The 115,343-nt window shown below is 36.2% G+C and carries 116 protein-coding genes and 1 tRNA gene (2 of these 117 only partly in view); 23 read left to right on the top strand and 94 right to left on the bottom strand.

The genetic code is table 11. From position 1 onward, the window contains the following. From lepB to U8519_RS02090, 3 genes are all read left to right on the top strand, one after another. Positions 1-424 carry the 3' portion of a signal peptidase I gene (gene lepB / locus U8519_RS02100; protein WP_334328673.1) on the top strand. It extends 239 nt beyond the left edge of the window, so the window shows 424 of its 663 coding nt (coding positions 240-663); its start codon lies beyond the left edge, outside the window; it ends in the stop codon at positions 422-424. Positions 425-485: 61 nt separating this feature from the next. Continuing rightward, positions 486-671, top strand: coding sequence for an LBP_cg2779 family protein (locus U8519_RS02095; protein ID WP_334328672.1), 186 nt, complete (start codon positions 486-488; stop codon positions 669-671). Between the two features lie 277 nt (positions 672-948). Next, on the top strand, positions 949-1,833 hold the full coding sequence (locus U8519_RS02090; RefSeq protein WP_334328671.1) for a helix-turn-helix domain-containing protein: 885 nt from the start codon (positions 949-951) through the stop codon (positions 1,831-1,833). Here the strand turns inward: U8519_RS02090 and U8519_RS02085 are convergent. Together U8519_RS02085 and U8519_RS02080 are read right to left on the bottom strand one after the other, a co-directional pair. After that, a complete protein-coding gene (locus U8519_RS02085) occupies positions 1,823-2,443 on the bottom strand; it encodes a TetR/AcrR family transcriptional regulator (RefSeq protein WP_334328670.1) in 621 nt (206 codons plus the stop codon). The genes U8519_RS02090 and U8519_RS02085 overlap by 11 nt on opposite strands. 804 nt (positions 2,444-3,247) lie before the next feature. After that, positions 3,248-4,444: a DUF2075 domain-containing protein gene (locus U8519_RS02080; protein ID WP_334328669.1), complete on the bottom strand. Its 1,197-nt coding sequence runs from the start codon at positions 4,442-4,444 to the stop codon at positions 3,248-3,250. A 115-nt stretch (positions 4,445-4,559) separates the two neighbouring features. Here U8519_RS02080 and U8519_RS02075 point away from each other — a divergent pair, with 115 nt between their 5' ends. Beyond that, a complete protein-coding gene (locus U8519_RS02075; protein ID WP_334328668.1) occupies positions 4,560-6,074 on the top strand; it encodes a Y-family DNA polymerase in 1,515 nt (504 codons plus the stop codon). After that, the gene (locus U8519_RS02070) at positions 6,071-6,499 is read left to right on the top strand and encodes a hypothetical protein (protein ID WP_334328667.1); all 429 of its coding nucleotides are present in this window, start codon (positions 6,071-6,073) and stop codon (positions 6,497-6,499) included. The genes U8519_RS02075 and U8519_RS02070 overlap by 4 nt, the downstream gene beginning before the upstream one ends. A 22-nt stretch (positions 6,500-6,521) precedes the next feature. Here U8519_RS02070 and U8519_RS02065 read toward each other — a convergent pair whose 3' ends face one another. From U8519_RS02065 to rpsU, 24 genes are all read right to left on the bottom strand, one after another. After that, the gene (locus U8519_RS02065; protein WP_025024462.1) at positions 6,522-6,707 is read right to left on the bottom strand and encodes a 2-hydroxymuconate tautomerase; all 186 of its coding nucleotides are present in this window, start codon (positions 6,705-6,707) and stop codon (positions 6,522-6,524) included. A gap of 122 nt (positions 6,708-6,829) precedes the next feature. After that, positions 6,830-7,819: a hypothetical protein gene (locus U8519_RS02060; protein WP_334328666.1), complete on the bottom strand. Its 990-nt coding sequence runs from the start codon at positions 7,817-7,819 to the stop codon at positions 6,830-6,832. Positions 7,820-7,879: 60 nt separating this feature from the next. Next, entirely contained in the window at positions 7,880-9,226 is a 1,347-nt protein-coding gene (locus tag U8519_RS02055; RefSeq protein WP_334328665.1) for a hypothetical protein, read from the bottom strand. Positions 9,227-9,236: 10 nt separating this feature from the next. Next, on the bottom strand, positions 9,237-10,649 hold the full coding sequence (locus tag U8519_RS02050) for a hypothetical protein (RefSeq protein WP_334328664.1): 1,413 nt from the start codon (positions 10,647-10,649) through the stop codon (positions 9,237-9,239). Positions 10,650-10,746: 97 nt separating this feature from the next. Continuing rightward, positions 10,747-13,872, bottom strand: coding sequence for a MucBP domain-containing protein (locus U8519_RS02045; protein ID WP_334328663.1), 3,126 nt, complete (start codon positions 13,870-13,872; stop codon positions 10,747-10,749). 17 nt (positions 13,873-13,889) lie between these two features. Continuing rightward, the gene (locus U8519_RS02040; protein WP_334328662.1) at positions 13,890-14,921 is read right to left on the bottom strand and encodes an SLAP domain-containing protein; all 1,032 of its coding nucleotides are present in this window, start codon (positions 14,919-14,921) and stop codon (positions 13,890-13,892) included. Positions 14,922-15,178: 257 nt separating this feature from the next. Beyond that, positions 15,179-16,672, bottom strand: coding sequence for a peptidoglycan-binding protein (locus U8519_RS02035; protein WP_334328661.1), 1,494 nt, complete (start codon positions 16,670-16,672; stop codon positions 15,179-15,181). A 20-nt stretch (positions 16,673-16,692) separates the two neighbouring features. Continuing rightward, positions 16,693-17,523 (bottom strand): SLAP domain-containing protein, encoded by an 831-nt coding sequence (locus tag U8519_RS02030; RefSeq protein WP_334328660.1) that lies wholly within the window; start codon positions 17,521-17,523, stop codon positions 16,693-16,695. A 14-nt stretch (positions 17,524-17,537) separates the two neighbouring features. Further along, positions 17,538-18,755: a C39 family peptidase gene (locus tag U8519_RS02025; protein ID WP_334328659.1), complete on the bottom strand. Its 1,218-nt coding sequence runs from the start codon at positions 18,753-18,755 to the stop codon at positions 17,538-17,540. 258 nt (positions 18,756-19,013) lie between these two features. Beyond that, positions 19,014-19,655, bottom strand: coding sequence for a recombinase family protein (locus tag U8519_RS02020; protein WP_334328658.1), 642 nt, complete (start codon positions 19,653-19,655; stop codon positions 19,014-19,016). Between the two features lie 131 nt (positions 19,656-19,786). Beyond that, complete coding sequence (gene pepT / locus U8519_RS02015; RefSeq protein WP_334328657.1) at positions 19,787-21,034, bottom strand: peptidase T; 1,248 nt, start codon at positions 21,032-21,034, stop codon at positions 19,787-19,789. Between the two features lie 13 nt (positions 21,035-21,047). Next, the gene (locus tag U8519_RS02010) at positions 21,048-21,839 is read right to left on the bottom strand and encodes a Nif3-like dinuclear metal center hexameric protein (protein ID WP_334328656.1); all 792 of its coding nucleotides are present in this window, start codon (positions 21,837-21,839) and stop codon (positions 21,048-21,050) included. Then, the gene (locus tag U8519_RS02005) at positions 21,839-22,528 is read right to left on the bottom strand and encodes a tRNA (adenine(22)-N(1))-methyltransferase (protein ID WP_334328655.1); all 690 of its coding nucleotides are present in this window, start codon (positions 22,526-22,528) and stop codon (positions 21,839-21,841) included. Before U8519_RS02005 ends, U8519_RS02010 begins: the two co-directional genes overlap by 1 nt. Positions 22,529-22,536: 8 nt before the next feature. After that, complete coding sequence (locus U8519_RS02000; protein ID WP_334328654.1) at positions 22,537-23,733, bottom strand: cyclopropane-fatty-acyl-phospholipid synthase family protein; 1,197 nt, start codon at positions 23,731-23,733, stop codon at positions 22,537-22,539. Positions 23,734-23,882: 149 nt separating this feature from the next. Then, the gene (gene rpoD, locus U8519_RS01995) at positions 23,883-25,004 is read right to left on the bottom strand and encodes an RNA polymerase sigma factor RpoD (protein ID WP_334328653.1); all 1,122 of its coding nucleotides are present in this window, start codon (positions 25,002-25,004) and stop codon (positions 23,883-23,885) included. 20 nt (positions 25,005-25,024) lie between these two features. Continuing rightward, entirely contained in the window at positions 25,025-26,851 is a 1,827-nt protein-coding gene (gene dnaG, locus U8519_RS01990; protein WP_334328652.1) for a DNA primase, read from the bottom strand. 81 nt (positions 26,852-26,932) lie between these two features. Beyond that, positions 26,933-29,002, bottom strand: coding sequence for a glycine--tRNA ligase subunit beta (glyS, locus tag U8519_RS01985; protein WP_334328651.1), 2,070 nt, complete (start codon positions 29,000-29,002; stop codon positions 26,933-26,935). Next, positions 28,995-29,906, bottom strand: coding sequence for a glycine--tRNA ligase subunit alpha (gene glyQ / locus U8519_RS01980; protein ID WP_334328650.1), 912 nt, complete (start codon positions 29,904-29,906; stop codon positions 28,995-28,997). Before glyQ ends, glyS begins: the two co-directional genes overlap by 8 nt. A gap of 235 nt (positions 29,907-30,141) precedes the next feature. After that, the gene (gene recO / locus U8519_RS01975) at positions 30,142-30,903 is read right to left on the bottom strand and encodes a DNA repair protein RecO (RefSeq protein WP_334328649.1); all 762 of its coding nucleotides are present in this window, start codon (positions 30,901-30,903) and stop codon (positions 30,142-30,144) included. After that, positions 30,904-31,815 (bottom strand): GTPase Era, encoded by a 912-nt coding sequence (era, locus tag U8519_RS01970; protein ID WP_334328648.1) that lies wholly within the window; start codon positions 31,813-31,815, stop codon positions 30,904-30,906. Positions 31,816-31,817: 2 nt separating this feature from the next. Next, the gene (locus U8519_RS01965) at positions 31,818-32,219 is read right to left on the bottom strand and encodes a cytidine deaminase (protein ID WP_334328647.1); all 402 of its coding nucleotides are present in this window, start codon (positions 32,217-32,219) and stop codon (positions 31,818-31,820) included. Positions 32,220-32,242: 23 nt separating this feature from the next. After that, positions 32,243-32,713 (bottom strand): rRNA maturation RNase YbeY, encoded by a 471-nt coding sequence (gene ybeY / locus U8519_RS01960; RefSeq protein ID WP_334328646.1) that lies wholly within the window; start codon positions 32,711-32,713, stop codon positions 32,243-32,245. A gap of 11 nt (positions 32,714-32,724) precedes the next feature. Then, positions 32,725-33,702 carry a PhoH family protein gene (locus tag U8519_RS01955; RefSeq protein ID WP_334328645.1) on the bottom strand — a complete coding sequence of 326 codons (978 nt, stop codon included), beginning with the start codon at positions 33,700-33,702 and terminating at the stop codon, positions 32,725-32,727. A 100-nt stretch (positions 33,703-33,802) separates the two neighbouring features. Next, complete coding sequence (gene rpsU / locus U8519_RS01950; protein WP_025024478.1) at positions 33,803-33,985, bottom strand: 30S ribosomal protein S21; 183 nt, start codon at positions 33,983-33,985, stop codon at positions 33,803-33,805. 122 nt (positions 33,986-34,107) lie between these two features. Between rpsU and U8519_RS01945 the strand changes: the two genes are divergently transcribed. Next, positions 34,108-34,929: a pyruvate, water dikinase regulatory protein gene (locus U8519_RS01945; protein WP_334328644.1), complete on the top strand. Its 822-nt coding sequence runs from the start codon at positions 34,108-34,110 to the stop codon at positions 34,927-34,929. A 10-nt stretch (positions 34,930-34,939) separates the two neighbouring features. Here U8519_RS01945 and U8519_RS01940 read toward each other — a convergent pair whose 3' ends face one another. The 7 genes from U8519_RS01940 to U8519_RS01910 all read right to left on the bottom strand — a co-directional run bounded on the left by U8519_RS01940 (position 34,940) and on the right by U8519_RS01910 (position 42,406). Further along, positions 34,940-35,836, bottom strand: a complete 897-nt coding sequence (locus U8519_RS01940; protein ID WP_334328643.1) for a deoxyribonuclease IV — start codon at positions 35,834-35,836, stop codon at positions 34,940-34,942. 17 nt (positions 35,837-35,853) lie between these two features. Then, the gene (locus U8519_RS01935; protein WP_334328642.1) at positions 35,854-36,732 is read right to left on the bottom strand and encodes a YitT family protein; all 879 of its coding nucleotides are present in this window, start codon (positions 36,730-36,732) and stop codon (positions 35,854-35,856) included. Positions 36,733-36,796: 64 nt separating this feature from the next. Beyond that, positions 36,797-37,315 (bottom strand): peptide-methionine (S)-S-oxide reductase MsrA, encoded by a 519-nt coding sequence (gene msrA, locus U8519_RS01930; protein WP_334328641.1) that lies wholly within the window; start codon positions 37,313-37,315, stop codon positions 36,797-36,799. After that, positions 37,315-37,755 (bottom strand): peptide-methionine (R)-S-oxide reductase MsrB, encoded by a 441-nt coding sequence (gene msrB, locus U8519_RS01925; protein WP_334328640.1) that lies wholly within the window; start codon positions 37,753-37,755, stop codon positions 37,315-37,317. Before msrB ends, msrA begins: the two co-directional genes overlap by 1 nt. Positions 37,756-37,899: 144 nt before the next feature. Next, the gene (gene aspS, locus U8519_RS01920) at positions 37,900-39,669 is read right to left on the bottom strand and encodes an aspartate--tRNA ligase (RefSeq protein WP_334328639.1); all 1,770 of its coding nucleotides are present in this window, start codon (positions 39,667-39,669) and stop codon (positions 37,900-37,902) included. Positions 39,670-39,675: 6 nt separating this feature from the next. Continuing rightward, a complete protein-coding gene (hisS, locus tag U8519_RS01915) occupies positions 39,676-40,947 on the bottom strand; it encodes a histidine--tRNA ligase (protein ID WP_334328638.1) in 1,272 nt (423 codons plus the stop codon). A gap of 244 nt (positions 40,948-41,191) precedes the next feature. After that, on the bottom strand, positions 41,192-42,406 hold the full coding sequence (locus U8519_RS01910; protein ID WP_334328637.1) for a chloride channel protein: 1,215 nt from the start codon (positions 42,404-42,406) through the stop codon (positions 41,192-41,194). Positions 42,407-42,580: 174 nt separating this feature from the next. On the opposite strand from U8519_RS01910, the gene U8519_RS01905 reads away from it, so the two are divergent. Beyond that, positions 42,581-43,882, top strand: a complete 1,302-nt coding sequence (locus U8519_RS01905; protein WP_334328636.1) for an N-acetylmuramoyl-L-alanine amidase — start codon at positions 42,581-42,583, stop codon at positions 43,880-43,882. Positions 43,883-43,932: 50 nt separating this feature from the next. Here U8519_RS01905 and U8519_RS01900 read toward each other — a convergent pair whose 3' ends face one another. From U8519_RS01900 to U8519_RS01865, 8 genes are all read right to left on the bottom strand, one after another. Beyond that, positions 43,933-44,547: an HAD-IA family hydrolase gene (locus U8519_RS01900; protein WP_334328635.1), complete on the bottom strand. Its 615-nt coding sequence runs from the start codon at positions 44,545-44,547 to the stop codon at positions 43,933-43,935. Between the two features lie 4 nt (positions 44,548-44,551). After that, entirely contained in the window at positions 44,552-44,989 is a 438-nt protein-coding gene (dtd, locus tag U8519_RS01895) for a D-aminoacyl-tRNA deacylase (protein WP_334328634.1), read from the bottom strand. A 1-nt stretch (position 44,990) separates the two neighbouring features. Further along, the gene (locus tag U8519_RS01890; RefSeq protein ID WP_334328633.1) at positions 44,991-47,222 is read right to left on the bottom strand and encodes a RelA/SpoT family protein; all 2,232 of its coding nucleotides are present in this window, start codon (positions 47,220-47,222) and stop codon (positions 44,991-44,993) included. Positions 47,223-47,667: 445 nt separating this feature from the next. Next, on the bottom strand, positions 47,668-48,417 hold the full coding sequence (locus tag U8519_RS01885; RefSeq protein ID WP_334328632.1) for an RsmE family RNA methyltransferase: 750 nt from the start codon (positions 48,415-48,417) through the stop codon (positions 47,668-47,670). Then, positions 48,398-49,315 carry a 50S ribosomal protein L11 methyltransferase gene (prmA, locus tag U8519_RS01880; RefSeq protein ID WP_334328631.1) on the bottom strand — a complete coding sequence of 306 codons (918 nt, stop codon included), beginning with the start codon at positions 49,313-49,315 and terminating at the stop codon, positions 48,398-48,400. Before prmA ends, U8519_RS01885 begins: the two co-directional genes overlap by 20 nt. A gap of 70 nt (positions 49,316-49,385) precedes the next feature. Further along, positions 49,386-49,790, bottom strand: coding sequence for a hypothetical protein (locus U8519_RS01875; protein WP_334328630.1), 405 nt, complete (start codon positions 49,788-49,790; stop codon positions 49,386-49,388). Positions 49,791-49,922: 132 nt separating this feature from the next. Continuing rightward, positions 49,923-50,072: a hypothetical protein gene (locus tag U8519_RS01870; protein ID WP_334328629.1), complete on the bottom strand. Its 150-nt coding sequence runs from the start codon at positions 50,070-50,072 to the stop codon at positions 49,923-49,925. 410 nt (positions 50,073-50,482) lie between these two features. Beyond that, a complete protein-coding gene (locus U8519_RS01865; RefSeq protein ID WP_334328628.1) occupies positions 50,483-50,662 on the bottom strand; it encodes a hypothetical protein in 180 nt (59 codons plus the stop codon). Positions 50,663-50,829: 167 nt separating this feature from the next. Between U8519_RS01865 and U8519_RS01860 the strand changes: the two genes are divergently transcribed. After that, positions 50,830-51,339, top strand: coding sequence for a YbaK/EbsC family protein (locus tag U8519_RS01860; protein WP_334328627.1), 510 nt, complete (start codon positions 50,830-50,832; stop codon positions 51,337-51,339). A 48-nt stretch (positions 51,340-51,387) separates the two neighbouring features. Here the strand turns inward: U8519_RS01860 and U8519_RS01855 are convergent, their stop codons facing one another. After that, the gene (locus U8519_RS01855) at positions 51,388-51,516 is read right to left on the bottom strand and encodes a hypothetical protein (RefSeq protein ID WP_263853641.1); all 129 of its coding nucleotides are present in this window, start codon (positions 51,514-51,516) and stop codon (positions 51,388-51,390) included. A gap of 159 nt (positions 51,517-51,675) precedes the next feature. Here U8519_RS01855 and U8519_RS01850 point away from each other — a divergent pair, with 159 nt between their 5' ends. Further along, entirely contained in the window at positions 51,676-51,858 is a 183-nt protein-coding gene (locus U8519_RS01850; protein WP_334328626.1) for a hypothetical protein, read from the top strand. 44 nt (positions 51,859-51,902) lie between these two features. On the opposite strand, the gene U8519_RS01845 is transcribed toward U8519_RS01850, so the two are convergent. Beyond that, a complete protein-coding gene (locus U8519_RS01845) occupies positions 51,903-52,613 on the bottom strand; it encodes a hypothetical protein (RefSeq protein ID WP_334328625.1) in 711 nt (236 codons plus the stop codon). Continuing rightward, positions 52,600-52,791 carry a hypothetical protein gene (locus tag U8519_RS01840; RefSeq protein WP_334328624.1) on the bottom strand — a complete coding sequence of 64 codons (192 nt, stop codon included), beginning with the start codon at positions 52,789-52,791 and terminating at the stop codon, positions 52,600-52,602. The genes U8519_RS01845 and U8519_RS01840 overlap by 14 nt, the downstream gene beginning before the upstream one ends. Positions 52,792-52,891: 100 nt before the next feature. On the opposite strand from U8519_RS01840, the gene U8519_RS01835 reads away from it, so the two are divergent. Then, a complete protein-coding gene (locus U8519_RS01835; RefSeq protein WP_334328623.1) occupies positions 52,892-54,121 on the top strand; it encodes a M20/M25/M40 family metallo-hydrolase in 1,230 nt (409 codons plus the stop codon). A gap of 78 nt (positions 54,122-54,199) precedes the next feature. Here U8519_RS01835 and U8519_RS01830 read toward each other — a convergent pair whose 3' ends face one another. The 15 genes from U8519_RS01830 to U8519_RS01760 all read right to left on the bottom strand — a co-directional run bounded on the left by U8519_RS01830 (position 54,200) and on the right by U8519_RS01760 (position 70,012). Further along, positions 54,200-54,583 carry a VOC family protein gene (locus tag U8519_RS01830; RefSeq protein WP_334328622.1) on the bottom strand — a complete coding sequence of 128 codons (384 nt, stop codon included), beginning with the start codon at positions 54,581-54,583 and terminating at the stop codon, positions 54,200-54,202. A gap of 10 nt (positions 54,584-54,593) precedes the next feature. Then, complete coding sequence (locus U8519_RS01825; protein ID WP_334328621.1) at positions 54,594-55,583, bottom strand: aldose epimerase family protein; 990 nt, start codon at positions 55,581-55,583, stop codon at positions 54,594-54,596. Between the two features lie 16 nt (positions 55,584-55,599). After that, positions 55,600-56,286: a beta-phosphoglucomutase gene (gene pgmB / locus U8519_RS01820; protein ID WP_334328963.1), complete on the bottom strand. Its 687-nt coding sequence runs from the start codon at positions 56,284-56,286 to the stop codon at positions 55,600-55,602. Positions 56,287-56,360: 74 nt separating this feature from the next. Then, positions 56,361-58,604 carry a glycoside hydrolase family 65 protein gene (locus U8519_RS01815; RefSeq protein WP_334328620.1) on the bottom strand — a complete coding sequence of 748 codons (2,244 nt, stop codon included), beginning with the start codon at positions 58,602-58,604 and terminating at the stop codon, positions 56,361-56,363. Positions 58,605-58,675: 71 nt separating this feature from the next. Beyond that, positions 58,676-59,779 carry an ABC transporter ATP-binding protein gene (locus U8519_RS01810; protein ID WP_334328619.1) on the bottom strand — a complete coding sequence of 368 codons (1,104 nt, stop codon included), beginning with the start codon at positions 59,777-59,779 and terminating at the stop codon, positions 58,676-58,678. Between the two features lie 87 nt (positions 59,780-59,866). Continuing rightward, entirely contained in the window at positions 59,867-60,523 is a 657-nt protein-coding gene (locus tag U8519_RS01805) for a hypothetical protein (RefSeq protein ID WP_334328618.1), read from the bottom strand. 16 nt (positions 60,524-60,539) lie between these two features. Next, complete coding sequence (locus tag U8519_RS01800) at positions 60,540-61,352, bottom strand: carbohydrate ABC transporter permease (protein ID WP_334328617.1); 813 nt, start codon at positions 61,350-61,352, stop codon at positions 60,540-60,542. Then, positions 61,352-62,212: a carbohydrate ABC transporter permease gene (locus U8519_RS01795; protein WP_334328616.1), complete on the bottom strand. Its 861-nt coding sequence runs from the start codon at positions 62,210-62,212 to the stop codon at positions 61,352-61,354. The genes U8519_RS01800 and U8519_RS01795 overlap by 1 nt, the downstream gene beginning before the upstream one ends. Before the next feature lie 23 nt (positions 62,213-62,235). Continuing rightward, positions 62,236-63,555, bottom strand: a complete 1,320-nt coding sequence (locus tag U8519_RS01790; protein ID WP_334328615.1) for an ABC transporter substrate-binding protein — start codon at positions 63,553-63,555, stop codon at positions 62,236-62,238. Between the two features lie 163 nt (positions 63,556-63,718). Continuing rightward, positions 63,719-64,999: an alpha-amylase family glycosyl hydrolase gene (locus U8519_RS01785; protein WP_334328614.1), complete on the bottom strand. Its 1,281-nt coding sequence runs from the start codon at positions 64,997-64,999 to the stop codon at positions 63,719-63,721. Then, positions 64,999-66,678, bottom strand: coding sequence for an alpha-glucosidase (locus tag U8519_RS01780; protein ID WP_334328613.1), 1,680 nt, complete (start codon positions 66,676-66,678; stop codon positions 64,999-65,001). Before U8519_RS01780 ends, U8519_RS01785 begins: the two co-directional genes overlap by 1 nt. A 101-nt stretch (positions 66,679-66,779) precedes the next feature. Continuing rightward, positions 66,780-67,727, bottom strand: coding sequence for a LacI family DNA-binding transcriptional regulator (locus U8519_RS01775; RefSeq protein ID WP_334328612.1), 948 nt, complete (start codon positions 67,725-67,727; stop codon positions 66,780-66,782). 149 nt (positions 67,728-67,876) lie between these two features. Further along, positions 67,877-68,380, bottom strand: a complete 504-nt coding sequence (locus U8519_RS01770; RefSeq protein WP_334328611.1) for a DoxX family protein — start codon at positions 68,378-68,380, stop codon at positions 67,877-67,879. A gap of 153 nt (positions 68,381-68,533) precedes the next feature. Next, on the bottom strand, positions 68,534-69,385 hold the full coding sequence (locus U8519_RS01765; RefSeq protein ID WP_334328610.1) for an aldo/keto reductase: 852 nt from the start codon (positions 69,383-69,385) through the stop codon (positions 68,534-68,536). Positions 69,386-69,406: 21 nt separating this feature from the next. Beyond that, positions 69,407-70,012: a TetR/AcrR family transcriptional regulator gene (locus tag U8519_RS01760; RefSeq protein WP_334328609.1), complete on the bottom strand. Its 606-nt coding sequence runs from the start codon at positions 70,010-70,012 to the stop codon at positions 69,407-69,409. Positions 70,013-70,177: 165 nt separating this feature from the next. Here U8519_RS01760 and U8519_RS01755 point away from each other — a divergent pair, with 165 nt between their 5' ends. After that, positions 70,178-71,458, top strand: a complete 1,281-nt coding sequence (locus U8519_RS01755) for a glycosyltransferase family 2 protein (RefSeq protein ID WP_334328608.1) — start codon at positions 70,178-70,180, stop codon at positions 71,456-71,458. Positions 71,459-71,660: 202 nt separating this feature from the next. Here the strand turns inward: U8519_RS01755 and U8519_RS01750 are convergent, their stop codons facing one another. The 4 genes from U8519_RS01750 to U8519_RS01735 form a co-directional block, all read right to left on the bottom strand. After that, the gene (locus tag U8519_RS01750) at positions 71,661-72,767 is read right to left on the bottom strand and encodes a lactate oxidase (RefSeq protein WP_334328607.1); all 1,107 of its coding nucleotides are present in this window, start codon (positions 72,765-72,767) and stop codon (positions 71,661-71,663) included. Between the two features lie 290 nt (positions 72,768-73,057). Beyond that, on the bottom strand, positions 73,058-73,588 hold the full coding sequence (locus U8519_RS01745; RefSeq protein ID WP_334328606.1) for a PadR family transcriptional regulator: 531 nt from the start codon (positions 73,586-73,588) through the stop codon (positions 73,058-73,060). Positions 73,589-73,654: 66 nt separating this feature from the next. After that, positions 73,655-74,191: a phenolic acid decarboxylase gene (locus tag U8519_RS01740; RefSeq protein ID WP_334328605.1), complete on the bottom strand. Its 537-nt coding sequence runs from the start codon at positions 74,189-74,191 to the stop codon at positions 73,655-73,657. Positions 74,192-74,257: 66 nt separating this feature from the next. Further along, positions 74,258-75,004 carry a TraX family protein gene (locus U8519_RS01735; RefSeq protein ID WP_334328604.1) on the bottom strand — a complete coding sequence of 249 codons (747 nt, stop codon included), beginning with the start codon at positions 75,002-75,004 and terminating at the stop codon, positions 74,258-74,260. Positions 75,005-75,113: 109 nt separating this feature from the next. Between U8519_RS01735 and U8519_RS01730 the strand changes: the two genes are divergently transcribed. Beyond that, positions 75,114-75,509, top strand: a complete 396-nt coding sequence (locus U8519_RS01730) for a hypothetical protein (protein WP_334328603.1) — start codon at positions 75,114-75,116, stop codon at positions 75,507-75,509. A 14-nt stretch (positions 75,510-75,523) separates the two neighbouring features. After that, positions 75,524-75,907: a hypothetical protein gene (locus U8519_RS01725; protein ID WP_334328602.1), complete on the top strand. Its 384-nt coding sequence runs from the start codon at positions 75,524-75,526 to the stop codon at positions 75,905-75,907. Positions 75,908-75,922: 15 nt separating this feature from the next. Here U8519_RS01725 and U8519_RS01720 read toward each other — a convergent pair whose 3' ends face one another. The 3 genes from U8519_RS01720 to U8519_RS01710 all read right to left on the bottom strand — a co-directional run bounded on the left by U8519_RS01720 (position 75,923) and on the right by U8519_RS01710 (position 78,522). Beyond that, on the bottom strand, positions 75,923-76,843 hold the full coding sequence (locus U8519_RS01720; protein ID WP_334328601.1) for an alpha/beta hydrolase: 921 nt from the start codon (positions 76,841-76,843) through the stop codon (positions 75,923-75,925). Positions 76,844-76,929: 86 nt separating this feature from the next. Beyond that, positions 76,930-77,679: a nicotinamide riboside transporter PnuC gene (pnuC, locus tag U8519_RS01715; RefSeq protein ID WP_334328600.1), complete on the bottom strand. Its 750-nt coding sequence runs from the start codon at positions 77,677-77,679 to the stop codon at positions 76,930-76,932. Positions 77,680-77,958: 279 nt separating this feature from the next. Then, the gene (locus U8519_RS01710; RefSeq protein ID WP_334328599.1) at positions 77,959-78,522 is read right to left on the bottom strand and encodes a peroxiredoxin; all 564 of its coding nucleotides are present in this window, start codon (positions 78,520-78,522) and stop codon (positions 77,959-77,961) included. Between the two features lie 117 nt (positions 78,523-78,639). On the opposite strand from U8519_RS01710, the gene U8519_RS01705 reads away from it, so the two are divergent. The 3 genes from U8519_RS01705 to U8519_RS01695 all read left to right on the top strand — a co-directional run bounded on the left by U8519_RS01705 (position 78,640) and on the right by U8519_RS01695 (position 80,543). Further along, positions 78,640-79,299, top strand: a complete 660-nt coding sequence (locus U8519_RS01705; RefSeq protein WP_334328598.1) for an HD domain-containing protein — start codon at positions 78,640-78,642, stop codon at positions 79,297-79,299. A gap of 15 nt (positions 79,300-79,314) precedes the next feature. After that, complete coding sequence (locus U8519_RS01700; RefSeq protein WP_334328597.1) at positions 79,315-79,839, top strand: phosphatidylglycerophosphatase A family protein; 525 nt, start codon at positions 79,315-79,317, stop codon at positions 79,837-79,839. Between the two features lie 395 nt (positions 79,840-80,234). Further along, positions 80,235-80,543, top strand: a complete 309-nt coding sequence (locus tag U8519_RS01695) for a hypothetical protein (RefSeq protein WP_334328596.1) — start codon at positions 80,235-80,237, stop codon at positions 80,541-80,543. A 15-nt stretch (positions 80,544-80,558) separates the two neighbouring features. Here U8519_RS01695 and U8519_RS01690 read toward each other — a convergent pair whose 3' ends face one another. Further along, the gene (locus U8519_RS01690) at positions 80,559-80,984 is read right to left on the bottom strand and encodes a universal stress protein (RefSeq protein WP_334328595.1); all 426 of its coding nucleotides are present in this window, start codon (positions 80,982-80,984) and stop codon (positions 80,559-80,561) included. 391 nt (positions 80,985-81,375) lie between these two features. Here U8519_RS01690 and U8519_RS01685 point away from each other — a divergent pair, with 391 nt between their 5' ends. Beyond that, positions 81,376-82,698 (top strand): MATE family efflux transporter, encoded by a 1,323-nt coding sequence (locus tag U8519_RS01685; protein ID WP_334328594.1) that lies wholly within the window; start codon positions 81,376-81,378, stop codon positions 82,696-82,698. Here U8519_RS01685 and U8519_RS01680 read toward each other — a convergent pair. The 8 genes from U8519_RS01680 to U8519_RS01645 form a co-directional block, all read right to left on the bottom strand. Then, a complete protein-coding gene (locus tag U8519_RS01680) occupies positions 82,691-82,864 on the bottom strand; it encodes a hypothetical protein (RefSeq protein ID WP_334328593.1) in 174 nt (57 codons plus the stop codon). The genes U8519_RS01685 and U8519_RS01680 overlap by 8 nt on opposite strands. 373 nt (positions 82,865-83,237) lie before the next feature. After that, a complete protein-coding gene (locus U8519_RS01675) occupies positions 83,238-84,011 on the bottom strand; it encodes an alpha/beta fold hydrolase (protein ID WP_334328592.1) in 774 nt (257 codons plus the stop codon). After that, positions 83,995-85,437: a triphosphoribosyl-dephospho-CoA synthase CitG gene (gene citG, locus U8519_RS01670; RefSeq protein ID WP_334328591.1), complete on the bottom strand. Its 1,443-nt coding sequence runs from the start codon at positions 85,435-85,437 to the stop codon at positions 83,995-83,997. The genes U8519_RS01675 and citG overlap by 17 nt, the downstream gene beginning before the upstream one ends. A 74-nt stretch (positions 85,438-85,511) precedes the next feature. Further along, a complete protein-coding gene (gene citF / locus U8519_RS01665) occupies positions 85,512-87,050 on the bottom strand; it encodes a citrate lyase subunit alpha (RefSeq protein ID WP_334328590.1) in 1,539 nt (512 codons plus the stop codon). Further along, positions 87,040-87,945: a citrate (pro-3S)-lyase subunit beta gene (citE, locus tag U8519_RS01660; RefSeq protein ID WP_334328589.1), complete on the bottom strand. Its 906-nt coding sequence runs from the start codon at positions 87,943-87,945 to the stop codon at positions 87,040-87,042. Before citE ends, citF begins: the two co-directional genes overlap by 11 nt. A gap of 2 nt (positions 87,946-87,947) precedes the next feature. Next, complete coding sequence (gene citD, locus U8519_RS01655) at positions 87,948-88,238, bottom strand: citrate lyase acyl carrier protein (protein WP_334328588.1); 291 nt, start codon at positions 88,236-88,238, stop codon at positions 87,948-87,950. 1 nt (position 88,239) lies between these two features. Further along, entirely contained in the window at positions 88,240-89,268 is a 1,029-nt protein-coding gene (gene citC, locus U8519_RS01650) for a [citrate (pro-3S)-lyase] ligase (RefSeq protein ID WP_334328587.1), read from the bottom strand. Positions 89,269-89,292: 24 nt separating this feature from the next. Next, the gene (locus tag U8519_RS01645; RefSeq protein WP_334328586.1) at positions 89,293-90,447 is read right to left on the bottom strand and encodes an NAD(P)-dependent malic enzyme; all 1,155 of its coding nucleotides are present in this window, start codon (positions 90,445-90,447) and stop codon (positions 89,293-89,295) included. 163 nt (positions 90,448-90,610) lie between these two features. On the opposite strand from U8519_RS01645, the gene U8519_RS01640 reads away from it, so the two are divergent. Beyond that, the gene (locus tag U8519_RS01640; protein WP_334328585.1) at positions 90,611-91,552 is read left to right on the top strand and encodes a sugar-binding transcriptional regulator; all 942 of its coding nucleotides are present in this window, start codon (positions 90,611-90,613) and stop codon (positions 91,550-91,552) included. Positions 91,553-91,605: 53 nt separating this feature from the next. Here U8519_RS01640 and U8519_RS01635 read toward each other — a convergent pair whose 3' ends face one another. The 4 genes from U8519_RS01635 to ttdA all read right to left on the bottom strand — a co-directional run bounded on the left by U8519_RS01635 (position 91,606) and on the right by ttdA (position 95,776). Continuing rightward, positions 91,606-93,030, bottom strand: a complete 1,425-nt coding sequence (locus tag U8519_RS01635; protein WP_334328584.1) for a DASS family sodium-coupled anion symporter — start codon at positions 93,028-93,030, stop codon at positions 91,606-91,608. Positions 93,031-93,085: 55 nt separating this feature from the next. After that, positions 93,086-94,024, bottom strand: coding sequence for an L-lactate dehydrogenase (locus tag U8519_RS01630; RefSeq protein WP_334328583.1), 939 nt, complete (start codon positions 94,022-94,024; stop codon positions 93,086-93,088). Between the two features lie 214 nt (positions 94,025-94,238). Continuing rightward, positions 94,239-94,850 (bottom strand): L(+)-tartrate dehydratase subunit beta, encoded by a 612-nt coding sequence (gene ttdB / locus U8519_RS01625; RefSeq protein WP_334328582.1) that lies wholly within the window; start codon positions 94,848-94,850, stop codon positions 94,239-94,241. Beyond that, complete coding sequence (gene ttdA, locus U8519_RS01620; RefSeq protein ID WP_334328581.1) at positions 94,847-95,776, bottom strand: L(+)-tartrate dehydratase subunit alpha; 930 nt, start codon at positions 95,774-95,776, stop codon at positions 94,847-94,849. The genes ttdB and ttdA overlap by 4 nt, the downstream gene beginning before the upstream one ends. A gap of 300 nt (positions 95,777-96,076) precedes the next feature. Between ttdA and U8519_RS01615 the strand changes: the two genes are divergently transcribed. Next, positions 96,077-97,063, top strand: coding sequence for an AraC family transcriptional regulator (locus tag U8519_RS01615; protein WP_334328580.1), 987 nt, complete (start codon positions 96,077-96,079; stop codon positions 97,061-97,063). 341 nt (positions 97,064-97,404) lie between these two features. Here U8519_RS01615 and map read toward each other — a convergent pair whose 3' ends face one another. Both map and U8519_RS01605 read right to left on the bottom strand, forming a co-directional pair. Next, a complete protein-coding gene (gene map / locus U8519_RS01610) occupies positions 97,405-98,193 on the bottom strand; it encodes a type I methionyl aminopeptidase (protein WP_334328579.1) in 789 nt (262 codons plus the stop codon). 17 nt (positions 98,194-98,210) lie between these two features. After that, complete coding sequence (locus U8519_RS01605) at positions 98,211-98,756, bottom strand: GNAT family N-acetyltransferase (RefSeq protein WP_334328578.1); 546 nt, start codon at positions 98,754-98,756, stop codon at positions 98,211-98,213. 216 nt (positions 98,757-98,972) lie between these two features. Here U8519_RS01605 and U8519_RS01600 point away from each other — a divergent pair, with 216 nt between their 5' ends. Further along, positions 98,973-99,341 (top strand): hypothetical protein, encoded by a 369-nt coding sequence (locus U8519_RS01600; protein ID WP_334328577.1) that lies wholly within the window; start codon positions 98,973-98,975, stop codon positions 99,339-99,341. Between the two features lie 27 nt (positions 99,342-99,368). Here U8519_RS01600 and U8519_RS01595 read toward each other — a convergent pair. The 4 genes from U8519_RS01595 to U8519_RS01580 all read right to left on the bottom strand — a co-directional run bounded on the left by U8519_RS01595 (position 99,369) and on the right by U8519_RS01580 (position 103,072). Beyond that, positions 99,369-99,456 (bottom strand) — tRNA-Ser (locus U8519_RS01595). A 34-nt stretch (positions 99,457-99,490) separates the two neighbouring features. After that, positions 99,491-100,009 carry an adenine phosphoribosyltransferase gene (locus U8519_RS01590; protein WP_334328576.1) on the bottom strand — a complete coding sequence of 173 codons (519 nt, stop codon included), beginning with the start codon at positions 100,007-100,009 and terminating at the stop codon, positions 99,491-99,493. Between the two features lie 21 nt (positions 100,010-100,030). Continuing rightward, the gene (recJ, locus tag U8519_RS01585; RefSeq protein WP_334328575.1) at positions 100,031-102,340 is read right to left on the bottom strand and encodes a single-stranded-DNA-specific exonuclease RecJ; all 2,310 of its coding nucleotides are present in this window, start codon (positions 102,338-102,340) and stop codon (positions 100,031-100,033) included. Positions 102,341-102,409: 69 nt separating this feature from the next. Next, positions 102,410-103,072, bottom strand: coding sequence for a class A sortase (locus U8519_RS01580; RefSeq protein WP_334328574.1), 663 nt, complete (start codon positions 103,070-103,072; stop codon positions 102,410-102,412). A gap of 152 nt (positions 103,073-103,224) precedes the next feature. Here U8519_RS01580 and galE point away from each other — a divergent pair, with 152 nt between their 5' ends. Together galE and U8519_RS01570 are read left to right on the top strand one after the other, a co-directional pair. Next, positions 103,225-104,214 (top strand): UDP-glucose 4-epimerase GalE, encoded by a 990-nt coding sequence (gene galE, locus U8519_RS01575; protein WP_334328573.1) that lies wholly within the window; start codon positions 103,225-103,227, stop codon positions 104,212-104,214. Positions 104,215-104,472: 258 nt separating this feature from the next. Further along, positions 104,473-105,618, top strand: a complete 1,146-nt coding sequence (locus tag U8519_RS01570) for an AI-2E family transporter (RefSeq protein WP_334328572.1) — start codon at positions 104,473-104,475, stop codon at positions 105,616-105,618. Between the two features lie 721 nt (positions 105,619-106,339). Here the strand turns inward: U8519_RS01570 and U8519_RS01565 are convergent. Next, positions 106,340-107,200, bottom strand: a complete 861-nt coding sequence (locus tag U8519_RS01565) for an aldo/keto reductase (protein ID WP_334328571.1) — start codon at positions 107,198-107,200, stop codon at positions 106,340-106,342. 349 nt (positions 107,201-107,549) lie between these two features. On the opposite strand from U8519_RS01565, the gene U8519_RS01560 reads away from it, so the two are divergent. Further along, positions 107,550-109,112, top strand: coding sequence for an ABC transporter ATP-binding protein (locus U8519_RS01560; protein WP_334328570.1), 1,563 nt, complete (start codon positions 107,550-107,552; stop codon positions 109,110-109,112). A gap of 62 nt (positions 109,113-109,174) precedes the next feature. Here U8519_RS01560 and gdhA read toward each other — a convergent pair whose 3' ends face one another. The 8 genes from gdhA to U8519_RS01520 all read right to left on the bottom strand — a co-directional run. Next, positions 109,175-110,536, bottom strand: coding sequence for an NADP-specific glutamate dehydrogenase (gene gdhA / locus U8519_RS01555; RefSeq protein ID WP_334328569.1), 1,362 nt, complete (start codon positions 110,534-110,536; stop codon positions 109,175-109,177). Positions 110,537-110,675: 139 nt separating this feature from the next. Beyond that, entirely contained in the window at positions 110,676-111,008 is a 333-nt protein-coding gene (locus U8519_RS01550) for a metal-sulfur cluster assembly factor (RefSeq protein WP_334328568.1), read from the bottom strand. An 18-nt stretch (positions 111,009-111,026) separates the two neighbouring features. After that, positions 111,027-112,202, bottom strand: a complete 1,176-nt coding sequence (locus U8519_RS01545) for a nitrate/nitrite transporter (protein ID WP_334328567.1) — start codon at positions 112,200-112,202, stop codon at positions 111,027-111,029. A 21-nt stretch (positions 112,203-112,223) separates the two neighbouring features. Next, entirely contained in the window at positions 112,224-112,463 is a 240-nt protein-coding gene (locus tag U8519_RS01540) for a MoaD/ThiS family protein (RefSeq protein WP_334328566.1), read from the bottom strand. Further along, positions 112,460-112,861 (bottom strand): molybdenum cofactor biosynthesis protein MoaE, encoded by a 402-nt coding sequence (locus U8519_RS01535; protein WP_442892115.1) that lies wholly within the window; start codon positions 112,859-112,861, stop codon positions 112,460-112,462. Before U8519_RS01535 ends, U8519_RS01540 begins: the two co-directional genes overlap by 4 nt. Positions 112,862-112,863: 2 nt before the next feature. Next, entirely contained in the window at positions 112,864-113,898 is a 1,035-nt protein-coding gene (locus U8519_RS01530; RefSeq protein ID WP_334328564.1) for an ABC transporter substrate-binding protein, read from the bottom strand. A 3-nt stretch (positions 113,899-113,901) separates the two neighbouring features. Beyond that, entirely contained in the window at positions 113,902-114,684 is a 783-nt protein-coding gene (locus tag U8519_RS01525; RefSeq protein ID WP_334328563.1) for an ABC transporter ATP-binding protein, read from the bottom strand. Continuing rightward, positions 114,671-115,343 carry the 3' portion of a FecCD family ABC transporter permease gene (locus U8519_RS01520; protein WP_334328962.1) on the bottom strand. It continues 266 nt past the right edge of the window, so 673 of the gene's 939 nt are visible here — the last part of the coding sequence; its start codon lies off the right edge, out of view; the stop codon is at positions 114,671-114,673. The genes U8519_RS01525 and U8519_RS01520 overlap by 14 nt, the downstream gene beginning before the upstream one ends.

Below are 115,343 nucleotides of genomic sequence, written 5' to 3'. Positions count from 1 at the left end.
ACCTGATGAGCCTGGTTCCTTTTATATTAAGAGAATCATTGGTTTGCCTGGCGATACTGTTACTTCAAAGAATAACAAGATGTACGTTAACGGCAAGAAACTTGATGAGAGTTTCTTAGATGCTGGTTCTAAGAAAAAAGAGCCTGATACTAGTATCTATGCTGGTAAAGCATATAGTTATACGTACAACTTCACTTTAAGTCAGTTAGCCAAAACTGCTCCTGAATGGCAGCAGAGATACAGCACTTCTACTTTGAAGAAGATCGAAAAAACAAACAAAGTACCTGCTGGATCCTACTTCGTTATGGGAGATCACAGAACTGTTTCTAAAGATAGTCGTATTATTGGCTTCATCAACAAAAAAGCAATCGTCGGTGAAGTTAAATGGCGTTACTGGCCAATTACCAGATGGTCAACATTTTAAAAATATACTCAATAAATTAAGTCTTAAATGATATGATGGACTTATCGGAGGTTATTTATTTATGGACAAACCAAGTATAGCTGAATCAATTATTCAATTTGAACGTGCAAAAGATATGAACGATACACAATTTGCTTTTGAAAGTCACCTATCAGTCGAGCGAATTCATAATCTCAAATCTGGTGATTACGAAGCAACTGCAGAAGAAAAGAAAATTATCTTAGAATATATCAAATTACATCAGTAGTATGATGATTGGCAGATCTTTGGATCTGCTATTTTTTTGTGCTAAAAAAAGTTACAGCTTTGAATAATCTTTCAATTCAAAATCAAACGATTAAGTACTCGATCAAGCCCATTTAGTAAACTGATTTATTAGATCACTTAAAGCAACTGAAGAAATATTCTGAATGTTTAACACTTGATTTTTGATTAAAAAATCATAATAATATTACTATAAGTAATATTTAAGTAGATACATCAAATAATTTATTACATATAAGATTATTACAAGGAGGTAAATCATGCTTTTAGGTAACGTTATCCAAGACCAACGGAAGAAATTAAATCTTAGTCAATCTGAATTAGCCAATGGAATTTGTACTCAAGCGATTATCAGTAAGATGGAAAATCAAAACATCTCGCCTTCAATTAATATACTAATTTCGATCTGTCAAAAGTTACACCTAACACTTGATAATGTCTTCTCAGAATTCTCCTCACTGCCATCAAGTAATCTAATATCGGACAAACTGCAATCAATGGATCAAACTGTACAAGATAAAAATACTGAAAATTTAACCAAGATGATCAAGACAATAAAAGAAGATACACTCCCCTCTTCCGAGAAAGCACATCTTCATTTCTTAATAGCACTATATTCTGAATCAATTCAAAATAACGACGATGCTGTATTCCAATTAAATTATTCATTAGAATTATTACAGAACCGCAAAACATTTTGGGGAACGATCATATACGCCGAACTAGGATACATTTATTCCAGTAAAGATCAAGTTGACAAAACTAATTATTATTATGATCTAGCATATTCAAATATAGAAAACTTAATCATCAATTCAAGTAATGAATTTTATTATTATCGTTTAATGATCACACGTATTTCCAGCTGGTATATGGAACATCAAAATCTGGATCGCAGTAATGATTTGATTGAAATTGGTTTACATAAATTCCATCAATACTTTACTGGAGAATTTACAGATGTACTATACTTTAACGCTGCTAAAAATTCGTTGAATTCTACACCTATTGACTACAATCGGTTAAGTCATGCTTTAACCACTGCCATTGCATTTGCGGATTATAACAACAACCAACCTTTACTGGACAAAATAAAGAAACTAATGAGTGACAATAATATCAACGAGCTTAAAATCAAACCTTGATAGCTTTGCCGAACTGTCCATCAACACCTAGAAGGTCATATGGACTCAAATAACGAGTTTTCATGATGATATCTACTATTACTTCCTTACTCTCAGGTTTGTCCTTAAACAGCCAGAATTTCATCGTATCCAAAATTCCTGAAACCACAATTTCATAGGCGTAATCATTCGGAATTTGATCCAGCATTTTATCATTTCCCTTAGCCAAATAGAGACCTTGATCAACAACTTGATACAAGACGTTCTTAATACGACTTTCAAGAGAAGTTCCAGTACTACTCATTAATACCTTTATCAAATCAAACTCAGATTCAATGTAGTCGACAATAGTATTAATGGCAGGATAAGATTTTACACCCTTTTTTGTATCTTGGTATTTCATAGTCGAATCCAGATTACTATTCAACCGATCACTGAGTTCATTTAAGATTGCATCTTCAAAATGTTTCTCTAATGCATATTTATCCTCATAGTGAGCATAGAAAGTACTGCGGTTGATTTTTGCTTCCGAAGTAATATCACTGACAGTTAAATGTTCAAAGCCTTTGGTCTTCATCAATTTGATGAAGGCTTTTTTTATTTTTTCATCTGTTTTAGTTAATCTCTGCATATTATTACTCCTTTTTATTAATCCAACATATAGTCTATATTTGTTAATTGCTTATATAGCTTGAATATTTCGAAATATGTTGATCACAACACGGTGTTTATTTAAGAAGATTATAACACGTCTTATGTAGAACTTAAACACAGTTTCAAATTTTATAATACAAATGGAAATAAGTTTTACACAAATAATAATATTATTCTCCAATCAATAGAGGTGAACTCACATTGATTGGTAGATCCTACAGTATCGGTAAATCAGTTGGATTTGTATTTCAGTTTTACTGCTTAGCCCTAAGCCTTACAGTACTGGAAAACGTTGAATTAGATTCTTAAATATTTTTAAAATCATTTGATCCTAAAAATACTTCAATCTGTTGGATTAGTTAATTGCACTAATAGTTTTTATGTTGAGAAGTCAGCTTTAAGCAACAGTGTGTATTAATAGTAAGAGCTATAGTTAAAAATCCATAATTATTATTTATTCTATGGTGTGCCTACCTGGATTAATCGACTATAAGACTGAAGAATATGTCCTAAAGATTCTGCAAGACCATTGATTCAATAATCAAAGAGATGTCATTATCGTTACAAATAATTGAATGATCAAGCTAATGGTTGAATTGATATTAACCAACGTGATAAAGAAAAATACCAAAGTTGTAATCAAATCCGCATTCAGTTCCAACTCCCCTACTACAGCTTTGATTCACTGTAATAAATTTAGTGTGATAGTTATGAAGAGCGAAAGGAATACAGCTTCTTATAATTTAAGTTATGTAACCTCACCAAAACAAAAAAGAAAGCCTTAGCTTTCTTCCAAATACTTATAAATATTAGCATCGTGGAAATAAATATAGACTCCTTTAATACCACGCTTCATCAACACATTAATAGAATTGAGAATAATCAATTTTTTAGCCGTATCAGTATCATCGATATCATTCTCGTGTCTCTTCTTAAATGCCTCTTGATCTTCATATGCATCGATATTAATTCTTATCTTCCCCTCACCTGCATACTCGATCGATGGACCAACTATCACTGCCACATAATTAAGGTCAAATCCTTGTACGGTATAAATCGAACCTATTTCATTAATAGTTGTATCCTTTTGAGCCCAAGTTGTACGATCATAGTTATATTGGTCCCAAGGAAGATGGAACTTTCCTTCATTAACATAATGCTTCTTACCGTCAAGAGTTGATGGATAGTCTGCTGTTGCTACAATTCGAGACTTCTTATATTTATCATTATCACGACGCAATTGCTGATACATTTTTTCAGCATCATTATATATTCTGAATTCATAATTACTATCAAAACCACTAAGGTAGTCAGAATTTTTAGACGCAATAGAATCTAACTGTAAGTTAGTAGTTAAGTCATTGATCCACTTTATTACTGAACGCGGCGCCTGCATGCGCATCTGAACACGTAATGTTGCCAGCTTATATTGTAATTTGAATTTTTTGACTAGATTATCGATCACACGCTGTGACCAATAACTTTTCAGCTTCAAAACTTGTCGTTCATCATAAACAATCACAACTATCCTTGCCAATTTGATGATTTCTTCTAACTGATTATGCTGCTCAAAATTATTGTACCTGTCAGCTTCACTCAACAATAAATGTGCTTCATCTATCACGACTATGTCAGCAATCTTGTGTTCTTTGTTCATTCGATTAATAAAGGTAGTTGGTCGCAAAAATCGATTCTTACGTAATTCCGCAAAACTACCGGCATTATCTTGATAGACTTTCAATAGTTCAGAATGATTAACTAAAAAATAATTATCAGTTCGATCCTTTTTGGCTGAGGATTCAATATTTAAAAACAGTTGTGTCAAAATAACACTCTTACCTGTTCCCGCATCACCATTCAATTGGAATAGCCCTTTACTTCCGCGATTTAAATTCTCACGCGAAAACTCTAATATTTCATTAAAAACATCTTGTTGTTCTGCAGTAAGATGTTTATTTGGTAAAACAGAATCTAACATAATATCTCCTAACTTATACGAATTTCATTATATTATTTTGAGCATATACAATCAAAAAATGATACAATATTGTATATGAACGTATGTTCGTACTGGACGTAAAGGAGGACCGCCAATGACAAAACAACGTACTTATATGGCTATCGATTTAAAATCATTTTATGCATCTGTTGAATGTGTCACCCACGACTTGAATCCTCTTAACGATAATCTAGTTGTCGCCGATAACTCACGTACCGACAAGACTATTTGTCTTGCTGTTTCTCCTGCACTCAAGAAATTCGGTGTTCCTGGTCGTCCGCGATTATTTCAAGTTGAACAAATCGTCAATAAATTAAATCGAGAACGACTAAGCTCTACACATTATTTAACAAAATACTCTTCGATAAATCGTCATCATTTACTCAACTCACCAACACTAAAGATTGGCTATAAAGTTGTTAAACCGCGAATGAACTTTTATATGCACAAGAGTGCAGAGATTTACGGAATCTATCTACGTTTTATCTCCGCTAAAAATATCCACGTTTATTCCATTGATGAAGTTTTAATGGATGTGACAGAACATCTTGAGCATCACAATACCACTGCCCATGCTTTAGCTAAAAATATTATTCAAGAAATTCAAGCGGAGACCGGCATTACAGCGACTGCAGGTATTGGAACTAATCTGTACTTAGCCAAAGTAGCTATGGATATTGTCGCAAAACACATCCCTGGAGACAGTGACGGTGTCAGAATTGCTCAAATGAATGAGCAACAATATCGAAAGCTGTTATGGGCTCATCAGCCTATGACTGATTTTTGGAGAATTGGGCGTGGGACTGCCAAACGATTGGAAAAATTAGGACTATATACAATGGGCGATATTGCTCGATGTTCTTTAGGTTCTCTTTCGGATACTAAAAATGAAGAAATAATTTATCATGAGTTTGGTAAGAACGCTGAACTAATCGTTGATCACGCCTGGGGACACGAGTCGGCTACGATGGCTGATATAAAAAATTACCGATCTGACAATCACGGTTTATATTCCAGTCAAGTACTGATGAAACCAACCTCATTTAAGGACGGCTTAAAAATTGTTCGTGGTATGAGTGATAACTTAGCGTTAGATTTAGTCCAAAAGAAAGCTGTCACTGATCGAATCGGCTTAATTATCGATTACGATATCACTAGTCTTCAAACGAATAATTTCACTGGTAAACTAACTACTGATTATTATGGTCGAAAGACTCCCAAACCTGATCACACTTTTGTGAAATTAGACGTTGCCACATCATCGTCACTTGAATTACGCAATACTTTTAAAAGAATATACGAGGACCTTGTTAATCCAAAGATGTTGATTCGCAGAGTTACCTTAACTGCAGCTAATTTGATTAACGAAACTGCCGCTCTGAAAGATCAAAAATTTAAGCAAATCAATCTTTTTGGTAATCCAGAACAAGAAATAATTCAAGAAAAACAAAATCAATCAAAGCGTGAGCAAGACCGTATCATTCAAGAAACTATTTTAAAGCTTCAAAAAAGATTTAATAATCGTAATATCATTATAAAGGCATCTGACCTAGAAGAAGGTTCTACTACAATAGAGAGAAACAACCAGATTGGAGGACATCACGCTTGATGAATGAAAAGGATTTAATTGAGCAAAAAATATTTAACGATACTTCCTCGTATCAAGACATTATGAACATCCCCTATCATCAATCCAAACGTCACTTAGCGATGAATCAATTGGATCGTGCAGCACAGTTTGCTCCCTTCGGTGCATTGGAAGGTTTCAATGATTTGATCAAAGAAAAGGCTGAAGATTATAGGCGAAAGAAATACACCAGTACTGACGATGAAAAACATATCATCAGGCAATTAAAATATTTACAAATTCATTCTTCAAAAGTAGAAGTAAATTACTTCAACGATACCTCTGGATACTATGAACATTTTAAGGGATATCTTCAAGACATCGATTGGTTAAAGGGACGGGCTAATTTTGATCAGGATTCAGTAGTAATTTTAAATATACGATCCATAAAAAGCGTAAAAAAATAGACACCAGAAGGTGTCTTATTTTTTATTCATCACTCTTCAAAACGCCACCAACAGCGTAGTGTTCCTTTTCCATTTCGTTCAATACAACGTGAACATGTTCTGCAGGTGCACCTGTGTTTTTTACAATAGCATCTGTAACGTCTTTTACCATACCTTTGAGTTGTTCAGGACTGCGTCCGGCGATTAGATCGATGTGTACTAGTGGCATAATTTTTCTCCTTTATTCATACTTTAACGAATATCATTTAAAAAAACGACACGAAAGACATTTAAATTATCTCATAATATTAATATTTTATAAACTGTTAGTAAGGTCAAATGTTTAATAGCTTATTCATTATGATATATAACTAACGACATGTCATCATATAGTTTCCCTAAATCGCCATATTCTGCATAAGCTTCTTTATAATCATCACTATCCGTATTTTCAGGATCATAATACAAGTCTTCCGTATAGAATCCAGGTATATTTGTTGTCATCGATAAAACAGTATCATGATCAACAGTGAAATTAGCTTCATAGAAGTTTTTCATAAACCTTGCACTTGTATATTCACCCTGGATTATGTCATCATAATGTCCATTATAAACATATGATATTTTTATATTCCATAGTTTTAGTTTATCATTAATTAATTTATAGTCACCTTCTATAATCATAAATTTATAATAGTCATAACTAATCTCTTTTTCGTAATGCCATAAAAATTTATTATTCTTAAAAGATATATAGTTTCTTGCTGAACTCTTGTCCACAAATGATTTGCCAGATAAACCATCATACTTTTTTCTATAATTTTGAGTGTCGTTATGTAATATTGATATTAACTTTTCAGGTTGAGACTTGGATGGGTAAGATCTATCAAAGCTAGAATTATAGCTGATTGCTCTTAAATAATGTTTCTTTATTTCATATTGCTCTTCATATGTTTTAGAATACAATCCATTTTTTCTTGATATTGGCTGTTTACTTTTGCTCTTCCTATCATCTTTAGAAAATGTTTCCTCAATATTTGTCGAATAAGTTAGGCTTATTGTTCTATTTTTATTAACTTTATACTTTCCCTTACTTATAAGGCGTGTTAATCCTCCGTCTTCATCCTGCACTCTAATATAATTACCATTTTTATAAAAATGGATTTTATCTTTCATATGCAAATGTATAACTTTTGATTCAAATGTATGCCCCACAATTTGATTTGTATCATATAAGTTCGAAAATCCATTCAAAAATCTGGTCAAAATGAAATACATAACTAAAATTATAGCTATAAAGATCCCTAGGTACTTTATAACTTTTTTTAAAAACTTTTTCATATATTTAATTCCTTAATTTCAATGCATTACTAATTTTACTGAGTAATGGCCTCGATTTTTTTAGTCTTCTTCCGGATCTACCAGACGAAGAATTCCGACTGGATTACCCATATAAATTTTTCCATTTGTTCCATAAATTATTACATGATAAGTAACGGTATTATCATAATACAGAGAATATATGGCAGAGACTTCGTATGTATCTTGAGGATCAGTATCGTCAGAATCAGTTACCGTATACTTATCACCTTTTTCTATTCCAAAACTCCCATCATACGCCTTCCACGCATCCTCATCTCCATCAAGTTGCCCTGTACTAATAATATAATCTCTAAATTCTTCAGCCGAACTAAATTCTGAATTATTAGAATCACTTTCTGAAGCCTTATGCATCTGTGAACCAAAGGTAGAAACAGAATAACTATTAGCATAATCATCATACTTAGGTTGGCTTTGAGAAGCATCATCTGGATAGTTATCTTCCATCTTCCAACTCTTGAAACTTGCACCAACTAAAGTGAGGTCGTTGTTGCTATATCTTAACTTCAAAGTCTTACCAGCTAATGGACCACCAGATTTTTGATATTCAAATCCACTTAGACTCATTAAATTACCATAATATGCATTTGATTGCCTATTAATATTCAATGTCATAATTTGACTACTTGAATCGTAAGAATATGTCCCTTCAAATACTGCCATTACAGCCGAATCTTTATCAGCATCCTCATCTTGATAACCGTATCTCCAAATAAAATTACTACCTTTGAAAGCAATGGCATTCATTGGTGTGTCCATACCGTTGGATGTGAATCCGTGATTTGAGAACTTACCATAAGAATTATTGTACTTACTCATCTCTGACTGATAATGCTTACGATAATTAACAGTCTGCTTGTCAGTCTGATAAAGCTTAACCTTATTAACTGTACCCAAGAGATAAGTTTGCTTATTCTTGATCTTAATTGCGTGATCTTCAGCCGCATTCAATGTACTGCCTTCTCGTTGAACAATACTGATTGGGGCAGATCCATTAGACAAAGCTGCATCACTATCAAATCTTTCTTCCGTTACACTGACGATATTCATAGTTATGTCGCCTGATTTAGAAATCTCATAAGTTCCTCGCTCAGTGAAACGACCAGCAAAACCATTAGAACTAATAATGTCCTGTACAAAATGATTGTCTTTTCCAAAGTACATTGAATACTTGTAATCAGGATCTTTAGAAGTTCCATCACCGTGATGTACTCCTTTAAAATTGTGTCCTTTAATAACTATTTTTTTAGTTGCGTTTTCTGTCTTATCTGGACTGGCAGTACTACTTGTAGAATTATTACCACATCCCGCCAAAATCAAAACTGATAGAATACTGACTGGCAGTATTAAATATTTACTGTATTTCATTATTTCTCTCCTATTTATTTGCGGCATATTCTGCATACGCCGATGTTAAATCTTCATCATAAACATTAAAATGGCCTGAATATAATTTTCCATCTGGAGTTATATAAATAGTCCTACTAATATCTGAATCATCATTCAGTACTGTATATGCATAAGAAACACTATAAACTATAGGAGTATCAATTTGTTCATCATCAGCACCTTCTCTAGTCATCGCTGTTCCGCCTTGACTTGATCCAGTAACCCAAAATCCTGAATTTTCCTCTGTAGCAAGTGAATCATTTTCAGCATAAAAATTAGTTAACCATTGAACAAAGTCTTCCTTAGTTGGAAAAATATCCGTCACTGATTTAGTTGAATTGTTTGTATTAGCATTATTATTTTCTTCAAAAGATGATCCACTGTTACTAGCTTTTTCCATCGCAACTGTATACACATCTGGCTGATTGTTTTTAACTAATTTATTATAATTTGGTGTTCCATCAACAGTCCCGTAATCTAGCATGTCATCAGATTCAAAATCATTCGAATTTATCATTAAATGTAATCTATTATTTTTAGTAAACTTAAATACTAATTTTTTAGGCACATCACTATCTGTTAATTTATCTTGATATTGATTACTCGATAATTGGCTAATTGTTCCTTGAAATATACTACTGTGATATTGAATATATAATGTTAAACGATCTTTACTTAACTTATATTTACCCATAAATATTGCCAATCGTGCACCTTGTTCATTATCTGATGAAAATTCATTGTCAGGTCCACCAAACTTCCAAATAAATCTACTTCCTTTGAAGGCAATCTCATTACTGAGCATTTCTGTTGCTGGACTCATAAAACCTCGGTCTGACAACTTTGTATCTTTGCCAAAGTACTTTTCCTTTTTACTTTTCATGTAGGAATCATAATCAGAAAGATTTTTATTATCAGTCAATATAAACTTAACTTTATTTTTACCATGTCCAACATACATACTATTGTCAGAAATAGTTAGTTCCATATGATTCTGTCTATCTTTATCAAGTTTAGTTGGATCTATAAAAATAGGTGTTGAACCATCTTTCATTTCCACTTTATTTTTGTATGTCTCAGTTGTTGCTTCTTTAAAGGTCTTTATTTTAACTTTATTATTTTCCAATAATTTATATTTTGCATTAAAAAAAAGTTGTCCCCATTGATGCCCTACTTCAAATTTTCCTGATTCAATTAGAAGGGCTTTATTATCCTTAGCAAAATAAATAGTAATGCTGCCATGACTGGCATTTTCAACTTGTGTACTTGCTTTATACGCTTTTCCAACAATCCCTGAATCATTTTTCGAAGTGCTATTTTTTTTAGTTGACGAGTTACTGCAACCTGATAAAAAGAATGCGAATATCAATGCAATACTCAAGGCCCTAATTAATTTTTTCATACTTTACCTCATAATATATTATAAATACAACATAAAAAAGGCTTCCATAAGTATCCCAAAGATAAGCAAACTTATTGAAGCACTTTTAATTACAATATTAACCTTCTGGTTGAAGTGGAGCATCATTTGCAATATACGTAAACATATAATCATTATTACTTGGATCTACATCCAAAATTATTTCTTTAGTATTACTCTTATTATATGCCTCATCCAGTCTATAACCTGTTATGTCAGGAGCTGAGATTGTTATCTTATCTCCACTTTTACCAGTCAATTGTTTTTCAGGAATGAGATTATAATTAAGATAATTAGTACGATCATTCCTAATTAATGCATATGTTACAGTTCCAGTGGTAGGTTCACCAACGGAAATAATATAGTCAGTAGTCCATGTTGTTTTACCTTGAGCCAATAAATCACTTGCAGTATCACTTAAATAGTATACATAGGGGACAAATCCAATTGGATGACCTTTTGTATCATATGCAAGAAAAGTTCCACTACCCGATCCTTCATCCCAAATTGACCCTTCATTGTGTTTAGTACTAGCCCACTTCTTATAATCCTTTAAACTTTTAAATACTCTATCTCCAAAATATGCTTTAGGGTCTTTGGCAAGTTTAGAAACTGGTGCAGCATGCGAAGATGGATCTATTGGTTCACTCTCCGCGGCCTTCAAGATATCTGAACTTGTATATCCTAAATCAGCAATGGAAGCAGTGTTATCCATATTGGGATCATATAATGATTCTTTCCCACTACCCGCAAATACTTGAATTGCTAGAAACTCACCATTATTCAATTGAACAACACTTAAACCGGTTTTACTAAATTCAGAGTTTAGCATATTATCATTATGGTCTTTTGAGTTTTTCCACTGATTAAATGCATTTTGAGCAACAGTGTCTACATCATCACCATAAGTTACAAGTAAATTCTCAGCTTTGAAGAGCGAATTATCTTGTTTAATATGTGATTCCTGATCAAAATAAGTGTCGTCTGAATTATTATGATCGGCTTTATTAATATCTCCAGAAGTATTTACCTCATTGGCCTCATCAGCCGCACGAACATCTGAACCTAACGTTAAATTATCATCAACAGTCAATGGATCTTGTAAATTAGCTTCACGGTAAGAATTTATTAAATCAAATAATTTACTTTGAATCTGATCTACATTTATAGAATTAGTTTCATTAGTTTTGTAGCTAAAAATGATTACATTCTTTGAACTATCTTTATCAACAGTCACTGACTTAGTAGAATCATCATTCAATGTATAACCTTTAACAGGGATGGCGCTAGTTGTATAGACTGAATCTACTTCTGCTTGTTCAGTCTTATCATGAGCAATCTCTTTACCCTTTTCATCTACATATTTAGTAACGATATTGAACTTTTGAGCTGGTTCTGCATCCTTAGTATATGTGAATGTTTGAGTGGCATCTCCATTTACACCATGAATGATTTGAGTATCGTTACCTTTCAATGTGTAACCTTTGATATCAATAGCTTTTGTTGTGTAGTTTGAACCTTCGTCAGCTTGTTCTACTTTAGCTGTGGCAATTTCATCACCATTTTCATTGACGTACTTAGTTGTGATGTCAAATTGATTGATTGGTTGGGTATCTTTTGTGTATGTGAAGGTTAAAGTCTTGTCACCACTTACAGAATCAATTGTTTGCGTTTGTTCACCTTTTAGGGTGTAACCGTCAATTGTTTGTGCTTCAGCAGTGAATGGTTTGCCATTTTCAACAGATTCAGTCTTACTGTCTAATACAGTACCATCTTCAGCTACATAGTTTACAGTGATGCCTGACTTAGTAGCTTCTGGGTCTGTAGCGTCCTTTGTATATGTAAATGTAATGGTATTACCGTCAGCACCTACAACAACATTTTGTGTATCTTTGTCAGCTGTAAATCCTTCTACCTCTACAGCATTTTCAGTAACTGTTGAACCAACCTTTTGATCAGTTAAAATCTTAGGATTAGCCAATTCATTGCCATCAGCATCTACATACTTAACAGTAACATTAGCAGTTTTATCTGTGTCTGGGTTTGTTGGTGTTGTAGTATCCTTTTTAAATTTGAATGTTACTATATTTCCTTCTTCAGCAACTGTAATTGTCTTAGAAGAATCATCATCTAAGGTATAACCCTGAATTTTAGGTGCTACAGCAATATAACTATCACCAACATTTTTAGTCACAGTTGTAGCTTCACCGATTGCATTGTTATTCTCATCAACTGCTTTGATAGTAACATCACCAGTTTCGGCAGGAACTACATCTTTTGTATATGTAAACGTAATAGTATTACCATCTTTAGAGATAGTTACATTCTGAGTACCTTCACTTATAAGAGTATATCCGTCAACATCAATAGCCCTTTCAGTTAAATCTGAACCAACTTTTTGATTCTTCAATGTCTTAGGAGTGGCTATCTCTTCACCAGATGTATTTACATATTTAACAGTAACATTAGCGGTATCTTTAGCAGGTGTTGTGGTTGAACCACCGTTATAACTGCCTGAACCACCATTATTGTTAGTATCTGTATCTGGTGTAGTAGTAGTTTCTTCGTCAGGCGCATTCTTGATATATGTCTTATCAGAACGACTATTCTCAGAAGTTAGATTAGCATTGTTAGCTTTAACCCATTCATTTGTAGCAACCCGATAATATGTAACTCCATTAACGGTTACCTTTTTGTTTACAATCCAGTCTGAATTACCTAACAATGCTCTATTACGAATAACTTTAGATCCATTCAATGGGTCTGTATAAAGACGAGCATATTCCACATCACCAATATGAACAATTCCTGAAAGTTTTTGATATGAAGTTTCATCAGATAAATCCATTTCATTTACATTAGCATACTCATTACCACCAACAAGTACATAAGTCTTACCATCTACACCTTTAACTGCTTTAGCAGTTTTCCAGGCTGTACCATTTTGAAGGCCTCTATTTGCCTTGCGGATACTGTTCTTAGTAACATTATTCCACAATTGAACATAACCACTTGTTGTTGAATTAGCAGTTGCTACATTATTGACAGCTGATGCATCAACAGATTTAGCGCCAAAAACGGTAGCACTAAATAATGTGACAAATGTTAGTCCAACAGTGATCCATCCCTTTTTACCATGTACCAGTTTAACACGATACACTTTTTCCTCTAAAGCCTTGTTTAAACGCCTCTTTTTGAAATTCATATATTTCCCCTTATATATTATTTGAATTTAGAATCATGCCATGCACTATACAATGAAGGTCCTATTTGCGAAGGATCTGTAACACTTAGACCTGCTTGTGGTTTCAAATCGATTCCTGGCTGATTACCTTTAATATCACTACCATTATTAACAATTCTGAATTTAGCTGATTTAACTATATCAGTACCACTAACTGGATAATCCGATCCTTGTCCACTAAAGTGAACATCACCAGGTGTAGTATGCAACATTGCATCTAGATTACCCCAATCAGCATATAATTTAGTAATCATGTTTCCGAATACAATTGATCCATCGGCATTAACAGTATAAGTACCTTTTTGGTAATTAATTCCTGGTCTAAACACATTGCTAGTTGTGGCTTTCAAATTGTACAAGTACTCACCATTACTCTTAAGTAATAATGCGTATGAATAATTCTCATAATTCAATGAATAAGGGACATCAAGGTATGGTTTTTGATCACTATTACTCAAAAATACCTTATCACCACGGTATTTTTCAGAAATTAATTGACTATCTGCACCTTTTGTCCATTCGTTTGTGGCGACACGATAATAAACTTCACCATTAACGATGACACGTTGATCTGTATACCATTCAGTATGCTTCATCAACCCCCGATTTTTAACAATACGTGCACCTTTTAGTGGGTTAGTGTACAACAGAACATAATTACCGTTACCTGAACCTGATTTAACATCACCAGTTAATTTTTGCTTTGAATTTTCAGTCGTTGTATCCATTTGGTTCACACTGGCGTATTCATTATTACCAACTTTGTAATAACGTTGACCATCTGAAGCAGTGATCATACTACCGATACCCCATGATGATCCGCTAGTTAAGCTGTTGCCATCTTTCATTCTATTACCGTTAATATTGCTCCATAATTCAACTTGACCATAACCAGAATTTGCAGTTGCTGAAGCAGCATCAACTGATGTTTGATTTAATAAAACAGTAGTACTGATCAAAGCAGCTGATGCAATACCTGCTGTTAAAAGTCCTTTTTTTATACGATTCATATTTAACCTCTCAAAATAATTTATTTAAAATTTTCACTTTAATGCTTTTAGTGCCACATACAAAATTAGTCCAATGACTCCGACTACAACAATTACCCAAACGTAATTGAGAATAAAACTTATACCATAGAGTACAGTAATAATAGCAAGAATTGCTACAATACAACTACAACCGTCATCATCCTCGCCCCAATTAATTTCTTGAAAAACCCTACCTGGGTTCTCAACGTCCCATAAAACGTGACCCTCCTGATTAATTAAGCAAATACACGTTTTACGCCGACGATGGTTCCACGTGACGAATAGATTGAATGTACTTGAACGGCAAATGGCCATGATTCAATCATTGTATCTGGGTTCAATAAGATACCAACATGCCATACAACACCAGTTGATGGATCCGCAAAGAAAATCAAGTCTCCACGTTGACGACTATTGAAGTTTACTTGTGGGATACGTGAATCTGCCCAATAGTCACGACTATTCCATTCGTGTCCTGGTTGTGCGTGTTGAATATTTGAGATTGGAGCTGAGTCAATACCTGATGCGTATAGTGCTTGTGTAACTAACCCTGAACAATCAACACCATAAGCTGGCATGGAAGCAGCACCAGAGATCCATGGTTGACCAATATACTTATAAGCTTGATTGATCATAGCTTCAATATGATCTGAACGACTACTTGTCATATTTGTTTGTAGTGGTGCAACATATGAATCAATATCATACCAATCTGATTCTGAGTATCCCATTGCTTTCCATGTTGCAAGATCAACAACACCAGTGACGGGCAAGCCATTACGTGATTGTAGATTTCTAACTGAAGATGCAACTGCACCATCATAAATTGTATGGGCATTTGAATAACCGAAATATCTTCTTACTAACCAAGTCTTGATTCCTTCTACACCGTTGTACAAGTCATAGCCTACGTTACCAACTGGTTTGATTTGTGTATTTTGAATTTGTAGCCAACCTGCTGGATTTTGATATGCAGGAGCAACTGTGGCATCATCACTATTCAACCAAACGTTGTTAGCAATTTGATAATAAGTTAAACCATTTAAACTATCAGTTTTGTTATATTTCCATGTTGAATTAGCACTTTGGTTAGGTTGTCCATTTTTAACAAATCCTGTATCTTCACGTTTGTAATTAACAGCGCCACTTTGTTTTACGCGGACAATACCAGTAGCTGACGTACCATATTGCATAGTGACATCATTGCTGTTGGCATATTCGTTTGTAGCAACACGATAATAACTAGCATCTGAAAGAGATAGTTTTTGATCAGTTGCCCATGGCGTATTTGCCATCAAAGCGCGATTCTTGATTTGAGAACCATCTTTGGTATACAAATATGTGATTTGGTGTGTTTCCACAACACCCTTAATGTGAGTAATATTTGATGATGAAGCATCGGCTTGAGTGGTTGCATCTGATTCTTGTGTATTTTGTGTAGTATCAGCTGTGTCATTAGTTGAAGTTTGAGGTGCTTGTTGTTGATTATTATCCTGTGCGTAATCGACAAGTGAAGTTGTTTCATCCTTTGTTGTACCTTGATCATTTTGTGGATCAGCTGTAGTAGATTGTGAAACAGCTTGTGTATTTGTATTGTTTGTATCTGTTGTAGCAACATTTTCAACCTGTTGTGAATCTGTTGTTGTATCAGCTTTTACTGTTTGTTGAGTTGCCAAAAGTGTTGTTAAAGCAAAACCACAAAGCATTACAAATTTAGTTTTATTATTCATTTTAATTCCCCTATATATTTTTATTGAACTGCATCTTCTGAAACAAATTTGGTATTCGGATTTGAACCTGTGTAATTATATAGTGCATCGAATTGATCATATGTGCTGTAATCCCAGTCAGCAACATATGCGGCTGCAGTATCTGAAATTCCAAATGCTACGGTTGGACCTGAATATATCAATGCCGCACGATGACCAAAGTGCCCTCGTTGACCAATTGGTGTGGGATTAAGCTCATCACCATACCAAGATTTCAATAAATAATATGCCAATTGTTTATCTGAAGTGATATATCCATATAAAATTTGGTTATCACGCATATAATTCAAACCACCAGTAGATAAATTTTCCGAAGTATCACGAGATGCTGTAGTGTGATTTAAGTTTCCGGTCGATTGTTGAGCAGCTCTCTGGTTTGCATAATTAATGAAATCACTTGTTGTATGAACTGGTGCTGTACCGTTAGCTGCATGCAGAGCATTCACATACTTAACAAAGTAATCATTAATTTTAATGGCATCTGGTTTGTAATTGCTTAATGGGACATCATGATTAGTATCATTGATAATTTGACCGTCTCCCGCTTTCACATACTCATTTGTGGCCACTTGATAATACCTAGAACCTTGAATAAATCCTGTTTTTCCAACAGCCCAACTGGTGTATGGTCCCAAAGCACGATTACCTATAATTTTCCCATCACGAGTGTATAGTCTAGTAACGAAACGAACGAAGACTGTTGGTCTAACCGTTTCAGCATTTACCTGGCTCTCAGTTGTGGTAAGGATGCCACCAACTGACATAGTTATTGCTGCAATACCTAATAATGATTTCTTTAATGATAATTTCATCAGAATATTCCCCTCTAATAACTGATTGCACGTCTGTTTTGTGTATTCCAATTATTTATAAATTGATTAATACCCATTTGTGTAGTTTGATTTGTCCAACAATCGTTGTAGTAGACATAATTAGAATCATATCCAGTAACGACTAATGCATGATATGGAAATCCATGTAAGGTATTCCACGTGACAACAGGATGACCAATATTGATTTGATACTTAATTGCATCGAATCCTTGACCTGTAAGATTCTTAGCCGTACCTGCATATTTTTCTACCAAGTTCATCAATGCAGGTGGAAAGATTGTAATACCAGTTCCATCCCATGGTTGACCAATATATCCATAATTGGGATCACCACTTCGTGGCATTTCTCTTGCCATTTGCATCTTGTCAACATTAGCTCCAGCATATTGCAGCATCATCGTTACCGCTGTAATTTCACATCCATTAGGCAATTCTGGACGTTGAGAAATCAGAGGAACACCTGACAACCAGTCTGCTGACTTATATTGACCACCATTTACTACGACATAATCTTGTGGAACCCAAGTATTATTGCCAATTTGATACCATTCTTTGCCCCCAATATTAGCGTGACTACTTATCTTCCAACTACTACCAGTGGGCAAATCATTTCCTGAATAAATTGCCTTATTACCATATCCCTGGAAATCATGAATACTGGAACCTGTCTTATAGACAACAGTTCCATTTCCTGAATAAGGTTGAACATATGGCGTATACGTTCCATCACTACCACTAGCGAATTCATTAGTCGCAACACGATAATAATTTGATCCATCCGTCATCGTTTGACGGGCATTTGTATACCAAGCAGTATTTGCCATTAGAGCTCGATTTTTTATCGGAGTACCATCGGATTGATACAGTAGAGTTACATGATTACTGGTATTGTAAACACCATCTATTTTTTCAACATTCTGAACTTGTTGCGTATTAACTTCTTGTCCACCCTGTTGAACATCTTGGGTTACTTGAGTTGTATCTTCAGTGGATTGTTTCTGTACTTGACCCGAATTAGCTGTCGAATCTGTCTCCGATGCATCTGCACTACTATCAGTTTGATTATTTTCTGTAACTTCTGAACCTACAGATACAGTCTGGCTAACTGATTCGTTAGCATTATCAGTCGTATCGGCTTTTACAACATTAGCAGAAAGTAAACAACTGGATGCAAGTATCGTGGCATAGAGTAGTTTTTTGTTAAAATTCATTTTATCCCCCTATAAGTTCAAAATGTAATTAAAATATTACATAAATATGACTTTTGAAATATCCCTCCCTGATTATTTCATGACAAAACTGCCAATAACGAACGTAACTGACATAACAAAAAAAGTGCTGACATGAACTGATTAAAATCAGTCATATCAACACTTTTAGTGAGATATTTCAAGCGGCACTCCTGCTGTCAAATACGTTCGTATATGGCAGTAAATACCATTATTTTTATGTAATAAGTATAAGTCAAGCTAATCCAAATATGAAGCCCCATTTTTAAAAGATCGTGATAATTTGTTATCTTTTGCGATTCTATAAACCGTTCTTTCAGAAACATTACATTTTTCAGCGACTTCCTTTACCGTCAAATCGGGATTCCTATACATACTTACAACTTTTTGACGGATATTTTCATTATATGAAGGCCTGCCTAAAATTTTTCCATCTAATTTTGCTTGACGCAATGCCTCTTTAGTTCTAGTTCGCAATGTATTCACTTCAAATTCACTAAACATCGCCAATAACTGCATCATTAATATACCTGTTGCTGACGTTGTATCAATATTTTCGTTGATGGACCTAAATGAAATATTATTTTCTTTTAAATCCTCCAAAATATTTAATAATGACGACATCTTACGTGAAACTCTATCCAGTTTTACAACCACAAAAGTCACATCTGCCCCACTTTGAGACAATTTTTTACATTTTTTAATTGCCTTTCTGAATTGCGGTCGGTCATCTTTTCGACCACTAATTTTTTCACTATAAATATAGTCGACATTGTTATCTTTTAGTATTCTTTTCTGGGCTTCAAATCCTAACTTCTGTCGATCTTCAATAGTAGACACTCTAACGTAACCGATCAATACTTCGATGTTATCTTCCGACATAAAAAAATCACTCCTCCTATAGATTCAGCCATTCATTACTAGCTGAATCTATAGAAAGAGTGACATTTTCAAAACTTAGATAATAAAAAAGGCAATCGCCTAATCTAAGCGATTGCCTCTCAAACGATTAATTATTTTTTACTATCATTATTCAATTTAATAATTTCAAGAATTACATCAACGGCCTTTTCCATTGATTCCTCAGCTACATATTCGTAACGTCCGTGCATATTCTCTCCACCAGCGAACAAGTTAGGAGTTGGAAGTCCCATGAATGAAATGGTTGAACCATCTGTACCACCACGAACTGGTTCTTCATCAGGTTCAATTCCTAGATTCTTCAAGGCTTCTTCAGCAATCTTAACTACATCCATATGATCCTTGATAACATCGATCATATTGTAATATTCATCATGCATATCAAGTCTTACTGTACCTTCACCATACTTGTCGTTTAGTGCTTTAGCAATTTCAGTGGCCTTATTCTTACGTGCTTCCAAACCATCACGATCAAAGTCACGGATAATGTAGTCCATGTAGGCATTATCAACTGTTCCTTTTAATTCAAGTAGATGGAAGAATCCTTGGCGACCGTCAGTCTTTTCAGGAACTTCATCATCAGGCAATGCTGTTTGGAATTCTGTTGCAATATTAACAGCATTGATCATAATATCTTTAGCAGAACCTGGGTGAACATCTTTACCAGTAATATAGACTTTTAGACTAGCAGCACTGAATGTCTCGTATTCAAGTTGTCCAACTGGACCACCATCAACGGTATAAGCAAAGTCTGCACCAAAGTCGTCAACATCGAACTTAAGTGAACCTGTACCAATTTCCTCATCAGGTCCAAGTCCAATCTTAACCTTGCCATGTTTAACCTCGGGATGATCGATCAAATATTCCATTGCAGTAATGATTTCAGCAACACCAGACTTATCATCTGATCCCAACAAAGTATCACCACTAGTTGTTATAAGTGTTTGACCAGTATAATTTTTTAATGATGGGAACACTGCTGGATCAAGTGTATACTTGCCGTCTTCATCAAGTTTGATGACACTCTTACCATCATAGTTCTCAACGATTTTTGGTTGAATGTTTTCAGAATTAAAATCAGCAGTATCAACATGAGAAATTAAACCAAGAACTGGGACATCATGATCCAAGTTCGATGGAAGTTCAGCGGTTAAGTATGAGTTAACTGGATTGATCTTTACATCACTCAAACCGATTTCCTTTAATTCATCAGCCAACTTGTTCAAAAAGACTGTTTGTCTTTCAGTTGAAGGAATCGTGTCTGAATTCTCATCAGAACGAGTATTCTCTTTTACATAACCCAAGAAACGTGGTACTAATTTTTCGTATTTAATTGCCATTTCCACACACTCCCTAAATAAAATTATATGGTTCTGTATCTACTTCTGATTGTACTATATCTACGTCCCAATGATTACCCTTTTTCCAATCATTAAGCAAATTGGCCATTTTTTCGATAAAAATTGCTTCAATATGGTGTCCTGGATCAACAACGTTTAATCCAGCTGACATCATATCGTGGGCAGTATGATAATAGACATCACCAGTAATAAATGTATCAGCACCAGCTTTTAATACTTCGGGATAGAACTTACCAGCGTCACCGCCAATTATTGCGACCTTTTTTACAGGTTGTCCTAATTCAGATTTGACATATCTAAGGTTAGGTAAATTATAAGTATCACGAACTTTTTTTGCAAAATCTAACAAGTCCATAGATTCTGATAATTCACCTACTCTACCGATCGAATAATCATCATCTGGATCAAGATAATGGACATTATCAAGTTCAAGTTTTTCCATCAGCCAATCATTCATACCGCCATGTGCCTTGTCCATATTAGTATGCGAAGCATTCACCGCAATGTTGTGTGACAACAGATCAGCATACATCTTGTTTTGAGCTGAATTCAAATCAAGATTCTTTGCTGGTCTGAACATAATAGGATGATGAGCCAAAATCAAATCAATATTCTTATCGATAGCTTCTTGAACAACGCGAGGTCTAACGTCTAGCGTTGTCATGATTCGATGAACTTCTTGATTACGATCACCAATTTGAAATCCGGTGGGATCCCCATCCATTTTGATTGCTAGGGGTGCATATTCTTCTACTTGATTGATAACATCTTGAACTTTAACCATTATAAGATCTCCTCAACATATTTGATATATTGCTTCATCTTACTTATCTTAGCCTCATCAATTTGCTTGGCATTATGCATATTATCAACAGCTTTTTGATAACCATTGAGTTTGCGTTGCCACTTATTGACGAAAGCTGTAGACTTTCTCGACATTAGTATCGGACCCATCAAAAACTGAGCCTCAGTTAATTCACTAACTGAGTTCTTTTTTTGTGCTTTGATAATCTCATAATCATGATGATCTTCAGATAATATATCTTCATCGATAATTTCAAAGCTATGATCCACCAACCAATGACGCACCAAGGGTTCGCCAATATTAGGTTGTAATATCAAAGTCTTAACATTTAATAACTGAGCTTCGGTTGCTCGAGACAAAATATCACATATCAAAATACCGCCCATTCCGGCGATAGTAACTGTATCAATCTTATCTTCTTCATTGATAACAGCTAGTCCATCACCTAAACGGACGTCGATTTTGTCACTTAAACCAAACTTCTCAACGTCAGCCTTCGAGCGAGACATTGGTCCTTCAGCCACTTCTCCAGCGATCGCATATCGTACGACTCCAGTTTCAATTAATTCAACTGGTAAGTAAGCATGATCTGAACCGATATCTGCCACTCTAGTTCCAGCGTCTACCATTTGATAAACGGCTTGTAATCTTTTTGATAGTAAAGTCACATTAACCTCTATTCTGCAGTCTTTCTGTCTAAGTCTGTCATGTATTCACGTGTCATAGGCATAGATGAGCCACTAGGACCGTTTGTAAGTAAGTATTGAATCACATCGATATTACCACTTTCAAATGATGCTGCACAAGCTTGTAGATATAAGTCCCACATACGTACGAATCTTTCACCATACATATCATTAACTTTATCTTCAACCTTAAGGAAATTATGACGCCAAATTTCAACTGTCTTTTGGTAATGACGTCTTAATGGTTCGATATCATCGATTTGTAACTTAGCATCCATAATATGTCCGATATTCTCTTTAATATCAGGAATGTAACCACCTGGGAAGATATATTTAACTAACCAAGGATCAACGCCAAGTCCTTCATGTTGTCCAGTAATACCATGAATAAGTGCTGTACCATTTGGCTTAAGTAAGTTCTTGATTTGTTTGAAGTAATTCTCAAGATGAGTTTCACCAACGTGTTCGAACATACCAACGGAAACAACGTGATCGAACTTCTCGTCGATTTCACGATAATCTTCAAGAATAACTTCCATTTGGTCAGTTAAATTCTCTTCTTGAATCTTGTTATTAACGTAATCGTATTGTTCTTGACTAAGAGTTACACCCTTAGCTTTCATGCCGTATTCCTTAGCAGCAGTGAACATCATTGTACCCCAGCCGCAACCAACATCAATAATTGTTTCGCCTGGTTTAGTATTAAGTTTGTTCAAAATATGATGTACCTTGTTCATCTGTGCTTGTTCAAGCGTATCTTCTGGTGTACGGAAATAAGCACATGAGTAAGTCATAGTCTTATCGAGCCATAACTTATAAAAATCATTACCAATATCGTAATGTTCTTGAATTTCTTTTTTATTACTTTCTTCACTATGACTAAATTTAGGAATAAACTTCTTCAATTTAACATTTGACATGAAGCTTTCTGATTGTGTATAAGCATTCATGATAAGTTTTTGGATCGAACCTTCGATTTCAATATCCTTATCCATGTAGGCTTCACCTAAAGTAAGTGTGGCATGTTTAACAACTTCGGAAATTGGAACTTTAGTATTAAACTTGATAGTTATGTCAGACTTTCCTTTTGGACCATAATTCTTCTCTTTGCCATCCCAATAAACAACCTTGATCGGCATAGTAAATGAATGAGAAAATATCTCATCATAGATTTTTTTATCTAACATAAATTAAAACCCTCCATAAAAGTAGCTATGATACCATGGTAACGCAATTCGTGAAAAAACATAACTATTTAGTATGATATTTTCAGAAAAAATATAATAAAAAAGAACAGCCACAAATTTGACTGTTCTTCTATCTTTGATGATTAATTTTATTCCAAGAAATCCTTCAATTGCTTTGATCTTGATGGGTGACGTAGCTTTCTAAGAGCTTTGGCTTCGATTTGACGAATACGTTCACGAGTAACGCCAAATACCTTACCTACTTCTTCCAAAGTTCTAGTTCTACCATCATCTAGACCAAAACGTAGACGAAGTACGTTTTCTTCACGATCAGTCAAAGTATCCAAAACATTCTCAAGTTGTTCCTTCAACAGTTCATATGAAGCATGGTCTTCAGGACTTGTAGCATCTGAATCCTCAATGAAATCACCAAGGTGTGAGTCGTCCTCTTCACCAATAGGTGTTTCCAATGATACTGGTTCTTGAGCAATCTTCAAGATGTCACGAACTTTGCCTGTAGGCATGTCCATTTCAGCACCAATTTCTTCAGGCAATGGCTCACGGCCAAGGTCTTGAAGTAATTGACGTTGGATACGGATCAACTTGTTGATCGTTTCAACCATATGTACAGGGATACGGATGGTACGAGCTTGGTCAGCAATAGCACGCGTAATAGCCTGTCTGATCCACCATGTTGCATAGGTAGAGAACTTGAATCCTAGACGATAATCGAATTTTTCAACGGCCTTCATTAGTCCCATATTACCTTCTTGAATCAAATCAAGAAATTGCATACCACGGCCAACATATCTCTTAGCAATTGAAACAACCAAACGAAGGTTGGCTTCAGCTAGACGTTGTTTAGCCTCTTCATCCCCTTGTTCGATCTTCAAAGCAAGATCAACTTCTTGTTGAGCGTTCAACAATGGAACACGACCGATTTCCTTCAAGTACATACGGACAGGATCGTTAACTTTGATATCTGTTGGAGCAGAAGTATCGTTCTTCTTCTTAGGGTCTTTTTCTTCTTCTTTCTTTTCCTTCAAAAGAGAAAGCTTACTTGGATTACCCTTTTCATCGACAACACCGATACCTTGATCCTCAAGTTCACTGATAAAGTTTGTTAGGGCTTCACCTTCTAGACCATAAGGCTTGATGATTTTTTCTTGTAGATCATCTTCGGTAATTGAACCTGTCTTCTTAAGATCTTTGACAAGTTTCTTTGTAGCATTCTTTAATTCTTTTGATACTGTTGTTTTTTTAGTTGCCATGTATTTTCCTCCAGTATGCTTTAGTTACTCAACAATCTTCTAACATCGATCAATTGTTTTGTTAGTTCTAATTGTAACTTACTGTCACCTACCATTGCGGCTTCTTTCAGTCGACGATTAATATCAGATACCTTAACTTCAAGACCTGAATTATTAATATTATTGATATAATCATCAATCTCTTGATCACTATACTCTGCCGGCATCGCCATCATCTCCAATTCTGCTAACAAATTCTTCTGGTCATTATCCAGAACATTCATAAAATCAGAAATATTGATCTCCTCTTCATCGGTCTGCTCCTGTTCAGAGTAAGACAATAAAGAGTTAAATAGCTCTTGGTAATTAGCATGGACAAATTCGAACCCGCTTCCCTTCAGATTGATTCTTACCTCCGGGAAGTTGATTGCCCAATAAATCAGACAGCGCTCAGATTTTTCGATTCGATCATAATTCGAACGAACGGTCGCAGTTACTTTTTCAAGTGCTGCTTGCTGTACATTCTTGTTATTATTAGCTGGTCGCTTGATAGCCATCTTTCGACGCAGCGTATCTAGCTCCTTATTAATGGCTTCCTTAGAAACACCCATTTCGTCAGCAATTTTGCCAACGTACATGTCAACCTCAACCGGTGATTGCAACTTCACGATTTCACTCAACGAACGATTGAGGAACTCGATCTGATCATGCTCATTATTGAGGTTATAGTTTCTACGGAAATAATTCAAGATGAATGACATTGGTGTCTGTACACCATTTTCTACCAAACTCTTAAACTTATCAGCGCCTTCGCTACGAATGTACTCATCTGGATCTTTTTGATTTGGAACACTGATGACTCCATATGAGAAGCGGTCGTCATTTAACTGTGTCAGTGCTCGATAGGTCGCCTCTACACCAGGATTATCTCCGTCATAACAGATATTGATCTGATTAGTTAAGCGACTCAAGGTGTATAATTGCTGATCAGTTAAACTAGTTCCCATTGAAGCAACACCATTAGTAACTCCAGCTTTATATGCACTGATTACATCCATAAAGCCTTCAAACAAAATTACGTTCTTATTATCACGAATAGTTTTTTTGGCATTACTTAGATTAAACAGTGCTTTACTTTTGTTAAAAATCGGTGTTTCAGGACTATTCATGTACTTTGCAGTACCCTCAGCCTTGTTCAAGATTCTACCAGAAAAAGCAATAATATTACCTGCCTCATCCGTAATTGGTACCATCACTCGATCTCTGAAACGATCAAATAATTCACCTTCTTGATTTTCAGCGAACAATCCTGATTTTCTTAGGGTTGAATCATAAATTTTACGATCTTTGAAGAATTGAAGCAAGAGATTTGAATTATTAGGCGCATATCCTAAGCCAAAAGTCTCTATTAAACTATTGTCTAAATCACGTCCGTTCAAATATCTTAATGCTGGTGTACCATTTTCAGTCTTTAATAGAATATGACTGTATAACTTGGCAGCCTCTGAATACATCTTTATCAAGACTTGGCTGTCAGAGTTTTGATAATTATCACTACTAGTTTGGTATTGATCGGGTATAGGAATATTTCCCATTTGTGCAACTTCAATTACAGATTCAGGGAAGCTTTTGCTCTCCATCTCCATAATGAACTTGAAGACATTTCCACCACGACCGCAACTAAAACAATGGAAGATCTGCTTATCTTCCGCTACTGAAAAAGACGGTGTTCTCTCCTCATGGAAAGGACACAATCCAAATAAGTTTTTACCTGACTTCTTCAGTTGTACGTACTTACTAATTACATCAACAATGTTGGTTTTTGAGGTAACTTCATCAATAAATTCCTGTGGAATCCGAGTTGCCATGGCCGTCACCCCCTCAAATATATCTATAAAAACAGTGAACTATAATTTACCATATTGTCACTGCTATTACAAACATTTTGACTACTTAACTACAATTTTAGACAAATCTCCCAATTTTGCAATTAAATGGTTTGCGATGACTAGTTGAGTCAAACGGTTATTCTTAATCTTCTCGTCTTTAGCCATAATCATATTCTCATCGAAGTAACTATCAATAGCTGGTTTCAATGAGGCTAATTCACCGTACAATTTTTCGGCATCAGTTTCATTTGCTTGAACGATCTTTTGCACTTGATCATTCAAAGTTGATTCTGATGGGTTTTCAAACAGCGATTCATCGAGTTTGAGATCATCACTATATCCGAACTTAGCTTTCTTAGACAAGTTAACGACACGGCCAAGTGCTTCAATAACCGCCTTGAAATCATCATCTAATACATGGGCTTGTAATACTTTAGCAGTATCGATCATCATGATTGGATCAATCGTTGAACCTGCAGTTACAGCATCCACGATGTCATTTCTGACTTCAGTTGTACCAAGCAATTGACGAACACGGTCGATCATGAATTGATCGATGTCTTTAACATGAGCTGACAAATCAAGTTTTGCAGGAACAGTTAAGTTTGCTTTTAGATAGTCTTGTAAGTCGTTCAAGTTCAATGACCATTGATACTTATCAAGAATTCTTACAATACCGTATGCTTGACGACGTAAAGCATACGGATCGTTAGAACCGCTAGGAATCAAGTCTACAGCATAGAATGTTACTAATGAATCGATCTTATCAGCGATGGCTAGTGTAGCTCCAACTTTTGTTGCTGGTAATTCACCTTCAGCAGAAATTGGCATGTAATGTTCTTTGACGGCTGCAGCAACTGCGTCATCTTCACCCATTAAGCTAGCATACTTCTCTCCCATGACACCTTGAAGTTCTGGGAATTCATCGACCATACTTGTAACCAAATCAAATTTATAAATATCACTGGCACGCAAGACATCTTTGGTTTCAGAATCTGACAAGTTAAATAATTTAGCCAAATGTTCAGAAATTTGATGTACACGTTGCATCTTTTCATACATCGTACCAATTTTAACGTGGAAGTTAACCGTCTTAAGTTTATTTACATAATCGGCAATTGTCTTCTTTTGGTCTTCTTTATAGAAGAAATCAGCATCTTCAAGTCTAGCAACAAGAACTTTTTCGTTACCTTTAATAACATTTTCGATATGTTCTGAATTACCGTTTCTAACACCGATAAAGTATGGTTCTAGTTTGCCTTCATGATTTCTAACGTAGAAATATCTTTGATTATCCTTCATTGAAGTAATCAAAACTTCTTCAGGAATTTCTAGATATTTTCGATCAAATGAACCATGGAATGTTGTTGGATATTCAACTAAGTTATTAACTTCCTCTAACAAGTCAGGATCAACATCGATAACCCAGTTATTGTCATCGGCAATCGTCTTAATTTGATTTGAGATCAAGTCCTTACGTTCTTTAGCATCAACGATAACAAATTGTGATCTTAATTTTTCAACGTAATTTGTGGCATCGTCAATTTCAACGTCCTCGCCTAAGAAACGATGTCCACGTGTCATACGACCTGATTTAATATCCAAAATTTGTAATGGAACTTCTTCATTATTCAATAGTGAAACTAACCAGTGAATTGGACGAATATATTCAAAATCATATGATGCCCAGTGCATTCTGGTTGGGAATGTAAGAGATTTTACAACATCAGTAATATCAGTCAAAACATCTTCAACTTTCTTACCATCTTCATGTTTTTGAATGTAGGCATATTCCGTACCCTTCAAATCTTCGAAGAAAATGTCATCTGGTGTCATCCCTTGTCCACGAGCAAAACCTTGAGCAGCCTTAGTCCAATTACCGTCAGCATCTTGAGCAATTTTTTTAGATGGACCTTTTGCTTTAACATCAATATCCGTTTGCTTTTCAGCGATATCTTTAATAATCAAAGCCAAACGTCTAGGAGTTGAATATTTTTCAATTGTAGAGAAGGAAATACGATTATCCTTTAAAAATTTTGCGGCTTTTTGGGCAAGTTGATTAACACTATTAGTTACAACATGAGCCGGCATTTCTTCCAATCCAATTTCTAATAGGTAATTTTTAGTCATTTTCGTTCTCCTTTACTGCATCGCTATTTGCCAAAAGTGGGAAGCCACGCTTCTTACGTTCTTCAACAAATGCTTTGGCAACTTTATGTGCCATCTTTCTAATACGTGATAGGAATGCGGCTCTTTCAGTAACAGAAACTGCTCCACGAGCATCTAGCAAATTAAATGTGTGACTGCACTTCAAAATATAATCATAAGCTGGATGAACTAATCCTAGATCCATCAAGCGATTAGCCTCTTTTTCATATTCATCAAAGAATTTGAATAACATATCTTGGTTACTCTCTTCAAATGAGTATTTTGAATGTTCGTATTCAGGTTCCTTGAAGATGTCACCGTATAATACGCCGTCTCCCCATTCAAGATCGTAAACTGAATTTACGTTTTGAATGTATGAAGCCAGACGTTCCACACCATAAGTGATTTCACTAGTTACAGGTTTGCAAGCAAGACCACCGACTTGTTGGAAGTATGTAAATTGTGAAACTTCCATACCGTCAAGCCAAACTTCCCAACCAACACCGGCACAACCCATTGATGGATTCTCCCAGTTATCTTCAACGAAACGAATATCATGTTCCAAAGGTTCAATACCTAGAGCACGAAGTGAATCCAAATAGTACTCTTGAATATCTTCTGGAGCTGGTTTCATAACAACTTGAAATTGGTGATGTTGATACAAACGGTTAGGGTTCTCACCGTAACGACCATCAGCTGGACGTCTTGATGGTTCAACATATGCGGCGTTCCAAGGTTCTGGTCCGATTGCACGTAGGAATGTGTAGGGACTCATTGTTCCGGCACCTTTTTCAGTATCATAAGCTTGCATTAACATGCAGCCCTTGTCACCCCAGAATTTCTGAAGTGTCAAAATCATATTTTGTACATTCAATTTTTTTGCCATATTGTCTCCCTTCGGGCAAACACAAAAAATCCCTTGCAAGGTATAGTTATCTACCTAGCAAGGGACGAATGAATTCGCGGTTCCACCCTAATTCAGGACTTTAGTCCTGCTCTTTTATTAAAAAATTAAATTGTTGCTCGCCATTGAATCTGCGTGGCTTTCACTGTCCCACGTCGCTGTTTTCATAAAGTCAATTATAGCAATTTAAAAATTATTGTCAATTGCCTAGACCAAGCTAAATGTGCCAAGTTTTCATATCATCGATAAACTTCTTACTCTTTGGATAATAACCGACTGATCCTTCGTAAATTGCATCAATAGCATGTTGAATCAAATCCTTGTTATTGTCTTTTATTTCGATTTTACCGATTTGATCTAGATTAATTTTTGTAAACAATCGTAAGAAATAAACTATTCGTTCAGAAATATGCAAACGATGTATATCAGAATCAAAGTGTTTGGAACAAATTATTCCTCCCAACAAAACTGAATAATCAAATCGACCCTCAGTCTCTCCTCCGACCACACATGAATCCATATTCGGCGCAACTCCAAATACTTGCAATAGGTGCATCTGCATAATATCTACAACTATCTGTGCATCGAATCCATTCTCAATGTACAACAGAGCTTTAAAGAGACTACGATACCACTCGTCAGGTAGCGGATCATCAATAAAAGCATTGTGGAACAAATCAAATAAAAAGGTCGCATATGCGTTCAATTCAATGTCTTTGATGATCTCATCGAATTGTTTAATATTGCTGGCGGAATTTAAATATGAGAGTCCTTCATCCTTAATAACTCCGGTATAGTCACCGTAAGAAAAGGTAATGACTGAACCGGAAATTTTAGACTTAGAATTCTGAGTTCCTCTGACTAAAAAAGTTTTGAATCCATATTCTTTGGTCAAAATGGTTACTAGTGCATCACGTTCTTTATAACGCTGCCGTCTAACAACTATACCAAAAAAATTTGTTGCTACATTATGTGCCAACTATTTAATATCCTTTACCGAATAACCTGCTTGACTCAAGAATAATGGATCATCACGCCAGTTCTTCTTAACTCTGACCCAGAGCTTCAAGTTGATCTTCTCGCCAAGCAAATGTTCGATCTTAATACGAGCACCGATACCGATGTGCTTCAACATGCTGCCACCCTTACCAATGATAATTGGTTTCTGACTATCACGTTCAACGTAAATACTTGCCTCAACTTGAAGTTTACCAGCTGCTGTACGTTGATTCATCGACTCAACGATAACTGCGACTGAGTGAGGAATTTCATCACGAGTATCTTCAAGGATCTTCTCACGGATCAATTCACCAACGATGAAATACTCAGGGTGATCTGTGATTTGGTCATCATCATAATATTGAGGTCCATTTGGCAGAGCCTTAGTCAAAGAATCGATCATTTCATCAATGTTATTACCATTCGTTGCACTGATCGGAATCACTTCCGCAAAATCCATCAGTTCGGAATATTCACTGATTTGTGGTGCCATTTCATCCGGATTGATCAAGTCGATCTTATTAAGGATCAAGAATACAGGTGCCTTAACATTCTTCAGTTCATCAATAATAAACTTGTCTCCAGGCCCTGCACTTTGACCAGCTTCAGTCATGAACAAGACAGCATCGACTTCTTTTAATGCTGAAATAGCAGCCTTATCCATATATTGATCCAAACCATTGTGTGGCTTATGAATACCAGGTGTATCCAAGAAGATGATTTGACGTTCATCATCAGTATAAATACCTTGGATCTTGTTTCTAGTTGTTTGTGCCTTTGGTGAAGTGATTGCAATTTGTTCTTTGATAATACGGTTCATAAATGTTGATTTACCAACATTGGGACGTCCTACAATTGCGACAAATCCTGAACGAAAGTTTTTGTTATCCATAATTAATCCATATCCTTATCACTGAATGCCAGTGGCAAAATTTCTTTGAACGTAAATTCTTTGTATTGATTAGTATTGTTAGCCAAAAATACCGGTGCGTCGGCCTTCATAAACTCACTCATTACTTGTCGGCAAGCACCACAAGGCTTAGACATCTCCGAAGTGCCATTAACGATCGTAATAGCTTTGATCTCTTTTGCTCCTTCAGAAATAGCTTTAAAGATAGCTGTTCTTTCAGCACAGTTAGTCAATCCGTAAGAAGCATTCTCAATGTTTCCTCCAGAATAAATCTTTCCGTCATCACAAAGGATCGCCGCACCGACTGTGTAATTGGAATAAGGTGTATAGGCGTTGTCCATGGCTTTATATGCTATATCGAATAATTCTTGTTCATTGATTTCCACTAGCTCAGTCTCCTATTTAAATACTATTTTTTTAAACCATAAGCGCTGAGAATTTTTTCTTGTAATCCGATCATTACTTTTTCATCCTCAGGTTTAATGTGATCATAACCGTTAAGATGCAAAATACCATGCACGATCGTATATCCTAATTCACGATCAAATGAGTGTTCATAGTCTTTGGCATGTTCATCGACTATTTCAATACTAATGAATAGATCCCCCAGATCTAGCGGTAGATCAGGAATTTGTTGTTCCAAATAATCAAGTGAATCTTCACCATCATTGATGGCAAAGCTGATAACATCAGTTGCACGATCAGTATCACGATATTTTTTGTTAATTTCGTGAATCTCATCTTTTGTTACAAAGTGAATTGAAAGTTGTGTGTTATCTTTTAATTCTAATTTGTTAAACGTGAAGTTCACAATATCGTTGACCCAGTCTTCACGAGCTTGATCAATTAAATTATCGTCATTATAAATTTCTAAATCCATGTTAATCCCCATTATTTGTCAATTTTGTCAGAATCATCATATGCATCGATAATTTCAGCTACAACTGGATGTCTTACAACATCGGCTGATGTGAAATCAACGAATTGAATGTGTGGCAAATTTTTTAAAATTTTCTGTGCTTGAACTAGACCACTTCTAGCGTGGTGTGGCAAGTCAATTTGAGAAATATCACCATTTACGATCATCTTTGAATCAAAACCTAAACGAGTTAAGAACATTTTCATTTGTTCCCTAGTCGTATTCTGTGCCTCGTCTAGAATGACAAACGATTCATCTAGCGTACGGCCTCTCATATAAGCCAGTGGAGCGATTTCTATCACACCACGTTCAATTAGGCGTCCCGTGTGATCAGCTCCTATAATGGCGTATAAAGCGTCATAGATCGGTCTTAAATATGGATCTACTTTTTCTTTTAAGTCACCAGGCAAGAATCCTAGACTTTCACCTGCTTCAACTGCTGGTCTAGTTAAAACGATACGTTTAACAGTGCCCTTTTTCAGTGCAGCAACTGCCATTACAACGGCTAAGTATGTTTTACCAGTACCAGCGGGTCCAATTCCAAATGTAATATCATTGTGATTAATGGCGTTTATATATTGTCTTTGACCAAAATTTCTAACTCGAACAGGTTTTCCGCTGAAGTCCTTGATCAGTTCAGTTTTATATAGATCTTCAAAGTAATCTAATGTACCACGTTCAACCATCTTCATACCACTGACAATATCAGCCGAACCCAATCCAATGCCACTTTCGATCAATTTGAGAAGTTTTGCGACCAAAGAATAAGCCTTGTTGACATTATCTTCATCGCCAGTAATATCTAGTTCCTCACCAAAGGCATGGATCCTAATATCCATCCCTTCTTCGATCAACTTAAGATTACTATCATTAACACCAAATAGACTGACTGCATCTTGTGGATTCTTAATATGAATGCTCTTTTTAAATTGCTCTTTATTTTCTGCCAATAAATACACATCCTCCTATTATTACTTGAATGATAGCACACGAATGTAAATTTTTCGTAAAAAAAAGGTTAAAACATAAAATGTTTTAACCTTAATCTTATTAACGACGTTTCTTGTTACGCTTACGAGCAGCCTCTGATTTTAACTTTTTCTTAACACTTGGCTTTTCGTAGAACTCGCGCTTTCTATATTCTTGAAGTGTACCACTTTTTGAAACAGAACGTTTAAAACGACGAAGAGCATCATCGAGCGACTCATTTTCATGAACAACAGTTTTTGACATATGATATCCCTCCTTCCGCTTTGAACGTAACTGCTCTATTTCTTTCACAGCTCATATGTTATTATAACAAAAAGAGTTCAATCTTCAAACATTTTTCTATGTTTTTTTTAGGAGGAGTTAATATGACCCAAAAAATAGACGTTTTTGTTTTATCAGACTCTGCTGGAGAGACTGCTGTACGTGTTGCCAACGCTGCATTTGCGCAGTTCCCAGAAATAGAAACTGAATACACAAAATATCCATTTGTAAAAAATGATCAGCACTTGACTGAGATACTGGATCTGGCAAGAGAAAAAAGAGCTATTATCTTGCATACAATTGTATCAAAAGAAATATGTAATATCATTAATGGCTTCTGTCAAAGAAATGGACTTATTTATTATGACATACTAAATCCAATTATCGGTACCTTCTCTCAAATCATGCACCAGGAACCTTTGAGAAAGAAAGGTATCATTCACAACTTAGATGATGAATACTTTGATATGATCTCAGCTATGGAATTCACCGTTTCAAACGATGATGGCCAAAATCCACAAGGATTGCTCGAAGCCGACCTAGTTCTATTAGGTATTTCTCGGACTTCTAAGACCCCTTTGTCACTATATCTAGCAAATCGTAACATCAAGGTGGCAAACCTCCCTATCAGCCCTAAAACACAGATTCCTGATGAATTATGGAAGGTGGACCGCTCCAAGATCGTTGGACTCACTAATGACATGAACGTTCTTTTGAAGATTCGTCGTCAAAGAATGATCGCCTATGGACTGAATCCTGATACAACGTACTCTGATAAGAGTGAAATTGAAAAAGAACTTGAATTCTCAAATGACATTTACGCTAAACTAGGTTGTCCGGTAATCAACACCGCTGATCGTTCAATCGAGGAAACCGCAGCTTTAATAATGGAAAACTTACAAATGAATGGATACAAAAAAGGTTAATCCGCAAGGATTAGCCTTTTATTAATTTATTTTTCATTTCTGGATCAAATTTTTGTTCACGCAACATATCGATCTCCGCCTTGAATGGAGCAATACCTTTCTTGTCATTCTCATCACGCTTGACATAAGGAGTTTCCATAATCTTAGGAATCTCTTCCAACTGAGGATGGTGAGCTACATAATTCAAAGCATCAAAGCCGATCGTTCCAAAACCAATGTCATCATGTCTATCTTTGTGTGAACCACGTTCATTCTTTGAATCATTCAAATGAACAACTGACAATCTATCTAAACCAATAACATGATCAAATTCATTCAAAACACCATCAAAATCATTTTTGACATCATAACCAGCATCACTCATATGGCAAGTATCCATTGTTACGGATAACTTGTCATTATTTTGACAGTGATCAAAGATATAAGCTATTTGTTCAAAATTGATTCCAACTTCAGTACCCTTGCCAGCCATAGTTTCGATAGCAACACTGACCTTTTGATCAGGCAATATTGCTTCATCTAATGCCTGGGCGATTTGTAAGAGTGCCTTCTCTGGTCCTTGGTTCAAGTGTGCTCCTGGATGAAAACTAATAGCTTCAATTCCAAGTGCATCAGCACGTTCGAATTCATCGTGCATGAATGAAATACCAAATGGCAATTTTTCAGGTTTAACAGTATTGCCAAGATTAACAATATAAGGAGCATGTCCAATTACATGATCGATTCCATATAATTTTAATAATCGTTTACCCTCAGGAATATTCATTTCTGAAACATCTTTACGACGAGTGTTTTGCGGTGCTCCCGTAAAGATCATCATAGCGTTAGCTCCATAACTATGTGCTTCTTTAGCTGAGCCAGCCAACATGTTTGGTGCCTTCATAGCAACGTGTGATCCAATTATCATCAATATACCCTCTTTTACTAATAGATATGTTTCTGGTAGAACCTACCTAATATCTTAACAGTATCTGTAACACTTACAAAGGCATGAGGATCAGATAATGACATTGCCGTTTCCAGATCATGCAATTCAGCACGTGAAATAACCGTGAACAAGATGGTCTTCTCTTCATGTTTGAAAGCACCCTCAGCATCATGAACAATAGTGATACCACGACGCATTTCACTTTGAATTTCTTTAATAACAAATTTCGGCTTTGAGGTAACGATCATAACTTGAAGTTTTTGGTCTTTGTTATAGATCATGTCAATAACTTGACCATTTATAAAAATACTTATAGCACTGTATAAAGCGTGCACCCATCCGAACAAGAAGCCCGCACAGGCGATGATGAACAGATTAAACATAATATTAATCGTTCCGACACTTTTACCAGTTTTTTTACGTAAAATAATACCAACAATATCAATACCACCAGTAGATATTCCGTTACGCAATGCCATACCTGTACCAAATCCATTAGCGACCGCACCAAAAATGGCACAAACTAAAGGATCTGCTGTTATTTTCGCTGCTGGGAAAAAGTGCATCATAAGTGAAGCAAAGGCTACGGCAATAACCGTAAAGACCGTAAAGTTATGATCGATCTTTCTCCATGCCAAAACAAACAGTGGCGCATTAAATGCGAAGTACATTACAGCTGTAGAAATATGGAATGGGAACCAGCGCTCAGTAATCGTTGAGATCAACTGGGCAGCACCAGTTACACCTGAACCGTAGATCCCGCCAGGTGTCCAAAACATATTAACCGCGATCGATACTGCAATTGAGTATAAGAATGCGACTGATATTTTGGATAAGTTCTGATGTCTTTCAATCAGCTTATCTATTTCATCCATTTAAAATTACTCCTAATAACGAATTTACCCTAACAATATTAGCACAAATCGATATTATTTCAGCTTATTTCCAATGTTTTTCAATGAAATCTGCTCGTCCACCACTTTCTTCTAGTTCATAACGGGCAGGATTCTTCTTATAAAATTCTTGATGATATTCATCTGCAGGATAAAACGGCTCAACTGGTAAAATTTCAGTAACGATAGGATCATCGAATTTTTCAGCCTCAGCCAAGTCCTGCTTGGACTTTTCAGCAATCTTCTTCTCAGATTCATCTGAATAATAAATCACTGGACGATAATTATCACCACGATCTTGAAATTGCCCACCAGCATCTGTAGGATCAGTAACTTGCCAATATGTATTTACAAGTTGATCATAAGAAATCTTGTCAGCATCATAAGTGATTTCTACAGCTTCGGTATGGCCAGTTGTTCCTGTACAAACTTGTTCGTAAGTTGGATTAGGCACATGACCACCTGTGAAACCTGATACAACTGAAATAATTCCAGGTTGTTCGTCAAATGGCTTTACCATACACCAGAAACACCCTCCAGCAAAGATAGCTTTCTTTTCATTCATTATTTATCACCTTCATCAACGTATTTTTTATAATCTGCATAACCTTTTTCGTCCATTTCCTCATATGGAACAAATTTTAAAGCTGCAGAATTAATACAATATCTTAAACCACCGGTTTCTTTAGGACCATCAGTAAAGACATGACCCAAGTGTGAACCAGCATCCTCGCTAGTAACCTCAGTACGAGCATGACCAGTACGCATGTCCGTGCTCTCTTTTAGTTCAGCAATTGGTTGACTAAATGAAGGCCAGCCGCATCCAGCATCATACTTATGTGCCGATGAAAACAATGGTTCGCCACTAGCAATATCGACATAGATCCCTTTTTTGTAGAAATCATCATACTTACCACTGAATGGCATTTCTGTTCCTCGGTCTTGTGTTACATGCAATTGTTCTTCCGATAATCCTTCGAGATTTTTCTTGTATTCCTTCTTCACTCAAATCACTCCTAGGCATAACTTATGTCTATAAGTATACGCAATCTATATGCCTTTTCTAGAAAATTGCTCATATTAATTAAAAAATAATTAATAAAAAAGACGCCATACGATTGTTGTCATCGTAGCGTCTCTAATTATTTATTAATCTTTATTCTTTTTTGTTACTTCAATACCAAGATCAACAAGTTGATTCTCAGCAACTTCTCTTGGTGCGTGTGTCATTGGTTCTGTGGCGTTTGAATTCTTAGGGAATGCAATCACGTCACGGATATTATCCTTGCCAGCTAATAGCATAGCAAATCTATCCAAACCAATAGCCAAACCACCATGTGGTGGGCAACCGTATTGCAAGGCATCAAGTAGGAAGCCAAATTGTTCGTAAGCTTTTTCTTTAGTAAAATCTAGAGCTTTAAGCATCTTTTCTTGAATCTTGTAATCATGAATACGGATCGAACCGCCACCTAATTCATAACCATTAAGTACGATATCGTAACTTTGAGCATATGCCTTATGTGGATCTTCATCTAAGTAATGAACATCTTCTTCGTTTGGCATTGTGAATGGATGGTGAGCAGCTGTCCAACGTTGAATACCTTCGTCATACTCGAATAATGGCCAGTTAACGACCCATGTGAAGGCAAATTCATTAGGATCATATAGATGTAAGTTCTTAGCAATATCAACACGTAAATATCCTAATGCATCAGCAACAACTTTCTTCTTATCAGCAACGAACAATACCAAGTCGTTGTTTTCAAGACCCAAACGTTCAACCAAAGCATCATGTTGAGCAGTGATAAACTTGGCAACTGGTCCAGTGATCTTGTCGTCATTGTACTTGAGCCAAGCAAGACCCTTAGCGCCAAAGCGCTTGATGTATTCTTGATATTCTTCAATATTCTTTCTTGAATACTTGTCAGCGTTATTCTTAACAACAATAGCCTTAACTTGACCACCATTATCAATGGCACCCTTGAAGACATTGAATTCAGTGTCCTTGAAGACATCGTTCAAGTCTTGTAATTCCATACCAAAACGAATATCAGGTTTATCAGAACCATAGCGAGCCATGGCGTCATCCCAGTTAATTCTTGGGAATGGCAACTTAACATCGATACCCTTCTCGTCTTTCATAACACGAGCAATAAGTCCTTCAGTCACTGATTGAATCTCTTCAGCAGACATAAAACTCATTTCCAAATCGATTTGGGTAAATTCTGGTTGACGATCTCCACGAAGATCTTCATCACGGAAACAGTGAGCTAATTGATAGTAACGATCAAATCCACCGACCATCAACAATTGCTTAAACAATTGTGGTGATTGTGGTAAGGCAAAGAAATGTCCAGGATATACACGTGAAGGAACAAGATAATCACGAGCACCTTCTGGAGTTGAAGGTGTTAGGTTTGGTGTCTCAATATCGATAAATCCATTGTCATATAAATATTCATGAACTGAGTGCTTGATTTGGGCACGTGTACGGATAGCCTTTTGCATCTCTGGTCTACGAAGATCAAGGTAACGATACTTTAACTTTGTTTCTTCAGAAGCATCAACATCATCAACGATTTCAAATGGTGGTGTGATTGACTTATTTAGTAACTCAACTGTTTCAACAACAACTTCAACTTTACCAGTTGGGATGTTTTCGTTGATAGCACTCTCATCACGTAATCTAACTGTACCAATAACATTGATAACATATTCAGAACGTAATGATTCTGCTGTTTCAAGTGCTTTTTTATGATCAGTATTGAATACCAATTGTACGAAGCCTTTGTAGTCTCTAAGGTCAACGAAAATCAAACCACCAAGGTCACGTCTCTTTTGAACCCAACCGTCCAAAGAAACTTTTTTGCCAACATACTCTTCAGTAATGCTGCCACAATAATCTGTTCTTTCTTGCATATTTGCTTATCCCTCTATCTTTTTCAATTCTTCTGCTAGGTTTTCTAGTGATACGCTAACTTGATCACCAGTTGCCATGTTTTTAACATTGGCTGTATCATTCTCAAGCTCAGTATCACCGATAGTTACAGTATATTTAGCGTTCAAATGATCAGCGGTCTTGAATTGAGCTTTTGTTTTTCTTTGTAAATAATCTTTATCGGCTGAGAATCCAGCACGACGAAGACTGGACAAAATCTTAACTGAAGCACGTTCAGCTTTTTCACCGATGGTAACAAGATAAACATCTAAGTCATTCTCAACATGAATATCTTCGTCCTTGAGCAATAACATCAAGCGCTCCATACCTAGGCCAAAACCGATACCAGGTTCAGACTTACCGCCAAGTTCTTCAACCAAACCATTGTAACGTCCACCAGCTAGAACAGTGATTTCTTTATTGTTGAATGCTGGATCAGTTACCATGAATTCAAAAATAGTATGGTTGTAATAATCAAGTCCACGGACCATTGTTGGATCAACTACATAGTTGATATCCAAATCGTTCAACAATGATTTTAGATACTCGAAGCGATCTCTTGAAGCATCATTCAAGTAATCCAAGATTGAAGGTGCATTAGCGACTAGCTTTTTGTCGTTTTCATCTTTACTATCAAGAATTCGCAAAGGATTCTTTTCAAGACGTACTTTGGAATCATCACTCAATTGATCCTTGAAAGGTGTGAAATAATCAACTAATGCCTTGTGGTAATTCTCACGTGATTCTGGATCACCCAAAGTATTAACGGCGACCTTCAAGTTGTGAACTCCCAATTCATTCAAAAAGTTCAATCCAACTGAAATAATTTCTACATCTAATTCTGGTGAATCAGAACCGAAAGCTTCAACCCCAATTTGATGGAATTGACGTTGACGTCCTGATTGTGGGCGTTCATATCTAAACATTGGTCCTTTATACCAAACCTTGTATGGACGTTGATGTTCAGGTCCGTACAACTTGTTTTCAATATAAGCGCGAACAACTCCAGCCGTACCCTCTGGACGAAGAGCAATATGTCTATCACCCTTGTCCTTAAAGTCATACATTTCCTTAGAAACAATATCTGATGTGTCACCTGATGAACGTTCAAAGACTTCGTAAGACTCAAAAATTGGTGTTCTAATTTCTGAGAAACGATAACGACTAAAAACGTTTTGGGCAACTGATTCTACATATTGCCATTTTTCTGATTCTCCGGGTAAAATATCTGCTGTACCCTTTGGTTTTTGATAGCGCATGAAATCCTCCTTTTTGGTGAACCATACATAAAAAAATACACCCCTGCCTAAATAAGACAAAGGGTGCATTAGCACGGTACCACCTAGTAATTTGCTACAGTTAACGCCTGCCAGACGATTGATAATACGTCACTCAAATGAATTACTTACCTGATCTCAGCATCCAGGTTCTCTGTAGAGCAATTTTTAATTTGATTCGAATATAGTTATAAGTTAGTCAAAACTGCCTCAAATGTCAAGTATATTAATGTTTTGAAAGTGATTTCAATAAATAATTTGTTAAATAACAAACCACTATTATTATAGGAAATATTTCAATCGGCAAAAGCAATAATAATAATCCAGCTACTACCCCTGGTTGTCTCATGATATAGGTCAAACTGGCAGCAATGGTTGCTGAAACTAAAATTGCTGGTGTAAATGGCAGTATGGCCGATAAGGCAAATCCAATCGCAGCACTTGAAAAAATAGCTGGAAAGATCATTCCGCCACGCCAACCTAAAGAAAAACAAAAATTAGTTATAAAGGCCTTGCCTAATCCTATAAAAATCAAGAACCATGCTGATTGTGATACTGCTTCTTTGGAAAAAGAAAGTAATTGTATCTCCCCAGAAAACAAAAAATACGGAGAAATCACTCCAGCAATACCAATAATCAAACCACCAATGATTGCCCACAAGACGGTTTTTCGATTATTTTCAGTAATTCTATTGCTCAACTGTCCCAAAAAATTAAATAATTTACCAAACATTGCTCCTACTATAATTGCTAGAGGAATCAAAGCAAATCCCTGCCAAGTCCAGTTGATGTTATCTCTAAAGTGAATACCGAAACTGCTTTCGTGTGGAAATAGTTTATTTACCAAAAAGAATCCAATCACACCAGATATGGTCGTAACAGTATAGACAAATATTTTTCTTCCTTTTACTATGAAATCACGGGTCGGCTTGTCAAAAGCTCTACCAATACCTGCAAATGGTGCATAGAACACTGTCGACAAAATTGCACCAATTCCCATATCAACTAGTTCTTCTCGGCGCTCTAGACTCATCTTCATTCGATCTCCCACCCAGTTGATCATCCCACCAAGTATTCCTGATAGGGAGGCTTCCGGTCCAATACTACCTCCAAAGGCTAATACCGGAATTGCATGAAAAAAATTCTTACGCACTTCATTAGTATATTTAATTTTTCCAGTGGTTTTGTATTCTCCCAAAACTTGTGCCATCGTCTTAGGATAATTACCGTTTTTTCTTTGAAGAAAACCAATAATCAAACCACCAATACTACAAATAATCAGTGGATAGAGAATCGTTGAAATATGAAAAACAACTGGAATCTTTTTCCAGATTAGATCTATCAAAAAATTAACTAAAATCAAATAAGCTCCAGCTGTGACCCCAGTCAAAAATCCTAGTAATATACTATTTAAAAGAAATATTGCCCTAAATTTTTTCAAAATATACTCCATTATTTCTAATTTCTAATGATGATTATCACATTAACGAACATTATTGCTTAAAAATGTCAATTTTCTGTGAATTTTTCATTTTCTATCTTTTAAGTTTTACTTTTTTTCAGTAAGATATACATATATGATAATCATTATAGCGACAACAAAGGAATCCTTTAAATGAAAAAGATAATTACTTTTTTAATTAAAAATAAGTTATTTGTTGCCATTGTTTTTTTAATTGCCTTATCGAGTTGGTCAACAGTAGCTTTGGCAAACGCAAATGCGATTGTTGTCGAGTCTAATTCAGTCAACGTGCGTGTTGGACCGGGATTATCCTATTCCAATATGGGTCAAGTAAAAAAAGGCGACAAACTAGCTATATTAGCCGAAAAAAATAAATGGTATCAAGTACGTCTTTCTGGAGATAAAATTGGCTGGGTCGCCAGCTGGTTAATTGATAATACCGAAGTTAGTTCTGCAACTAATAAAGTTGGTATCGTCAAAGTTCCTAATACGACCGTCTTCAAAAACGACGATGCAAACAGCGATGTTCTCGGTACGATCGAGCAATCTCAAAAGGTAACTGTCATGTACCAAGAACAAGAATGGTCTCAGATACTTTACAAAGGCACTGCCGGTTGGGTCAAAAGTCAATTCATTCAAGGTACCGATGAAACTTCTGGTTCAAGCAATAGTTCCAGTTCAAGAGATAGCGACATCAAGACCGTGACAGTAACTCAATCTAATACTAAGTTACGTATTGAGCCAAACAATTCTAGTCGTGTCATTAAGACAGTGAATGTCGGTAAGAAGTTCGACTATCTTGGCAAGAGTGGCAAATGGTATAAAGTCAGAGACAGCGATGGATCAGTCGGTTACATTGCCAGCTGGGTCGTAACGATTTCTGGTACTAAGAGTGCTATTAAATCAGCTGCCACAAATATCTCCGAAGCAACGATCGTTATCGATCCTGGTCACGGTGGTGATGACGTCGGTGCCGAGTCGAAGAAGAAAACTTACGAGAAGAACTTCACTCTAGCCTACGCCAAAGCTATCAAAGCTGACCTCGAAAAAACTGGTGCTAGAGTTGTTCTAACTCGTTCAGGTGATGATACAAAGACACTCGGTGAAAGAGCTCGTCTATCAAGTAAAATTGAAGCTGATGCATATATCAGTCTTCACTTCGATTCCACTGGACAAGAAAACGCCGGTACAGGTGTAACCACGTACTATTACAACAAAAATAAAGATGGCAAACTATCAACTGATATCAACGATCAGCTGAAGAAACTAGCAATAAATAATCGTGGTACACAACAAAAAGATCTTTACGTATTACATTACAACAGTCAACCATCGATCTTGATCGAGTTAGGATACATCAACTCCACATCAGATTATGGATACATCAATTCATCATCATACAAATCACAAGTAGCACAAGCCGTAACTAATGGCTTAAAAGAATATTTCAAATAGAACCAAAAAAAGTGATCATGAGAACAAATCTCATGATCACTTTTTGCTTGCTACAATACTTGATCGATCTCCTGCAAATTTTTGATCTGATGATCAACATCAAAGTCGATTTTCTGATCGCTCAACAAAACTGTTTTTGCGTTAGCAGCCTTACCGAAGTCAATATCGATCTTACGATCACCGACTACCCAAATATCTCGAGGATCTAACGAATATTTCTCAATCAAATAATCTAGCATTTCTGAATCCGGCTTACGAATATGACCATCTTCGGCACTGACCATTTCTTTGAAGTAATCAGCGATCCCTAATCGTTTAGCAACTTCAAAAATAGACGTATCACGGTGTGTCACAATGAATTGTTGATATCCTTGAATTTTACAATATTCCAAGGCTATTTTGGCATGTGGCATTAATTTGATCTGATCATGATATGTCTGTTCATGCAGCTTGTAGGACTTATAAAAAGTTTTAACTTTTTCATCATCACCATCTAACAGATCACCGGCCAATTTACGGACAGACGTTTTTAATGCTTCTTTATAAATCGAATCTTTTGAAATATCTATATCAAAGTTTTCCTTCAGGGATCTTTGAGTTGCCATAACTATACCAGGATAGCTATTAGCCAAGGTTCCATCAAAATCCCAAACAATACTTTTCATATACTTATCGCTCCATTATTATCGTCACAGGGCCGTCATTGGTCAATGATACTTGCATATCGGCGCCAAATTCACCCGTTGCAACGTTTATATCGTAATTCCTTAATGCGTCATTAAATTGATCATACTTAGCACTAGAAGTCTTAAAATCACCAGCTCCAGTGAAACTAGGACGATTCCCCTTCTTAGTATCAGCATACAGAGTAAATTGAGATATAGACAAAATTTCTCCATCAATATCTTTAATTGATAAATTCATTTTATCATCCGCATCAGAAAATACTCGCATATTAGCAATTTTACGAGCCATGTATTCAATTGTTTCATCGTTATCTTCATCAGCAAAAGCGACTAACAAACAAAATCCTTGATCGATTTGACCAAGGATTTTGTTATCGACACTAACCTTTGCTTCAGAGACACGCTGGATAACTACTTTCATATTATTCAACCGTCCTTTTAATTTCATAAACATCTGGTACGTTCTTTAATTTAGAAATAATTTGATCCAAATGCTCCTTATTATTAACACCAACACTAACATGGACGACCGCCATCTTTTCTTTATCAAGACGTCCGTTCACATTGATCAGAGAATTAGTATTCGAGTTAATAACTTGTAATAATTCATTCAACAAACCATTTCTGTTAAATGCATAAATATCTAGTTCAGCTGTGTAACGTTTATCACGTGTAACATTATTCCAACTAACTTCAATAAAGCGTTTCTTGGCTTCCTCACTTTGAACATTTGGACAATCCGCACGATGGATCGTCAACCCACGTCCCTTAGTGATATATCCGACAATATCGTCGCCAGGAATTGGATTACAACATTTAGCTAAGCGAATGAGAAGATTATCGATGCCTTGAACCGAGATACTTGTATTAGCGTTAGCCTGTTCTTTTTTAAGCTTCGTATTTTCTGGACTAGGTTTCGGAGCATTTTCATGTGTCTCCGTAATTACATTTTCTTCTAGCTCTTTCTTCTCGGCTTTTTTCTTATTTTCAGGATCTTCATTGACTAACTTATGGATGACGTTAATTGGTGATAATTCGCCATAACCAACCGAGTTGTATAGTTCTTCAGGGTCAGTAAAGTTAAAAATCTTCATCGCCAATTCGATATGTTTCTTATCCAAATATTTTTTACCTGAAAGTGAACGATTTTTTAGTTCAGTTTCAAGTAATTCTCGACCGATTTGAATATTCTCTTGACGATCTTTGATTCTGAAATAACGCTTGATCTTATTACGTGCACGTGAGGTGTAAACCATTTGAATCCAATCACGACTAGGTGTGGAATTCTCATTCGTTAGCATCTCAACAATATCACCATTCTTTAGTTGGTAATTGAGTGGAACCATTCTGCCATTAACTTTGGCACCAACTGAATGACTACCGACCTCGGTATGAACTTGATAGGCAAAGTCTAGCGGTATCGAGCCTTTTGGTAATTCTCGTACCTCTCCTTGCGGAGTAAAAATATAAACCCTGTCGTTGAAGATCTCACCTTTAACCGACTTCATAAAATCAGCCGCATTGTCAGAATTCTCTTGCAACTCAAGAATTTCACGGAAGACATCGATCTTCTGTTCATTCTCATCCAGATGAACCCCTTCAAAGTTACCTTCTTTGTATGCCCAGTGAGCGGCAACACCATATTCAGCTATCTGATGCATTTTGAAAGTACGAATCTGAACCTCTAGTGGTTGTCCACCAGGGCCAATAATTGTCGTATGAAGTGATTGATAACCATTAGCTTTAGGAACGGCAATGTAGTCCTTAAAACGTCCTGGAATTGGTTTCCACTTTGAGTGAATCGATCCCAAAACAGCATAACAATCCTTGACAGAATCAACCACGATCCTAATAGCTAATAAATCATATAATTCGGAGAACTGCTTATGCTTGTCACGCATTTTCTTATAAATAGAATAAATATGTTTTGGACGACCATAAATATCGTATTTGATACCTAAAGCATCGACACTAGTCTTGATATAATCAATTGCTTCAGCGATATAGGCCTCACGCTGATCACGTTTACTGTTCATCAAATGAACAATACGATAGTACTGTTGCGGATTGATATAGTGTAGTGACAGATCCTCTAGTTCCCATTTGATCTTGCTGATACCTAATCTATCGGCTAAGGGAGCATAGATTTCCAAAGTCTCATTAGCAATACGTCTTTGTTTATCTGGACGCAATGCCTTCAAGGTGCGCATATTATGTAACCTGTCAGCCAGCTTGACCATGATGACACGTAAGTCCTTAGCAGTCGCTAAAAGCATCTTACGATGATTCTCAGCTAATAATTCTTGATGAGAATGATATTTATATTTACTGATCTTGGTTACACCGTCAACAATCGTCGACACTTGACTGCCGAATAACTCTTCGACATCGCCGAGAGTAACGTTAGTATCCTCAACGACATCGTGCAAATATCCCGCAGCAACAGTGTAAGGGTCCATGTGTAATGAAGCCAAAATTTGTGCAACTTGAGTAGGGTGAATAATATATGGTTCACCAGTTGCTCTTTTTTGTTCCTTATGAACATATGCGGCAAAATTATAAGCTTTATTGACGAATTCGACGTGATCCTCATTCATATATTCACGGCAAATATCGAGAACTTGATCAGGAGTATAATCTTCGTTTTTTTTCATTTCCGTTCACCCCTTCGATTACAATAAAAAGCACTCTGTTCGAAGCGAGTGCTTTTCTTTACGTATTATTATGCTTTCTTTGGTTATAAAAAACAATCAATTTTCATTATCAAAAAGAAAATATATCAAAATACTCAAAACTAGGTAAATTCCCGATAAGAAATAGCCATATCGTCCGTATTTTACGAAAACACTAATGACAAATATTACCGGAAAAATCACCATGTTAAAGAATGATAAATGATACTTCCTTGTAAACCAACCAATAAAGCCCGCAAATAAAATATTTATCACAAAGAACAACCAAATGATTCGGTTAGTACGTCCTAGATGAAATAGATTAAATAATATTGGCATGATAAAAACTAAAATAATAGATATAAGTGCGATGTAAGTTGATTTAGATTTCTCAACTTTATTCCAAAGATTCTTCAATTTTCATTCCTCATTTTGAATTAAGTTCATAATTATATGATAGCACTGATAGGAAGTACATAGGTGCAGTTTCAGCACGCATTATTCTTGATCCCAAACCGATAGAAACAAAATCATTTTCTTGTAAGTTTGTCACTTCTTCAGGTGAAAATCCACCTTCCGGGCCAAATAAGCAGATTATTGACTTTGGCATTTTGGATAATGACTGTGCTAAGATACTCGTTTCACCCTCCTTAGCGGATTCTTCGTAAGCAATCAGCTTGAGTTCTTCAGTCGCATTATCTAATTCACTGATATTTTTTAAATAAGTAATTTCAGGAATTAGACGGCGCTTTGATTGTTGTGCGGCATTCTTAGCGATTTCTTGTAATCTAGTCATTTTCTTATCTACAACATTAGATTTCCAATGCATAATTGAATATTGAGAATTAAAGAAAATAATTCTTTTGGCACCTAATTCGGTGGCTTTTTGTGTGATCCATTCAATTTTGTCTTTTTTTGACAAAGAACAAGCAATTGTCACATCTACTGGCAATTCCGTCGATGGTTTGTCACTCTTAGCGACATCGAATTGAATAAATTTATTATCAGTATCGATTTTATCGATCGTTGAATGATATAAATCATTATTATTATCTACTAAGTAGATCACATCACCACTCTTATGGCGAAGGACTGTAGCTAAATGTTTATATAATTCTTTATCAGAGATTCTTAATGATTGTCCCTGAATTGTTTGATTAACGAAGTATTGCTCCATTTTGTTCCTCGATATCTTTTGTTCTCTTACAAATCATAGTGGACCAACCCTTTAGGTGAAGAACCTCGATTGCTGAAAATCCTTGTTCTTTCATCAGGTCAGTAACTAGTTTTTCCTTTTCATTAATAATACCAGATAAAATGACAAATCCCTTACTATTTAAATGAGATTCAATATCGGGGATGAATTGTTCCAAAACGTCTACCAAAATATTAGCAACAATAACGTCTACTTTGCCGTCCACACCATCTAGCAACGAATTCTCATAGACCTCGATATCCTCACAACCAGGATTCAATTTAATATTTTCCTTTGCGGCTGTGACTGCTTCAGGCGCCAAATCAAATGCCTTGATATTCTTTACACCTAATTGACGAGCTTGAATTGACAGAATGCCAGATCCAGTACCAACGTCATACAATGATTCAGCGTTGCCCAGAATCATTTCCAATGCTTGCATACACGAAAATGTCGTTGGATGTGTCCCTGTACCGAATGACTTACCCGGATCCATGACAATAATATGTTCATCCTTATTCTCAGGTTGGTAGTCGACCCAGTTAGGCACAACCGTTAAATAGTGACTGATGTGTACCGGATGATAATATTGCTTCCATTCATTTTCCCATGAGCTCTCATCAACAGAACTTTCTTCTATCTCAACACCATCAATATTGAATCCATATTCTGGTAGTTTATTGATTTCTGTTTGTAATTCATTGACCAACTCTGGTTTATAAGTTTTTTCATCAAAATAAGAATTAATTCTCGTCTTAACGTTATCATTATCGTCGTCAACAATTTCAGTTCCTTGTGCGCCTATTTTCATAAATGTATCTGAAATTATTTCTTCGTTTATAGTGTCTGGGAACAACACACTAATCTTTTTCCAAATCATAATTTGCCTCCATCTCAATATCTTTAAGATTACTAGAAAATGGTAATAAAAAAAAGACGTTTATCACGTCTTAACCAATATATGAATGAACTTCGTTCATAAAATCAACTTCACGGTCCCGAATTACCGCTCTTGCTTTGGCTACCTGCGGCTTGTTTATAACATTATTTTTATAATCTAAGTAGTTTAAGGCATCGATCAAAGCCACAAAATAATTATTTAAACTTTCATATAATTTAGAACCCTCTAAATGATACTTCTTAACATATGAATTGCCCAATTTGATGAATCTTTTAATATTATAGATATAATTGTCGGCTAGTCGTGAATAGTTTTCATATGTCAGAGCTTCGCCTCTTTCAATTAAATTCATGGTTTTGAAATACTCCACGAAAACATCACGATATGTCAAAAATCTTTCTACAAATACATTTGTTTCTAATACATGAGTCCTCTCTGCGCTAATGAAATTCATAATCACTTCACCTCAATATTTATTTTTTTATAATATACCATAAATTATAAATTATGCAAAGCATAAATTTAAACTTATGGTTGGATAATAAAAAAAGAATACTACTTGAAATAGTATTCTGGATGGTTGGTGCTATTGCCGCTGACGATGGTCAACAATTCCATCTGCCGTCGGACCGGTTTCAAACTTCGTTTTCAACCTCGCTGGGAAGCCTGTGGTCTTCCCAGTCGTCCAGTGTTCTAAGCGATAAATCGCTAAGAACACTATTACGGCGGATTCCATTGTTAACCATCGTCAGCTAGATTTGTATTACTTCTAAGTTGGACTCTCCTTATAATGTAACAGTTATCAATCACCGGATATTAATTTTTATATTCCATAGACCAAAATAGCACGTAAAAACAGATAAGAAAAATAAATACTAATATCTACTTTACATGCTAATTTTGTAAATAATCAATTTAGCTGGAGGTCAGCAGTAATGGAATCAGTGGAAAAAGTGGTGTTAATGTGGTGATTTTCCACATTTACAGCACTGGATGTCTTTCTTGATTTGCACGATTTATGCAAAGCAGGAAAGCAAGATTTGAGACCGCTTTTTGGCTCAAATCGGTCCTGCCACAGATAGAATTACTGCTGACCGGAAGCGGAATCGGAATCAAAACCAGAATCAAAACCGAAATAAAAAAACTCTAATCCTTTTTAGACTCATCATCTTTAATATGAGTAGCAGGTTGTCTCAAAGATTCATTATTTTTAAACAATCTTTGTGCTTCTGATAATTTTTCTGGACTTTTTTTGATTTCTTGTGATATTTTACTGAAATCATTATTAGCAGGGTCATTAGTTTGCTTACGTCTGAAAAAACTCATGATCATCGCTCCTTCTATTGCAATGTTAACTATTATATAACAAGTGTTAAATATTTTAACTTAAAAATTTTCAAAAAACACGTTTATTTGGCGGTTCGGCTCACTTTAAAAATTAGCTTAGTTTGTTATGATAGTAAGAGTAAGAATTTGCAATTAAGGTGATAATAATGGGAAAAAAGAAAAAAATACAAAAAACATTAGTCGAGAAAATTCTCGATAAGGAAAAAGTCGCATATGAACCAATGACCTTCCCCACTCAGATGGAAGGCGACACACAAGAGTTGGTCAATGATGGCAGTGAAAAAGATGGATATAAAATCTATAAGACACTAGTTCTAACTGGCAATAAGACTGGTCCTATTGTCGGTATGGTTGCACTGGATAAGCATATCAGCTACAAGATGCTTGCTAAATTATCTGGCAACAAAAAGGTCGGCATGGTTCCATTGAAAGATCTAGTTAAAACTAGTGGTTTCGAACATGGCGCTAATAGTCCTGTCGGTATCCATTCTCTTCACAACTACCCTATCTACTTCGATACTGAAGCCGATGAAGCTGAAAAAATCATTGTCTCTGCTGGTAAAATCGGTCAATCTATCTTAGTTGAACCTCATGATCTAGCAAAAGCGGTCAATGCTAAATTTGGTACATTTGCGGTTGAAGAACCCGAAGCATAAAAAATAGGACTGAAGCCGAGACGCTTCAGTCCTTTATTTTTTCTATAATTAAGCAGCTTGTTTAAGGTTTGCGATAGCTTTTTCGATGGTTGTACCATTACCAAAGTGATTGCTATTATTAACGTCAACTGCTGTGAATAATTGATTGTCTAAATCTAGTAGAATTCTATATTTCATATTATTCACGCCTCCTTTGTTGTTCCGTATATCTAAGAGGTAGCGATAGACGTTACTATACTAGCATGATTATCAATAGTCAACCTTTTTTTCTTAATTCTTGACAATACATAATATAAGTAAGATTATATAGACACAAATTAAAAAAGGAGAATTTAATTGGCCGATACATTCTTGAATGTTTTAAAATGGATTCTAATCATTGTGGTTGTTGGCTTCTTTATCGTTCACGTTGCTATTCCACTTATCATAATTGCTGCGATTGCCGGTGGTATTTACTACCTATACCGTAGACATAAGGCAAACCAATACACACCTGAGGGTCGTAAAAAAGTAAACTAACAATACAAAAGCTGGTCAATCTTAAATGATTGCCAGCTTTTTAATTACTCTTGTATGTATGGAACTCCAGCTTGATCAGCAGCTAAACGATCCATTCCTTCATTAATGGAATCTTCGGCATCATTGATATAAGTTGCTTCAAAATCACTAACATCACCGTTTATTTCACCAGCTAAATCTAATTGTTCGATCATTGGACGAATCATAGCAATATATGATTCTGAATCTTTTTCAGTATAGTCACCCATTCCCATGAAATAAAATTGACCAACCATCAAAAACGCATCCATTAGATCAAATTTATAACTGCTATCAGGATCATCATAACTAACCCAAGGATAACGATCAGACAATTTCTCAAGAATTTCGATCAGATCCAAGAATGAATCATAAGCATTTACGTGTGCCTTTTTGTATGAATCATATTCTTCTTTAACCGCATCCTCTTCATTCTCAGATTGGAAAAGAATTGCTTGTTCTAAAGTAATCGCACTAATGCTCTTCTTTGTAATATTACTGTTGAATCTAGCTAATTCATAGCTCAAATCATAAATTATTTGCGTACAGTCATCTGAGATGGATTGATATGAAGATAATTCTGCGCGATCTTCGAAATCATCGACCAAATTCAATTCAGTTTGCACTGCCACTTGAATCTTCTCGACCCATTCAATCAAACTACCGTAACTATTCGCAAAATGCATCGAGTTTGTCATTAAATAATCTTCAAAAGTAATATTCTTATTGTCGTCCATGTGTCTTCTCCTTAGGATCTTTTTTGTCTGATGTAAATGATATTACAATTAATAGTAAACCAGCTCCAGCTGCAGACCACAAATAATTTGTCGTGAACCAGTGGAAAATAAATCCTAATACAGCAACAACTAACAGAAATATACCTAAATACCTGTCAATTTTCATCAATAAATTCAATATTTAATCCTCTTTTTTTACCATTTTGCTCATAGAAATACTAAAATAGAACTGTTGAACTATTTAGTATTATACATAAAAAGTTATCGGAGGACTAGACATGGAAAAATCTGAAAGACTAGAGATTTTAGATGATCTGATTAAATTAAGAACCGTAAATGGAAACGAAAAAGTTGTTGCAGATTACCTCAAAGAACTATTCGACAAACACAATATCAAAACTGAATTGGTTAAATACGACGAAGATCGTTATAACCTCATTGCTTCAATCAATAAGGGAGACGGTCCAATCCTTGGTTTCACTGGACATGAAGATGTCGTTGCACCTGTTGACGAAAGTAAATGGAACTACGATTCATCCTTCAAGCCAAAGCATATTGACGGTAAAATATTCGGACGTGGAACTTCTGATATGAAAGGTGGACTGGCTGGAATGGCCATTGCCATCATCGAACTTAATGAAGATGATTCCTTCAAGGGCAACATCAAGTTCATCGCCACTGTTGGTGAAGAAATCGGTGAATTTGGTGCTAAGCAACTATCAGACGCTGGCTACGCCAATGATCTCAAAGCATTGGTTGTAGGTGAACCTAGCAACTCCACTTCAAAATTGGTAACTGACAAGTTGGCCGCAAGTGGATTAATCAGAATCACTCAACCAAACCCAACAGAATATGGCCGCCATTCAATCTTTTGCGCACACAAAGGTTCTGTCACCTATCAAGTTATCTCACATGGTAAAGCCGCTCACAGTTCAATGCCTGAAGTGGGAATCAATGCCCTCGATAATTTGGTTTCTTACTATAATAAACAAAATGAATATTTCGAAAAACTAAAGAGTGCCGATGATGATGTTCTTGGAAAAACAAAACCATCAGTTACTATTTTCAAATCTGGCGATCAAGAGAATACCATCCCCGACTACGCCGAATTAACCGTCAAAATCAGAACGATTCCCGAATACAATAACGACCAAATCATCGATGATCTCAATAAATTAGTCGATGAAATGAACGCCGCCGATCCAAAGATGAATCTTGAGCTAAATATCGAAAGCAGCAATTGGCCTGTCAAGACTGATCTCAACTCAGAATTCTTACAAATGGCACGTGATGCTTATAAAGAAGTCTGGATGCAAGATGCTGTAGCCGTTGGCGCACCAGGTGGTACAGATGCTTCCCAATTTGTTGAAGCCAACCATGATCTTGAAGTAATCGTTGCTGGTCCTGGTAACGAAAGTGCTCATCAAATAAACGAATTTGTTTTTGAGGATGATTACTTGAAGTTTATCGATATTTACAAATTGATTGCTGAAAAATTTTTTGCATAATAGCAATTTTATCTTCAAAAAAAGACAGCCACTTAAGCTACTTAATCAATTAAATAGCTTAACGCTGTCTTTTTTTAGTTATACAGTTAATTCGATTTGGTTGCCTTCAGGATCACAAACAACACTTTCATAATATCCGTCGCCAGTAGTTCTAGGACCACTCAAATGACGATATCCACCAGCTTCGATTCTTGAAGTTAGATCATCGACTGCTTCTTTAGAACCCAGAGAAAATGCCAAGTGCATGTATCCCAACGGAAATCCATTTGTACGATGAAGGTTCAGATCATCCCTACTACATACTTCAATTCTTGCACCATCTGGAAATGTCAAAAATCTAGATGAAAAAGTCGAAACTGGATTATGATATTTTTCAGATGACTTAGCCTCAAAATATGTTTCGTAAAATTTTACTGTCTTTTCAATGTCTTTAACAAATAAACCTACGTGATCGATTTTCATAAAATGCCCCCTACAACTTCCTGTATTTATATTTATTTATATAGGAAGTTTTTTGATTCTTTCTCAAAATGATATCTCCAAAATTACTATGATTAACAGCATCCGGCAATGTCTGTAATTCCATTGCTAGGCTACCATATTCATTCGGTATCACCTGACCAGTCGGATCGGCCGTAAAAATGACTAATCCGTTCCTGTCAGAGTAAAAATCAACTGCACGTTTATCCGATTTAAATGTAGCAACTCTATCACCATATGTAACAAAGGTATCATCGAATTCCAGTTTATCATTTTGTGATTTTAGTTTGCATAAAGCGTCTTGGATCTTTTGCCCTTTTCTAAAATCAAACGCATTATTCACTGAAGCAAAAGAACCAGTAGGAACCTTTTCATCATCGACTTCCAAATAATTATCAGAAGATATTTGTAATTCATCTTTCATGATCGATGATTCACCTAAGGTAAAGTAAACATGACAAGTAGGATTAAATAATGTGTCAGCATCACTGACAGCAGTGTACTTAATCGCAACTTCATCTTCATCACTTAACGAATAAGTGATCAACAAGTCAATATTGCCCGGAAAATCATCGTCACTAGCCTTAACTATCAGAGATAGTGAAACTGAATTGTTCGTTTCATCCACGGAGCCAATAAAATTCTTAGTTTGAATTCCATTATCACCACCGTGCATCAAGTTGGTTTGATTATTCGGTGCAAGCTGATAAGTATGACCATTGATCATAAATCTAGCTTTACCTATTCGACCGGCAACACGCCCAACTGTCTTGCCTACTTGAAACGGAGTATCAATATAGCTCTGTAAATCATCAAAATGCGAAATCAAAGAATGATATTTACCATCTTCATATACTTCAAAATTTTGCCAAGTCGCTGCATATGTCAAAACACTGATCCGAGTTTTATTAGCATTCTCAATCGTGTATTTATAGACATCCTCACCATTAACTTGACCAAATTTAGTTTTAGTTACTGGCATCCCCAACACTCCAAATTTAGCTCATTTCTACTTTATCCATAGCTTTTTTAATGTTATCTAATGTAACTTGTGATGTATCGGTAAAGTTAATATCTGCTTCATGTAATATTTCAGGATCACCGATACCGACTGAAGTCTCACCAGCTCCATTGATCGATTTAACGCCCGCTGAAGCATCTTCCAGTCCGATGCACTCTTCTGGTTTCAAACCAAGAACTTCAGCACCACGAGCGAAGATCTCTGGATCTGGTTTGCCGTGTTTCAAAGTAGCTGGATCAATACGGTTCTTAAAGTATTGAGCTAATCCTAATTGTTCAAGCACCAGAGGTGAATTCTTAGATGCTGAAGCAAGTGATAACTTATAATCATGTTCCTCAAGACTAGCAATAAAATCGGCCATGCCTGGTAAAATGGCACTTTTATCCATATCTTTTAAAAGATTTAAATAATTAGTATTCTTTTCAGCAGCATATTTTTCTTTTTCTTCTAATGTATAATCATTCTCTTTGCCGCCAGCTTTAAGAATTAGTTCAAGTGAATCCATACGGCTGACACCCTTCAGATCATTAGCTAATTGTTCTGTCCATGTTACACCTAATTCATCGGCTAATTGATGCCATGCCTTGCCATGATAAACTGATGTATCAGCGATTACCCCATCTAAATCGAATACGAAACCTTTGATTTGTTCAAATTTAACCATCATATACACTCCCATTTTATAAAAAAAGGCTAAGACAAATAATATGTCTCAGCCCTCAATTATTTTTTTCATTACTAATTAAGCGTGACAGGTTTATTATCAACTTCGATTTCAAGTGGATCACCTGAAATAAGTTTGATGTCAGAACCATTTTTATCGACGCTTACTTCGATAACTCGGCCTCTGAAGACTTGTCTAAATGAATAACTGTCCCATTTCTTTGGCAAGAATGGCTTATAGCTGAGGACGCCATCAGAATGAACTCTCATTCCAGCGAATCCTTGCACTATTGCCAACCAGCCACCAGTCATTGCGGTAACATGCAATCCGTCAGCGGTATCATTATTATAGTTATCTAAGTCTAGTCTAGCGGTTCTTTCGTATAATTCAACCGCTTTATCTTCATAATGTAGATCGGCTGCTAGTACAGAATGAATTGCAGGTGAAAGACTTGACTCATGAACTGTTAATGGTTCATAGAAATCAAAGTTAGCCTTCTTCTGTTCTGGTGTGAAATCTTCAATGAAATCCCAGATACCTTGAAGGACATCACCCTGCTTGATATAAGGCGAACGTAGGATCTTGTCCCATGACCAGTGTTGATTGATCGGTAATTGATCCTTTGGAATTGAACTAACTGGCTCTAGATCTTTATCCAAGAAACCATCATGTTGCACAAAGATATTCAATCCTTTATCAAATGGCATGTACATTTTGTCTACAATGTCTTGCCACTTAGCTTTTTCAGCATCTGTCACATTAAGCTTCTTGGCTTGATCCGCTGAAACTTCCTTGAGGATCTTCAAGGTATATTCTAGCGTCCATCTAGCTAACAAATTAGTATCCCAGTTGTTATCAACATTGTTCTCATATTCATCTGGACCTGTAACACCATGGATCATGTATTGGTTGTTACGTTTACTGAAGTGTACTCGATCTGCCCAAAAACGACTGATCTCTGTTAGGATCTCACTACCTTGGTGCAGAACAAAGTCCTTATCACCGGTATATCGAGTGTAATTATAAATTGCAAAAGCAATGTCACCATTACGATGGATCTCTTCGAAAGTGATCTCCCACTCATTGTGACATTCAATCCCGTTGAACGTTACCATTGGGAACAGTGCGCCCTTGAGACCTTGTTGTTGAGCATTGACATAGGCACCGTCTAGTTGCTTATATCGATACATCAACAAGTTACGTGTTACTTCTGGCTTAGTGATTCCTAGATAAACTGGAACGCAGAAGGCTTCGGTATCCCAATAAGTGGCCCCACCATATTTCTCACCAGTGAATCCTTTGGGTCCAATATTCAAGCGAGCATCTTCACCATAATATGTTGTGAACAATCCAAAGAGATTAAAACGCATCCCTTGTTGTGATTCGTCGTCACCTTGGATTTTGACATCAGACTTATTCCAACGTTCTGCCCAAATATTTTGGTGTGAAGTCAAAAGTTCATCATACGACTGTGTAGTCACATCGTTAGCTAACTTGCTCATAGCATCGGTCAACTCTTCAGTTGAATCGTAATCACGAGAAGTTACTACGATGACACGTTTTTCGAGGATCGCTACCTCATCTGATTCTAGATTGATCTTGAACGTCTCGCTAGTTTCTGAATCAGTAACGGTTGAATCGACTTTTTCCATCACTGTAACGTGACACATTTCCATACCAGATGTGAATCTCGGTGTTCCAAAGTTATTCGGCTTTGTTTCTGCGACTAAGCTGTTCTCATCAATATCTAGAACATTCCAAAAATGTTCATCATAGTTAGAATCTTCATTAACGACATTAGAATCCAAAGCCGAAATGGCTTTGATCTCGACGCTCTTATCTGATAAGTTCTTAAAACTGACTTTTTGAACAGATAGTTCCTTTTGAGCAACACTTAAGAATCTCTCAAATTTGAACTCAACTTTTGCTTCGCCTTTCGTGACGATGAAGGATCTAGTTAAAACTGCATTTTTCATATTTAAATCTAACTTGAAATCACTAATTTGATCAGTATTTAAGTCAAGCTTTGAACCATTGATCAAAAAATTGATTTTTATGAAGTTAACTGCATTGATGACTTTACCAAAATACTTTGGATAGCCATTCTTCCACCAACCAACACGTGTCTTGTCTGGATACCAAACTCCAGCAAGATACGTTCCTGGAAGGCTGTCGCCACTGTAGTCTTCTTCAAAGTTGCCACGCATCCCCATATAGCCATTACCAAGACTAGTCATACTCTCTTGTAGACGTCTGTCATCTTTGTCTAGCTTGTGCGTGATGATATTCCAGGGATCAACTTCAAATATCCGCTTCATTCAATTACGCCTCCTAAAAATAAAAAAGGTAATTAGGTAAACAAAATACCCAATTACCTTTTTAAAATCCTCTAAAGAATTGTTTCTTCTGTATCATCATCGAAGTAATGAGCTTTTGTCATTTCAATAGCCATTTTTACTTCTGCACCTGGTTCGTGATAGTCACGTGAATTTACCTTTGCGATAAAGTCTGTATTTCCCAGTTTTGAGTAGAGCATTGACTCTGCACCCAATAGTTCGGAAACTTCAACTTTGGCATTGATAATTGCATCAGGGAAAGTTTGAATAGCAATCTCTTCAGCATGAATATCTTCTGGACGAATACCAAATGTTAGTTTCTTACCTTCATAGCCCTTGTCTCTCAAGATCTTATATTGACCTTCAGGGACAACCATGTTGATACCTTCATCATTAGTGATCTTGCCATCTGCTAGTGTTACATCGAAGAAGTTCATAGCAGGTGAACCAATGAATCCAGCAACGAATTTGTTCTCAGGTTTGTTGTATAGATCAGCTGGTGAACCAACTTGTTGAATCTTACCATCACTCATGATGACAATACGATCAGCCATAGTCATAGCTTCAACTTGATCATGGGTAACGTAGATAAAATTACGACCTAATCTTTGATGCAATTGAGCAATTTCAGTACGCATCTGAACTCTCAACTTGGCATCCAAGTTTGATAGTGGTTCATCAAGCAAGAATAACTTAGCATCACGAACGATAGCACGTCCTAAGGCAACACGCTGTCTTTGACCACCAGAGAGGGCACCCGGTTTACGCTTAAGATAATCTGTTAAGCCTAGGATCTTAGCAGCGTTCTCAACACGCTTCTTCGTATCAGCTTTGTCGTTTTTACGAATGTTCAGTCCAAAGGCCATGTTGTCAAAGACGGTCATATGAGGATACAGAGCGTAGTTCTGAAAAACCATAGCGATATCACGATCTTTAGGGGCAACTTTATTCATTACCTTGCCATCCATCTTGAAATCACCGTCAGTAATATCCTCCAAACCAGCTATCATACGCAATGTGGTGGATTTACCACATCCGGAAGGTCCAACGAAGACAATAAACTCACCATCTTTAATGTCTAGGTTGAAATCACTAACTGAATAGTCAGTATTGCCTTGATAGCGTTTATAAATGTGATCTAAATTAATTTCTACCATTTTTAACGCTCCTTTTATTTTTTTGACTTCCAGTTAACTAACGAGCTAACTCATTAATCAATCTAGATGTGTCCTCCACACCCAAAGTCAATCATTTTTTTCTATCTTGCCACCTAATAAACGATAAGAAACATAAGTAGCTAGAGAAATACTACAAATAACACTTAAAAATGCTAATTGTAAAACAAAATTTATCAGAATTAATACTAAGAATACAATTACAGAAATAATTATCGGAAATGGTTTAGATATTAGTAACGTTAACGCATTATTGCTTTCTTTAGTTGCGGACTGAAATGTCGTTGCGACTAAGGCCATCAGATAAACGAACGTGAATGTTAAAACTACCGTATGCCATTGTGTATTACCTATCGCAATCTTATTCAGTACGATCATTGCAATACCTACTGCACCAAATCCAAAATTGATCTTATAATCTCTCAGTAATTCAAACCATTTTTTAAAGAAATATTTGAAGAAACTGCCGCTACCATTGACTTGCCATTCTTGAACTGCTGAAAAACTAGCAGTCAGTCCGGGAATTGTGAATAATGAAAGCATCAGCCACATTACAAAAAGCACAATGTAATAAGTCGCAGATATTGGTAAATTTGAGAGAATAATCGCAGTTAAGATAACTGAAAAATTGATCAAAAAGAACGAAACATTAATTGTAAACAAAGACCAAATCCAATTTCCAGCGGTTATTAATTTTTGACCATTCTTCGAGTTTAAATTAATCACGTTTTTCCCTCCTTAATTATTTAACAGCACCATCTGTAACACCTTTGATAATCCACTTTTGTGCGATTAGATAGAAGATAATTACAGGTAGGATCGAAATAGTAATTCCGGCTAGAGCCAAATGCCATTGCTTTGTATATTGACCGAAGAAATTAAACATTTGTAGTGGAATTGTGTATTGAGTTTGTGGTAATACCAATGATGGTAATAGGTAGTCATTCCAGATAGCAATGATATTCAAGATTGCTACTGTAACAGTCATAGGACTGAGCATTGGGAAAATAACTTTGTAGAATATTTGCCAACGACTTGCCCCTTCCATTTCAGCAGCTTCATCCATTGCCAACGGAATACTAGATAAAGTACCTTGGTATAAGAAGATCGACAAACTACAATCGAATCCTAAGTACATAACGACAAGTCCCCACATATTTAGGAAGTGAACACCACCGAAGTTAGCAGTCAAAGGAATCATAACTGATTGGAATGGGATCAACATAGCTGAGATAAACAGCATTAGTAATCCGCCACTCAATTTTGATCTATTTCTTTGAAGTGCATATGCACCCATTGAGGCTCCCAAAATAATAACCAAAACAGATACTACGGTAATGATCAGTGAATGAGTTAATGAAGCCATAAAGTCCAAGGCCTTAAAGGAATTAACGTAGTTAGCAGTTGTACTTTGTATTGGAAGCGAAAGTACTGATGCGAAGATTCCTTTTGGTGTCTTAAATGAGTTAGTAACGATTAGGTAGAATGGGAATAACCAAATGATTCCAAGGATGATTCCAAAAACTCCTAAAGCAGTTCTACTTTTTTTGCTCATTATAGATCTACCTCCCTCTTACGGTTGTAGAAGACTTGCAATAATGAGATTGCAGCAACAATCAAGAAGAAGATCATAGCCTTAGCTTCTGATAAGGCAAAGTTACTTGAATTGTAAGCTGTATTAACAATATCCATCGCCAACATTTGTGTTGAATGATATGGTCCACCATTCGTCAATGAAAGGTTTTGGTCGTAAATCTTGAATCCGTTTGAAAGAGTTAAGAACATACATACTGTAAAGGCTGGTGCGATCATTGGGAACGTGATCTTAGTGAAACGTTGCCATGCTGAAGCACCATCGATTTCAGCAGCTTCGATAACTTCATTAGGGATATTTTGCAAGTATGCGATGTAAATGATCATGATATAACCACTCATTTGCCATACAGTAACAATAACTAATCCCCAGAATCCTGTTACTTCATTTGTAAGCCAGCCTTGCAACCAACTCATGTGTAATGCATTACCCAAAGCTGAAAAGCCCTGTGTGAAAATGAATTGCCAAATAAATCCTAGGATCAAACCACCAATCATATTTGGCATGAAGAATACGGTACGTAGGAAATTACTTCCCTTGAATTTTTGTGTTACTAGTAATGCTAACCCTAAACCAATTACGTTTAGTAAGATCACAGTTACAATAACAAAGCCCACTGTAAACCAAAAGGCGTTAATAAACGCCTTATCGTGGAACAATTGAATGTAATTTTGAAATCCTACCATCTTGGTATAAGTAAGACCATCCCAGTCGGTAAATGAATAGAATAAACCTTCAAGTACCGGAATGAATACAACCAAGGCTAACGCAACGAGGGTTGGCGTTAAAAATAGCCAGAATGAAAGACTTCTATTTTTCATATTCATTGCCCTCTTTTGTCAAACTAGTTACTCTTTTGTTGTTTTGCCCAGCCATCTGTCATATTCTTGACTGTCTTATCCCAACTTTGTTTGCCAGATAAGTACTTTTGTAGGTTAGGTTGTGCAACGTCTGGATCCCAAGCAGTACCTGTGTAACCAGGGAATGCCCATCCAGTTGTTTGACCCTTTTGTTCGTAGTCATAAACTACTGATGTTAGTGGGTCTGACATCTTCAAATTGTCGTAACCTTTGTATGCTGGTACATAGTGAAGTTTATTAACAACAGCTTTCTTACCTTCTTTAGATGTGTACAACCAGTCTAAGAAGTCTTTAGCAGCTTTTTGTTCAGTTGCTGATTTACGTTTGTTAACAGCCCAGTATAGTGATGTTCCGACTGGTAATTTACCTTCTTCACCAGGTACAGGAATAGGAATCATACCAATATCGTTTTGTGCGAAGTTCTTGTCAATACCTTCAACTGTAGGATAGATCCAGTCACCTTGTTGAATCATGGCTGCCTTACCTTGTGAGAAGTATTGGTTAACTTGTGCTGAATAGTCCATTTGCATTACTGGTTTGATTGAATACTTCTTTTGTAGATCAAGCATTGTCTTCATATCAGCATTCTTTGAGAATTTCATGCTCTTTGACTTGTAAAGTGTTTGGGCATTACCATTGTAATCTTGTGCTAAGTAAAGGTTTAGCAAGTGATCAGACATGATCCATGCTTCCTTACCAGGTAATGCGAATACACCCTTAATACCTAATTGTTCCTTTTGAGCATCCAATTGTTCAACAGCTGCTTGCAACTTGTCAACAGTTGTCAAACTTTCAGGATCGATTCCAGCCTTTTCAAAGACTTTCTTGTTGTAAACAAATCCATAACCTTCAACGTTGAATGGAAGTCCAACAGTCTTACCGTCAGACTTAACAGCACTCAATACACCAGGTTGTGCGGCCTTAGCAGTCTTTGTGTTTGATAGGTCAGCTTCATATGCCTTGAATTGTTTAACATCGGCAGGACCAGCCAAACTAAAGATTGTAGGTGAGTTACCAGAAGAAATTCTTGTCTTTAGGACAGGATCATAATCTGTACCACCACCGATTGATGTAACTTCGATCGTGACATTCTTATGAGTCTTCTCATATTGTTTAGCAATTTGTTTGAATTGCTTATTGTTCTCGACCTTCCCTTGTAGAATAGTGATCTTAGTCTTACCACCAGAAGATGATGAACTACTACCACTACCGCTACTACATGCAGCTAATGTAAAAGTTGCTCCAGCTGCTAATGCAACCACGGCAACGCGTTTTCCGAAACGTTTCCAGAAACCTTTTTTCATTACCTTGACCCCCTATATAATAATTTCTTTACTACAGTTATAATTATTGTTCTGATACCGGTTTCTTGCAAGCGTTTTCGGAATGTTACCGATAACAAGATTGTTCCATACCAATTAAAAAAGTCAAGCTAATCCCTTGACTAGCTTGACTTACAGAGTTTTTCTAATATTCGATTATGATTGGATCGTAGTCAATCGACAACAATCCATGATGAATTTCAACGCTATTTTCAGTAATTAAATTAGTGTATTTTGCATCAGGAAAGTCCATTTTGACACGGGCGGCTTTGCCCTTCAACGTGAAGATTCCAACACGTGTTTTTTTGCCTAATTTAAAAGTAACTTTAACAACATCATCGTCCAAAGCTTCAATATCGTATGCACCTTTATATTGAATCTCATCTTGACTTAATTCATGCAGACGCTTGATCAACGGACTAATATCAAAGTCAGTATTCCAGTCTAACTTATCCATATCAAATAAGTCAGGTTGGTGTTTCATACCTACTTCTTGACCGGCATAGATCAAAGTTGATCCTTTCTGGAAGGCTGAGAAGGCTGTCCAATTGATCAAATCATTTTCATTAGGGAATAAGTGATGTGCCCGAGGTTGATCGTGATTCTCTAGACCACGCATCTTAATATAGTTAGCTGGATAGATAAGCTCTTGTTGATTCAATGCTTCAACGTATCGACTCAGCGGTATTTCTCCTCTAATATAACTACGATAAATTTGATCAATATCATAGTCATAGGCATAATCAAAGGCACGATAGATTTCACCATCGGATGAGATCCAGTATCCCTTATTACGAATGGCCTTGATGTAGTCGCCACCAGTTGATTCAGCTAACCATAAGATATTATCGTTAACTTTTGAAACCTCTTGACGAGCCTTTTCCCAGAATTGAATAGGCACTTGTGGTGCAACATCGCAACGGAAACCATCGACGATCTTCGCATACATCTTCAAAGTTTCAATTTGATAATCCCACAATCCCTTAACAGAATAATCTAATTCCGCAACATCGCTCCATTCCGGATTCTTGTTATACAAATTACCATCGTCATCGTGCAAGAACCATTCTGGATGCTCTTTAAGTAAGACTGAGTCACGTGAAGTATGATTGTAGACAATATCGATCATTGCCTTCATTCCATGCTCGTGAATAGCCTTGACTAAATGTTCAAAGTCCTCCCATGTTCCTTGAGACTTATCAATTTTTCGATAATCACTAATAGCATATGGTGAACCTAGAGCACCTTTACGATCTACAACACCAGACGGATTGATCGGCAAAAGCCAAATATAATCCGTACCAAGATTCTTAATACGTTCAAGGTCTCTCTCCAAAGCCTTCAGTGTTCCCTCCGGCGTATGATTTCGTGTAAAAACACTATAAATTTGTATTTTTCTAAGATTAATATTTGTTTGATAAGCCATTAATCTAATCCCCCATTATTATTCATCAATGCACAACATCCCCATGGTTCCAAATGAACTCGTCCATTGACTATTTGTATTTGTTGATTTGCTAATGCTGTGTGATAGTCAGTTTCAGTTGGTAATTGATAATCAACTTCCTTATCAGAAAAATTAACTATTACTAATCCTGACTTGTCACTTGTATTTCGTTCAAAAGCAAACAAATCAGCATCTGTTCTTAATAAACGATAACTACCTAAAGTAAAACAATCATCAGACTTGAGTCGTAGTAGTCGTTGATAAAAATTCAAAATACTATCTTCATCAGTCAGCTCTTGATAGGCATTCTCATGAGAGTGTTCAGCCCAGTTCCAAGGACGTACACTAGAAAATCCCACATATTCAGAATTATCCCATTGAAATGGCCCACGCGCGGTCATTTCATCTTGGTCGTTTAATAATTGAAGAATTTGATCATCGGCAATATTTTTTGAACGCAAATTTTGGATAAGGTCCATCGCTCTCTGATCATCGAAATCAGCTAACTTGCTGTACCTTAGTCCGTGCTGTCCTAATTCTTCACCGTAATAAACGATTGGAATCCCACGTTGCAAAAACATCATCATTGCTAAGGATTTCTTCAATTTAATATCATCCGTCGGTAATTTCAAGCGATCAACAAAACGACTAATGTCATGATTGCCCCAAGTCAAAGCAGGAAAGCTAGTATTGGCTAAAACACTCTCCCACTTGATAAATGTCTTCTTAAATCTGTCCAATGATAACTGGCGTGGTCTGAAGAACTTAGGAATATCACCATAATTCTTGTTGTCATATACTTCACCAAAATTATCAGATGATACGATCATGTCACAAACATCCTCATCTGGTTGAGTGTATTCAGCTGCCTGATAGGCATCAGCTGATGCGGCTTCTCCTAACAGGAATATGTCAGGATTTTCCTTCTTTATTTGACTGACAAAACCACCTAAATACTTTTTAACTTCAGGTAAATTAGCGAAGAAAGTATCATCGACTGGAAACTTCTCTGTATTATCCAATGCCATTTGCCTCAAATCAGCTTTGGCCATATGAATGAAAGCATCCAGTCGAAAACCATCGACACCCTTTTGAATCCAAAATTTAGCAATATCAGCCATTGAGTTTTGAACTTCAACATTTTTCCAATTCAAATCAGGCATTTTTTTATCAAATAAATGGAAGTAATAATATTCACTTTCAGGATGGACTTTAGACCAGACGCTGCCACCAAAGAATGAACCCCAATTATTTGGTTCGTGACCATCAACTTGTTTGCCCCAAATATAATAATCTTTGAAGATGCTGTTCTTGTTAGTAATGGCATCTCTAAACCATGGATGTTGATCAGATGTGTGATTGATCGGCAAGTCTAATATTATATGTAGGTTTCGTTTGTGGGCCTCATTTAGAAGGTTTTCAAAATCATCAATCGTTCCTAAACTCGGATCAATTGCGAAATAATTTGATACATCATAACCATTATCAACTTGTGGCGACACGAAAATCGGATTCAACCAGATAGTATTAACACCTAGCTGCTTAATATAATCTAATCTTTGAATAATCCCTGGCAAATCCCCGATGCCATCATTATTGGAATCCTGAAAACTTTTCGGATAAATTTGATAAATAATTGCATTATCATACCATTTCATTACGTTTAAACCTCCTAACTGGTAACCGCTTCCAAACAAGTATAAAAAAATAAGCCCAATAATAATAGGGCTTACACAAATGTTACCGATAACAACTTTTTTTAGTCTCTTAAAGTTCCACCTAAACTAATTTTAGGTTCAAAAATCAAATTTCCCTGGGATGACTTGGAATTTATCTTATCTAATAGATTCTCACCACAAGCACTTCCCATCTCAATAATCGATTGCTTCACGGTAGTTATCTTTGGTGATGCTACCTGACTTAAGAACACTCCGTCAAATCCCGTGACACCATAATCATTAGGTATATCACCACCGCAACGAGCGATTCCCCGTTCAATCCCCATTGCCAGGCGGTCAGAAGCACAAATAAAGGCCGTATTCGGTTCAATTTCCTTCCAATGCTCAGTGATAAACTCTTCTGCTAAATGACTGTGGTTCTCAAATCTATACAATTCTGGGATCATTTGGTTCTCTTGTACTTGCTGAATATAACCAGCTTCACGTGAATATTCAAATGATTCCTTGCTATCTATACCAATATAAACTAAATGCTCATATCCACGCTCAAGAACTAGCTTTGCCATTCTATACGTTCCAGCCTTGTTATTAGTATCAACATAGTCTAATCCATAGCGATTTTCACCAAACATAATAACAGGCTTATCTAACTTCTTGATCCAATCTAGATCATCTTTTCGCATACCAGTAATAATATACCCATCACAATTACCAATATCAAAGTTCCTTCGAGTTACTAACTGCAGTGAATATTGGTGTAGATCTAAGGTCTTGGCAATACCAACCATTAGGTTCATATAATAAGGTTCAGTTGTATCTATATCTTCTAAAATACACAATTTAACGATTCTCGTAGAATTATTAACCAGAGCTTTAGCGATTAAATTAGGATGATAATCTAATTCTCGCATAGCCTGATAGACCAATTGTTTTAGTTCATTAGTAACCATATCAGGGTGATTAATAACTCGCGATACTGTCATTTTTGAAACGTTGGCGCGCTTCGCCACATCCATAAGTGTCGCCATTTTTTTACAACTCCCTCAATATATATTTCCCTTATGGTTTTAATTATACCAATTACCGCTTTCTTGTTCATTATTATTTTTATATATAAGAAAATAAGAGCCATCATATCTATAAGTTAGATACGATAACTCTTATTTTTTTCAATGAGTTAGTTAAAACTAATCCCAGATTTTTGTTTAAAAAGATGTGTCCTGATCCAAGGAATAACCCAGTAATCCAAACCGATCTTTCCAGCGTTGAATCCAGCGAAGATAATAAACATTTCTAAGAAAATATATTCAGGGTTAACTGAAACCGTACCAGCTAACATATATGAGAAATTCATCATCATCGCAAAGAATGTAGCTGCAGTAGTTAAGCATCCGAAGATAAGTCCTAGTCCAACTAATAACTCACCCCAAGAAACCATGAAGCTGATGGCACCGTTATTTGGTAGTATCAAATGTTGAATCATACCATTGAACCAAGGATAGAGAACATTTCCTTCGGGTCCCTTAACCGGGTTCTTAACGACTCCCATCAACATTCCTTGAGCTGAGAATCCTCCAGTCACCTTTCCCCATCCTGAGATTGCCCATTCAAATCCCAAATAGATTCTAATAATTGCCAAAACAATCGATGCATATTTATTATTGCGTAAAAATTTAACCATCCTAATCGCCCCTTCCATGACAATATACAAATCATACTACTTTGAGATTATATACACAAAGAATTGTTCTTTTATATAAAATATTCATATTTATTCTAGAAAAATTAAAATTTGTATATACAAAAAGCAGCCATAAAGGCTGCTATCAAGGGATTATTCGTGAACTTTTAATTTCATGATATTTTCAATAAATTCCGGATCATGATGATCAACTATTTCACTATGTCCGATATCAAGAGTTGAAATTTGCTTCATGTCAGCATCATTTAACTCAAAATCAAAGACATCGATATTTTGAATCAATCTTTGTTCATGGGTACTCTTAGGAATAACCACTACTCCGCGTTGCAATAGCCAGCGTAAAGCAACTTGGGCTGCTGACTTGTTATATTTCTCACCAATCTTAGTCAAAATTGGATCGGTAAATATACCACGCTTACCTTCATCGAATGGACCCCATGCTTCTGGTTGGATATCATTCTTATGCATGTAGTCAATTGCTGCTGGTTGTTGATTGAAGACGTGCAATTCAACTTGGTTAACGGCCGGTTTGATCTCATTAAATTGAGCGAAGTCAGCCAAACGTGCAGGTTCAAAGTTAGATACACCAATAGCACGAATCTTGCCTGCCTTATTCGCTTCTTCCAAAGCTCTCCATGCACCATAAACATCACCAACAGGTTGATGCAATAAGTACAAGTCTAAGTAATCAGTCTGAAGATTATCCAATGACGTTTGAATTCCCTTCTTAGCGGCTTCATAACTCATATCTTGAATCCATAGTTTTGAAGTTAAGAATATATCTTCACGTTTGACTCCGGATTCTTTGATACCAGCTCCAACGGCTTTTTCATTGAAATAAGCTGCCGCTGTATCGATCAAACGGTAACCGTTCTTCAATCCATTTAATACGGTTTGTTTAGCAATTTCTTGATCTTCAACTTGGAAGACACCTAGACCTAATTGTGGCATCTTTATGCCGTTATTTAACGTTACGTAATCCATTAATAAATCTCCTATCTTATATTAATTAGCTGAAACCAAATAAGGAGCAAGTAAAGCTGGCAACTGAACATCACAAAACTTCACTGTCCATTCACTAGGAGTGAATTTAGAATCAGTCATACACCAAACTGATACCATCCCATATAGTTCTGTACCTAGAATACGTGCGAGAACATCAACCGGTGTATCAGAATTCAAACGATTATTACTGATCCCTTCATTTAGTATTCTGGTAATAGATGCAATATCAAAATCCCATTTAATAAAATCACTAGATGTTTTTGCAGGATCAACAACATTTTTGACCCACTGCCGGGCTAGTTCTATCCCGCTCTTCTCAATCACGAGCATAAAATTAACGAAGTAATATCGTAATTTGGTTTCTACATTCTCTGTTGAAAGATGTGTCACATCGCTTTCTAGAGCATAGAATGATTCCAATCCTAGTGCTAAAACAATATCTTCTTTCTTTTTGAAATAACGATAAAAAGTTCCTTTAGCGACACCGCTAGCGTTAGTGATATCTTCCACCGAAAGATCACTGAAATTGTGATCCGCCAACAGTTGCATCGTAGTCTGTTTGATTTTTTCTTCAGTTGCTTTTGCTTGTTCTTGCCTCTTTGACATTGATCTCATCCTTTCGAAATATATATTATATCTTTAGTGACTTAAAGTCAATGACTAATAGTCATCTAGATTTATTTACCATACATTATATCAATACAATTACGATTCTATTACTTGCCTATTAAAGCATAACTGGTCAGAATTGAGCGTCAAAGGGGTGATTTTATGATTTTTTATATCATTGCTTTAATCGTCTTCATGACTCAATGTTTCTTAATGATCTTTACTTATTTTAATGACAAGTCTAAACATAAAAAATCGAATAATATACTCAAAAATAACGATCAAAAATTTTTTTATATCATACTAGTTCCCTGTCTTAATGAAGAAACCGTGATCCAAGATACTTTGAAACATTTATTAAAACTCAATATCGACCAACACATCATCGTTATCGACGATGCATCAACTGATAAGACTATCAAAATGGCTAATGAAGTGTCAGGTCCTATTTCCATTCTTAAAAGAACCTTACCTGATGCCCAAACTGGTAAAGGAAACGCATTGAATTCAGCTATTCCAATGATAAAAAAGATAATTAGTGAATCAAGTTACGATAATAAACACACAATTATTGGCGTAATGGATGCAGACGGTGTTTTGAGCTATAACTCTGGTGATGAACTCAATCAAGCCTTCTGTGATAGTACAGTCGATGCCGTTCAACTCAGAGTGAAGATGAAAGCACCGAAGTCAATTTTACAGACATTCCAAGACATTGAATTCTTCGTCATCAATCATTTAACTCAATTGTTCCGTTCAAATATCGATGCCACTGCTCTTTGTGGAAACGGACAATTTTTCCGTGCCTCATCTGTCTTTTCCAAATTAGGTGATCATCCCTGGGGTAATGCCCTTCTAGAGGACTATGAACTTACTTTAAGAATGAAACTTCAAGGATTAAAGATCACCTATATTGGTAATGCTTACGTAGATCAAGAGGCTCTGACTAGTCTTAAAAAACTAATCATACAAAGAGCACGCTGGGCACAAGGTGGCTTCAATTGTTGGAAATACCTTAAACCAGTTATCAAATCTAAGATCATGACTGATTTGCAAAAAGACGACGTGATAATGTTCTTCATTTTTCCAGCATTGAATCTCTTATCTGACTTTACAATTATCTATTACACCATCAAGTTCTTCTTTCTTGATGATCATGATCTACTGAATGGATTTATTGATTTAGCATTCCTGTCCATTCTTGGATTGTTGTTTGGAGTATTATTCACTCAACTATACGTTAAAGAGCTAAAAAATACCGAAAAAAAAGGTGTGATCATCGACCACACCGACTTCTTGAATAAGAAGTTAAATATTTTTAAAAAAATCAAAGCTATTTTATTAGTTTCATATATGTATGTTGTCTTATTTGGAAGCTTAATGATATCAATCATTCGACTATCAAAAAGGAATAATAGCTGGGTAAAAACTAAGAGAATTTAATTTCTCTTTTTTTTCAGCATAAAATACAGAAACAACATGAATCCAGCTAAAATACTTACTAACAAACATGGTAAATAATAACTAGGAACAAAGATGCTCTTACTGATTAATTGAAAAATTGCTAATTTGAACATAACAACCACCTCAATCTTTGATCTAAGGTGGTTGTATCATGTTTAATTATGTATTTCAAATAATCAAACTAGAATTTTTTCAGTAGCTTTGCTTTCTTAACATCTTCGATAGTCTTAGTACCAGCTAGTTGCATAACAGTCTTGAATTCATCATTAAGATGTTCAACAACTGAATAAACACCATCAGCACCACCAAGAGCTAATCCATAAATCATTGGTCTAGCAAGGGCAACCATATCTGCACCACTAGCCAAAGCCTTAAAGACGTGTGATCCACGACGAACTCCACTATCAAAAATAATTGGAACTTTGTGGTTGACTGCCTTGGCAACATCACTCAAGACATCGAATGAGGCTGGTCCACCATTTAGTTGACGACCACCGTGGTTTGAAACATAAATACCATCAGCACCAGCGCCAATTGCAAGCAATGCATCTTCAGGACTTTGAACACCCTTAACAATAACTGGTAAGCCGGCGATATCCTTGATACGTTTAATGTCAGCAGGACTGATCTTTTGAGCAGCAGCGGCATAAATCTCACCGATACCTTTGCCCTTTCCATCGCCTTCACTGAACTTAGTCAAGTTAGCCATTGGGATTGGGAATTGGAAGTCATTGACAATATCGGACTCACGATAACCGTCAACAGTGGCATCAGATGTCAAAATGATGGCTTTAGCGCCAACTCTTTTAGCTTCATTCAAGAGGCTTTCATTGAAGTTCCAATCCTTACTCATATAAAGTTGGAAAAATTGAGGTGCACCATTTCCGGCAGCCATAGTATCAGCAATCGATGTTGATGAATAAGTACTCTGTGACATGATAGCTCCTGCTTTGGCAATACCAGCAGCAGTATCAATTTCACCTTTAGCGTGTGCCAAACCTTGTGCAGCAGCTGGCGACATCATAATAGGTGTCTTCACATCAATACCAAAAATACTTGTATTAGTTTGTGGGTCATCAATATCACTTAGAACTCTAGGTACGATTTGCACATGATTAAAAGCTTCAGTGTTGGCTTTCAATGTCCAATTATCTTCTGAACCACCACTGATATAACCAAAACCACCTTTAGGGATGATTTTTTCAGCCTCAGCTTCCAAACTTGGTAAATTTAAAACCTTAATTTCCTTCTCATTATCATTTTGAAAATATCCATTAGTTTCTGTCATTTGAATGCCCTCCAATTTTTTAACACGATCATCTTAATCTAAGCTATACAGAATGACAAATAATCTTTCTCGCTTTGGCAGGACGTCAAAAAAGCAGCTTCGAAGTCGGGCAGACTTCAAAACTGCTTTTGAGTTACGGATTTAGCATATGATATGTAGTTTGTATTTGATAAATGTTCAAATTTCATTTACCACCATTAATTATCACGCTAATAATAGTTTTAGTAAACACATTATAGACGATGTAACCGAATCGTTAGTTGAATCTTACAATTTTGTAAGACTGTGCACTATTTGAGTTCCTCTAAGACATCGTTTAGCCACTTAATATGATTACTTTCACGCTCAATTGCACTACTTAAAATCAAATAATGACCATAACTTGATTCAATATCACTGCTTTTCGAAAAAAGTAATTTTTTTCGTTCAAGCAAATGCGAATAATGAGCTGAATTGATCTTTAGCTGCTGCTGTATAAGCTTTTTCATCAAGGAATCATGCTTATCTTTAACAAAGTACAATTTCAATGAGAATAGATCATCTTTTTCTGATAGTGGTTCATTGAGCCACTCACTTAAAGCATCATTTCCTTTGTCAGTAATTACGTAATAAGTGGATTTCGAGTCGGAGCTTTCTTCATCCGACATGACCCATCCATCATCGATCATTCGTTGTAGTTCTGGATATATCTGACTATGGGACGCGTGCCAAAATTCGCCAATTTCATTATTGAATTCTTGGCTGATCTGATAGCCAGTCAACTTAGCTTGATTATTGATCAATCCCAATAATATATATGGTAAAACTCTTTTCTTAGGCAATTATTTATCCCCTATCTCTATTAAATCTACCATGAATATTATCGCATCTTATTAAAGAATCTCAAATTATTTATTAGTTCTCTTATATTCAGCATCAAAGTATTTGCCATTACGAATATCATCTGGAAGTTCAGCGTATGGTGCTTCACTGATCACATCTTCGTTATCAATTCCGGCATCACCAATATAAGTGATATTTGCGAATTCAGGAACCAACAACTTAGGATAGGTTTCGTATTTTTCGCGCGATTCATGCATTAAGTCTAAATGATCATTTTGATATGTCACAGTAATTTCAGGATGTTCTTCAACCCACTTAGGGAAGAAGATTGTTCCATGGATCTTCTTCTCGTTTGGTAAGAAGTCTAGCGCAACATCAGTTCCAGTTGGTTCAGTCCATGAAATCTTGTAGATTCCTTCTGTAAGCATTACAATATCTGCTTCTTGATCAGTCACCCAACGTCCGGCAACCATGCCACCGTGAATACGATAGTCAACAGTATGGTCATTCTTAGCGTACCATTCGTATTCCCAGCCGTTTTCATATGTATAAATAAAATGTGTTCCTAAAAAATCTTCTAAAGTTTTAAATTGTTTTGTCATAATTATTCTCCTATGTCGTTATCGACAAAAACTAGTATATGTCGATAACGACATAAAGTCAAGCGATTAATTTCCTAAATAATTGGCAACCAAATGAATGATCCACAAATGTGCTGGATAGAAAACATAGAATAAATACTTCAAATCCCTGGCGTACTTACCTTGTGTGCCATTGTACAGATGTAATAAGGGCACGATCAAGATGAAAAACATATTGCTGGCATTCATTGCAATTCCATCAAAAATACCTAATACATTGCCTGTATCCATAACTGGAATAGTCATTGATAATTCAATGATGCCAATAAAAACTGCTAAACCTAAGTATGATAGATCTCGTTTTTTGACATTGTTATAAGTCAAATTGGTAATAAACATGAATGGCAATAGTAGGAAGCTACCTTCAAAAATAGGCAGACTACAGATCAGCAATAACGCAAAAGCAAGATACTTATTGCGTTTAGTTTCTGTATTCCATAGTGTCACGATTGCCGCACCAATCGCTAAAGTCACAAAAATATTATCTCCAAGAATTGACATTTGGTAGTCTTGTTTTAAAAATTGGTTCATAATGAAATTACCAAGTGCCATAAATATTCCCCAACTTGATAATCTGAATAAATAACTCCGTTTACTGTGAGTATATCTGAGCCCCTCTACAACTAAGTAGCCAAATCCCACCGCAACAACACGAGTTATTAAATGAAACGCATCCGCTAAGTATGGTGAAATGAAATAAGGTATGTGGTCCAGAACCATCAATAACATTAGTATTAATTTAAATATTTCTCGATCATAAGTTATTTTTCGCATAAAATTCTCCTCTATAATTTCCTTTAATCATTATTCCGGAGATATAAATACAAGTAAATAGACCTTGCACAAGTGTTAGGACAAGTGACAAAGTCGTAAGGAGATCAAAATGACATCATTCAATGCTTTCACACTTTCAATAGCTGCTATTATTATGGTTATCACCAGTATAGTTGGTGTTGTCCTGTTATCTACTTCTGTTTTTAAGATCAATTCTTCTTTGAAAAAAACAGTTGATGTAATCGAAAAGTACCAACGTCCATTTCTGATCATGGAGATGAGTAAAAATAATTTAACTATCAAAAACACTGGCAAAACCCAGGCTATCATTGATTCTGTAATGATCAACAATAGTAAAAAATTAAATGAACTAGACAATAAATCTATCAATCCTGAACAGTCATTTTTGATAAAAAATATTTATAAAAATCAAGAAAAAATATCAATTGAAATAAACTATCATAGTGAAAATAAAATCTACAAGGAGTCCTTCCTTCTTAGATAAATTGGAGGTTCACTATGCAAAGTGGTTCATTAGCAGATTGGGTAACTGGTATTGGAGAATTACTGGCCGTTTCTGTAGCATTGTTCCTACCGTATTTTAATCGACGTAAAACCATCATCACTTGGAACACTCGTGCAAAAAAGATGATCCTGAGATCTGTCAAAAAAATAATTAAGGTCAATGGTACAGATGATATTCAAACCAATGAAGACTTTGAAAATCTTAGTCTTTTCGTTGAAGTCTACTCGATCATCGCTACTTCTGCCTCAACCATCAATATAATTACCTACGGTGATGAAATTCTCGATATCATTGGTGACTCAAGTAAACTGTCCGATCTGCAAATCAAAGAGATACAAAAAAAGATAACTGATCTAAAAACTGGAAAGCAAAATTAATTGCTTTCCAGTTTTTTAATTGAAATATTTAGCTGCGAATTCTGTTGTCTTATTAATATAATTACGTGTCTCTTTATTGTAAGACTTACCATGTTCGGCACCCTTTACGATCCACATCTCCTTAGGATCGTTAGCATTTTTATAGTTAGTATAAATATTGCTTGTCGGCACAAACGTATCTTTAGAGCCATGGATCAAGAACAATGGTACATGGCTCTTTTTCAAAGTATTCTTAGTATTTGCTTCATAAAAATTGTAGCCCGCAAATATCTTCGAATAAATTGCTGCTGTCTGAACTAATGGAAAACTTGGCAAATTAAACATTTCCTTTAATTGATAATTCAGTTCACCAGAAATAGTTGAGTAACCGCAGTCCTCAATTGCCCATTTCACATTCTTAGGTTGTTTGCCTAGAGTATACATTACCGTCGCAGCACCCATACTGATACCGTACAATCCTATTTGAGACTTCTTCCCATTAAGTTTATTTACTCTACTTATCCATTCCATAATGTCACTACGATCTTTCCATCCATAACCAGCGTATTCTCCGCCACTCATTCCGAAAGAACGATTATCAGGTGCTAAGACATTATAACCCGCATCATGAAAGATCTTGACGAACGAACCCATATGCTTGCTGGCACTTCCGTAACCGTGAATCACCACAACTGTTTTTGCGGTTTTCTTAGTTGCTGGCAGATACCTAGCTTTCAACGTTAAACCGTCTTTTGACTTTTCCGTCCAAATTTGTTGATCCTGTTCGCTGAACCATTTATTATTGCCAGTCAAAGGTTTGTTACTGACCGTCGTACTGCCATAGCCACCCTTTTTGAAGGCATAGTTAAATAAGTAAGAGCCTCCGGCTAAGTCTGCAACAATAAAGATTCCCAGTAGCGAAATCAATACTATCTTTATTATTTTTTTCCCATTCATAAATCTAACCCACTTTTTGTCGAAATATTTGCACTATATCATTTTAACAAAAAAAAAGTTGAGTTTTCTACTCAACTTACAACTAATTAATTTAATTGTTGGCTAGGATCATCAGCGACGTTTGTTGATGATTCAACTTTGTGGAACCAGTGGATGTGTGAATCGAAGAATGCAATCATATCATTCATGAAGTACATAATGTATGTTAAGAACAATACTGGGCTGGCATCGCCTTGAGCTGCTGTAACACCCCATAAAACGATTGACATAACACCTTGGACTGTCCAGAAGTAATATTGTTCACGGAAACGTAATGTACATAACAATGCACCTGTGAAACCAATAGCACTAGCTACTGAATCGATAACTGGTCTAGGACTAATAAATAGATGAGTATCCATTAAATAAAGAAGTCCCCATGATGCAAAGAAGAATAAGGCTGTTAATAGCCACTTTGGAGCTGTTAGACCATGAATATGCTTTTCAGCATCCTTTGCCCATTGTGGACTGATCAAAACAGGAATATCCAAAAGGATAATATAACTTGTTTGTAAAATAACATCAGCGAAGTTCTTAGCGTTAATAGCTACGAAAATATAAATAAGTGCTGAAACCAAACCTAATACACCGTTTAAAGGCTTTGCATTAGTAATTGCAACTGTACATGTAAATCCTAAAACACCAGCGAACCATGTTGCGATGGCAATACCAGTAATACTATGTGAAAGCGTTGAAGCTGTGATGGCACCTAAACCAAACATCAAAAGCATGTAACTCTTGAAACTCCAACCTCTCATTTGTTCGACATACCACTTTGGGCTAAAAATACTTGTCATTTAATCCTTCTCCTCACTTTTTTGAAGCTATATTTGTTCCCCTTTAAACGAACAACAAATAAAATATTACCACTCTGATTATGAATTTCCATGTTTTATTTTTAGTGAAATTATTAACAGAAGTGTTCCACAGCGATATGACAAGGATTGGGAGAAAATATTAAATTTTTAATATCTGATTGAAAGCGATACAACATATGGTAGCTAATCAGCCGATAAACACAAAATATAGATTTATGGTAAAAAAATAATCCCTTAACGGAATTATTTTTGTAATAATTAGATTTTACCAACTAAGTCAGCACCAGGAACAATAGTCTTTTCACCTGGATGCCAGTTAGCAGGACAAACGTTATCACCATTTTCAGCAACGAATTGTGCTGCTTCTAGTGTTCTTAGGATTTCTTGTGCATTACGGCCAATGCCCATTGCATTTACTGTGTATGACTTGATCACACCTTCAGGATTGATGATGTATACACCACGGTATGCTTGACCGCTCTCTGAATCAATCAAATCAAAGAAGTCTGCCAATTGATGCTTTTGGTCGGCTAACATTGGATATTCGATTTTACCAATACTATCAGTATTTTCAGCCCAAGCCATATGTGAGAATTCACTATCAACAGATACTGAATAAATCTCAGCATTATTTGCTTTAAAATCAGCATAATGTTTTTCTAGATCTTGAAGTTCTGTAGGACAAACGAATGAAAAGTCAGCTGGGTAGAAGAATAAAATCGACCATTTTCCAAGCAAATTTTGTTTATTGTAGCTCTTCAACTCGCCATTATGATAAGCCTTGACATCAAAGTCAGGAATTTCTTTATTAATATAATTCATAAACAAAATACCTCCTAAGTTATGCTTATATTTTAATACAAATCTTTTATTAAACATAGTCTCAACTTAATTCTCTGCTAAAATGTATAGTATCAATTTCAAAGGGAATGTTTATTAATGAATAATACTGAGCAACAAATTAAATTGATCCATGATTTTTCATATCAAAAAATGTCCGCTGATCATACAGGACATAATTTCGACCATATCGAGCGAGTTGTCAAAATGGCAAATCGAATTTCCCAACAGGAAAAAACTGATAAATTAATTACTCTGGGAGCGGCATACTTGCACGATGTTGCTGATGATAAACTAGTCGATGATCCTGCTAAATTGGAATCTGAAATTAGAGATTTTTTGAAGAGTATTCAATTGGATAATGACCAAATCGATGAAATAATGTATATCACTCACAATCTATCTTTCAGTAAATCTCTTAGCAAGAATCCTCCTAAACTATCCTTGGCTGGTCAAGTAGTTCAAGACGCCGATAGATTAGATGCAATTGGTGCTATCGGCATCACACGTGCAATCTACTACGGCGGTGCCAACGCTGAGACGATATATGATCCAACTATCAAACCACGCGAAAAGATGAACAAAGCTGAATATCGTAATTTGGACAATGAAACAATTATTAATCATTTCTATGAAAAACTGTTAAAGTTAACTAGTATGATGAATACGACAACTGCTAAAAAAATTGCCTTACATCGTCAACAATTTATGTATGAATTTTTGAACGAATTCAAATCAGAATGGTTATCAGAAATATAATTTTGGAGGGTTCCTATGACATCATTTGCTGAACAGGATAAAGAATATTATGAACATATTTTGAGAAATCTAAATGAACGCGGCGTTACGTTACCAGATATTGCCGAAATCGTTATTTTTTTGGAAAAGGATTATGTTGATGGATTAGATGAAGAAATCTCTATCTATGCTATCAACAAAGTTCTCCATAAACGCGAAGCACAAAACGCTATTATGACTGGTATTGAACTCGATGTGCTTGCTGAAGAAGGTTTGTTGTCGGCTCCAATGCAAAGAATTATGAAAACTGATGAGTCTACCTACGGTATCGATGAAAATATGGCTATCACATTGGCTAGTTTGTACGGTTCTGTTTCAGTAACTAACTATGGTTATGTCGATAAACTTAAGCACGGTATTCTGGCTAAACTGAATGATAAGTCGACTGGAAAAATCAATGTTTTTCTTGATGATCTGGTTGGAGCTATTGCTGCCGCTGCTTGTGGTTGGTTGGCTCACAATGAAAATGAAGTAAGTAAGATGATTCATGAGGGTAAATGAGTGTTCGCTAACCTCGTCTTACCTATTGGTGCTAGCAAATTTGCATAATATTTAGTAATTACTATACTTTCTTAGATAAAAAATACGCGTCACGAAATTTTGTCGTGATGCGTATTTTTATATTAAAATTTATAAATTTTATACAGAATTTGAATTTAATCTAATCATTAAATAGGATATGATGTTATATATAGGGATATTTGATCAGTATTATTAATATTCACAGTTGATTACTTCTCACAGAACTCAAAAACTCAAGAAGATAATAAACTAGATCAAATCATAAACAAGCTAAACGATTTAGATGTCGAAAATAAAGACTTACACAAAGAAATTAATAATCTAAAAGAACAATTACATGAGAATTCAAAAAATGATTCATAGGGGGAATCTTCGTGCATGCTAGGGAAACTATTTTAGACAAAATTTCAAGAGAATGTCTTATTCGTAAAAATCTCAAAGATATTCCCTTTATTCACTATTTTTCGAATGATTTTATGGAACGTAACACACAGTACTTCTGTATTGAGGATTTTATGAAAGCCATCGGCGTTGTCAATCTTGAAACCTTAAATCAGGTTGACAAAGAATCTTGGAACTCTGTGGTTAATCAAACGACTGTTTTTGAAAACTGGGATCAAATGTTGAGTGATGCTGGATCTGAATATTATCAATTACATATGCAAAAAGGACTTGTCATCTGAAATGACAGGTCCTTTTTAGTCTACCAATAATACGGCTATCTTAGCTTTTTCAATAACATGATGAGTAATTGATCCAATCAACAAGTTATGGATCGCATGCTTCCCTGTTTTGCCAATAACGATCAAATCCGCACCGGTATGTTTGGGAACCTCAGTCGCAATCAATCCACGTGGATCACCTTTTTCCAAAATCACATTGTATTTTATCCCAGCATTCTTCAATTGCTGCTCGGCCACTTTAACGTATTTTTTTACTTGAGCTTCCAAATCATTGATCAATGGCATATAAGATACACCAACACTAACAGGAATGTTATTAGTATTAACAATAGCAACTAGTTCAATGAATGAACCAAATTTTTGAGCTATTTCAATACCTTGATTTAACGCTCTGAATGAAACTGGACTTCCATCTACGGCAATAATAATTTTCTTAAACATGATTGCTCTCCCTTTTGATTAGTTGAGTTCTCTTATTTAAGTTTATGGGATTGGGAAATTTTCTACAATAAATCAGCTATCAAGATACAAAAAAAGAGACGAGGCGGTTTGACCTCATCTCCATATTAGTTATCGTGAAAACAGAAAATAATATACAGTACATTTCTGTACCGCAAAAACATCATAACACTTTAATATCTACATTTCATTTTATAAGCCTTAACTTAACCAACCTGTCACGTTATTGTAATATTAAATACAATTTATTCCAAAATTAAATGAAAACTCCATAAAAATTTTCATTTTCTAATTTATTTTCAAAATGCTACTGGTGTTTTTTTTATTACTTCCTATATAATGGAAACATTGGTCTATTTTTGGAGGAATTATTTTGAACGAACTTTTTGAAAAAGAATCTATTCCTAAAGCATATTTCACACTCGCCCTGCCCGTAGTCTTAGGCATGGTAGCAAGTATGATCTACAACTTAGCAGATACTTTCTTTATAGCACAGACACAAAATACAAATTTAGTAGCTGGAGTCGCTATTTGTACTCCATTGTTTTCATTTTTGTTAGCATTGGGAGATATCTTTGGACTCGGTGGCAGCTCACTAATATCACGTTTACTGGGTCAAACTGATAATGAATCAGGAAAACGTGTCAGCAGCTTTTGTTTCTATTGGGGGATTATCTTAGGAATTATTACAGCAATATTATTAATATTATTTGAAAATCCCATACTGCACTTGCTTGGTGCAAATACCGCAACCTACAAATACGCTGCTAGTTTCTACCATATCATGGCAATTGGTGCGCCAATTATTATTATTTCGCTAGTACCAAGTAACCTAATTAGAACTGAAGGATTTGCCAAACAATCAATGATTGGAACGATAATCGGTACTATTGTCACAATTATTCTTGACCCAATTTTGATCTTTCCAATGAATATGGGAGCCGCCGGAGCTGCCCTAGCAACAGTTATTGGATACAGCATAACTGATATCATTCTAATCTGGGCAACACTGAAATACTGCAATGTTATCAGTGTCGATATTCATAAAATTTCTATCAATAAAAAACTTATCATGCAGGTTATTTTGATCGGTATTCCTGCTTCTATAACTAATCTAATGCAAGCCTTTGGAACTGCCATTATCAATCGATACTTAGAAAACTACGGTGCAGTTCAAATTGCAGCGATGGGAATTGTATTAAAAGTTTACATGATAATCATGCTGATAATGGTTGGTTTTGCCTTTGGGGCTCAACCACTGATTGGTTATAACTTCGGAGCCAGAAATTTCGATCGATTTAAAAAAATCATTCGTTTTGATTTAATGGTCGAGATGGTCTATGCACTAGTTTTGGCAATTATCTTGATGATATTTGCTCCGCAAATCGTCGGCTTGTTCTTAAAGGATACTGCCGTAATTTCAGCTGGTACTCATATCTTACGTGCATTCCTTTGTACAACACCATTTGTTGGTGCCATTCTAGTCTTCACTACCGTCTTCCAATCCACTGGAAAAGCCTTAGATGCGTTCATCATGTCAATTGCACGTCAAGGGGTTATCTTCTATCTTGTAATTATCATCGCATCTCACATGTTCGGCTATTACGGAGTTGTTTGGTCACAACCAGCAGCCGATTTAATTACCTTTTTAATTGGACTATTTTTATACAGAGAAACTTTTAAATTGACTAAATAGTTGTTTGTTGTTGTTTGTATTGCCGCTGAGGATGGTCAACAATTCCATCTGCCGTCGGACCGGCCTCAGTCTTCGTCTTCGGCCTCGCTTTGAAGCCTGTAGTCTTCAAAGTCGTCCAGTGTACTAAGCGATAAATCGCTAAGTACACTATTACGGCGGATTCCATTGTTGACCATCCTCAGCTAATTTTGTGTTATTTTAAAATCGATATCGTATTTAACTAATAGTTAGTACACTAATAAGTAACTCCTATATTTTGCCTGATTAGACAAAAAATGCGTATCACGAAAATTAATCGTGGTACGCATTTTTACATACAAATATATTGAGCTGGAGGTCAGCAGTAATGGAATCAGTAGCGACAGTGGTGTTAATGCGGGCGGTTTCCCCACATTTACAGCACGGACGTCTTGACTGATTTGCGATTTGTGCAAAGCAGACAAGCGAGATTGGAGACCGCTTTATGGCTCCAATCGGTCCCGCCACTGATGGAATTACTGCTGACCGGAAGCGGCATCCCAAAACTCTCCAAAAAAACTCTACTTAACAAAATCCAACAAAACCTGATTAAACTCATCAGGCTGTTCCGCCATAATAACATGCCCCGACTGATCTATACTGACATGAATTAAATTAGAATTCTCAGCCACAAATTCTTCAGCGAATTCTCCATCAAAATAAGGACTTTGATTAGCCGTAACTAATAACATCGGTACTTTGCAATCCAATAAAGATTGTCGCCAATCCTTACGAGCATGATCATATAATAATTCTAAATTATCATCTTTAATGAACGGAAATTGCTTCTTAACTACACTTAGTTTCCAAAATACATTGTCGTCAATTCCGTTAAGTGTTTCTTTATTATGCATTTTTAAACGTAATTTGTAATTAGCCCGAGTTATTTCCATATATCCATACTTCCAAGCAGGAGTGTTCAGCATCTTAGGCGATTGATCAACGGCTACGATCTTTGACAATGGATAATCTGGATATTTGGATATAAATCCATAAATCACACTGGCACCCATTGAGTGACCGACTAAAATAGGATCATCTAACTTTAAACCATCCAATAAATCTTTTAGATCATCGATCAAAACACTGATTGCATCTAACCGTTGATCACGGACTGATGCGCCATGATTTCTTTGATCATAAGTGATAACCTGATATCCTTGACCAACAAAAAAGTCTACCTGATCAGTCCAAATTTGTTGATACCCACCAAAGCCGTGAATAAAAACAAGCGGTTGACCAGTTCCTTTAATGTCGTAATTGATTCTCTTATTATCTCTAGTGATTATTTCCATTAACTAATGCCTCTTTTGTCAATCCCAAGAAGATTGTGACTATTAATAAATCTGCCGTTCCCCCCAGGCTTAAATGTCTGTCAGAAAACTCTGTTTGAATGTTATTAAGCACTTCCCTACCTTCGTCGGTAGTTAGTCCACCACGATCAAAAAACTCATTAATACGCTTATTCTTCCATTCAATCACATCCATTGATCCAGCTCGCTTGATCAATGTCGAATCCTCAGTATATAATGCCAATCTCATCAAAGTAGTGATTGCTCGTTGGTTCATACTGCCACTCGTACTCAAAAATACTGGTAATCCATGATCAAAAACAACTGGGTAGCCAGCTGCTGCCTCGCCACGAATACCTTTAGTTCCATATTGCAAATATTGACGCTCACCAGCTGTCAAATCACTACTACCATCTGATTTTAATTTGCCATAGTCTTTTTTTACTAACTCTCTCAACATTTTTACAACGTTATCTCTTATATTATCTTCATCAAATGAACTATCCTTGCCAATATTGATTCCGACTGCAGCGACTAATACCCCTAAGGAAAAGACCGCACCTTTATGTGTATTGACGCCATTAGTAGCATTGAACATATCCTTCTCAGCAATTTTTCCGAATTCTCTGATTTCTCTAAAGATATCACGATAATCAGTATCAGTCTGGCAATTCAATCCTGCCCAAGCACACTTTCTCAGGTAGTTTTGCATACTAATACTGCTATCTAAGAACATGAATACGTCCATATCAGGATGCGCTCCCCACTCTACAGGATCGACCAAACCAGGTTTAGGCCATGCCGTAACCTCGTATGTTAAAGCCCGTAAAGCATTGGTAACTAACAATTTGGCTTTTTCTTTTTTACTAGTCAGTTTCATAGCTTGTCCAACTAATTCACTCACTTTGGCTTGGAGTTCTTCAACAGAATGGCGACGTGAACGACCGCAGTCTTTAGCTGGTCTACCGCAAATCAGGCACTTACGTTGCTGATAACCTATCTCAGTTCTCGAAATAGATTTGGTTACATCGTCATTCTCTTCATCCAAAAATAATACGTCCAAATCAAATAATCTTCGATAAGGTTTTGATTCTTCAAATTCCGTTGTGATCTTCTTAATGTTAAGTGCTGAATCCTCAAGCACATAAAATCTTTCTGGACCTGTGGCGGCATCTAACCACTCGGTATTCTTGAAGAAGACGATTCCACTCTCTAACAAATAATCTTCAAAACTGTCTAATTGTTTAACAAAAAAATCCTCTATTATATCGTTATTCTTGATTGGTCCCGGAGTATTCAACTTCGCACCAATAACAACTTCTGAAGGATACTGGCTTAACAGTTTATTTTGTACGAATACTCGCTTATCACGATTAGCTAATACGGCTGGGATATCTTGTGTCACACCACTGTCGAATAAATTATGCATTACTTCACATCCAAATTCTTTATTAATTAAAAAGGAGCAAAAACCATTCATAATTAGTTTTTACTCCTTTAATATTAATCTTTAATTTCTTTAATAGCATCAACTATTGTACCATCACGGTACTCAACTAATGCGACTGTTCTATCAGTATATTGAATTTCTTCAGGTTTACCGACGATCTTTTCGGCACGTTTTTGAAGTTCATCAATTGAAACAAGTGGTAATCCAGGAACTTTCTTGAATGCTTCAACTAAGTCTTTGCGCTTAGGGTTAACTGCGATACCAACTTCAGTAACCAAAACATCAACTGAGTCACCAGGTGTTACGACTGTACTTACCTTAGGAACAACCGTAGCAATACGTCCACGTGTTAATGGAGCTGAAATGATCGTCATCTTAGATGTAGCGGCATCTTGGTGTCCACCGACGGCACCACGGATAACACCGTTTGAACCAGTCATAACATTAACATTGAAGTCTGTATCGATTTCAAGTGCTGAAAGAATAGCAACATCCAATTGATCGACCATAGCACCCTTGTTATCAGGATCAGCGTACCATGAAGCATCGATTTCTTGTTGATTCTTATTGTTCTTCATTGAACTAGCAGCACCCTTGTCAAAGTCTTGAACATCCATAACTTTGTCAACGAGTCCTTCTTCTAGTAGGTCAACGATAGGCTTTGTAATACCACCTAATGCGAATGATGCTTTGATATCATTGTCGATCATTGATTGACGTAGGAATCTAGCAACAGCAAGTGCAGCACCACCAGAACCTGTTTGGAATGAGAAGCCTTGCTTGAAGTATGGTGAATGGATAATTACATCGTTTACCATCTTAGCAATTTGTAGATCCTTAGGGTTCTTTGTGAATCTAGTAGCACCAGTACCGATACGGTCAGGATCACCGACTTTATCAACCTTAACAACATAGTCAACTTGTGTTTGTTTGATTGAAGCTGGTGTATTAGGGTAATCAACCAAGTTATCTGTTAATAGGACAACTTTGTCGGCGTAGTTGGCATCCATCAAGGCATAACCTAATGAACCAAAGGCTGCGTCTCCATTCATACCATTAGCATTACCTAGACGGTCAGCATTTGGTACACCAAGGAAGGCAACGTCGATCTTGATTTCTCCATCTTCGATTGATCTAGCTCTGTTACCATGTGAGCGGAAGATTACTGGGTTCTTCATTAAACCATGAGAAACAGCTTCGCCCAAGCTACCACGCATACCTGAACTAGTAATATTAGTAATTGTTCCAGCTTTGATTGCTTCGACAACCTTGTCATTCATAACATTTGTCAATGATGAAGGAGCAAGTGTCAAATCCTTGATACCAGCATTGATAATGATATCCATAACCTTGTTAAATACAAAGTCACCTTCACGGAAATGATGGTGGAATGAAATTGTCATACCATCTTTAACTGTATTCTTTACTACATCTTCAATTGAATCAACGACTTTGTTATCACCTGTAGATACGTGAATCTTTGGAGCTACACGTTGAATCTCAGGGTTACCAATATCAGTAGACTTAAAAGTCTTGTATCCCTTTTCGTTTAAAATCTCATCTGGTATTTCGCGTCCGACATTATTCTTCAATGTATTCACCCTCCTCATTAATCAAATGTGATGCTTTAGCTAAACGAATTACACGTTGTGCTCTCAAGACAACTGGACGATCGACCATTTGTCCGTTCATTGAGATAACACCTGAACCCTTAGCCTTAGCTTCTTCAATAGCTGCTTCAACATCCAAAGCATTTTCAATTTCTTTCTTAGTTGGTTCGAAGACTTTGTTTACCCAATCGATTTGACGAGGGTTAACTAGTGACTTACCATCGAATCCTAGTTGATGGATATGTTTAGTCTCACGTTCGAATCCTTCAACATCATTCATGTTTGTGAAGACAGTATCAAATGCAGCAATACCAGCAGCACGTGCAGCATGAAGAATCATGTTACGAGCAAATTCCAATTCTGCTCCATCTGGATAACGGTGTGTCTTCATATCAGTTGTATAATCTTCGGCTGATAGAGCCAAACCGATCATTCTGTCTGTACTTTCAGCAATTTCAAGTGCCTTAAGTACACCACGTGAGCTTTCAATAGCGGCCATAACGTGTGTTGTACCAACTTTGATACCGAACTTCTTTTCAGCTTCTTCAATTGTTGAAACAAGGTCCTTCATCATTTGTGCTGATTCAACTTTAGGCAAACGAATAACTTCGATACCTGCCTTGACCATTGCAAAAACATCGCTTCTGAAGTAAGGTGTGTCGATTCCGTTAACACGAACGACTAATTCAGCATTTCCATAATCTTGTGTTTGTAGTGCTTCATAAACTAAAATTCTTGCGGCATCTTTTTGATCCATTGAAACAGAATCTTCAAGATCAAACATGATTGAATCTGCTCCATAAATACCTGCATCTTTGACCATTCCTGAGTTATTACCAGGAACAAACATCATTGTACGGCGTAAACGTTCTTCCATGATTAGAGTACCTCCCAGTTTGGTTCGTCAGTTGTACCTAAGGCACGTTGTGCGACTGCCATAGTACGAGCTTTAACTACACAATCCAAAGCACCCTTATCAACTGCTTTAACCTTTGCGTCTGTGATTCCGTATTTACCTAGTGTGTCTGTGATAACCTTTTTGATTTGATCTCCATATAATGCTTCAACTGAAGAATCCAAATCAATATCAATTCCGCTTCCCTCACTCAAAGTAATTTGAATATCTGATGATTCCAAAGTACCAGCAAGTGCTGTTTCCTTAATTCCCATTTTACTTACTTCCTTTCTCTATCAGTCTTTCTTTTAAATTTGGATAATTATCTTTAACGAATTCCATTGTCGTTTCTGGCAGGAATTCATGTAGCAATTCTTGATCATCATCTAAGATAGCTTGACGAACTTTTGTTGCGGAGATGATTTTGTCGTCTGCCGTCTTACGATCAATTATTTCAACATTCACTTCTGGAGGTAGAATATCTAGAAGTTCGTGATTGTAACTATCAGTTGTCTTGGAATATGGTTCTTTGCCCAGATAACGTGTCGCGATCCCCAGAGGTTTAGCAATTTGATTCTTGAATAAAATTGCATCTAGTCTAGCTTGATATGTACCGATCTCTTGGTCTGACTTCAAGAAGTAAGCTGGAAAAGTTGCAGGGCTGATGATGTAATCATTACCTGATACAACTGTTACATTGCTTAGATCTTGAACACCTTGCTTGACTAATTCGATTCGTTCCGAATATGTAAACAATGACACATCATTCTTAACAACAAACACATACACGTGATCATTCTTCGAACTAGCAACCTCAACTAATCTTCTGTGTCCCAATGTGAACGGATTGGCATTCATTACGATCGAACCAATTTTACCTTCGAAATGTGGAAGCTTATCAATATACTCAGTAACACCAGGCACACCTGTTTCAAGAATTGCTCCTGTATCACTCACCGCCAGTTTTTTGAAACCTACATATTCAAAACTCTGAACATATTTTGGCTTGGTAAAAACAAATAAATGGAATCGTCCCATTTGTGCAGCTTGTTGTAGTAGATAACTAACTACCTTATTAAATAGTGCACCGCCCTCTTTGTACTTTGAACAGACAGCAACGTATTTAATGACATTCCCTGCTATTGATCCAGTTGCAGCACGATCCCCGTCCTCTTCCCAAAGAAAAGTCTTTTCGATGGAATTAACTTCATTGGGACTGAATTCGGTGATACCGTTTATTTCCATGAATGATTGCCATTTACGACGATAACGTGGAATGGCAATGTTGATCTCACGAACTTCCATTTGAACACTTCCGATTACTATTGATTACTTATTCTCTTCAGCGTATTTAATAACTGCTAACGAAACTGTTTCAACAACACCGTTATCAAATACACCAGGGACGATCTTCTCAGCACTAGGCTTACTTACTAGGTCAGCCAAACCTTGTGCAATTGCTTGTTCCAATCCCAAAGTAACTTTCTTCAAGCCTGAAGATAAGATACCTTTATACAATCCTGGGAATACTAAGATATTGTTGACCTGGTTAGGATATTGACTTGAACCAGTTGCAATAACTGAAGCTCCAGCTTCTTTAGCATCTGCAGGATCAATCTCAGGTTTAGGATTTGCTAGACCGAAGATGATTGGATCATCTGCCATAGTCTTAACTTGTTCCTTACTCAATACATTGGCATCAGATAAACCAATGAATACATCCTTACCAACAACTGCGTCATCTAATGATTGATACTTAGTTTGGTCAGAACTTGCAGCAGCTACTTCACGTTGATACTTATTATAAGTAAGGTCATCCTTGGATACAGGACCATGAATATCGACCAAAGTAAGATTCTTAATTCCGGCAGCTAATAATAATCTAGCTGTGGCTACACCAGAAGCACCGACACCATTTAGTAGAACCTTCATGTCTTCTAACTTCTTGCCAGTAACCTTAGCTGCATTGATCAAGCCAGCTAATACAACAACTGCTGTACCTTCTTGATCATCATGGTAAACCGGAATATCAACAGCTTTAGCAAGCTTCTCTTCAATCTCAAAACACTTAGGAGCCGCGATATCTTCCAAATGGAATCCAGCAAATGATTTCGACATATTCTTAAGTGTTTCAACGAATTCATCAACTGGTACTTGATCAACTGTCAATGGAATAGCATCAACACCTGATAAATCCTTGTACAATAAGGCTTTACCTTCAACAACTGGTAATCCACCAGCAGGACCGATGTTACCTAGTCCCAAAACAGCTGATCCATCAGTTACCAAAGCGACCAACTTACCACTCATTGTGTACTTAGCTTTCATTTCTGGATATCTTTCAATAAACTTTGAAATTACAGCAACACCTGGAGTATATGCTTCACCAAGTTCTTTTTTATTTTTAACGTTAAGACTAGGTGAAATTCCTAGTACTCCACGATTTTGGGCGTGAAGAGATAAAATCTTATCATCGTCTTCCATCCAACCATCTCCTGTTCTTTATTTCACATACAAACATATCACATATTTTAAATTTTGTAAAATATCCATCATTTTTTTAAATACTTTAAAAGGGATTTTTAAAATATGAAAAAGTTTGCTATGATGATATAATTAAATTAAAAACTTGAACAGGAAGATTCTAATGAAAGCAGAACATAACATTTTATTAGGAAATCTGGCGCAAGACTACTACTTAAGCAAGATGTCGATCAATGATATCAGCAAGAAGTACTCGATCAGTCGTTATTTGATCCTAAAATATCTTGACGAAGCATTAACCACTGGAATCGTTGACATTAATATACATTCCGGTTACGAAAGAAATGTTGAACTGGAACGCAAACTCTTGAAAAAGTTCAATATTAATCATTTATACGTCATCAAAGATCCAATTAATCCAACTAAACGTGACGAATTGATTTCGTCATTTTCAGCGGTTCAGACACAGGCAATTATTAAGAACTGCAATGTCGTTGGCCTCTCCTGGGGAGAAACAGTCTATGAAGTCTTAGACCATTTCAATAAGAGTTCCCAAGACGACTTAGTCTTCACTCAGTTCATGGGTGAAAACATGAAATACAAGTCATCATCTGGCTCAATGCGTATGGTTCAACAGGCCGCCTCAAAATATGACGTTCCCTATTACACAATGCCCGGCCCACTTTACATCATTAATGATGAAGTTAGAAAGGGTTTTATGTTAGAGCCAACTTCTTCTCGGGCCTTTGACATTGCTGAAAAAGCTGACCTTTTGATCTGTGGACTCGGAACGCTTGCCTCTATCGATTCAATAGATGTTTGGCATGACAACAAGACTAAGATCTTTCCAAAAGTAGATCTCGACCAAATTGTCGGAATGGCATATGGCAGACCATATGATATCAATGGTAAGTTTCTAAATCTTGAAGATGACAAAACCTTATCGATTCCGCTAAGCAGCATTTTGAATGTATCACGCAGATTTGCAATCGTTCAAAGTAAGGCAAAATACAAAGCCGCTCTTGGCGCTTTACGTGGAGACTTCTTCACCGATATGGTAATGACAGAGGCAATTGCATTGAGACTTGAAAATGAAATTAACTAAAGCAAAAAGACGATATTGGATGATCTCCAATATCGTCTTTTTTGATGAAATTACTACCAAAGACCGATAACTTTCATCCACAATGGTCCAATAATTCCGATTACTAATAGGTAGAAAATACCAAGTACAAAGTTCATCTTCCACCAATCACCTTGTTTAACGTATCCTGAACCAGCAAGAACTGAAGCAGGTCCGTTAGCATAGTGAGTTGTTGAAGCCATAACGGCTGTGATCATAGCTAATAGCATAGCTGACATTTGTGCAGGGGCACCAGCAGAAATAGCAACGGCTAAGAATGGAGCATACATAGCTGAAACGTGAGCTGTAGCACTGGCGAATAGATAATGTGAGTAGAACAATACGATAGCCAATACTGCTAACATTACTACCCAACTAACGCCGTGAAGACCACTAGCGATACTTGCTGACATCCATTTGATGAAGCCGAATTCTGTAAGCTTACCAGCCATAAATACTAGAACTGATAACCAAATAAGAACATTCCAAGCACCTGTTTCGTGCAATAGATCATTAACTGATAGAACACCTGTAACAAGCAAAATTGAAATTGCTAAGAAAGCAACGAATGTAGCATCCATACCAATGATACTTGATAGCATCCAGAGAACTAGAGTCAAGATAAATACTGAACCCATGATCTTTTCTGACAATTTCATCTTACCCATGTCAGCTAATTCTTTGTTTGCCCAAGTTTTGGCATTTGGTGTTTCTTTAATTTCTGGTGGGTACATCTTGTAGATGATCCAGGGAACAACTGCCAAACAAATTGCAACTGGAACTGATGCTGCAATGAACCAACCCATCCATGTGAGGTTGACGTGTAACTTACCTGCTAATTGAGCTGTAACTAAGTTAGGAGCCATAGCAGTCATAAATAGTGCACTAGTTAATAGGTTTGCATGGAACTCAGTGAATACTAGATAAGCACCCATCTTTCTTTGAGTACCATCTTCTGTTTTAGAACCAAAGGTTCTAGCAAGTGATTCAATGATTGGATATACAACACCACCGGCACGAGCTGTGTTACTTGGAATAGCTGGTGAAGTAACAAGATCGATACCCATGATTGAATATGCCAATCCTAATGTACGTTTACCGAATAATCTAACGAAGTACAAAGCAATACGACGGCCTAAGCCTGTCTTAATAACACCACGTGAAAGCATGAATGCCATGGCGATCAACCATGCGGCTGAATTACTAAATGCTGACAAACTTGTCTTCATATCTGCCAAACCGGTACCAACTGTTAAAGTGAAACCGATCAATGTAACACCGGCGATTGAAAGTGGCTGTGTAATACATCCTATAATAGTAGCTACGAATAATGCCAACATATGCCAAGCTTCGACACTTACACCAGCTGGTCTAACACCAGCAGTGAACCAAATAATCAATCCTATGACTATTGGCCAAATAAAACCCTTATATTTAACCTTTTCTAACATATTTTCCATCTCCAAGAACTAACTAAACTTTTTTCAACTATTTTTATAACTATCAAATAAAAAACTATTTAACTGTCAAACTGTCCAATACTTCTTGCATCTTAGTTGCTGAATGTTGCATCTTGTCAGCCTCTTCTTGACTCAAAGCTGTTTCGATAACATCAGCTATTCCGTTACCATTAATAACGGCAGGTGTACCAATATATAATTTATCGTCCAATCCATAGTGGTTCTCGATTGGTGCAGATACTGGTAATACGGTATCACGATTCTCTAAAATTGCTTTACAAATTTGTGACAGGCTACGGGCAACTCCATAGAAAGTAGCACCCTTCAAGCCAATAATTTGGCCACCTTTTTTACGTACTTTAGTCTCGATCTCAGCTTTAGCGTCATCAGTAAGATCAACACATTCACTCAATGACTTACCAGCAACTAATGCTTCATCGAAGTTAACGAAAGATGTATCCCCATGTTCTCCCAATACATATGCATTAACTTGATTAACTGGAACGTTACACTCTTTGGCCAAAATAACGTGTAGTCTGGCTGTATCAAGTGATGTACCAGTTCCAATAACTTTTTCTCTTGGAAATCCTGACATCTTTTGTGTCAAAGTTGTCAAAATATCAACCGGATTACTTGAAACTACAAAAATTCCATTAAATCCACTCTCAACTATTGGATTAACAATCGATTTCAAGATCTTTTCGTTTTTAGCGACAAGATCAAGTCTTGTTTCACCAGGTTTACGAGGAATACCAGCAGTAATAACAGCGATGTCTGCATCAGCAGCGTCATCGTATGTACCAGCATGAACATTAACTGGTGAACTCATAGAAGTAACATCTTCCAAATCAAGTGCGTCGCCGTGAATCTTATCCTGCTTAATATCAACAATAACTAATTCATCTAAAAAATCAGTATTTTGTAATAATGAAAAAGCAAATGATGACCCAACAGCACCGTCTCCAACTAAAAGAACTTTATTTTTACGTACCATATTGAAACCTTCTTTCTGTTAATACACATCCTTGTATCATCTTTCACAAACATAATAACATAAATTAATGTGATTTTGTTAACAAAATGCAAATAATATAGATATTTTTAAAGTTTTTAAAAATCTGTGTTTATTTTTTTACAAATATTTAAGTTTTTCTTGATAGCGTTTACATAAATTGTGAAAAAGAAAAGCCACCCTTGGCAGGTGGTTTCTATTTAATGAAGCTAACTTGTTTACTGATTTCCTCGATCTTCTCCTCTTTACGACGGTTGAATTCAACTTTGTTCTTTTCAAATAAGTTATCACCGTTAGTATCGATTGAAACAATCAATGGTCCGAAATCTTTAACTTGATTTACCCAAAGAGTTTCAGGCATACCCAAGTCTTTCCATTGAGCATCGACAATACGTTCAACCTTTGTTGCAGCATAAACAGCATTACCAGCTGGATATACTAAATGTAAAGCCTTGTAATTCTTGCAGGCACGTTCTGTACCTGGTCCCATACCACCTTTACCAACGATCAGCTTAACGCCAGTTTCTTTAACGAATTGCTCTTCGAATTTTTCCATACGACTACTTGTTGTTGGGCCAACAGCAACCATTTCATAGCTGCCATCTTCCTTTTGACGTACGATTGGACCAGCATGTAAAATTGCCTTACCTTTGACATCAACTGGTAATTTACGTTTTTCTTCAACAACACGACGGTGTGCTACATCACGGCAAGTTACGATAATACCATCCAAGTAGACGATATCACCAATACGAATATCTGCTATATCTTCATCTTTAATAGGTGTTTTTAAGTGAAATTTTCTCATATCTCTACTCCTTTGTTTAATGGTAATTCATAGTTCAAGTCGCCATCCAAGATAATACGACCACGACGATGTGACCAGCAACCTACACTCAGTCCAACACCAATGGTTGAAGGGTGACGGGCTGTGTTGACAATGTTGACACCCATAACTGACTTCTTACCACCTAATCCTTGAGGTCCTAAGCCAATATAGTTGATACCATCTTCAAAGAGACGTTCCATCTTAGCGGCATTAGCGTTAGGGCTGACACTGTCGACTCTTCTCATCAAAGCCAATTTAGAATTCATTGCTGCCATCTCAACTGAATTAGCAACACCAATTCCGACTAGTAATGGTGGGCAGGCGTTGATTCCGTAACTAGTCATTTGATCCATAACGAAACGAACAATACCTTCATATCCTTCACCGGGCATTAGAACTTTAGCAATACCGGGCAATGAACAACCACCACCAGCAAGATATACATACATATCAAGCTTGTCGCTGTTACCGTCTATTTCAGTAATGATATTAGGAACACCTTTACCAATGTTCAAACCTGTATTGAATTCATCAAAAGTTTGAACTGCATTGTGACGCAATGGAGCTTCCTTAGTAACCTCAACCACAGCATCAGTCAAAATATCTTTTAATTCACCTAATAATGGGAAATTACTTCCTACTTTAACGAAGAATTGTACGACACCAGTATCTTGACAACTAGGTCTCTTTAATTTTTCAGCAAGCATTTGGTTCTCTTTCATAGTTGCATAAACCAATTGCTGTAAAGGATCAACTTCGATCTTAGATAATTCCTTTAACTTAGCGTTGACGTCATCTGGCAAACGACGACTAACGATTTTCATATAACTGACGATCATATCACGTAACTTAGTTGCCTGAGGAGACAACGTTTTTGCTTCGTATTCATAAGTAACTGCTGGCATTTGACTACCTCCCTTAATTTCTGACTATAGAATACAAGGCATTGGAAACATAAACTATCCATTAGTCATTCAATTACATCTGATAATTGGCGAACAAACCTGGGTAATTTTTGTCAGTATTATTGATTTTTTGGATAATTAAAGCCTAGTATTTTATCAATTAAATTACCGTTTACAACATGGCACTATAGTATTCTTGACAAAAAACACCCCTAGGTCTTTTTTGTCATTTGATCCCCAAATATAATTGCGAGAAATTTTGAATATGTCTAAACTAGTCTTATAAAGGAAGGGATTAAGATGACATCTTATCAAGCAACCGTCAATTACGATGAATTAATTTATGAGGTGGGAAGTTACCACTATAACTGGCACTCAGACATTGAACTCCTTTGGTTATTGACTGGAAAAGTCGAAGCCAACGTCGATGGTGAATTTATTAGTCTACAGCCAAACGATCTACTAGTAATAAATTCCAACCGTGGACACGCTACTTTTGCTGAAGAAGCAAATAGTGTCATGCTGCGTCTACACATCCCTCCAGAAGCATTCATAGAAAATGGCATGGAAGATACAATCGGAAAATTTGTGCTTAATTCCGTCGACGAGCACGTAAATCACTTGTACGAGCCTATCCGCTCTGCCCTCGCCAACTTGACGTATGCCAAAAGTCAGCTGACTAAAACTTCAGCTTATTTTGACTTGCTTAATAACTTGTCACAATTTTATATTCCTACTGATTCTAGTGAAAATACAATTGCTACACCTCGCCATCAAAAAGCTATATCCAAATTAACTGAATACTTGGAACAGCACTCCAGTGAAGATATTTCACTTTCAAAACTTGCCGATCAAGTCAATTACTCACCTACTTATCTATCAAAACTATTAAAATCACAACTAGGTATCACATATTCAGAATACGTAATGCGTTGTCGACTACAACAAGCTATTAGAGAACTGACTAGAAGTACTGACAATATCTCATCGATTGCCTTTCAAGTTGGCTTCCATGATTTAAAAGTATTCAATCAAAGTTTCAAAAAACACTTCGGCATGACACCTTCTGCTTATCGACAACAGTTGACGCCTAACTTGGTACAAAACGATCATCAATTTAAGCGAGCTTTGAGTGATGATAACAAAAAATTGACCGAAAAACTTATCAAGGAGCATTTGAAGTTAGAGACCAATTCAAGTCCCTGTCGTACTTGCGAATTCCGTGAATATCAAGAGAGATATTCCTCATTGATGAGTGATTTACAGAAGGTTGTTGAACATCATTAGATTGAACAAAAAGATCCAAGCCTTTATATTCCAATTCTCAATAAAACTAAGTTAAAATAACCATGTAACATTGAAATAATAAAAAATGAATAAGCGAGGAGTTTCAATTTGACAGTAATCTACCCTGTAGTTATTACCAAGAATGGACCTAGCAAGAAAATTTCATGCGTTGTTTCAATCAACAAAATGGTTAATTACAAATATGTGGTTGGATTCCAAAATTTTGAACACAGTATCCCTCCGTCCGAAATCTCAATTTAACGATTTAAAAACAAAAAAGACAGGTAAAATCAAAAATTTTACCTGTCTTTTTGCGTAATTTAGTTTTATACAGAGAGAAATTAAAGCAAATATTTAGAATCTCTCTCATGATCAAACGATGTCAAAATCTTAGGGCCATCATCTGTAATGACAATTGTATGTTCATATTGACAACTTAAACTGCCGTCAACGGTTCTAATAGTCCAGCCATCGTTTTCGTCTGGTTCGCTACATTCATAACTACCGACATTGATCATTGGTTCAATAGTAATGGTCATCCCAGCTTTTAAACGTGTTCCGTGACCTGGCTTACCATAGTGAGGTACATCTGGTTCTTCATGCATTGTAGGTCCAATACCATGACCGATATAATCTCTAACTACACCATAGCCTAGTTGATTCTCTGCATAGTCTTGAATCGCGAAACCAATATCACCAATTCTATTTCCAACTACTGCTTGATCTATACCCTTATATAATGACTTCAAAGTCACGTCCATTAATTTCTTCACTTCTGGTGTAGCCTCACCGACCACTAATGCGTGGCAAGCATCACTTAGGTAGCCATGATAATCGATAACTGTATCTAACTTGATCAAGTCACCATCTTTCACGATAATATCCTTACTAGGACAACCGTGGCAGATCACATCATTAACACTGATACAAGTTGAATACTTGTATCCCTCGAAATTTAACTCTCCAGGTGTGGCACCATGTTCAGTAATGTATTTGTATGAAAAATTATCAATATCCCAAGTTGATAATCCTGGTTTAACATAGCCTTCTAATTCGTGAAACAAGCCAGTAAGAATGTCTCCAGCTTCTTGCATCCCTTTGATCTCACGTGCTGATTTTAATGCTATCATTTTTTCTCCTCAAATAATTATAAGATTTTGTGATAAATATAATACGTCATTTTTTGATTTACAGGCTGACTAGGTTCGTGTGCTCTCGTAGAATATCCTTGAATAAAGCCTCGATGCTCGTAGAATTGATAAGTACAATTACTGTCAGTAAACAGATAAATATGCTTACCAGCATACTGTTTAGATAATTCAGCAAGTAATTTACTGCCAATTCCCTTGCCGCCAGCATTAGGATCAACAGCAAAGAGACATAGTTCTCCGTCTAATTTAAATTCTGATCTTAATTTTCTTAACATTTCAAAGTTAACTTGATCGTAGACACTAGACTCAGAACCAAATCCGATATTTGCTACACAATTTGCAACTGAAGAATAAAGAGTATTGAAGATACCCTGATCAACTAATACTTCGTTGTTGAACTTAGCGAATACGGCACCACAAAAATTATCATTTTCGTCATAAGCACCTAGTGTAACCGTGGCATGAGAATATTCATATCGTACTAAATATTCAGCATACATTTTTTCTATAAATTTTGATCTAGTATACCTATCAAAGTTCATCCCCACTGCTGAATAATCAGCCAGTTTGGAAAGGTCATTTTTATCAAATTGCTTTATTTTTATGATTTGATTACCCCCAGTATGTTTTATAAATTTAATTATCCAAAAATATTCTTATCCTCATTCAATGTAGACATTATAGCATTTTGGGAGCACTTTTCTTCTAATACTTGATTGAAACAGATTACTATTCAGGTAGAAAATGAAGTGAGCAAAATGACAAAATATATTGATATAAAGTACCCGGATGGGTCAGATAAAAAATTTAAAAACATCTCATATATTAATAACGATACAACTTATTTGACAATGGACAATACTATCAGTGAATTTCATATTAGAATACCTGCCCAATCAGTAGCATCCAAACTATATTTTTATATAATCAACAGTCATGATATCAACAATTCACTCATAGCAAAATTACCAAACCGCTATACTGCGGACATTGCCTTCATTAGATCATTCGACGGCAAATACAACATTCATGCGAAGGAAAAAATCGAGTTAGACGGTATTTATTCTGCCTATATTAGCGGTAATAATATTATTTTTGTCAAAAAAACAGAAAACCAGGAAGATTGAAAAATCAGTCTTCCCGGTTATTTATGAAGGTGAGTACAGGATTTGAACCTGCGCGCCGGTATTAACCGGTTCGCCGGATTTCGAGTCCGGTGCATTACCACTCTGCCAACTCACCATAATAAGAGGCATCCGCCTCTACTATTATATTATTAATATTGCATCAAAGTAAACATGTCGTACCCTTTAATTTTGTCACGACCGTGTAAATCAGTCAACTCAATTAAGAAAGCAGTTCCGACAACGATACCACCTAATTTTTCAACTAGATCAATTGTTGCGGCCAATGTTCCACCTGTTGCCATTAAGTCATCAACAACTAGGACTTTTTGTCCTGGTTTGACAGCATCTTTTTGCATGTATAGTGAGCTTTGTCCATATTCCAAATCATAAGTGACTGATTCAGTTTGACGAGGCAACTTACCCTTTTTACGTGCTGGGGCAAAACCAACTCCCAATTTGTAAGCAACTGGACATCCAACGATAAATCCACGTGCTTCGGGTCCAGCAATCATTTCAGCGCCACGACTCTTAGCATATTCAACTATTTCATCTGTTGCGGCAGCGTATGCTTTGCCGTCCAACATTAATGGTGAAATGTCACGAAATAGTACACCTGGTTCTGGAAAATCCGGAACATTAGCAACATATTTCTTAAAATCAATATCCATCTTTTAATTTCTCCATTCAATCTAACAGTGACAATCGTAGTCGCTCATCCACGACAGCAAATCATCAAAATCAGACTCAATTAATATTTTTTCAACATCATTGCGTTGTAATCTCTTAAGATATGTTGGAGATTCAATCAATTCGCGTTGTTGTGAAGCATTAGCTTTTTCAACAAAGCCATTTACCATTTTAACAAAATCTAGCTCAAAAAACACTTTTAAATAGAAATCTATATCAGTTTTTTTGTAACCGAGATATTCTGCTACCAAATCCATACCATCCGCTTTGATATTCTGATGTGTATAAAGGTACTTCAGAAAGTTCTTCATAGCTATCATATCAGGCTTCAAATACCGATTTGTTAAATCAGTATGGAAATATAATGCCACGTGGCTGGTTTGATTATTCTTGATAAATTCTTTGAATAATTCTAGATTGTGTGGTCGATCATAGATCAAAATATTTTTTCCATCACAAGATTCATTATACATGATTAACTTCACATTAGGGTGCTGGCGGTTTGCGGCTTCGTAATATGTTTCATTGAAAAAGACCACTGCATCAAACTTATTCAGTATAGCACCGGAGATCTGTTTGTTTCGATAATCAAAGTAGACATTTTGTAATTGGCTTATCTTTAGTCCTTCAGGCGATACTTCGAAGTCGTCCAACATCAATTGCAAGTTCTTACGACCCGCCCATTCGTTGATACCAAGCTCACCATAAACATCACAAATATCAGTATTCATATTCTCGGCTTTAGTGAACATGCCGAATCCAATTGCTCCAACCTGATGATTCTTGTCCGTGATATTGGTTCTTAAATGTGTTCCATCTTTACCGATAGCTTTGACTTGTGATAATGACACGTTACTCAATTTCAAAACCGGCTTAGGATTACCCATGCCAAATGGTGCCAGTTGATTGATTTCCTTGATCAAATCAAAATTCAAGTCTTGCAATCCTAATTCCAAATCAAAGTACTTAGTAACTGATCCTTCGGGATTAAAGTTCTGTTTGGAAGGTTCTTCCAACAACAATGGTGTTAACTTCTCCAATCCTTCTTTAGAAATCGAAAAACCACAAGCTTGAGCGTGTCCACCAAAACTTGCAAACAATTCATTATGTGCATTCAAAGCGTCAAATAAATTAAAGCCTTCTGGACTACGGCCAGATCCTTTATATAGCTGTGAATCTTCATCATATTGCATAACTAACGCTGGCTTGTTCTCTTGATCAACAGCACGGCTAGCAACGATTCCCAAAATACCTTGATGCCATTGATCGCTTTTTAGAATCAAAACATCATCGTCTTTTTGTTCAGCAATTTGCGACTCTGAATCATTGAACGCCGAGGCAACTAGTTCTTGACGCTTAGAATTGATTTCTTCAGTTTCATCCACTATCTCCTTAGCAAAGGAAACATCACCAGTAGTTAGTAATTCAACGCCTGAAGAGGCATTTGTCAAGCGACCTAAGGCATTGATCCTTGGAGCGATTTTGAAGCCAACATCCTCTTCAGTCATCTGATTGATCTTTAACTTGCACTTTTTGATCAATGCACCCAATCCAACGTGCTTGTTATCCGCCATTCGTTTCAAGCCTTCAGTCACGATCACACGGTTCTCACCTAATAGTGGCACAGAATCAGCAATCGTTCCAATGGCAGCCAAGTCGATCAAATCCAGGGCCTCGTCACCTAGTAACGCATCAGCAATCTTAAAGGCGACCCCAGCGCCAGACAAGTACGGACAAGTGTATTCCGCACCTGGAATAGTTGGGTGCACGATTGCGTCAGCTTCTGGTAATTCAGCTGGCAAGTCATGGTGATCTGTAACAACGACTTTAATACCACGATCCTTTAAATATTTAATTTCGTCCTTACCGCTAACACCATTATCAACTGTTATCAACAAATCAATATTCTGATCAGCCAAAAATTTATAGACATCCAAATTAGGACCGTAACCATCTTTGAAACGATCTGGAATATAAAATATGGGCTTCACGCCTAACTTTTGTAAGGTCAACTTCATAATGGAAGTACTAGTGACACCATCCGCATCGTAATCACCATAAATAGCAATTTTGCTCTCATTTTCAATCGCATCGTCAATTACTTCGAGCGCCTTATCCATATCATGAAGTCCAAAGGGATCTTGTAATTCTGTCACATCAGCATGAATGAAATCATCGATCTCGGTTTTCGAAGTCAGATCACGTGACATCAATAGCTCAGCCAAAATAGGACTGACATTATTCTCAGCCGCAAAATCTGCAATTTCTTTTTTAGTGGGATTTTTTCTTTTTTCCCAATTGATTAATACCACTACATCACCTACTAACTAAATCATTATAACAGTCTTTGTAACAAAAAAATAAACTTGACATTGCCAAGTTTACTTAGAAAATACTGCTAATGTTGTCTTATTCGCCGGCATACTATTTACCAACGAAGCTTGAATTGCCCACCGATTAGTACCACCGTCAGCACAAGTTATTAATGTTAAGAGTTTTTGCCCTTTTTCATCGTCTAACAAATAAACTGCTGTTGGAGGAACTATCTTCTTATAAAATATCTTATATGTATAAACCCGCTTCATATTAGTAATATATGCAAGATCACCAATTTGAGCATCCTCAAGTGGTGAGAACAACGCACCCTTAGCTGTCATATAGTGACCAGCTAGCGCATAATTGTTCTGACCCATCTTCTCATGTTCCTTCATCGTACCACCACCAGTGGATAAGGAACTATCACTTAATCCCTTAACAATAGGTAAATACAACTTGACCGAAGGAACAGCCATTTTACCGATCACAGCTGAGTCGTTATTGACAGAAGCCTTAGCAACTTGTGAAGCTGTCAGCGGTTTGACTTTTTTAAAATCAAACTCACCCTTTTTATTTTCATTCTTTTTGACCTTCGAGACTGTCAAAGAATTAAGATGTTGGTCTGAAATACGACTGACCGCATACTCTTTGATCGGTTCATTGAATATCAATACTAGTGCAACTAGTAAAAGAATGACCGTACCTATAATAGTAAAAAATTTCTTCATGGCTCTTCATCCGTTCAGATAATTTTATTTTTATATCAATATATTAAAGCATAACACAAAAAAAGTTAAATTTTTAAGCCGGAGTTAAGCTGAGAACTATAAACTGCGATAATACGTTATAATAGAATTAATTCAATATCGGAGGTAATTTTATGAGTATCCTTGTATTAGGTGGTGCGGGCTATGTTGGCTCACACACTGTAGATCATTTATGCAACATGGGCTATGACGTTGTCGTAGCTGACAATTTGGAAACTGGTCATCGAGCAGCCGTTAACGACAAAGCTAAGTTTTATCAAGGTGATGTTCGTGATAAAGAATTTTTGATCAAATTATTCCAAGCTGAAGACATCACTGACGTAATTCACTTCGCTGCCTTCTCCGTTGTTCCTGAGTCTATGAAAGACCCTCTGAAATATTTTGACAACAACACTTATGGGATGATCTCCTTACTAGAAGTAATGAATAACTTCAATGTTAAGCACATCGTCTTCTCATCTACTGCCGCAACATATGGCGAGCCAAAACAAATTCCAATCAAAGAAACGGATCCAACCGTACCTACTAACCCATATGGTGAAAGTAAACTAGCCATGGAAAAGATCATGCATTGGTCAGATGTCGCTTACGGTATCAAATTTATCGCCTTACGTTACTTCAACGTTGCTGGTGCTAAAGCCGATGGTACTATCGGTGAAGACCACAATCCTGAAACTCACTTGATTCCAGTTGTTCTTCAAACTGCCGCTGGTCAACGCGACAAATTAACTATCTTCGGTGACGACTACGATACTAAAGATGGTACTAACGTTCGTGACTATGTTCACGTTGAAGATCTCGCCGAAGCACATCGCCTAGCTATGGAATATCTTCGTGCTGGTAATGATAGCAATATCTTTAATTTAGGTTCATCGAATGGATTCTCAAACAAAGAAATTCTTGAAGCCGCCCGTGAAGTTACTGGCAAGGAAATACCTGCTGAAATGGGTCCACGTCGTCCTGGTGATCCAAGTACACTGATTGCTGACTCAACTAAGGCACGCCAAGTATTGAATTGGAAGCCTCAATATGACGACGTACACAAGGTCATCAAAGATGCTTGGAACTTTAAGATCAAACATATGAATGGTTATGAAGACTAAGAATATTGAGAGCGTGACAAAACACGTTTAATTTCTGAGTATAACCGAAAAAGATTTGACATTTACGTAGTAAATGCCAGATCTTTTTTTATTAAACGGAAGAAATTGTGTTTTGACACGCGTTTACGCTGTAAATTAATACATCCACCGAATTATATCACAACCTCTTTTTTACCCAAAAATCACAGTGTATGGTTGTATAGATTCGTAAATGGTAAAATAATATTACGATTATTAATCATCATTGAGGGGGAAATAATGAAACTAACCAAGAATGAAATAATTCGTTACAGTGTTTTTGTAGCAATTTTTCTAATTTTGCTCGTATATCCAGGACAAATAGTTAATTTATTCAAAATGTTATATTCTGTTTCATTACCACTGATTATTGGTGCTGCCTTAGCTTACTGTATTAATATTCTCAGTAGTGCCATGGAACGGTGGTTTTGGCCCAAGTCTAATAAGAAATGGGCTATTAGATTACGACGTCCAATCGCTCTATTGCTAGCTATCATAATTATTGTTGCCGTTATTGCTTGGGTATTAAGACTAGTACTTCCACAGTTTATTTCAGCAATAAGCAGTTTTTTCGTCAGCCTGCCTAATGTTATCGACGACATCAATAAATGGCTAAACAATTCTAATCAAGCTAGTGCCATAGCCTCACAATTAGAAACAACCAAGTTTGATTGGACATCGATTCAATCAAAACTAATGAAATTCGTTTCATCAGGATTGTCAGGAGTCTTCTCATCATCTATCTCGATCTTTGGAAGTCTATCCAAGGGACTCTTTAACTTCATCTTAGCCTTCACTTTTGCGATCTATTTAGTAAGTGGCAAAGAAAGAATCGCTGATCGCTTAAATCGTGTTTTAGATGCCTTTGTACCTCATAAAGTCATGACAAAAGCTCGTTACGTTTTGAGAATTACAGACAACGCCTTTTCTAGTTTTATTAGTGGTCAAACTATCGAAGCATTTATCCTTGGAACATTGTGTGCTTTAGGAATGTGGATTTTTAAGTTCCCTAGTGCTTTGCCAGTCGGAGCTTTGGTCGGTATCACTGCTTTAGTGCCAATGATCGGTGCTTGGATCGGTGGAGGAGTTGGGTTCGTACTGATTGCCGTAACGTCCCCTCTTCAAGGCGTATTGTTCGTTGTTTACATCATTATTTTGCAACAAATCGAAAGCAATCTGATCTATCCTCGAGTAGTCGGTGGTTCAATTGGACTTCCCGGCATACTAGTCCTTGCGGCAATTACGATTGGTGGTGGAGTTGCTGGTATTATCGGAATGTTACTAAGCGTTCCGATTGCTGCCACAATCTATCAATTAATCAAAAATGCTACTTTGAACAGAGAGAAAAATGAAGAACCATCAATACCTTCTGAAGATATCAAGTGACAAACAGCCTCGATTCAATTAAGAATTTTGTTTAAAGTGAATTTAATAGATGTTGCTATGCCGCTGATGGTGAACAACAATTCCATCTGCCGTGGACCGGTTTCAAACTTCGTTTTCAACCTCGCTTTGAAGCCTGTTGTCTTCAAAGTCGTCCAGTGTTCTAAGCGATAAATCGCTAAGAACACTTTTACGGCGGATTACATTGTTATCCACCATCAGCTAAGTTTGTATAATTTCTAAACTTAGTAGCCATTTTGCAACAATTTATCCTATAAGTCTTAATACCATTACAAGTAAATATCGTATTTACTTTGTTTAGACATTAAAAACATCCTCTCGCTCTGTTTATTTGGTTGGTAGCCGATAAACAGTATACCGAAAGGATGTTTTTTTAGCTAAAGCACTCACTAACCCCCACAAGTAAAACTTGTGGTTTATTTATCACAAAAATGAAAATAGAAGCATCACAGTAATTTTACCGTGACACTTCTATTTTTACATTATTGATATATTTAGCTGGAGGTCAACAGTAATGGAATCCGTGGCGAAAGTGGTGTTAATGCGGGTGGTTTTCCCACATTTACAGCACGGACGTCTTGACTGATTTGCGATTTGTGCAAAGCAGGCAAGCGAGGCATGAAACCGCTTTGTGACTCATACCGGTCCCGCCACAGATGGAATTACTGCTGTCCGGAATCGGAACGAATACACCAACCCCTACTTAGAAATTAGCTGTATCAGGATCTGTTGCCAGGCCAGCAACACCATGCAAGCCATTGATTGTCTTCATATCTTCGTCAGAAATTTCAAAATCAAATAATTGGGCATTTTCCTTAATTCTATCAGCGTGAACTGACTTAGGAAGTGGCAAGAAGCCTAATTGCAGTGACCAACGCAATACTAGTTGAGCAACTGACTTGTTATAACGTTTTGCCATTTCTTGTAATTCTGGTACTTGGAAAATCTTACCAGTACCCAGTGGACTGTAAGCTTCACTTAAAATATTGTATTCATTATTGTAATCAACAACATCTGGTTGTAAATCACTTGGGTTAAGGAAAATTTGGTTAACCATTGGTGTGACATTAGCCGTCTGCATCAATTCATTCAAGTGTTCGCCACGGAAGTTAGAAACACCGATTGCACGTGTCTTACCACTCTCCAATAAGTCTTCCATTGCACGCCATGTTTCAGCGTTAACTTCTTGCCAGTGATCACGGAACTTAACTGGATTAGGCCAGTGGATCAAGTACAAGTCAACGTAATCAACGTCTAATTCTTGCAATGAATGATCCATTGCCTTGATAGTTGAATCATATCCATGATCATCATTCCATAACTTAGTAGTCAAGAACAAGTCATCACGCTTGATACCTGAGGCCTTGATTCCTTCACCGACGCTATCCTCATTGCCATATGCTGCTGCAGTATCAATATGGCGATAACCTGCATCAATTGCCGCTTTAACGCTTTGCTTAGCAACTTCACCATCTGGTGTTTGCCATGTACCAAATCCTACGATAGGAATTTCAACACCATTACTAAGTGTATATGTATCTTCCAAACTATTTAAATCTGCCATTAGTTACTCCCTCAAAAATAAATTTATATTAATATCATAACAAAACATCATCAATGATTAAAAAATAAGGACTCGGCAATTTTAAAGTACAAAATTTTTCGTCGTCTATTATCAAATATATTTATTATACATACTACATATACAAATAGTACAAAAAATAGTGTATTGTTTGATATCATCCACCCAACACTATACAATCGACTAAATAATTTATTAGATTCATATAGTTAGTATCAAGATATGTTTTGGTGCAGCTTTGTCTCAAATGATAGAGAAACAATACAGGAAATAATATTTAAATAAAACCCATCAATCACGATGATTGATGGGTTTTTGAGAGGTACTTTCTATGAAATGTTTTTTAACTAATCTTTTGAAAAGAATTGGTATTTTAAAAATCTTCATATATTTTCTTATTTTAATAATTTTATATCTTATTTATTATATGCAACCATATATATTGACTAAATTAATAAGTAAAATGTCTAAAAGCCAGTCCATTACTAACTTAGGAATTTTGTTATTACTGACAATGACTATCCCCCCAATAATCAATTACATTAGTAATTACTTTATACAAGGCGTGAGAAAATATTCTAAGTTGGAACTGTGGAATAGAATTGAGACTGGTGGATATACTTATTTATCTAATAAAAAAATTGGATCAATCCAAAGTTATATAAATGAAGTTTCATTCGCATGCCGAAAGTTTGTACAGGAAAGCTTACAATCCATAATAAAATCTCTAGTTATGATCACTCTCTATTCTATAATTTTGGTAAAAGCTAATGTCGTTCTAGGAATTTGTTACATACTTATTATTGTTGGATACTTAACCTTATCTATAAAACTGTCTACAGATAATAAAACTAATATCAAAATATCCTTAAGGAAAACTGCCGATGTTAATGCTTATTTTTTAGACTTCTATAATAACAGAGATACTATCTTTTCGTATGGTAGTTTAATACATGAACACTCAATTTTTGATAATAAATTGGATAATGAAAAGGCGGTCTACACTAGACTGCAAAGAAGGATAAACTTATTTGCTTTAATTCAACAAGCGTTTCTTACCCTTTCATCAGTTACTATAATACTAGTTACTTTTAACAGAGCCACTCACTTTGTCAGTTTAGCCACCTTACTTATTCTTATATATTCCATAATGAATCTAACAACTTTTGGCAGTCAGTATCTAGAAATATTTGAATTGATTGACCGAATACTAAATGGTCTAAAAAAATTAGATTACAATCCAATAGATAAAGAATTTAAGAATCATTTAGTTTACAATCCAGAAGAAAATGCTATCAAAATATCTAACTTAAGATTTAAATATAACGATGATGAAAACTTCATATTTAAGGATAGCAAGTTTAACTTTGAAAAAGGTAAGAGTACTGCTTTGATTGGAACGAATGGCTCTGGTAAGAGTACTTTGTTAAAAATAATCGCCGGACTTCTAAATCCTCAAAGTGGAAATATCATAATTCCTGAGAATAACAAAGCTAATATAGTATATCTTGGACAAGAGAGTCCATTGTTTGATAGATCTATGTACGATAATTTAACGTATCCTAACGTTGATGTATCTAATGAATATATTGACCATTTAAAAGTCGAAATAGGACTTAAGAATCCAAAGCACGCCTCAAATGAAACAAATGGTGATTTTAAATCCAGTCTTTCAGGAGGGGAACAACAAAAACTGTTGATTTTAAGAACTATTATTCAAAAACCTGATATCATTCTATTTGATGAAATAACAAGTAATTTAGATGAGAAATCCGTTAAAATTTTTTATTCAATGATATTGAAATACCTTCCTAAATCAACAATAATTGGAATAGTCCATAAAAAAAACGAATTAAAATACTTTGACAAAGTTAAAGTGCTTCATAATTGTTAGACGAGAAATCTAACAGCTATGGAGCACTTTATTTTTGCTTAGTCCTTATTTTCAACTGTCCTTTAAACTAATCCTTGAGCCATCATTGCATCGGCGACTTTGGTAAAGCCCGCAATATTAGCACCACTCAAGTAATCACCACTAACACCGTATTCGTCAGCAGCCGCAACTGAATTAGCAAAGATAGCTTTCATGATCTGTTTCAACCTGTTATCTACTTCTTCAAACGTCCAGCTTAAACGCATACTATTTTGACTCATTTCAAGTGCGGACACGGCCACACCACCGGCATTAGCAGCTTTGGCTGGTCCATACAATACATCTGACTTTTGATAAATCGCAATGGCTTCTGGACTACTTGGCATATTAGCACCTTCGGCAACAGCCTTAGCACCATTACTGATCAAGTTTTCAGCTTGCTTACCATTGATCTCATCTTGAGTTGCACATGGCAAAGCAATATCATAAGCAATCTTCGCATCCCAAACTGAACCTTGATGATATTCTGAACCAGCAACTTTTTCAGTATATTCCTTGATACGATTACGTTCTACTTCTTTGATCCGCTTAACAGTGTCAACATCAATACCACGTTCATCAACGATATAACCATTAGAATCTGAACAAGTAATGACCTTACCACCTAATTCGGTAACTTTTTGAATTGCATAAATAGCTACATTACCTGCTCCAGAAATGGCTACTCGTTTGCCCTTAAGACTGTCGTTATTAGCCTTTAACATTTCTTCAGTATAATATGCCAGACCATAACCAGTAGCTTCGGTTCTTCCAAGAGAACCGCCATATCCTAAACCTTTACCAGTCAGAACTCCTCTGTCAGCACCACGAAGACGCTTGTACTGTCCATACAGATACCCGATCTCACGTCCGCCAACACCGATATCACCAGCTGGAACATCCACGTCCAAACCAATGTACTTACTTAGTTCAGTCATGAAACTTTGACAAAAACGCATGATTTCATGATCAGATTTTCCCTTGGGATCAAAGTCTGAACCACCTTTACCACCACCGATCGGTAGTCCAGTCAAGGCATTCTTAAAGATCTGTTCAAATCCCAAGAACTTGATAATACTCAAATTAACAGATGGATGTAATCTCAAACCACCCTTGTAAGGTCCGATTGCTGAATTAAATTGAACTCTAAAGCCACGATTGACACGAGCATGTCCTTCATCATCTAACCAAGGAACACGGAATTGAATCACCCGTTCTGGTTCAGTTAGACGTTCCAAAATATTAGCATCGATATACTCTGGGTGTTTCTCAAACACCGGTGTCATAGTTTGAAAGAAGTCATGAACAGCTTCCAAAAACTCGGTTTGATTTGGATCTCTTTGCTCGATAACCTCATAAACTTGTTGCAAATAATCAGTTGCTTTGGTCAAAATGTCATCCTCCATTATTAAATTATTTCTAATAATAGTTTAATTGTTTTATAACGAAATTGCACGAAAAAAAAGATTTAGCATTTACTACGTAAATACCAAATCTTTTTCGGTTATACTCAGAAATTAACCGTGTTTTGACACGCTCTCTTCATTAACCATTAATACCAAGCGCAATTTGAGCAAAACGACTCATCTTACTCATATCCCAAATAGGATACCAGACCAAATTAATATCGCAAGAATCGATCCCATCAACTGACTCAGCAGCATTATGAATATCGTTTGAAATCATATCACTCAATGGACATCCCATAGTTGTCAAAGTCATTGTAACTGTACATGCAGTACCATCGATATCTATACCATAGATCAATCCAAGATTAACAATATCAATACCTAATTCAGGATCAATAACGTCTTCCAAAGCTTCCATAATAGCTTCACGTTGTTTATCTTGCTTAGTTGTTGCCTTTTCTTCACTCATAGGTGCACCTCAATTCAATTACTTAACGATTTTGTGACTTCCAGAAATATAAACTTTTTGTAGTAGTACTAAACATATTATAGCAAATACTGCAATCAAGTATATTCCCAATTGATAACCGCCAGTAGCTTGTTTGATCACACCTAGGATAATTGGTGGGAAATAACCACCTAGACCACCCATGGCACCAACAAAGCCTGTGACGGCTCCGGTATTACTGTCAGAAACGAAGGGAACCATTTTGAAGATAATTCCGTTACCTAATCCAACTAAAATACCTATCAATACCATAATAGTCAAAAATATTCCTTTTGTATGTAGGAAAATCCCTAAAATAATCGCAACGAGTGTAATTGCAATAAAATCATACTTCAAAAGTGTCATTGGACGAATCTTATCTGATAAATATCCTCCGATAGGACGTGTCAATGTACCTAACACAGCGAAAATGGCTGCCCATAATCCAGCATCAACTAGATTACTATTGAACAGATTTACCATGAACGTCGAAAGCAAGTTAGTCATGGCCATGAACAAACCGAAAGTTAGGAAATAAAACAGTGCTAGATACCAAGTATCTTTTTCCTTAGCAACTGCTAAAGACTTACCCATACTTGCATTTTCGTTTTTCTTTGACTCCGGTGCAATGAAGATCATCAATAATACGAAAATAACAAGCAAGATGATCAATAGATAGAATACGCTATCCAGTCCTGTAGCTTTTTCAATTCTTGGGAAGAAGAATGATGAAAAAGCAGTACCGATATTACCTACACCAGCAATACCAAGAACTAGTCCTTGCTTCTCTGGTGGGAAGAATCCTGTAACATAAGAAATACCGATTGCGAATGATGTACCACTCATACCAAGTAACAAAGCCGCAAGCATCATGGTTCCAAATGAACCAACTCTAGGAATCATTAATACTGGAATGATCAAAAATAGCATTAAAATAATATAGATTTTTTTGCCACCATATTTGTCACTCAAAATTCCCATCGGCACACGCATGATCGAACCTAAAAGAATTGGTGTTGCAAGTAAGAATGTCCGTTGGAACTCACTCAATTGAATTCCATCGTGAGTTAAGATTACTCCGATCAATGGAGATAAACTCAACCAAACCATAAAACAAACCATCATGGATAAAGTACCCATGGTCAAAGCAATTATTGATTTTGATTTACTTTCCATTATAAAAACCCCCTCGAAATTTTAGCCGCCACTAACAGGTGGGATAATTGCAATTTCTGCGACATCTGCGAGTGCAAATTGTTTATCATCTGCATACTCTTCATCGATAGCAACTAAAGACTGATCCAATACTTCTTTGTACTTAGGATAGGCAGCTTCGATAGCCTGTTTGACATCTGACGGATAAAACTGCGACTTCAAATCGATATCGATCGTTGAACCTATTTCCTCAGCTAAGATAGAAAACAACTTTACCTTCAATCTTCAAGACCTCCCCAACGAATTTTGTCACGATCATATTCTTTCTTCCAAATTGGTACTGTATGCTTCAACTCATCAATTAAAAATTGACAATTTTCAAATGCTTCCGCTCGATGAGGTGCCGCAACACCGATGAAAACTGCAATATCACCTAATTGCAATTCACCGACACGATGGACCATCACTACATCCATCCCTTTGGCAATAACCTTGTCTGCAAGCTTCTTCATTTCTTTTTCTGCCATTTTTTTATACGTAGTATATTCAATCTTTTCAGTTTCAATATCACCTGTGAACTGACGAATGTTGCCAATAAAAATATCAATTCCGCCATATTCATTGTGAATCAAGCTCTTGGTCAATTCCTCCGTATTGATGGGTTCATGTGTAATTTCTATTTTCACTTGATAACCTCACCATTGATAATCTGACTTATTTGTTTATTGCTGAACTTATGATTAAAGAATTCTTTGTAGAATGATTTGAACTTAGAATTCAAATTAACATCTTTCATTAATTCTGGATGGAACTTCTTAGCCGCCCACCAGATCTGTAAGTCTTCTTCAGCGCTGTATCGATCTAACATAAAGATTCCTGTAGGATTGCCATAGACTTTTTTATTCTTGACTGCTTTAAGTGACTTAAAGCGACTATCTTTTTTCAGTAATTTCAATGCTTTCTTATCAGTTGTACCACCGATAATAATGATATCGGGATTAGCTTTAATAATTTCCTCAGCTGATACTGAGATCATATTACCATCGGTCTTGATAGCATTCTTACCACCAGCAATTTTGAGCCACTCGTCAACGATCGTATTGCGACCATCCACTTTGGTTAAATCGCTAGTATTAACGATATGTAAGACACTAGGTTTAGACTTAGCTTTTGAAACTTTTTTCTTCACTGATTTGATATCTGCATCGAGTTTTTTATTATACTTTTTTGCTCTATGCTTAGCAGCCTTAGTTCCGATAACTTCTGCCGTTAAGTTCATTGTCTTCTTTAAACCTTTGTAATCTTGAAACATTGAATTGACTGCTGGAATTTTAGCCTTCTTCAATTCACTTATTTGAGAAACGTCTGAACTAATAACCACATCCGGCTTTTGTTTAATCAGTTCTTCCATCTGGAAGTCTTCACCGTTGAACGGAACAGCTTGCTTTTTGACCTTCGGATACAATTGCGTCAATAACGCATTATCGTGTGTCAACTTTGTTGTGGCAACTAGCTTGTCCTCTCCACCTAACATCAAAAAGATAGGATTATTAGCGTGCCACAAGTCAGCAACACGATTGATCTTCTTAGGAACTTTGACCGGTGCACCAGTATTGTCTCGAATTGTATGTGTAGATGACGCTTGGACACTGATACTACTACCGAAGAAGACCAATAGTCCCAACATCAAAATAATAATATTTCGTTTCTTATGCATTGATTAACCCATCCCTATTCCAAAAATCTTCCTATTCAATGATTCATTATAAGTCGAAGTAATTGGTGTTCCGTACAATTCAGTCAAATATTCATCATTCAAGATATCACTGACTGGTCCCTGTCGATAAGTCTGATTATCGATCAATAACCCTACCGAGTCACCGATCATCTGTGCTTGGTTCGGATCATGCGTACTCATCACTATGGATATTCCTTTTTCGGACAACTTCTTGATCAACTTTAAGACTACCGTCTGATTACGATAATCTAGAGCCGAAGTTGGTTCATCCATAATTAGTATCTTAGGTTCTTGAGCTAGTGCCCGACCAATGATTGCCAGTTGTCTCTGTCCTCCACTCATACTCTGCAAACTAACAGCAGAATAATCTTTCAAACCAATCTGATCGATCACTTTAGTGACAACTTCCTTATCATGATCATCTGGTTGATCGAATATTGAATGAAACGAACTGCGGCCAAGTAATAAATAATCAAACAACGTCAGACTAGACTTGATATTAACTCCTTGACTCACTAAGGCAAGCTGGTGTGATAGATCCTTGATCGACAATGATTTTAGCACTTGTCTATTTATTAAAATTTCACCTTGATACTTGGTCAAGACTCCACTCAAGCAATTCAATAATGTACTTTTACCAATACCATTTGGACCTAGAATCACTAAGACCTGTCCAGCTGCAACGTTTAAATTAACATTATTGATTATCTGTTTTGATTTATACGCAAATGACAAGTTCTTTGTATTAATTCTAGATTCCAACATTTCTTCTCCTTATAAGAATCACAATAAAAATTGGAACACCGATGAAGCCAGTGATAATACTCAACGGAATATCGTTCACTGAAATACTTCGTGCCAGTGTGTCCGCAATTAGAAGTAAGATTGCTCCAGTGATCGCCGTCATCGGTAAAGCATAACGATTATCTTCACCAACCAAGCTACGACTAACGTGAGGAACAACTAATCCGATCCATCCAACAACACCACAGAGGCAAACTGAAGCCGCTGTCAATAATGTTGCAAATAAAATCATTAAATTCCTATTTAATGTAGGATTTATTCCAATTGTTTTTATTGTATACGTATCTAATGATAGCGCATTCAAACGCCAACGTGTCAATAGTAAGAAAATAATTCCAATAATTAAAATTGGACCTACTGATACCAACGCTTGTGTATCGACTTTCATAAAGCTACCGAGCTCCCAGTAAACGATACTCTGTAATTGGTTCTCAGGATCCGCTATATATTTGACAGATCCCAAAACTGACTGCATTAATCCTGACATGATGATTCCTGACAAGATCAGTGTAATATTCGATTCACTGTGCAGTATTCGATTGATCAATAATGTCAAAAATACTGTCAATATTCCTGTAATGAAGGCACTTATTTCGATCCAATAGATCGACTTACCATTT

It is taken from the genome of Companilactobacillus sp. HBUAS59699, assembly GCF_036913575.1.
GTDB lineage: Bacteria > Bacillota > Bacilli > Lactobacillales > Lactobacillaceae > Companilactobacillus.
The sequence above is the reverse complement of the archived record's forward strand: the minus strand, read 5'-3'. Positions and strand labels throughout refer to the sequence as shown.

Bases quoted from the DNA above. Each gene is read 5' to 3' on its own strand.
- ybeY (WP_334328646.1), bottom strand. From the start codon at position 32,713: ATGGATTTAGAAATTTATAATGACGATAATTTAATTGATCAAGCTCGT.
- U8519_RS01600 (WP_334328577.1), top strand. From the start codon at position 98,973: ATGACAAAATATATTGATATAAAGTACCCGGATGGGTCAGATAAAAAA.
- U8519_RS01720 (WP_334328601.1), bottom strand. From the start codon at position 76,843: ATGAATGGGAAAAAAATAATAAAGATAGTATTGATTTCGCTACTGGGA.
- U8519_RS01680 (WP_334328593.1), bottom strand. From the start codon at position 82,864: ATGGAATCCGCCGTAATAGTGTACTTAGCGATTTATCGCTTAGTACAC.
- U8519_RS02040 (WP_334328662.1), bottom strand. From the start codon at position 14,921: ATGAATCGTATAAAAAAAGGACTTTTAACAGCAGGTATTGCATCAGCT.
- U8519_RS01615 (WP_334328580.1), top strand. From the start codon at position 96,077: ATGACATCTTATCAAGCAACCGTCAATTACGATGAATTAATTTATGAG.
- U8519_RS02055 (WP_334328665.1), bottom strand. From the start codon at position 9,226: ATGAAATACAGTAAATATTTAATACTGCCAGTCAGTATTCTATCAGTT.
- U8519_RS02085 (WP_334328670.1), bottom strand. From the start codon at position 2,443: ATGCAGAGATTAACTAAAACAGATGAAAAAATAAAAAAAGCCTTCATC.
- U8519_RS01550 (WP_334328568.1), bottom strand. From the start codon at position 111,008: ATGAGTGAAGAAAAGGCAACAACTAAGCAAGATAAACAACGTGAAGCT.
- U8519_RS01740 (WP_334328605.1), bottom strand. From the start codon at position 74,191: ATGACAAAACAATTTAAAACTTTAGAAGATTTTTTAGGAACACATTTT.
- map (WP_334328579.1), bottom strand. From the start codon at position 98,193: ATGATAGCATTAAAATCAGCACGTGAGATCAAAGGGATGCAAGAAGCT.
- U8519_RS02075 (WP_334328668.1), top strand. From the start codon at position 4,560: ATGACAAAACAACGTACTTATATGGCTATCGATTTAAAATCATTTTAT.
- msrA (WP_334328641.1), bottom strand. From the start codon at position 37,315: ATGAATGAAAAGAAAGCTATCTTTGCTGGAGGGTGTTTCTGGTGTATG.
- citE (WP_334328589.1), bottom strand. From the start codon at position 87,945: ATGGAAGAACGTTTACGCCGTACAATGATGTTTGTTCCTGGTAATAAC.
- U8519_RS01775 (WP_334328612.1), bottom strand. From the start codon at position 67,727: ATGGCGACACTTATGGATGTGGCGAAGCGCGCCAACGTTTCAAAAATG.
- U8519_RS01605 (WP_334328578.1), bottom strand. From the start codon at position 98,756: ATGAACTTTGATAGGTATACTAGATCAAAATTTATAGAAAAAATGTAT.
- U8519_RS01785 (WP_334328614.1), bottom strand. From the start codon at position 64,999: ATGGCTTATCAAACAAATATTAATCTTAGAAAAATACAAATTTATAGT.
- ttdA (WP_334328581.1), bottom strand. From the start codon at position 95,776: ATGCCAGCAGTTACTTATGAATACGAAGCAAAAACGTTGTCTCCTCAG.
- U8519_RS01560 (WP_334328570.1), top strand. From the start codon at position 107,550: ATGAAATGTTTTTTAACTAATCTTTTGAAAAGAATTGGTATTTTAAAA.
- U8519_RS02065 (WP_025024462.1), bottom strand. From the start codon at position 6,707: ATGCCACTAGTACACATCGATCTAATCGCCGGACGCAGTCCTGAACAA.
- rpoD (WP_334328653.1), bottom strand. From the start codon at position 25,004: ATGGCAACTAAAAAAACAACAGTATCAAAAGAATTAAAGAATGCTACA.
- dnaG (WP_334328652.1), bottom strand. From the start codon at position 26,851: ATGGCAACTCGGATTCCACAGGAATTTATTGATGAAGTTACCTCAAAA.
- pepT (WP_334328657.1), bottom strand. From the start codon at position 21,034: ATGGCAATTAAATACGAAAAATTAGTACCACGTTTCTTGGGTTATGTA.
- U8519_RS01770 (WP_334328611.1), bottom strand. From the start codon at position 68,380: ATGGTTAAATTTTTACGCAATAATAAATATGCATCGATTGTTTTGGCA.
- U8519_RS01755 (WP_334328608.1), top strand. From the start codon at position 70,178: ATGATTTTTTATATCATTGCTTTAATCGTCTTCATGACTCAATGTTTC.
- U8519_RS01580 (WP_334328574.1), bottom strand. From the start codon at position 103,072: ATGAAGAAATTTTTTACTATTATAGGTACGGTCATTCTTTTACTAGTT.
- U8519_RS02010 (WP_334328656.1), bottom strand. From the start codon at position 21,839: ATGGTTAAAGTTCAAGATGTTATCAATCAAGTAGAAGAATATGCACCC.
- U8519_RS02030 (WP_334328660.1), bottom strand. From the start codon at position 17,523: ATGAAATTATCATTAAAGAAATCATTATTAGGTATTGCAGCAATAACT.
- U8519_RS02050 (WP_334328664.1), bottom strand. From the start codon at position 10,649: ATGAAAAAATTAATTAGGGCCTTGAGTATTGCATTGATATTCGCATTC.
- U8519_RS01795 (WP_334328616.1), bottom strand. From the start codon at position 62,212: ATGAAAAATAGAAGTCTTTCATTCTGGCTATTTTTAACGCCAACCCTC.
- U8519_RS01800 (WP_334328617.1), bottom strand. From the start codon at position 61,352: ATGAGCAAAAAAAGTAGAACTGCTTTAGGAGTTTTTGGAATCATCCTT.
- U8519_RS01725 (WP_334328602.1), top strand. From the start codon at position 75,524: ATGCAAAGTGGTTCATTAGCAGATTGGGTAACTGGTATTGGAGAATTA.
- U8519_RS01530 (WP_334328564.1), bottom strand. From the start codon at position 113,898: ATGCATAAGAAACGAAATATTATTATTTTGATGTTGGGACTATTGGTC.
- pgmB (WP_334328963.1), bottom strand. From the start codon at position 56,286: ATGGTTAAATTTGAACAAATCAAAGGTTTCGTATTCGATTTAGATGGG.
- U8519_RS01640 (WP_334328585.1), top strand. From the start codon at position 90,611: ATGAAAGCAGAACATAACATTTTATTAGGAAATCTGGCGCAAGACTAC.
- citG (WP_334328591.1), bottom strand. From the start codon at position 85,437: ATGCATAATTTATTCGACAGTGGTGTGACACAAGATATCCCAGCCGTA.
- U8519_RS02035 (WP_334328661.1), bottom strand. From the start codon at position 16,672: ATGAATAATAAAACTAAATTTGTAATGCTTTGTGGTTTTGCTTTAACA.
- U8519_RS01900 (WP_334328635.1), bottom strand. From the start codon at position 44,547: ATGAAAAGTATTGTTTGGGATTTTGATGGAACCTTGGCTAATAGCTAT.
- citD (WP_334328588.1), bottom strand. From the start codon at position 88,238: ATGGGAATTAAGGAAACAGCACTTGCTGGTACTTTGGAATCATCAGAT.
- glyS (WP_334328651.1), bottom strand. From the start codon at position 29,002: ATGACTAAAAATTACCTATTAGAAATTGGATTGGAAGAAATGCCGGCT.
- galE (WP_334328573.1), top strand. From the start codon at position 103,225: ATGAGTATCCTTGTATTAGGTGGTGCGGGCTATGTTGGCTCACACACT.
- U8519_RS01525 (WP_334328563.1), bottom strand. From the start codon at position 114,684: ATGTTGGAATCTAGAATTAATACAAAGAACTTGTCATTTGCGTATAAA.
- U8519_RS02060 (WP_334328666.1), bottom strand. From the start codon at position 7,819: ATGAAAAAGTTTTTAAAAAAAGTTATAAAGTACCTAGGGATCTTTATA.
- U8519_RS01735 (WP_334328604.1), bottom strand. From the start codon at position 75,004: ATGCGAAAAATAACTTATGATCGAGAAATATTTAAATTAATACTAATG.
- U8519_RS01780 (WP_334328613.1), bottom strand. From the start codon at position 66,678: ATGAAATGGTATGATAATGCAATTATTTATCAAATTTATCCGAAAAGT.
- U8519_RS01730 (WP_334328603.1), top strand. From the start codon at position 75,114: ATGACATCATTCAATGCTTTCACACTTTCAATAGCTGCTATTATTATG.
- U8519_RS01825 (WP_334328621.1), bottom strand. From the start codon at position 55,583: ATGCCAGTAACTAAAACTAAATTTGGTCAAGTTAATGGTGAGGATGTC.
- U8519_RS01885 (WP_334328632.1), bottom strand. From the start codon at position 48,417: ATGGAGCAATACTTCGTTAATCAAACAATTCAGGGACAATCATTAAGA.
- U8519_RS01765 (WP_334328610.1), bottom strand. From the start codon at position 69,385: ATGGATTACGTAACGTTAAATAACGGCATAAAGATGCCACAATTAGGT.
- U8519_RS01865 (WP_334328628.1), bottom strand. From the start codon at position 50,662: ATGAGTTTTTTCAGACGTAAGCAAACTAATGACCCTGCTAATAATGAT.
- glyQ (WP_334328650.1), bottom strand. From the start codon at position 29,906: ATGGCAAAAAAATTGAATGTACAAAATATGATTTTGACACTTCAGAAA.
- U8519_RS01890 (WP_334328633.1), bottom strand. From the start codon at position 47,222: ATGAAAAAAAACGAAGATTATACTCCTGATCAAGTTCTCGATATTTGC.
- U8519_RS01810 (WP_334328619.1), bottom strand. From the start codon at position 59,779: ATGGTAGAAATTAATTTAGATCACATTTATAAACGCTATCAAGGCAAT.
- pnuC (WP_334328600.1), bottom strand. From the start codon at position 77,679: ATGACAAGTATTTTTAGCCCAAAGTGGTATGTCGAACAAATGAGAGGT.
- U8519_RS01590 (WP_334328576.1), bottom strand. From the start codon at position 100,009: ATGGATATTGATTTTAAGAAATATGTTGCTAATGTTCCGGATTTTCCA.
- U8519_RS02045 (WP_334328663.1), bottom strand. From the start codon at position 13,872: ATGAATTTCAAAAAGAGGCGTTTAAACAAGGCTTTAGAGGAAAAAGTG.
- U8519_RS01830 (WP_334328622.1), bottom strand. From the start codon at position 54,583: ATGAAAATCGATCACGTAGGTTTATTTGTTAAAGACATTGAAAAGACA.
- hisS (WP_334328638.1), bottom strand. From the start codon at position 40,947: ATGCGCTATCAAAAACCAAAGGGTACAGCAGATATTTTACCCGGAGAA.
- U8519_RS01835 (WP_334328623.1), top strand. From the start codon at position 52,892: ATGGAAAAATCTGAAAGACTAGAGATTTTAGATGATCTGATTAAATTA.
- U8519_RS01700 (WP_334328597.1), top strand. From the start codon at position 79,315: ATGACATCATTTGCTGAACAGGATAAAGAATATTATGAACATATTTTG.
- U8519_RS01760 (WP_334328609.1), bottom strand. From the start codon at position 70,012: ATGTCAAAGAGGCAAGAACAAGCAAAAGCAACTGAAGAAAAAATCAAA.
- aspS (WP_334328639.1), bottom strand. From the start codon at position 39,669: ATGCAAGAAAGAACAGATTATTGTGGCAGCATTACTGAAGAGTATGTT.
- U8519_RS02095 (WP_334328672.1), top strand. From the start codon at position 486: ATGGACAAACCAAGTATAGCTGAATCAATTATTCAATTTGAACGTGCA.
- U8519_RS01565 (WP_334328571.1), bottom strand. From the start codon at position 107,200: ATGGCAGATTTAAATAGTTTGGAAGATACATATACACTTAGTAATGGT.
- U8519_RS02020 (WP_334328658.1), bottom strand. From the start codon at position 19,655: ATGTCGGAAGATAACATCGAAGTATTGATCGGTTACGTTAGAGTGTCT.
- U8519_RS01750 (WP_334328607.1), bottom strand. From the start codon at position 72,767: ATGACAGAAACTAATGGATATTTTCAAAATGATAATGAGAAGGAAATT.
- U8519_RS02090 (WP_334328671.1), top strand. From the start codon at position 949: ATGCTTTTAGGTAACGTTATCCAAGACCAACGGAAGAAATTAAATCTT.
- gdhA (WP_334328569.1), bottom strand. From the start codon at position 110,536: ATGGAGGATGACATTTTGACCAAAGCAACTGATTATTTGCAACAAGTT.
- U8519_RS01905 (WP_334328636.1), top strand. From the start codon at position 42,581: ATGAAAAAGATAATTACTTTTTTAATTAAAAATAAGTTATTTGTTGCC.
- U8519_RS02080 (WP_334328669.1), bottom strand. From the start codon at position 4,444: ATGTTAGATTCTGTTTTACCAAATAAACATCTTACTGCAGAACAACAA.
- U8519_RS01935 (WP_334328642.1), bottom strand. From the start codon at position 36,732: ATGGATGAAATAGATAAGCTGATTGAAAGACATCAGAACTTATCCAAA.
- era (WP_334328648.1), bottom strand. From the start codon at position 31,815: ATGGATAACAAAAACTTTCGTTCAGGATTTGTCGCAATTGTAGGACGT.
- U8519_RS01845 (WP_334328625.1), bottom strand. From the start codon at position 52,613: ATGGACGACAATAAGAATATTACTTTTGAAGATTATTTAATGACAAAC.
- U8519_RS02025 (WP_334328659.1), bottom strand. From the start codon at position 18,755: ATGAATTTTAACAAAAAACTACTCTATGCCACGATACTTGCATCCAGT.
- U8519_RS01690 (WP_334328595.1), bottom strand. From the start codon at position 80,984: ATGTTTAAGAAAATTATTATTGCCGTAGATGGAAGTCCAGTTTCATTC.
- ttdB (WP_334328582.1), bottom strand. From the start codon at position 94,850: ATGAGAAAATTTCACTTAAAAACACCTATTAAAGATGAAGATATAGCA.
- U8519_RS01710 (WP_334328599.1), bottom strand. From the start codon at position 78,522: ATGAATTATATTAATAAAGAAATTCCTGACTTTGATGTCAAGGCTTAT.
- U8519_RS01790 (WP_334328615.1), bottom strand. From the start codon at position 63,555: ATGAAAAAAGGTTTCTGGAAACGTTTCGGAAAACGCGTTGCCGTGGTT.
- U8519_RS01860 (WP_334328627.1), top strand. From the start codon at position 50,830: ATGGGAAAAAAGAAAAAAATACAAAAAACATTAGTCGAGAAAATTCTC.
- U8519_RS01945 (WP_334328644.1), top strand. From the start codon at position 34,108: ATGACCCAAAAAATAGACGTTTTTGTTTTATCAGACTCTGCTGGAGAG.
- citC (WP_334328587.1), bottom strand. From the start codon at position 89,268: ATGGAAGTTCGTGAGATCAACATTGCCATTCCACGTTATCGTCGTAAA.
- U8519_RS01545 (WP_334328567.1), bottom strand. From the start codon at position 112,202: ATGGAAAGTAAATCAAAATCAATAATTGCTTTGACCATGGGTACTTTA.
- dtd (WP_334328634.1), bottom strand. From the start codon at position 44,989: ATGAAAGTAGTTATCCAGCGTGTCTCTGAAGCAAAGGTTAGTGTCGAT.
- U8519_RS01815 (WP_334328620.1), bottom strand. From the start codon at position 58,604: ATGAAGCGGATATTTGAAGTTGATCCCTGGAATATCATCACGCACAAG.
- U8519_RS01675 (WP_334328592.1), bottom strand. From the start codon at position 84,011: ATGGAAATAATCACTAGAGATAATAAGAGAATCAATTACGACATTAAA.
- U8519_RS02000 (WP_334328654.1), bottom strand. From the start codon at position 23,733: ATGTTAGATAAAAAAATCTATGATGAGATATTTTCTCATTCATTTACT.
- U8519_RS01855 (WP_263853641.1), bottom strand. From the start codon at position 51,516: ATGAAATATAGAATTCTACTAGATTTAGACAATCAATTATTCACAGCA.
- U8519_RS01875 (WP_334328630.1), bottom strand. From the start codon at position 49,790: ATGAATTTCATTAGCGCAGAGAGGACTCATGTATTAGAAACAAATGTA.
- rpsU (WP_025024478.1), bottom strand. From the start codon at position 33,985: ATGTCAAAAACTGTTGTTCATGAAAATGAGTCGCTCGATGATGCTCTT.
- U8519_RS01940 (WP_334328643.1), bottom strand. From the start codon at position 35,836: ATGATAATTGGATCACACGTTGCTATGAAGGCACCAAACATGTTGGCT.
- U8519_RS01870 (WP_334328629.1), bottom strand. From the start codon at position 50,072: ATGGAATCCGCCGTAATAGTGTTCTTAGCGATTTATCGCTTAGAACAC.
- U8519_RS01635 (WP_334328584.1), bottom strand. From the start codon at position 93,030: ATGGAAAATATGTTAGAAAAGGTTAAATATAAGGGTTTTATTTGGCCA.
- U8519_RS01645 (WP_334328586.1), bottom strand. From the start codon at position 90,447: ATGGAAGACGATGATAAGATTTTATCTCTTCACGCCCAAAATCGTGGA.
- U8519_RS01705 (WP_334328598.1), top strand. From the start codon at position 78,640: ATGAATAATACTGAGCAACAAATTAAATTGATCCATGATTTTTCATAT.
- U8519_RS01630 (WP_334328583.1), bottom strand. From the start codon at position 94,024: ATGGTACGTAAAAATAAAGTTCTTTTAGTTGGAGACGGTGCTGTTGGG.
- U8519_RS01570 (WP_334328572.1), top strand. From the start codon at position 104,473: ATGAAACTAACCAAGAATGAAATAATTCGTTACAGTGTTTTTGTAGCA.
- prmA (WP_334328631.1), bottom strand. From the start codon at position 49,315: ATGATTTGGAAAAAGATTAGTGTGTTGTTCCCAGACACTATAAACGAA.